Source organism: Nocardioides kribbensis (assembly GCF_015070375.1).
Lineage (GTDB): Bacteria > Actinomycetota > Actinomycetes > Propionibacteriales > Nocardioidaceae > Nocardioides > Nocardioides kribbensis.
In genome coordinates this window covers 286,279-401,621 of record NZ_JADCLL010000005.1, presented here as the reverse complement: position 1 = coordinate 401,621, position 115,343 = coordinate 286,279, and the positions used below count along the sequence as shown (strand labels likewise).

Below are 115,343 nucleotides of genomic sequence, written 5' to 3'. Positions count from 1 at the left end.
CGCGGGCGCCGCGAGTGGGGCCGGGCCGGGGTCCAGGCACTGCTGGTGGTCGTGGTCTTCGCCCTCGCCGGCCTCGGCGCGGCCTGGCTGTGGCACCTGGTGTGGGAGCCCTCGCGGGGCCTGGCCTTCCAGGGGCGCTTCGTCGTCGTCGACCGTGACGGCTTCTACGACCTCCCGCAGCTGCGCGGGCTGTTCTCGGCCACCGGCCTGCTCGCCGTCGTCGCCTTCCCGACCGCGGTCGCGGTCGGGCTCCTCACGGCGCTGCTCCTCGACCGCCACGAGCTCGTGACGCTGGCGGCGGTCGTCGTGGGCGCTGTCGTGGCCGCCGCGCTGATGGCCTGGCTGGGCCAGCAGCTCGGCCCGCCCGACCCCGACGTGCTGGCGCGCTCGGCCGACGACGGCACCACCCTGCTCAGCGCGCTCGAGGCGCCGCGACCGGTGCCGTACCTCGTGTGGACCACCGGCGCCCTCGTGGGCCTGCTGGTGGCCTTCGTCGGGGTGGCCAAGCGGGGCGCCCGACGCGCCCCCGCCGACCCCCGCGCCTGAGCGGCGCCCTGGACCGCCCGGCGGGCGGGGGAGCGACCGGTTAGGACCGGCCCCGCCGGGGTAGGTTCCCGCCCGAGCGCGGCCGACGGGGCCGGCGCCAGGACACCCACGGGAGCCGTCGTGACGAGCAACCTTCCGCCCGGACCGCCGCCCCAGGGCCCGCCACCGCAGGGCCCGCCACCGCAGGGCCCGCCACCGTCGGGCCCGCCGCCGCAGGGCCCGCCGCCGTCGGGTCCGCCCCCCGAGATGCTCGACAGCAGTGGCGGAGGGCGGCTGCCGCGGGAGCGACGGCCCCGCCGCACGGGGCTGCTGGTAGGAGGGGGCGTCGCCCTCGTCGCGGTCGTCGGCGCAGGAGCCTTCGGGGCGGCCTGGTGGTTCGCCGACGGCGCGCAGGCCGCGGAGGCGCTGCCGGCCGGCACGATCGGCTACGTCGGCGTCAACCTCGACCCCAGCGGCGGTCAGAAGGTGGCGGCGCTGGAGACCCTCGAGAAGTTCCCGGCCATCCGCGAGGAGTTCGGGCTCGACGGCCCGGTCGGCGACATCGACGTCAAGCAGACCCTGGTCGACTACCTCGCCGAGCAGACCGACTGCGCCCAGCTCACCGAGGCGGCCGACGCCTTCGGCGACCGCGCCGCCTTCGCCGCGGTCGACACCGGCGGCGAGGAGCCGTCGCCGGTCTTCACCATCGAGGTCGCCGACGCCGACGCCGCCGGCCGGGCGCTCGACGACCTGGCCACCTGCACCGGCAGCGACCCCGCCGAGGGCGGGGGCGGCCCGGCCTACGTCGTGAGCGGTGACTGGATGGTGCTCGCCGAGACCGAGGAGACCGCCCAGGCCGTGGTCGACCAGACCGAGTCCGACGGGAGCCTCGCCGACGACGCCGACTTCCAGCGCTGGACCGGCGAGACCGGCGGCGACGGGGTCGTCACCCTCTACGCCGCGCCGGAGGCGGGCGAGTACCTCGCCGGGGCCTTCGGGCCCGGCCTCGAGGACTCCTCCGACCTGCTCGCCCCCGCGGTGCCGGAGATGAGCGCGTCGGCGCCGGCGCTGCCCAGCGCGCTCTCCGGTGCGGGCCGCGCGGCGGGTGACGGCGTCGTCGGCGCCAGCGCCGGCCTCCCGAGCGCCGCGACCCCGGCCGAGGCGCTCGAGGACTTCGCCGGCGCCGCCCTGACGCTGCGCTTCGACGACGGCGCGCTGGAGATCGAGGCCGCGGGCGAGGCCGCGGTGTTCGGAGGGTCCGACCTGCTCGTGACCGACCGCGGCGCCGACGTCGTCGAGGAGCTGCCCGCCGACACCGTGGCCGCGGTCGGGGCGGGCTTCGAGGAGGGGTGGTTCGGCGCCGTGCTCGAGCAGCTCGAGACGGCCTCGGAGGGCCTCATCGACGCCGAGGGCCTCGAGGAGCTCGCCGGCGAGACCGGCCTGACGCTGCCCGACGACGTCGAGACGGTCGTCGGAGACGCCGCGGCCGTCTCGCTCGGCAGCGGCTTCGACGTCGAGGAGCTGACGGGCTCCGCCGACCCCGCCGACCTGCCCGTGGCGCTCACCGTGCGCGGCGAGGAGGACGACGTGCAGGGCGTGCTCGACCGGCTCGCCGAGGGGCCGCTGGGCTCCGAGGTCGGCACGGTGGGCGTCGCCGGCGGCGACGGCCTCACCGCGATCGGCCTCGACGAGGACTATCTCGCCGACGTGGTCGCGGGGGGTGAGGGCCTCGGCGACTCCGAGACCTACCAGAGGGTCGTGCCCGACAGCGACGAGGCCGGATCGGTCGTCTTCGTCGACCTCGACCAGGTCAGCAGCATCGCCGGGGACTCCTTGCTCCCGCTGCTCGGCGACGACGCCCCCGCGGTCGAGGACAACCTCGACCCGCTGCGCGCCCTCGGCCTCAGCAGCTGGGTCGACGACGACGTCGCCCACCTGGTGCTCCGCGTCTCGACCGACGACTGAGCGCTGTGGCGCGACCCGCCCCCGGGCCGGGTCGTGCCGCAGCGGGGCGGTCCGGCCCCGGCGGGCGGTCGACCCGGCGGGCCGACGGGGTCGGCTCAGTCGCGGGCGACGGCAGCGGTGACGGCGTCGGTCAGGGCGACGAGGTCGACCGGGGCCAGACCGAGGTCGAGCCCGCGCCGCCCGCCCGAGACGTAGACCACGGGGTGGGCGAGGGCGGAGACGTCGACCACGGTGGGCAGGCGCCGTCGCTGGCCCAGGGGGGAGATGCCCCCGACGACGTAGCCGGTGGACCGCTCGGCCGTCGCGGGGTCGGCCATGGCGGCGCGACTGCCGCCGACGGCGCGCGCGAGGGCCTTGAGGTCGAGGCGGCCCGAGACCGGCACCACCGCGACGACCAGTCGGCCGTCGACGTCGGCGAGCAGGGTCTTGAGCACGCAGGCCGGGTCGACCCCGAGGGCGCCGGCCGCCTCGAGCCCGAAGGACTCCGCGCGCGGGTCGTGCTCGTAGGGGTGCAGCGTGAAGGCCACGCCGGCGCGCGTCAGCGCCTGCGTCGCCGGGGTCGCGCCCGCGCCCTTCCTCGCCACCGCCGCGCTCCGTCGTACGCCGGCTAGTTGGGCGACCAGCGGGTGCGGGCGACCTCGGTGGCCGGCAGCGACGGGATGACGTTCATCGCGCGCAGCTCCGAGCGCAGCAGGTCGGTGACCATGACCAGCCGGCTGGCGGCGTCCTCGGCCTCGAGCAGCGCCTGCCGCTCCGGCATCGGCAGGGGAGCGCAGGCCGCGAGCGTCCACGACAGGTAGGACGGGTCGCGCGGCAGGCTGCCGGAGTAGGGGTCGGTGCGGATGTCCGAGAGCGCGGCGCGGTAGGCCGAGAAGGTGGCCCGCGCCCGCTCCAGCACGCCCTCGTCGACGGGGTCGGTGCCCTCGGGCAGCGCGTGGACGTGACCCACGGGGAAGGTCTCGCCGCTCTCGAGGCGGTCGAGTCCGATGCGGTCGAGTCCGACGGCGACGACGTCGAAGGTGCCGTCGGGGTGGGACTCCACCTCGGTCAGCTGCAGGCGCACGCCGACCCGGTAGAGCGACTGGGCTCCGTGGTCACCGACCTCGTAGCCCTCGCGGATGGCCACCGAGGCGAAGACCCGATCCGCCGGGTCGGGGACCCGCAGCAGGTGGTGGACCAGGGCGCGGTAGCGGTCCTCGAAGACGGTCAGCGGCACGCTGACGCCGGGGAAGAGCACCGAGTTCAGCGGGAACATCGGCAGCGTGTCGGTCACGCTGACGACCCTAGACCCCCGGCCCGCACGCCGTGACCCGGACGGGTGGGTCCGTGCAGGGTCCACGCGGGGTCGCCGGTTCGGGTTGCCGGCACCGGGGCTCGTAGGATCAACCCATGATTCGCCGGATCGACCTGCGAGGGACTGCCGCCGACGGCGCTGCCCCCGTCGACTACCGCGCCGCCGTGCCGCGCGCCGAGTTCGACGTCGAGGCCGCCATGCATGTCGTGCGCCCGATCTGCGACGCGGTGCGCGACCGGGGCGTCGAGGCGATCCTGGAGTTCTCCGAGACCTTCGACGGCGTCCGCAACGACGACATCGTCGTGCCCCCGGCGGCGCTGTCGCAGGCCCTCGAGGAGCTCGACCCGGCCGTCCGGGTCGCCCTGGAGGAGTCGATCCGCCGCCTGCGCGAGACCTGCGTCGCCGAGCTCGAGGAGGACACCTCGGTCGAGCTCGGTCCCGGCGCCCGGGTCAGCAAGCGGATGGTGCCGATCACCCGGGTTGGCCTCTACGTGCCCGGCGGCATCGCCCCGCTGGTCTCCAGCGTCGTGATGAACGTCGTGCCCGCGCAGGTCGCCGGCGTCGAGTCCATCGCGCTGACCTCGAGCCCGCAGAAGGAGTTCGGCGGGCTGCCGCACCCCACGATCCTGGCCGCCTGCGCGCTGCTGGGCGTGGAGGAGGTCTACTCCGTCGGCGGCGCCCAGGCCGTGGCGATGTTCGCCCACGGCGCGGGCCCGTGCCGCCGCGTCGACCTGGTCACCGGACCGGGTGCGATCTACACCGTGGCCGCCAAGCGCCTGCTCAAGGGCATCGTCGGCATCGACTCCGAGGCCGGCCCGACCGAGATCGCGGTGCTGGCCGACGACACCGCGGAGCCGGCGTACGTCGCGGCCGACCTGCTGAGCCAGTCCGAGCACGACCCGATGGCCTCCAGCGTGCTGGTCACGACGTCGGTGCAGCTGGCCGACGAGGTCGAGGCCGAGCTCGACAAGCAGGTCTCGGTGACCCGCCACGCCGAGCGCATCCGCACCTCGCTGGGCGGGGAGCAGTCCGGCATCGTGCTGGTCGACGACCTCGAGCAGGGCCTCGCCGTCGTCGACGCCTACGGCGCGGAGCACCTGGAGATCCAGACCCGCGACGCCGCCGCCCTGGCGGCCCGGGTCCGCAACGCGGGCGCCATCTTCGTCGGCCCCCACGCACCGGTCTCGCTGGGCGACTACTGCGCCGGCTCCAACCACGTGCTGCCCACGGGCGGCTGCTCGTGCCACTCCTCGGGGCTCTCGGTGCGCAGCTTCCTCAAGGCGGTGCACGTCGTCGACTACACCCGTGAGGGACTGGCCGCCGTGGCCGACCACGTCGTCAACCTCGCCGAGGCCGAGGACCTGCCCGGTCACGGCGCGGCGGTGCGGGTGCGCTTCGACCGCCCCCTCGCCGACGGGTAGGCGCCGGTGTTCCCGCCCCTGCGCGAGGAGCTGCGCGGCCTCGAGCCCTACGGCGCCCCGCAGCTCGACGTGCCCGTGCAGCTCAACGTCAACGAGAACCCCTACGGCCCCTCGCCCGCGTGCGTGGCCGACATCGCCGACGCCGTAGCCACGGCGGCCACGACGCTCAACCGCTACCCCGACCGCGAGTTCGTGGCGCTGCGCACCGCCCTGGCCGACTACCTCGCCCGCGACACCCCCCACGGGATCGTGCCGGAGCAGGTGTGGGCCGCCAACGGTTCCAACGAGGTCATGCTGCAGCTGCTCCAGGCCTTCGGCGGCCCGGGGCGCACGGGGCTGAGCTTCGCCCCGACATACTCGATGTACCCCGAGTACGCCCGCGACACGATGACCCGCTGGGTCGCGGGTCGCCGCGCCGAGGACTTCACCCTCGACCTCGACGCCGCCCGCGCCCTCGTCGAGGCCGAGCGCCCCAGCGTCGTGCTGCTGCCCAGCCCCAACAACCCCACCGGCACCGCGCTGCCGCCCGAGGCGGTCGCGCTGCTGTGCGAGGCCGTGGGCGAGGACGGCGTGCTCGTCGTCGACGAGGCCTACGGCGAGTTCCGCCGCACCGGCACGCCGAGCGCGCTCGAGCTGCTGCCGCACCACCGCAACCTGGTGGTCAGCCGCACCATGAGCAAGGCCTTCGCCGGGGCCGGTCTGCGGCTGGGCTACCTCGCCGCCGACCCGGCCATCTGCGACGCGATCCGGGTGGTGCGCCTGCCCTACCACCTCTCCTCGGTGACCCAGGCGACGGCGCTGGCCGCGCTGCGCCACACCGAGGAGCTGCTCGGCCAGGTCGACCGGCTGCGCGAGGAGCGCGACCGCACCGTCGCGTGGCTGCGTGCGCAGGGTCACCAGGTCGCCGACAGCGACGCCAACTTCTGCCTCTTCGGCACCTTCCCCGACCGTCACGCGGTCTGGCAGGGACTGCTCGACCACGGGGTGCTCGTGCGCGAGGTCGGCCCCGAGGGCTGGCTGCGCGTGTCGATCGGCACCCCCGACGAGATGGCCGCCTTCCGCACCGCCCTCACCCAGGTGACCGGCCAGACGACCCCGCAGGCCCCCAAGGAGACGACATGAGCAGGACCGCACGCGTCGAGCGCCAGACCAGTGAGTCCTCGGTGCTCGTCGAGGTCGACCTCGACGGCACCGGACGCCACGAGATCTCCACCGGCGTCGGCTTCTACGACCACATGCTCACGGCTTTCGCCCGTCACGCCCTGGTCGACCTGACCGTGCGCACGACCGGCGACGTGCACATCGACGCCCACCACACCGTCGAGGACACCGCGATCGCCCTGGGCCAGGCCCTGCGCCAGGCGCTCGGCGACAAGCGCGGCATCCGCCGCTTCGGCGACGCCACCGTGCCGCTCGACGAGGCGCTCGTGCAGGCCGTCGTCGACGTGTCGGGCCGTCCCTACTGCGTGCACACCGGCGAGCCCGAGGGCCAGCAGTACGTCGCGCTCGGCGGCTCCGGGGTCTCCTACCTCGGGTCGCTGACCCAGCACGTCTTCGAGACCCTCGCCTTCCACGGCCACCTCGCGCTGCACGTGCGGGTGCTGGCCGGGCGCGAGCCCCACCACCTGGTGGAGACCCAGTTCAAGGCCTTCGCCCGTGCCTTCCGCGACGCCGTCGCGCTCGACCCGCGTGAGACCGGCATCCCCTCCACCAAGGGCGCGCTCTGAGCGCCGCGGCGGGGGAGGGCGACTCTCCGGTCACGGAGGGGGCGGACGGACCCGACGTGGTCGTCCTCGACTACGGCTCGGGCAACCTGCGCTCGGCCGTGCGCGCCGTCGAGCGCGCCGGGGCCCGCGTCACCCTGACCTCCGACTTCGAGACCGCGCTGCACGCCGACGGCCTCGTCGTGCCCGGCGTCGGCGCCTACGCCGCCTGCATGGCCGGCCTGCGCGAGATCAAGGGCGACCGGCTGATCGGGCGCCGCCTCGCCGGCGGGCGCCCCGTGCTGGGCATCTGCGTGGGCATGCAGGTGCTCTTCGCCCGCGGCGTCGAGCACGGGGTCGAGACCGAGGGCTGCGACGAGTGGCCCGGCGTGGTCGAGCGGCTCCAGGCCCCGGTCGTGCCCCACATGGGCTGGAACACCGTCGAGGTCGCCGAGGGCAGCACGCTCTTCGCCGGCCTCGCCGACGAGCGCTTCTACTTCGTGCACTCCTACGGCGTGCGCGAGTGGACCCTGGTCACCAACGACCGCACCACCGCGCCCCGCGTCACCTGGGCCGAGCACGGCGGCGACCGCTTCGTCGCCGCCGTCGAGAACGGCCCGCTCACCGCCACGCAGTTCCACCCCGAGAAGTCCGGCGACGCCGGCGCGGCCCTGCTGCGCAACTGGGTCGCCACCCTCCAGCGCGGCTGACCGCCCCACCCCAGCCGCACCAGCCGACCCCAGCCCGCCGCCACGGTCCCGACGTACGCCGGGAGCGCGCCGACCCGAAGGAACCCTGATGTCCGACCACCTCGAGCTCCTCCCCGCCGTCGACATCGCCGGCGGCCAGGCCGTCCAGCTGGTGCAGGGCGTCGCCGGCTCCGAGAAGCGCTTCGGCGACCCCGTCGAAGCGGCGCTGCGCTGGCAGGAGGCCGGCGCGGAGTGGATCCACCTCGTCGACCTCGACGCCGCCTTCGGGCGCGGGCACAACCGCGAGCTGCAGGCCCGCATCGTCGGCACCCTCGACATCGACGTGGAGATGAGCGGCGGCATCCGCGACGACGAGTCGTTGGCCGCGGCGATGGCGGCCGGCTGCCGCCGCGTCAACATCGGCACCGCCGCCCTCGAGCAGCCCGAGTGGTGCGCCCGGGCCATCGCCGAGCACGGCGACCGGGTCGCGGTCGGCCTCGACGTGCGCGGCCGCACCCTGGCGGCGCGCGGCTGGACCCAGGACGGCGGCGACCTCTACGACGTGCTGACCCGGCTCGACGCCGAGGGCTGCGCGCGCTACGTCGTCACCGACGTCAACAAGGACGGCATGCTCCAGGGCCCCAACCTGCAGCTGCTGCAGGACGTCTGCGCGGCCACCGACCGCCCGGTCGTCGCCTCCGGCGGCATCACCGAGCTGGCCGACCTCGAGGCCCTCATGGGCCTGGTCGGCAGCGGCGTCGAGGGCGCGATCATCGGCACCGCGCTCTACGAGGGCCGCTTCACCCTCGTCGACGCCCTGGCCCTGACCCGGCCGGGAGGCGTGTCGTGACCCTCGCGGTGCGGGTCATCCCGTGCCTCGACGTCGACGGCGGCCGGGTGGTCAAGGGCATCAACTTCACCGAGCTGCGCGACGCCGGGGACCCCGTCGAGCTGGCCCGCACCTACGACGCCGAGGGCGCCGACGAGCTGACCTTCCTCGACATCTCCGCCTCCCACGAGGGCCGCGCGACCACGATGGAGGTGGTCTCGCGCTGCGCCGAGGAGGTCTTCATCCCCCTCACCGTCGGCGGGGGAGTCTCCTCGACCGCCGACGTCGACCGGCTGCTGCGCGCCGGGGCCGACAAGGTCGCGGTCAACACCGCCGCCATCCGTCGCCCCGAGCTCGTCGCCGAGATCGCCGACCGCTTCGGCAACCAGGTGCTCGTGCTGTCGGTCGACGCCCGTCGTGCCGCCGGCACCGACTCGGGCTTCGAGGTCACCACCCACGGCGGTCGGCAGTCCTCGGGCCTCGACGCGCTGGCCTGGGCCGTGCGCGCCGCCGAGCTGGGCGCGGGCGAGATCCTGCTCAACGCCATGGACGCCGACGGCACCCAGGACGGCTTCGACCTCGACCTCATCGCCGCCGTGCGGCGCGAGGTGGCGATCCCGGTGATCGCCTCCGGCGGCGCCGGGCGCCTGGAGCACTTCGCCCCCGCCGTCGACGCCGGCGCCGACGCCGTGCTCGCCGCCACCGTGTTCCACTTCGGCACCCTGCGCGTGGGCGAGGTCAAGAACGCGCTCGCCGCCACCGGTCACCCGGTGCGCTGAGACCCGGCGCCGGGCCCTGGTGCTGGCATCCGCTGCCGGGCCCTGGTGCTGGGACACGGCGCTGGGACCGGGCGCTGCGACCGGGCGCTGGGACCGGGCGCTGCGACACGGCGCTGGGACCGGGCTCGAGGGACCGGGCCGGGCGTGCACGCCGCCCCGCCAGCCCCACCCGTCACACCGGTCGGCCCGGACCCGCACCTGTCGCCCGACGCGTGGGCCGACAGGTGCGGGTTTCACCAGCCGGCTGGTGAAACCCGCCGCCCGCCGCCAGCCCTCAGCAGGCGAACCCGGCGGCGCGGAACGCCGCGACCCGGTCGGGCGGGCCGTCGACGGTGACGCCGCGGACCTGGTCGCGACCCGAGAGCAGCAGGGCCAGCTCGACCGGGGCGCCGGTGACCACCACGGGGTCGGCGCCGGCGCGCAGCGTCGTACGACGCCCGGAGTCGGCGTCGCGGACCTGCACCGGCACACCGGCGGGGCGCACGAGCAGCCGCCCGAGGCCGCCGAGGGAGCCCCACACCACGGCGGCGTCGGCGGGCGCCAGGGCGCGCGGCTGCCAGCCGGGCTGCGCGCGCCGGACGTCCTCGTGGTGGATGAGGAACTCCAGCGTGTTCGCCACCCGCTCCACCGGCCGCAGGCGGTACGGCGTCAGCCCGGGGTCGCGCAGCCGCTCGACCAGCTGCGGCAGCGGCCGCCGGCGGGCGCGCGCGACGGCCCGGTCGGCCAGGCCCGCCAGCGGCGGCACCACCGCGCCGAGCGCCGCGACGGGGGAGGTCTCGCGCACCAGGCAGTGGGCGACGAGGTCGGCCACCGCCCACCCCTCGCACAGCGTGGGCGCCTCGGGACCGAGCTCGAGGGCGAGGTCGCACAGGGCGTGGCGCTCGCGCCGGGCCAGCAGCAGGTCGCTCATGACCCGAGCCTAGGCAGCGGCACCCACCGCCCGCCCCGGGGCCGGGCGGCGACCGGGATTCGGGGCCTGTCGGCGCCCGGGAATAGCGTGCGTGACGCGGGAGGTTCTCCTGCGGCCCCCGAGCGCTCCCGCAGGTCCTGCGGAGCGCGGGGCCCCCGGCACCCGAGCGCAGGACGGACGGCACGTGACGCAGACCCAGGAGCGGATCGACCGCGACGCCGCCGAGATGGCCTCGTCGCGGGCCTCCACCACCCGCGACGGGTTCGGCGTGCTGTTCGTGGCCATCAAGCGCGAGCCGTGGATCTTCACGCTCTCCACCCTGGGCAGCGTGCTCTTCGGGGCGCTCACGGTCGCCGACGCCTGGGTGCTCGGCTGGTCGACCGACCACGTGGTGCTGCCGGCCTTCCGCGACGGCGAGATCGACGGCAGCCTGCTGTGGGCGATCCTCGGGCTCTTCGTCGCGGTCGCGATCCTGCGGGCGGTCGGGATCGTCGCGCGCCGCCTCGGCGCCGGGATCATGCAGTACCGCATGCAGGCCCACACCCGCCGTGCGGTGACGCGGCAGTACCTCCAGCTCCCGATGGAGTGGCACCAGCGCCACCCCACCGGCCAGCTGCTCTCCAACGCCAACTCCGACGTCGAGGCCGCGTGGGGCCCGATCGCGCCGCTGCCGATGGCGGTGGGCACCGTGGCGATGATGGTGATCGCGGTGGCCCAGATGCTGGTGGCCGACCTCGTGCTCGCGCTCGTCGGCCTCCTGGTCTTCCCCGCCGTGATCGCGGCCAACCTGGCCTACCAGCGCCTCGCCTCGCCCCTGATGACGCGCGCCCAGCAGCTGCGTGCGGAGGTCAGCGAGATCGCCCACGAGTCCTTCGACGGCGCGATGGTGGTCAAGACCCTGGGCCGCGAGCCCCAGGAGACCGAGCGCTTCGCGGCCAAGGCCCTGGAGCTGCGCGACGTCAACATCCGCGCCGGGCGCATCCGCGCGGCCTTCGACCCGACCCTGGCCGCGCTGCCCAACCTCGGCGTGCTCGTCGTGCTGGCCGTCGGCGTGCAGCGCGTGCTCACCGGGGCCACCGACGCCGGCGACGTGGTCACGGTGGCCTACCTGCTGACCATCGTCTCCTTCCCGATCCGCTCCATCGGCTGGCTGCTCGGTGAGTTCCCCCGCAGCGTGGTCGGCTTCCGCCGGGTCTCCTCGGTGCTCGACGCCACGGGCGAGATGGTCTACGGCGAGCACGCCGTCACGCCCGCGTCCGGCGCCGGCGGCGGCGCCCGCCTCGAGGTCGACGCGCTGGCCTACGCCTACGACCCGGCGCAGCCGCTGCTGCAGGACGTGTCGTTCACCGTGGAGCCCGGCCGCACCGTGGCCCTGGTCGGCGCCACCGCGTCGGGCAAGAGCACCCTCACCTCCCTGGTGACCCGTCTGGTCGACCCCGACGCCGGCCGGGTCCTCCTCGACGGCACCGACGTGCGCGACCTCGCCGCCGGCGAGCTGTCGCGCGCCGTCGCCGTGGTGCCCCAGACCGCCTTCCTCTTCGACGACACGGTGCGCGGCAACGTCGCCCTCGGCGACGAGCTCGACGACGAGACCGTCTGGGAGGCGCTGCGCGCGGCGCAGGCCGACGGCTTCGTCGCGGCGCTGCCGCACGGCCTCGACACCCGCCTCGGCGAGCGCGGCACGTCGCTGTCCGGCGGGCAGCGCCAGCGGCTCTCGCTGGCCCGGGCCCTCGTGCGCCGGCCCCGCCTCATGGTGCTCGACGACGCGACCTCCGCGGTCGACCCCGAGGTCGAGGCCCGCATCCTCGCCGCCCTGCGCGACGGCTCCGGGGGTGCGAGCCTCCTGGTCGTCGCCTACCGCAAGGCCACCATCGGCCTGGCCGACGAGGTCGTGCACCTCGAGGGCGGCCGGATCGTGGACCGCGGCACCCACCGCGAGCTCCTGGCCCGCAGCGCCTCCTACGCCCGCCTGGTCAACGCCTACGAGACCGAGGACCACGCGCCCTCTGCCAGGACCGACCAGCCGACCGACCAGCCGACCGACCAGCCGACCGACGCCACCACCGGAGGCACCCTGTGAGCCGCACCGAGACCGACGCCGCCACCGGCCCCGGCGGTCCCGCGCGCGGCGGGCGCCCGGACGCGGCCGGCCCCGCCGACGGGGCCGGCCGTGAGGACGCGCACGCCGCGACGACCATGGACACCGGCGAGGAGATGAAGGCGCTGGAGACCATCCGGCGCGGCATCCACTTCTCACCCGAGCTCACCGACGGCATCCGCGGCACGCTGCTGCTCGCCGTCCTCGCCTCGGTCGGGCAGGTGATCGTGCCCATCGCGGTGCAGCAGACCCTCGACCGGGGGCTGGGCCGCGCCGGCGGGCCCGACGTGTCCTTCACGGTGTGGATGGGCGTGGCCGCCGCCCTCGCCCTGGTCCTCACCAGCTGGGCCTCCTACGCCATGACGTCGCGGCTGTTCACGACCTCCGAGCGGGGCCTGGCCACGCTGCGGGTCAAGGCCTTCCGCCACGTGCACGACCTGCCCCTGCTGACCCAGAACACCGAGCGCCGCGGGGCGCTGGTCTCCCGCGTCACCAGCGACGTCGACCAGGTCAGCCAGTTCCTGGTCTTCGGCGGGCTGCTCTTCGTGGTGAGCGTCGGCCAGGTGCTCATCGCCACCATCGTGATGCTGTTCTACAGCTGGCAGCTGGCGCTGGTCGTGTGGGTCGCCTTCGCGCCCCTCTTCCTCTCGCTGCGCTTCTTCCAGCGCAAGCTCTCCGACGCCTACGGCACCGTGCGCCGCCAGGTCGGCCTGCTGCTCTCGGCCATCGCCGAGCCGGTGGTCGGCGCGGCGGTGGTGCGTTCCTACTCGGTGCAGTCGCGCACCCAGCGCCGCATCGACGAGGCCATCGACGCCCACAAGGCGGCCAGCACCCGCGCCCAGGGCTTCACCGCCGTCTCCTTCTCCCTCGGTGGCATCTCCGCGGGCCTGGCCAACGCCGGCGTGCTCATCGTCGGGATCTGGCTGGGCTTCGCCGACGACATCACCGCCGGCGAGGTGCTCGCCTTCGCCTTCCTCGTCACCCTCTTCGTCGGCCCGGTCCAGCTCGGCACGCAGATCCTCACCGACGCCCAGAACGCCATCGCCGGCTGGCGCCGGGTCATCGGCATCCTCGACACGCCGGCCGACCTGGTCGACCCCGGCGCCGACGGCGTCGCGCTCCCGCGCGGCCCGATCGACGTGCGCTTCGACGACGTCACCTTCGCCTACCCCGGCGGGCAGCCGGTGCTGCGCGACGTCGACCTGGCCCTCGACGCCGGCACCCGCGTGGCGATCGTCGGCGAGACCGGCTCGGGCAAGTCCACCTTCGCCAAGCTGCTGACCCGCCTGATGGACCCCTCCGAGGGCCGGGTGCTCCTCGACGGCGTCGACGTACGCCGGATCGCCGAGGCCTCGCTGCGCAGCAGCGTGGTGCTCGTGCCGCAGGAGGGCTTCCTCTTCGACGACACGCTGCTGGCCAACGTCCGCTACGGCCGTCTCGACGCCACCGAGGCCGACGTGCTCGCGAGCGCCGACGAGCTCGGCCTCGGCGACTGGCTCGCGGGCCTGCCGCAGGGCCTGGCCACCCGGGTCGGGCAGCGCGGCGAGTCGCTGTCGGCGGGGGAGCGCCAGCTGGTGGCGCTGCTGCGGGCCCACCTGGCCGACCCCGACCTGCTGGTGCTCGACGAGGCGACCAGCGCGGTCGACCCCGCCCTGGAGATGCGCATCGGGCGCGCGCTCGAGCGGCTGATGAGCGGTCGCACCTCGGTGACCATCGCCCACCGTCTCTCCACCGCCGAGAACGCCGACGAGGTCGTGGTCGTCGACCGCGGTCGGGTGGTCCAGCGCGGCCCGCACGACCGACTGGTCACCGAGGCCGGCTCGGTCTACGCCGGGCTGCACGCCTCCTGGGTCGCCCAGCAGGGCGCCTGAGCCCGGGTGGTCGGGGGCCGCACCTCGATGCGGTCCGGCGCCCGCCGCCGGGCGATACTGGGGTGGTGAGCACCCTCGATCCCGCCGTCGCCGCCCGCCTCAAGCGCACCCCCGACGGGCTGGTGCCGGCGGTGGTGCAGCAGCACGACACCGGCGAGGTGCTGATGCTGGGCTGGATGGACGACGAGGCCCTGGCGCGCACGCTGAGCACCGGCCGGGCGACCTACTGGTCGCGCTCCCGGCAGGAGTACTGGGTCAAGGGCGACACCTCCGGGCACCTGCAGTGGGTGCGCGAGGTGCGCCTCGACTGCGACGGCGACACCCTCCTGCTCAAGGTCGACCAGGTCGGCGCCGCCTGCCACACCGGCGACCGCACCTGCTTCGACGCCGACCTGCTGCCCGCCGTCGTGGGTGAGCCCCGTGGCTGAGCCCACCGGCGGGCCCACCGGCGGGCCCACCGGCGCCGGCACCTCCGGGGACGCCGGCCGGAGCGCCGCGACCACGCCGCAGCGCACCCGGGGCCGACGCCTCTTCGCCCCGGTGGTCCTGGCCGGCCTCGCCTCGGCCGGACTCGCGGCCGTGGCGGGAGCCCGGCCGTGGGTGCAGCCCGAGGGCGGGAGCGGGTCCGACGCGGCCATCGGCTACGCCGTCACCGGCACCGACCCGGGGGAGTCGCCGGTGGTGACCTCGCTGGCGCTGGTGCTGCTGGCCTGCTGGGGCGTCGTGCTCGTCGCCCGCGGGCGCGCCCGGCGCGCCGTCGCCGTGCTGGGGGCGCTCGCCTCGCTCGGGGCGGTCGTGGCGGCGGTCTCCGCGTGGCTGACCCTCGACGACGCGGTGGCCGACGCGCTCGGTCCGGCCGGCGGGGGCACCGAGCACACGTGGTGGTCCTACGTCGGCGTCCTGGCCTGCCTCGCCGCGGCCGGCGTGGCGCTGCCCGCCGTACGCCTGGTGCGGGAGTGGCCGGAGATGGGCACGCGCTACGACACCCCCCAGGGCGGCGCCGCCCCGACCCGGGTCTCCACCGAGGACGCCACCAACCTCGACCTCTGGAAGGCCATCGACGAGGGACGCGACCCGACGGCCTGATCCGACGGCCTGACCCGACGGCCCGACCCGACGGCCCGGCGTGACGCCGGCCTCGCCGGGGGCGCTGGCGCGGCGAGGCCCCCGACGCCGCCCGGGGGACCGCCCCTACACTGGCCTCGACGTCCTGCGACGAGATCCGACCGCACCCGCCGCACCCCGAGGAGCACCCGCATGTCCAACAACCACGGCAACACCCCCGCAGCCTGGAGCGCGGTCGTGGTGGGTCTCCTCGGCTTCGTCGTCGGCGGGATCGGGCTCATGCTCGACCCGGTCAGCATGACGATCTTCTACGTCGGCCTGGCCATCATCCTGGCCGCGGGCGTCGTCTTCCTCGTCATGGCCAAGATGGGTCTGCACGAGTCATCGCACTGACCGAGGCCGCCGCCCCGACCGGACCGCGCCCGCGGCCGGGTCGCGAGCGTGCCGCCCGGCTCGCGGCCCCACTCGGGACCGCCGCCGGGCTGGCCCTGGCGGTCGCCGCGCTGCACGTGCGCGACCCGCACCGCGCCGGCAGCTGGGGGCTGTGCCCCTCGTCGCTGCTGGGGGTCTGGTGCCCCGGGTGCGGGGGGCTGCGCGCCGTCAACGACCTGACCCACGGCGACCTTGCGGCCGCCGCGTCGAGCAACCTGCTCCTCGTGCTGCTCGCCCCGGCGGCGCTCGCGCTCCTGGCCGTGTGGACCGTACGCCGATGGCAGGCGCGCCCGCTGCGGGGCGCGGCGACGGTGCCGGGCTGGTCGGTCGGCGCACTCCTCACGCTGGTCGCCGTCTTCACCGTGCTGCGCAACCTGCCCGGAGCGTGGCTGGCGCCCTGAGCCCGCCTGCCCCCGCCCCGCCCGGCGGGGCACCCACCGCCGCACGTGCACCACGACCGGCCACCACCACCGGCCACCACCACCGGCCACCACCGGCGGCGCCGCCCGTCGCCGCCCGACGACACCCGACGCGGCGCCCCGTGACAGACTCGGGGTGCCGACCCAGACCGACGAAGGACCGCTCATGTCCGTGCTCGACGACATCGTCGACGGCGTGCGCGCCGACCTCGCCGTCCGCGAGGCCGCCACGCCCCTGGCCGACCTGCGCGCCGCCCTGGCCGACGTCGACGCACCGCGCGACCCGATGCCGCACTTCCGCGCCGCCGGCTCGAGCGTGATCGCCGAGGTCAAGCGCCGCAGCCCCAGCAAGGGGGCGCTCGCCGACATCCCCGACCCCACCGTGCTGGCGCGCCACTACGCCGCCGGGGGAGCGGCCGCGATCAGCGTGCTCACCGAGGAGCGGCGCTTCGGAGGCAGCCTCGCCGACCTGCGGGCGGTGCGCGCTGCGGTCGGGACCCCGCTGCTGCGCAAGGACTTCATCGTCACGACCTACCAGCTCGTCGAGGCCCGTGCGGCCGGCGCCGACCTGGCGCTGCTCATCGTCGCCGCCCTCGACCACGACACGCTGCACCGTCTGCACGACGAGGCGCGCGAGCTGGGCCTCACCGTGCTGGTGGAGGTCCACGACGAGGCCGAGACCGAGCGGGCCGTGGAGCTGGGCGCCGAGCTCGTGGGCGTCAACGCCCGCAACCTCAAGACCCTCCAGATCGACAGCGACACCTTCGGGCGCCTCGCGCCGCTGGTGCCCGACGACCGGGTCCTCGTGGCCGAGTCGGGCATCTTCGGCGTCGAGGACGTCCGCCGCTTCGTCGGCGAGGGGGCCCGCGCGGTCCTCGTCGGCGAGGCCCTCGTCAAGGACGGCGACCCCGAGGCCGCCGTCCACCGCCTGACAGGAGTGATGGCATGACCACGCAGGTGCACCGGCCCACGTCCCACGACGCCGACGAGCGCGGCTGGTTCGGCGACCCCGCCGACGGCGGCTTCGGCGGTCGCTTCATGCCCGAGGCGCTCGTCGCGGCCCTCGACGAGCTCACCGTGGCCTGGCACGAGGCGATGGCCGACCCCACCTTCGTGGGGGAGTTCGACGCGATCCTGCGCGACTACGCCGGCCTGCCCAGCCCGCTCTACTTCGCCGAGCGCCTCAGCGACAAGGTCGGCGCCCGGATCCTGCTCAAGCGCGAGGACCTCAACCACACCGGCGCCCACAAGATCCGCAACGTGCTGGGCCAGGCCCTGCTCACCAAGCGGATGGGCAAGACCCGCGTGATCGCCGAGACCGGCGCCGGCCAGCACGGCGTGGCCAGCGCGACCGCCGCGGCGTACTTCGGCCTGGACTGCACCGTCTACATGGGCGCCGTCGACACCCGCCGCCAGGCGCTCAACGTCGCGCGGATGCACCTGCTCGGCGCCAAGGTCGTGCCCGTGGAGTCGGGCAGCGCGACGCTGAAGGACGCCATCAACGAGGCCCTGCGCGACTGGGTCGCCAGCGTCGACCACACCGCCTACCTCTTCGGCACCGCCGCGGGGCCGCACCCGTTCCCGAGCATGGTGCGGGACTTCACCCGCGGCATCGGCGACGAGGCCCGCGCCCAGTGCCTGGAGCAGTACGGCGCCCTGCCCGACGCCATCGCGGCCTGCGTCGGCGGCGGCTCCAACGCGATCGGGCTCTTCACCGCCTTCCTCGACGACGACGACGTCGCCATCTACGGCTTCGAGCCCGGCGGCGAGGGCGTCGACACCCCCCGCCACGCCGCGACCATCCACGCCGGCGCCCGCGGCGTCCTCCACGGCGCGCGCACCTACGTGCTTCAGGACGACGACGGCCAGACCGTCGAGTCGCACTCCATCTCCGCCGGCCTGGACTACCCCGGCGTGGGCCCCCAGCACGCCCACCTCTCGGCGACGGGGCGCGCGACCTACCTCCCGGTCACCGACGACGAGGCGATGCAGGCCATGGCCCTGCTCAGCCGCACCGAGGGCATCATCCCCGCCATCGAGACCGCCCACGCCGTGGCGGGCGCGATCCGCGTCGCCGAGCGGCTGGCGGCCGAGAAGGGACCCGAGGCCACCGTGCTGGTCAACCTCTCGGGGCGCGGCGATAAGGACATGGGCACCGCGATCGAGTACTTCGGCCTGGGCGACCCCGCCCGGGTCGCGGAGCAGCCCGTCGGCGGCTCGGCGGCCGACGCCGAGGGCCACGGCAGCGGCGAGGGGGAGCAGAAGTGAGCTCGCCCGGCCCCTCCGCCGCGACCCCGGGAGCCGGCTCCGGTCCCCGGGTCGACGCACCCCCCACCACGGCCCGTGCGGCCGACGCCGCCGCCGCGGTCACCGGGTCGGGCGCCCCGGCCGGCACCACGGCCGGCTCCGCCTTCGCCGCGGCCCGCGCCGAGGGGCGCGCCGCCCTCGTGGGCTACCTGCCCGCCGGGTTCCCCGACGTGGCCGGCGGCATCGAGGCCCTGCGGGTCATGGTCGACTCCGGCTGCGACGTCATCGAGGTCGGCGCGCCCTACACCGACCCGGTCATGGACGGCCCCACCATCCAGGCCGCGGCCCAGCAGGCGCTCGAGCGCGGCTACCGCACCAGCGACGTCCTGCGCACGGTCGAGGCCGTCGCCGCCACCGGCGTGCCGACCGTGGTGATGACCTACTGGAACCCCGTCGAGCGCTACGGCGTGCCGCGCTTCGCCGCCGACCTCGCCTCGGCCGGTGGGGCCGGGCTGATCACCCCCGACCTCACCCCCGACTTCGCCCCGGAGTGGATCGCCGCCGCCGACCAGCACGGTCTCGACAAGGTCTTCCTCGTGGCGCCGTCGTCGACCGACGAGCGCATCGCGATGACCACCGCGGCGTGCCGCGGCTTCGTCTACGCCACCGCCGTCATGGGCGTGACCGGGGCCCGCACCACCACGAGCGACCTGGCCGGCCCCCTCGTGTCGCGCGCGCGCTCCCTGGCCCCCGAGGGCCTCCCGGTCGGCGTCGGCCTCGGCGTCGGCAGCGGCGACCAGGCCGCCGAGGTCGCCTCCTACGCCGACGGCGTCATCGTGGGCTCGGCGTTCGTGCGCACGCTGCTCGACCATCCCGACGACCGCGCGGCCGGCCTGCGGGCGCTGGCCGCCCTCACCGAGGACCTGGCCGGGGGAGTGCGTCGTGGTCGCTGACCTGCTGCCGCAGCTCGCGGCCACCGGCGTGCCGTGGTCGATCCCGAGCCCGGCCGACGGCACCTGGGACCTCGGCCCCGTGCCGATCCGGGGCTACGCCCTGTCGATCATCCTCGGCATCGTCGCCGCGATCTGGATCGGCGAGCGCCGCTGGGTGGCCCGCGGCGGGCGCCCGGGCGAGGTCCAGGACCTCGCGATCTGGGCCGTGCCCTTCGGGCTCGTCGGCGGCCGGCTGTACCACGTCGCCACCGACAGCGGGCTCTACTTCGGCGAGGGCCGCGACCCGTGGGCCGCGCTCTACATCTGGAACGGCGGCCTGGGCGTGTGGGGCGCAGTGGCCCTGGGCGCGGTCGGCGCGGTGATCGGCGCCCGCGTCGCCGGCATCCGGCTGCTGCCCGTGCTCGACGCCATGGCCCCCGGGGTGCTGGTGGCCCAGGCCCTCGGCCGCTGGGGCAACTGGTTCAACCAGGAGCTGTTCGGCGGACCGACCGACCTGCCGTGGGCGCTGCGGGTCAGCGACGACGTCGCCGCCGCCGCAGGCTACGCGCCAGGCACCACCTTCCACCCCACGTTCCTCTACGAGTTCGTCTGGAACCTGCTGGCCTTCGCGCTCGTCATCTGGGCCGACCGCCGCTTCCGGCTCGGCCACGGCCGGGTGGTCGCCCTCTACGTCATGGCCTACACCGCCGGGCGCGGCTGGATCGAGATGCTGCGCATCGACGACGTCGAGCTCTCCGACGTGGGCGGCCTGCGCTTCAACGTGTGGGTCTCGATCGTGCTCTTCGTGCTCGCGCTGGCCTACTTCGTGCTCAGCGCCCGGCGCCACCCGGGCCGCGAGGAGGAGGTCTACCTCGCCGGCCGCGGTCCGGACGCCGCCGGCGCCGGCAGCAGGCCCGACTCCTCCGACCCCGCCGACCCGGCGGGCGAGACCCCCGGCACCCGGGTCGACGACCCGCCGGGCACCCGCTGACCCGTCTCACCTGACGTACGCCGCAGCGCTGCCGGCCGGGTGCCGCGAAACGCAGTGGTAACCTGAGCCTGCCGCGAGGGCCAGCGTCGTCCCCTCCACCGCGGTGCCTGGAGCCTCGTAGGATCACCGTGCCGGCCTCGCCCGGCGCGACCCTCGCTCGACACCCGCTCCACCCCCTGCCCCACCCCCGGCCGCCTCCTCAGCCCCACCACCTCGGACCTTCCCGGCCCGGTGTGCGTCGAGGAGCCCGGCTCAGACGACGACGGGAGAACGACCGGTGCCGTACCAGCACGCATTCCCGCCGCCCCAAGGGCTCTACGACCCCGCGCACGAGCACGACGCGTGCGGTGTGGCTTTCGTGGCAACCCTGACCGGCGTCGCCAGCCATGACATCGTCCGCAAGGGCATCATCGCCCTGCTGAACCTCGACCACCGTGGTGCCGCCGGTGCCGAGCCGAACTCCGGCGACGGTGCGGGCATCCTGATCCAGGTGCCCGACGCGTTCCTGCGCGAGGTGGTCGACTTCGAGCTGCCGCCGCAGCACGCCTACGCCGTCGGCACGGCCTTCCTGCAGGGTGACGGCGACCAGGTCGCGGCCACCCGCGCCGCGATCGAGGCCATCGCCGCCGAGGAGGGCCTCGACGTCCTCGGCTGGCGCGACGTGCCGGTCGACCCCAGCTCGCTGGGCTCCACCGCCCGCGGGGTCATGCCGACCTTCGCGCAGCTCTTCGTGGCCGGTGCCGGCGCCCGCGTGACCGGCATGGGCCTGGAGCGCCTCGCCTTCGTGCTGCGCAAGCGCGCCGAGCACGAGACCGACGTCTACTTCCCGTCGCTGTCCTCGCGCACGCTGGCCTACAAGGGCATGCTCACCCCGGCGCAGCTCGACGAGGTCTACCCCGACCTCAAGGACGAGCGCGTCGCCTCGGCGATGGCCGTGGTGCACTCGCGCTTCTCCACCAACACCTTCCCGAGCTGGCCGCTGTCGCACCCGTTCCGGTTCATCGCCCACAACGGCGAGATCAACACGGTGATGGGCAACCGCAACTGGATGCGCGCTCGCGAGGCCCTGCTGTCCTCCGACCTCATCCCGGGCGACCTCGAGCGGCTCTACCCGATCTGCACGCTGGGCGCCTCCGACTCCGCGTCGTTCGACGAGGTGCTCGAGCTGCTGCACATGGGCGGCCGCTCGCTGCCCCACTCGGTGCTGATGATGATCCCGGAGGCGTGGGAGAACCACACCGAGATGGACGAGGCGCGCCGCGCCTTCTACTCCTTCCACTCCAACATGATGGAGCCGTGGGACGGGCCCGCCTGCGTCGTCTTCACCGACGGCTCGCAGATCGGCGCGGTGCTCGACCGCAACGGCCTGCGCCCCTCGCGCTACTGGGTCACCGACGACGGCCTGGTCGTGCTGGCCTCCGAGGTCGGCGTGCTCGACCTCGACCCCGCCTCGATCGTGCGCAAGGGCCGGCTCCAGCCGGGCCGGATGTTCCTCGTCGACACCGACGAGCACCGCATCATCGAGGACGAGGAGATCAAGGCCGAGCTCGCCGCCGAGCACCCCTATGACGAGTGGCTCCACGCCGGCCTCATCCACCTCGACGACATCCCCGAGCGCGAGCACGTCGTGCACACCCACGCCTCGGTGACGCGTCGCCAGCAGGTCTTCGGCTACACCGAGGAGCAGCTGCGCGTGCTGCTGACCCCGATGGCCAACACCGGCGCCGAGCCGATCGGTTCCATGGGCACCGACACCCCCATCGCGGCGCTGAGCGAGAAGCCGCGGCTGCTCTTCGACTACTTCGCGCAGCTCTTCGCGCAGGTCACCAACCCGCCGCTCGACGCGATCCGCGAGGAGCTCGTCACCTCCCTCAACGGCACCATCGGCCCGGAGTCGAACCTCCTCGACCCCACGCCGGCCTCCTGCCGGCAGGTCGTGCTGCCCTTCCCGGTCATCTCCAACGACGACCTGGCGAAGATCCGCCACATCAACCGTGACGGCGACATGCCGGGCTTCATCACCCACGTCTCCCGCGGCCTCTACGAGGTCGAGGGCGGCGGCGCCGCGATGGCCGCGCGGATCGAGGAGATCTGCCAGGAGGTCAGCACCGCGATCGCCGACGGCGCCCGCATCATCGTGCTCTCCGACCGCCACTCCACCGCCGAGCTCGCGCCGATCCCGTCGCTGCTGCTCACCGGTGCGGTCCACCACCACCTGGTGCGCGAGAAGACCCGCACCCAGGTCGGCCTGCTCGTCGAGGCCGGCGACGTCCGCGAGGTCCACCACGTGGCGCTCCTGGTCGGCTACGGCGCGGCCGCGGTCAACCCCTACCTGGCCATGGAGTCGGTCGAGGACCTCGCCCGCGAGGGCTACTACGTCACCGCCGACCCCGAGAAGGCCATGGCCAACCTGGTCAAGGCCCTCGGCAAGGGCGTGCTCAAGGTGATGTCGAAGATGGGCGTCTCCACCGTCGCCTCCTACACCGGCGCGCAGATCTTCGAGGCCGTCGGGCTCTCGCAGGCCGTGGTCGACAAGTACTTCACCGGCACGACCTCCAAGCTCGGCGGCATCGAGCTGGACACCATCGCCGAGGAGGTCGCGCGCCGGCACGCCACGGCGTACCCGCGCGGCGGCATCCTCCAGGCCCACCGCGAGCTGGAGACCGGCGGGGAGTACCAGTGGCGCCGCGACGGCGAGCCGCACCTGTTCGACCCCGAGACGGTCTTCCGCCTCCAGCACTCCACGCGGGCCGGTCGCTACGACGTCTTCAAGCAGTACACCCAGCGCGTCGACGAGCAGGCCGAGCGCCTGATGACGCTGCGCGGGCTGTTCCGCTTCAAGGACGGCGGGGCCACCGGACGCACCCCGGTGCCGATCGAGGAGGTCGAGCCGGTCTCGGAGATCGTCAAGCGCTTCTCCACCGGCGCGATGTCCTACGGCTCGATCAGCGGGGAGGCCCATGAGACCCTCGCCATCGCGATGAACCGCCTCGGCGGCAAGTCCAACACCGGCGAGGGCGGCGAGGACCCCGCGCGCCTCTACGACCCCGAGCGCCGCAGCTCGATCAAGCAGGTCGCCAGCGGCCGCTTCGGCGTGACCTCGGAGTACCTCACCAACGCCGACGACATCCAGATCAAGATGGCGCAGGGCGCGAAGCCCGGCGAGGGCGGGCAGCTGCCCGGCCACAAGGTCTACCCGTGGGTGGCCAAGACCCGCTACTCCACGCCGGGCGTGGGCCTCATCAGCCCGCCGCCGCACCACGACATCTACTCCATCGAGGACCTCGCCCAGCTGATCCACGACCTGAAGAACGCCAACCCGCAGGCGCGGGTGCACGTGAAGCTGGTCTCCGAGGTCGGCGTCGGCACGGTCGCGACGGGTGTGTCGAAGGCGCACGCCGACGTGGTGCTCATCTCCGGCCACGACGGCGGCACCGGCGCCTCGCCGCTGACCTCGCTCAAGCACGCCGGCGGTCCCTGGGAGCTCGGCCTGGCCGAGACCCAGCAGACCCTGCTGCTCAACGGTCTGCGCGACCGGATCGTCGTGCAGACCGACGGGCAGCTCAAGACCGGTCGCGACGTGGTCATCGCCGCCCTGCTGGGCGCCGAGGAGTACGGCTTCGCCACCGCACCGCTGGTGGTCTCGGGCTGCATCATGATGCGGGTCTGCCACCTCGACACCTGCCCGGTCGGCGTCGCGACGCAGAACCCCGTGCTGCGCGAGCGCTTCTCGGGCAAGCCGGAGTTCGTGGTGACCTTCTTCGAGTACATCGCCGAGGAGGTGCGCGAGATCCTCGCCGAGCTGGGCTTCCGCTCGCTCGACGAGGCCATCGGCCAGGTCGCCACGCTCGACGTCGAGCAGGCGGTGGAGCACTGGAAGGCCTCGGGTCTCGACCTGGCGCCGATCCTCCACGTGCCCGAGCTGCCCGAGGGCGCCGCGCTGCGCAACACCACCGGTCAGGACCACGGCCTCGACAAGGCGCTCGACGTCATCGAGCTGCTGCCGCTGGCCGAGCCGGCGCTGGAGCGCGGCGAGCCCGTGCGCGCCCAGGTCACGATCCGCAACGTCAACCGCACCGTCGGCACGATCCTGGGCCACGAGGTCACCAAGCGCCACGGTGGCGAGGGGCTGCCCGACGGCACGATCGACCTGACCTTCCTGGGGTCGGCCGGTCAGTCCTTCGGCGCGTTCCTGCCCCGCGGGATCACGCTGCGTCTGGAGGGCGACGCCAACGACTACGTCGGCAAGGGCCTCTCCGGCGGGCGGATCGTGGTGCGGCCCGACCGCGCGGCGACCTTCCGCTCGCAGGAGCAGATCATCGCCGGCAACACGATCGCCTACGGCGCCACCTCGGGCCAGGTCTACATCCGCGGCGGCGTCGGCGAGCGCTTCGCGGTGCGCAACTCGGGGGCCTGGCTGGTCACCGAGGGCGTGGGCGACCACGCCTGCGAGTACATGACCGGAGGGCGCGTGGCCGTGCTGGGCAAGACCGGGCGCAACTTCGCGGCCGGCATGTCCGGCGGCGTGGCCTGGGTGCTGGACCTCAAGGACTTCCGGGTCAACAAGGAGCTCGTGGAGCTCGGCCCGGTGACCGACGAGGCGGCCGCGGAGCTGCGCGAGATGGTCCGCGCCCACCACGAGGAGACCGGGTCGGAGGTGGCCGAGGAGCTGCTCGCCGACTGGGAGACCTCCCTGACCCGCTTCACCGAGGTCATGCCGCGCGACTACCGGATCGTGCTGGAGGCCAAGGCGAAGGCCGAGGCCGACGGGCTCGACGAGAACGACACCGCCAACGCGATGATGGAGGCCCTCCATGGCTGACCCGAAGGGATTCCTCAAGGAGGGGCGCAAGGTCGCGGAGCGACGCCCCGTCGAGGAGCGTGTGCACGACTGGAACGAGGTCTACCCCGACGGGATCGGCCGTGCGCTGCTGCCGATCATCACGCCCCAGGCCGGACGCTGCATGGACTGCGGCATCCCGTTCTGCCACCAGGGCTGCCCGCTGGGCAACATCATCCCGGAGTGGAACGACCTGGTCTGGCGCGACGACTGGGAGGGCGCCATCGAGCGTCTCCACGCGACCAACAACTTCCCGGAGTTCACCGGTCGCCTCTGCCCGGCTCCCTGCGAGACCGCCTGCGTGCTGGGCATCAACCAGGACCCCGTGACGATCAAGAACGTCGAGGTCTCGATCATCGACAAGGCCTGGGAGTCGGGCTTCGTGCGGCCCCAGCCCCCGGAGTGGCTCTCGGGCCGCACGGTCGCGGTCGTCGGCTCGGGCCCCGCAGGCCTGGCCGCCGCCCAGCAGCTCACCCGGGCCGGCCACACGGTCGCGGTCTACGAGCGGGCCGACAAGATCGGCGGGCTGCTGCGCTACGGCATCCCCGAGTTCAAGATGGAGAAGAAGCACCTCGACCGCCGCCTCGACCAGATGCGGCGCGAGGGCACCGTCTTCCGCCCCGGGGTCGACGTGGGCGGCGAGCTCACCGGCGAGAAGCTCAAGGACCGCTACGACGCGGTCGTGCTCGCGATGGGCTCGACCACCGCGCGCGAGCTCGACGTGCCGGGCCGCGACCTCGACGGCATCCACCAGGCCATGGACTTCCTGCCCCAGGCCAACCGGGCCGCGCTGGGGGAGCAGGTCGAGGGCCAGGTCACCGCGACCGACAAGCACGTCGTCATCATCGGCGGCGGCGACACCGGCGCCGACTGCCTCGGCACCTCGACGCGTCACGGCGCGGCCTCGATCACGCAGCTGGAGATCATGCCGGAGCCCCCGGGGGCACGGCCGAGCGGTCAGCCGTGGCCGACCTACCCGATGACGTTCAAGGTGTCCTCGGCCCACGAGGAGGCCGGCGAGCGGGTCTACTCGGTCTCCACGAAGCGCTTCGTCGGCACCGAGGGGCGCGTCACCGGCCTGGTGCTGGTCGACGTCGTCTTCGAGGGCGGCAAGCTCACCGAGATCGAGGGCACCGAGCGCGAGATCCCGGCCGACTTGGTGCTCTTCGCGATGGGCTTCACCGGCCCGGAGACCGCCGGCCTCGTCGAGCAGCTGGGCGTCGACCTCGACCAGCGCGGCAACGTCGCGCGCGACGCGTCGTACATGTCCTCGGTGCCGGGGGTCTTCGTGGCCGGCGACGCCGGTCGCGGCCAGTCGCTCATCGTGTGGGCCATCGCGGAGGGCCGCGCGGCCGCCTCGAAGGTCGACGAGTTCCTGACCGGCTCGACCACGCTGCCGGCGCCGGTGAAGCCCACCGACCGGCCGCTGACGGTCTGACCACCGCTGCTGCGCGCGACACGCCGGCGGGAGCCCCTCGAGCGAGGGGCTCCCGCCGGTTTTGTCCGTGGAAAGTGTTGGAACGTTCCAAGACAGCGCTAGGGTGAGGGACGTGCGTAGAGCCAAGATCGTCTGCACCCTGGGTCCCGCGACCTCGTCGCCGAGGCGCATCCGTGAGCTGGTGTACGCCGGCATGGACGTCGCCCGGCTGAACATGAGCCACGGCAGCCACGCCGACCACGCGGAGAGCTACCGCCTGGTCCGCGAGGCCTCCGACGCCAGCGGTCACGGGGTCGGCATCTTCGCCGACCTGCAGGGCCCCAAGATCCGCCTGGAGCGCTTCGCCGACGGCCCGGTCGTGCTGCGCCGCGGCCAGGCCTGGACGATCACGACCCGCGACGTGCCCGGCGACATCGAGAGCTGCGGCACGACCTACAAGGGCCTGCCGGGCGACGTCGGCGTGGGCGACCCGATCCTGATCGACGACGGCAAGATCCGGCTGCGGGTCACCGGCGTCGACGACACCGACGTGACCACGGAGGTGCTGGTCGGCGGCAAGGTGTCCGACAACAAGGGCATCAACCTGCCCGGTGTCGCGGTCTCGGTGCCGGCGCTGTCGGAGAAGGACGTCGAGGACCTGCGCTTCGCGCTGTCCCTCTCGGTCGACTTCATCGCGCTGTCCTTCGTGCGCGACGCGAAGGACGCCGAGGACGTGCGGGCCATCATGCGCGAGGAGGGCGTCATGGTGCCCGTCATCGCCAAGATCGAGAAGCCGCAGGCCATCGAGAACCTCGACGAGGTCGTCGCCGCCTTCGACGGCATCATGGTCGCCCGCGGCGACCTGGCCGTGGAGTGCCCGCTCGAGGACGTGCCGTTCCTGCAGAAGCAGATCATCCAGAAGGCCCGGCTCAACGCGAAGCCGGTCATCGTGGCGACCCAGATGCTCGAGTCGATGATCTCCAGCCCCTCGCCCACGCGGGCCGAGGCCTCCGACGTCGCCAACGCGGTGCTCGACGGCTCCGACGCCGTCATGCTGTCGGGGGAGACCGGGGTGGGGGAGTACCCCGTCGTCACCGTCGAGACGATGGGCCGCATCATCTCCTCCACCGAGCGCCAGGCCCTCTCGGCCGGCGCCGTCGCCGGGGTCCGCGAGATCGACTGGGACCCCCACACCAACGGCGGCGTGATCGCCAAGGCGGCCGCCGAGGTCGCCGAGCGCGTGGGCGCCAAGTACGTCGTGGCCTTCACCCAGTCCGGTGACTCCGCCCGGCGGATGTCGCGGCTGCGCGGCCCGATCCCGATCCTGGCCTTCACCCCCGAGGCGGTCGTGCGCTCGCAGCTCTCGCTGAGCTGGGGTGTGGAGACCTTCAAGACCGCGCCCGTCGAGCACACCGACGAGATGGTGCGCCAGGTCGACGAGCAGCTGCTGCGCATCGGCCGCGTGCAGGAGGGCGACCTGGTGGTGATCATCGCCGGCGCGCCCCCCGGCATCCCGGGGTCGACCAACGCGCTGCGCATCCACCGGATGGGCGACGCGATCAACGAGGTCGCCCCCGCCTACCGTCGCCCGGAGGCCTGAGCCGCTCCGCTCAGGACTTGAGGCCGATGAGCGCGTCGAGGCGGGCGACGCCGGCGCGCGTGGAGACGCTGATCGTGCGGTGGGCCGACTGCCGCCAGGGCACCTCGACCAGGTCGAGGGCCCAGCAGCACAGGCCGCGGATGTCGGCCGAGGCGTTCACGAACTGCCAGCGGGGGTAGTCGTAGCGGCGCACCGTGCCGTCACGCAGCCGCCGCGACGTCCAGTTGGCGCTGCGCGAGCCGTCGGAGTGGAACAGCCCGCGCAGGAAGGCGGCGGGGTGCGCCTCGACCGCCTCGCGCTGCCAGGCCTCGAGCACGATCGGGCGCTCGTGCTTGCGGCCGGGTCCGTGCTGGGGGAACAGGCAGGGCCAGTGGCGCCAGTTGACGTGGACCACCGTCGTGCCAGGAGCGGACACCCGGAACACCCGGGCCCGCGGGCGGACCTGCGCGACCACCGTGGCCACGTCCTCCACGATGCCGGGCAGGGAGGCGTCACACGCGACCCGCAGCGACACGGTGCGCCTCTGCTGCGAGACGCAGCCGTCGCCGAGGTAGTAGCCGAGGAGGACGGCGTAGGGCTCAGCCGCCAGCGGAGCCTCGCCACACGTCGGGCAGTCGACGTCGCGCCGGCGGTGCCGATCCTCCCGCCAGCGCCCGAGCCGCCAGTCGCGGACGGTCGTGCGGGCCACCCCGAGGCGGCGCCCGATCTCGCTGTCGCTGGCGCCACCCTCGTGCTCCCGCCGGGCGGCGGCGACCAGCTCGTCGGGGTGCATGGCCCCAGGATCCCCTCACGCACCGACATTCCTGGGGGAGCCGTACGGGTGCCCCGGGTGGGATTCGAACCCACACTGCATGGTGTTTGAGACCATCGCCTCTGCCGTTGGGCTACCGGGGCCACGACGCGCGCAGACGCTACCCGACGGTGCTACGGGCTCGACAGTCGACAAAAGTCGACCAGATCACTACAGTTTGACTCATGGCGAGGGCAGTGATCGGCAGGGGCGGCCGCTGGGCGCCGTGGCGGTGGGCGCGCGCCAGCCACGAGCGCGCGGTGCGCAACGCCCGCGAGGGTGCCACCGACGCCGCCCGTCGGCGCCTCGAGCGGGCCGAGGTCGAGCTCTTCCTCGCCACGCCCCGCACGGCGCGGCGCGCGCAGCACCCGGCCTGACACCGAGGCGCCGCCTCCCGAGGCCCTCCTGCGCCTCCGACCGAGGTGGGCCGGGTGCAGGCCCCGCCGGTCGGCGCCCCACGGTCTCGCGCACGGCCGCGGCGCGGCGGACGATAGCCTGTCGCCGTGACCGACGCCCCCGCCCCCGCCGCGCCCAGCACCCGGACGGTCGTGATCGCCGAGGACGAGGTGCTCATCCGCATGGACCTCGCCGAGATGCTCACCGAGGAGGGCTGGTCGGTGGTGGGGCAGGCCGGCGACGGCGCCAAGGCCATCGAGCTGGCCGAGCAGCTGCGCCCCGACCTGGTCATCCTCGACGTGAAGATGCCGGTGCTCGACGGCATCGCCGCCGCCGAGTCCATCGCCGGTCAGCGGCTCGCGCCCGTCGTCATCCTCACCGCCTTCTCCCAGCGCGAGCTGGTCGAGCGGGCCCGCGACGCCGGCGCCATGGCCTACCTGGTCAAGCCCTTCACCCAGAGCGACCTGGTGCCGGCCATCGAGATGGCGGTCAGCCGCTTCGCCGAGGTGCTGCAGCTGGAGACGGAGGTCGCCGACCTCACCGATCGGCTCGAGACGCGCAAGGCCGTCGACCGGGCCAAGGGCATCCTCCAGGAGCAGCTGAAGGTCTCCGAGCCCGAGGCCTTCCGCTGGATCCAGAAGACTGCGATGGACCTGCGGCTCTCGATGCGCCAGGTGGCCGAGGGGGTCGTCACCCACGGCCCTGGCATCGCCTCCGGCCCCGGTTCCTGACCGCGGCGCCGGGCGGCGCCCGTCGGTCCCTGGACGACCCGCGCCCGTCTGCGCCCGGGTCGGGGGCCCCCGCGTGCCCGGGTGCCTGCATCAGGGTTGTCACCGTTTGGTGTCGGTCCGTCACAGAGCCCTTGCGCGAGCCCCGCCGACCCCTACACTCCTCGCAGCCCTCGCCGGAAGTGCGTGGAACGACAGGAGTTGTGTGTGGCTTCGCGATTGATGGCGCTCCTCGCGCTCGTGGCGGCCTCGCTGGTGGCGGTCCTGCTGCCACTGGCCGCCCACGCCGGGACGACGAGCCCCAGCCCCAGCCCGTCCAGCAGTCCGTCGGCGGAGTCCTCGGCCTCCCCCGGGGCCTCGCCCTCGGGTGACGCCGGCGCCCCGCAGCCGACGATCGGTCCTGACGAGACCGGCATCAACGTCCTCCTCACCGACAGCTCGAACCTCGACTCCGAGGGCAACGGCACGCCGATCCCCGACGTCGGCCTGACCGTCACCGACGAGTCCGACCAGGAGGTCGGCGAGGGCGTCACCGACGCCGAGGGACGCGCCATCATCGCCGTCCCGGCGAAGGGCACCTACACCGTGACCCTCGACGAGGCGACGCTGCCGGAGGGGGTGGAGCTCGACTCCGACACGCCCTCCTCGGTGACCGTCGTCGCGCGTCTCGACGGCCCCAACAACTTCGGCGCCTTCCCGATCGGCGTCGTCGCGGCCGACACCGCGACCTTCGCCGACAAGCTGGCCGCGGCCCTGGTGTCCGGGGTGAAGTTCGGCCTGATCGTGGCCCTGGCGGCCCTCGGCCTGTCGCTGATCTTCGGCGCCACCGGCCTGACGAACTTCTCCCACGGCGAGCTGATCACCCTGGGCGGCATCTCGGCCTACGTCGCCAACCGCACCTTCGGCCTGCCCGTCATCGTGGCCGGCATCGTGGCGGTGGTCGTCTGCGCGGCCTTCGGCTGGGCCCAGGACCGCGCGCTGTGGAGACCCCTGCGCGCCCGGGGCACCGGCCTGATCGCGATGATGATCGTCTCGATCGGCTTCGGGCTCTTCCTGCGCAGCCTCTACCAGTACTTCTTCTCCAGCTCGACCAAGTCGCTCTCGCAGTACACCAGCCAGGCGCGTGAGAGCTACGGGCCGATCGCGCTGGCCGACAAGGAGCTCGCGATCATCCTGATCGCGCTCGTGGCGATCGCCGCGGTCTGCGTGGCGCTCATGCGCACCCGCCTCGGCAAGGCCATGCGGGCGGTCTCCGACAACCCCGCCCTGGCCGCCTCCTCCGGCATGCGCGTCGACGGCGTCATCAGCTACGCGTGGATCCTCGGCACCGCGCTGTCCGGGCTCTCGGGCGTGCTGCTGGCCATCAACAGCCAGGTCAACTTCCTGATGGGCTTCAAGCTGCTGCTGCTGGTCTTCGCGGCGGTCACGCTGGGCGGCCTCGGCACCATCTGGGGCGCGCTGTTCGGCTCGATGGTGATCGGCCTGATGGTCGAGGTCGGCCCCCTCTTCGGGGTGCCCTCGTCGATCAAGGAGGTCGGCGCCCTCGTCGTGCTCATCCTCATCCTGCTGATCAGACCCCAAGGCATCCTGGGTCGTCGCGAGCGGATCGGTTAAGGACCCCGACATGGACTTCACAGACATCTTCTCGACGGCCCTGACCCAGGCCCTGGGTCCCAACGCCATCGTCTACGCGCTGGCCGCGATCGGCCTCAACATCCACTTCGGCTACACCGGCCTGCTCAACTTCGGCCAGGCCGGGTTCATGGCCGTGGGTGCCTACGGCCTCGCCGTCACCGTGGTCGTGGCCGGGCTGCCCTTCGGCGTGGGCCTGGTCATGGCCTTCGCCGCCCCGCTGCTGCTCGCCGTGCTGCTGGGGTTCCCGACCCTGCGGCTGCGGGCCGACTACCTCGCCATCGCCACCATCGCGACGGCGGAGATCCTGCGCCTGGTCTTCGGCTCGGTGGAGATGAAGGACTACTTCGGCGGCTCCAACGGGCTCACCGGCTACTCCAGCGTCTACAAGGACCTCAACCCCTACTCCGAGGGCATCGACTGGGGCATCGTGCGCTACAGCCGCGACGACCTCTGGTCGGTCACGGTGGGCTGGGTCCTCGTGGCCCTCGGCTGCCTCATCGTGTTCGCGCTGATGCGCAGCCCGTGGGGTCGCGTGCTCCGCTCGATCCGCGAGGACGAGGACGCCGTGCGTTCGCTGGGCAAGAACGTCTTCGCCTACAAGATGCAGGCGCTCATCCTGGGCGGCATGTTCGGTGGCCTGGCCGGTCTGTTCCTGGCCCTGAAGCAGTCCTCGGTCGTGCCGAGCGACTACTCCACCAACATCACCTTCTACGCCTACACCGCGCTGCTGCTCGGTGGTGCGGCCCGGGTGCTCGGTCCCGTGGTGGGCGCGATCATCTTCTGGTTCCTGCTGTCCGGCCTCGGCTCGTTCTTCGGCCAGGCCACCTCGGGCGTCGACCCGCTGATCCCCAGCTGGATCATGGACGACACCCAGTCCAGCCTCGTCCGCTTCATCATCACCGGACTGGCACTGATGCTGCTGATGATCTACCGACCACAGGGGATCTTCGGTGACCGGAGGGAGATCGCGATCGATGGACGCTGACTCGACAGGGCGCGCCGGCCTCGCCGGCGTCCCCACCGACCCCGGGGCCCGCAAGCCCGACCCGCTGATCGTCGGCGACAACATCTCCCGCGCCTTCGGCGGCCTCAAGGCCGTCGACGTGGAGCACCTGGAGATCCAGCGCGGCGTCATCACCGCGCTGATCGGGCCCAACGGCGCCGGCAAGACCACGCTGTTCAACCTGCTCACCGGCTTCGACACCCCCGACACGGGCGACTGGAGCTTCAACGGCAAGCCCCTCAGCGGGGTCGCCGCCTACAAGGTCGCCCGCCGCGGCATGGTGCGCACCTTCCAGCTGACCAAGGTGCTCTCCAAGCTGACCGTCATCGAGAACATGCGCCTGGGGGCGACCGGCCAGCGCGGCGAGCGCTTCTGGTCGGCACCCTTCAAGTCGCTGTGGTCCTCGCAGGAGGACGAGATCACGCGTCGTGCCGACGAGCTGCTGGTGCGCTTCAAGCTCGACGCCAAGCGCGAGGACTTCGCCGGCTCGCTCTCGGGCGGTCAGCGCAAGCTCCTCGAGATGGCGCGCGCGCTGATGGTCGACCCGGAGCTGATCATGCTCGACGAGCCGATGGCGGGTGTGAACCCGGCGCTCAAGCAGTCGCTGCTCGGCCACGTGCAGTCCCTGCGCGACGAGGGCCGCACCGTGCTCTTCGTCGAGCACGACATGGACATGGTGCGTCACATCTCCGACTGGGTCATCGTCATGGCGCAGGGCCAGATCGTCGCCGAGGGCACCCCGGCCTCGGTGATGGCCGACCAGCGCGTCATCGACGCCTACCTCGGCGCCCACCACGACACCGACCTCAGCGAGATGGACGAAGAGGCCATCATGGAAGAGGCCATGGCCGAGATCGAGGGGACCAAGGAATGAGCGGCACCACCGAGCCCGACAGCCCCGAGCGCCGCGCCCACGAGGCCGGCGCCGAGGGCGCCGTCCTGCGGGCCGACAACCTGATCGCGGGCTACCTCCCGGGTGTCAACATCCTCAACGGCGCCGACTTCTACTGCCAGCCCGGTGAGCTGGTCGGCATCATCGGACCCAACGGCGCCGGGAAGTCGACGCTGCTCAAGGCGCTCTTCGGCCTGGTCAAGATCCACACCGGCCAGGTCACGCTCAAGGGCGAGGCGATCACCAACAAGCGGGCCGACCAACTGGTGGCGCAGGGGATCGGCTTCGTGCCGCAGACCAACAACGTCTTCCCGAGCCTCACCATCGAGGAGAACCTCGAGATGGGCTGCTACCAGGCTCCCAAGACGTTCCAGGACCGCTTCGACTTCGTCACCGACCTCTTCCCGACCCTCGGCACCCGGCGCAAGCAGCGCGCGGGCTCGCTGTCGGGCGGCGAGCGTCAGATGGTGGCGATGGGCCGCGCTCTCATGATGGACCCGTCGGTCCTGCTGCTCGACGAGCCGTCGGCGGGTCTGTCGCCGGTGATGCAGGACGAGGTCTTCGTGCAGACCCGCAAGATCAACCAGGCCGGGGTCTCGGTCGTCATGGTCGAGCAGAACGCCCGTCGCTGCCTGCAGATCTGCGACCGCGGCTACGTCCTCGACCAGGGACGCAGCGCCTACACCGGCACGGGCCGCTCGCTGGCCGACGACCCGAAGGTCATCGAGCTCTACCTCGGCACGCTGGGCAAGCAGGCCTCCTGAGCCGGCCCCACCTCGGCTGCGGGAAGCGGTCCCGCTCCTGCGGGAGCAGGAGCGGGACCGCACCCGTGTCGCTGCCGGGTGTCGTCGACCGGGGGCCGGGTCCTCCTTGGCTGCCCTCTCCACGATGGGGGACATGACCGCACTCGCCCGGGAACACCTCGACGAGGCGGGCGCGAGGGCCTGGCTCGGGCTGCTCCGCCCGGCGGTGCTGCTGAGACCCGCCGGGCCGGGGGAGCCGGCGGTGGCGCGGCTCGGTGGGTCGCCCGACCTCCGACCGGGCGCCGACCGCCCGCGGTGGCCGGGTGAGGGTCCGCTGCGCCTCGTCGCCGAGGTGGACCTCGCCGCGGTGGCCGCCGCCGGCCTCGACGCCGGCCTGCGGCTGGCGAGCACCGGACGGCTGCACGCGTTCTGCTACGACGACCCCGACGGCACCGGTGCGATCGTCGACGCCGCCGATCCCGGCACCGCGGCGGGGTGGCGACTGCTCCACCTGGAGGGGGTCGGGCCGGCTCTGGGGGCACACGCCGCGCTCGCCGGCGTCCAGGTCCTCACCTGGCCTGACAGCGAGCACCCGGTGCTCGAGATCGCCGGGGTCGAGCTCCCCGACGCCATGGAGGAGCGTCTGGGGGAGCCGCTCGACGACGCGGTCGGTGAGGACGCGGTCGGTCACCAGCTCGGAGGCTGGGCCCGTCCGGTGCAGGGAGCGGTGGAGTGGGAGGCGGCCGAGGCCCGGCTGGGCGCGGCGACGTGGGACGAGGAGCACCGCCGCGAGGCGCTGCGGTGGCGCCCGCTGCTGCAGGTCGACGGCGGTGCGGACTCCGCCTGGGGCGACGCGGGCTGCCTCTACTGGCTCGCCCGCACCGACGGCACACGACCGCCGGAGCCCTCCGAGCTGGGCTTCACCTGGCAGACCGGCTGAGTCGGCCGGGGTGCCGGGCGCGGTGGTCGCTCCACAGCACGACCAGCATGTGCGGCACTGTCAGGGCCAGCAGGAGCAGCAGCGTCGTGGCGAGCGCGCGGCTCGGGTCGGCGGCGCGCACGGACCCCGCGAGGAGGGCGGCGAGCACGGCCGTGGCCGCGAGGGTGGGCCACGCGGCGCGGCCGGCCAGGACGCGCACCGCTCGGGCGGGGTCACCCGCGGCGACCCAGGAGGCGCAGCGCTGGTCGTCGAGCAGCAGGCGGGCGCAGTGGCGCAGACCGTGCCAGCCGCCGAACCACAGGGCGAATGCGGCGAGCGGCGGCACGACCGCCCCGAGGAGGCCGAGCACCAGCACGTCGGCGGCGACCTGACGCTGGCCCGCCCGCAGCGCGGCCGTCGTCGCCACCGCTGCGGCCGCGACCCAGGTCGCGGCGAGCGCGGCCCGCGCGACGGGCTCGCCCAGGAGCGGCCCGAGCCCGGGGGAGACCGCGGTGCCGACGTCGACCAGGAGCGGCCCGGCGCGGGCCAGCGGCAGCAGCAGGGCGCCGGCTCCCGCGAGAGCGACCGCGACCGACACGACGGGGCCGGGCCGCCACCCGGAGACCTCCCTGACGACCTCGAGCTCGCCGAGGCCGAAGTGCACCACGCTGAGCAGCAGCACCGCGACCAGGGCCACCGGCCCCGCGGTGGCGAGCAGGACCCAGCTCACCGCGGCGACCGCGGCGTACGCGAGGGCGAGCACGGGCCACGGCCGGCGGGCGAGCCGCGCGGCCACGAGGTGGTCGACGGCACCGTGGGGCAGGCCGAGGAGCAGCCCGGCGCCCGCGACGGCGAGCACGAGGGGGCCCGAGACCCCGGAAGGGACCGGTGCCGCCGCCAACGCGACGGCCCCGCCGACGGCCACGACCGCGAGTCGGCGCGACCAGCGGGACGCGGTGCGGAGCACGTCGACGCGCGCCGGCCCGCCGGCGGGGGCGAGTCGGGGCTCGAGGACGGTCACACCGCGAGTATCGACCTCGGCGACGGCCTCGGGGACCCCACGACGGCAAAATCTCAACAAAAGATTGAAATATCTTGTTGAAGTTCGTGTAGAGGTCCACACTGAGGCTGCGTCAGCGGCCCACCACGGCCCGCATCGGCGCAGGTCAGCGCCACTTGCGCTGACCTGAGGGCGCCGTCGCCCTCCTCGGCCACACGTCAACGGAGGTCGTTCCAGTGATTCCCGATCAACTCACCCAGGGCCAGTACGACACGGTCTACAACCTGCTGTCGCTGGTCATCGCGGCCCAGCTGTTCACCGCGCTGTTCCTCGTCGCCGCCCAGCCCCGCGTGCTGCCGCGCTACCGGCAGGCGCTCCTGGTCTCCGCGGTGGTGTGCGGCATCGCCGCCTACCACTACTTCCGCATCTTCAGCTCCTTCAAGGAGGCCTTCGTCACCGACGCGGTCGGGGGCGAGGGCACCTACACCCAGGCCGTCGGTGCGTCGTTCAACGAGGGCTACCGCTACGTCGACTGGCTGCTCACGGTGCCGCTCCTGCTCGTGGAGCTCGTCGTCGTGCTCGCCCTGGCCCGCAAGCTCCAGGCGTCGCTGCTGTGGCGGCTCGTGCCGGCCTCGGCGCTGATGATCGTCCTGGGCTACCCGGGAGAGATCAGCGACAGCGACGCCCTGCGCCACGTGTTCGGCCTGCTGTCGACCCTGCCCTTCCTCTACATCCTCTACGTGCTCTTCGTGGAGCTGACCCGGTCGCTGGACCGCCAGCCGCCGGCGGTGCGCCAGACCATCTCTCGGCTGCGGATCCTGCTCTTCGCCTCGTGGGGGGTCTACCCGATCGCCTACCTGCTGCCCCTGCTCGGCCTCGACGGCTCCGACGCCTGGGTCGGCAAGCAGGCCGGCTACTCCATCGCCGACATCCTGGCCAAGGCGCTCTACGGCCTGCTCATCTACCGCATCGCGCGCCTGAAGTCCTTCGCCGACGACCCGGCCTTCGAGGCCGCGGAGGAGGGCACGGCGCACGAGCGGCCCGCCGCGACGCGGGACCGCGGGGCGTCCACCACCACGGTGGCCTGAGCGGGGGGACCGGTGCGCGCGTCGCCCGGTCCCTCCCGCTCCCGTCCGGGCGGGACGGCGCAGGGCCCCGGAGCGGTGCTCCGGGGCCCTGCGGATGAAGCGGGTGCTGGTGGCGCGGTGCCGCGGTCGGCTCAGATGTCGCCGCTGATGTAGTCCACCGGCGAGATCTTGTTCTGCGCGTCGTACTCGTAGATGCCGATCGACGCCGAGGTCGGGCTGCCCAGGTCGCTCAGCTCGATGGGGCCGGAGACACCGTCGTAGTCGATGTCCTCGCCGTCGGCCAGCAGGCCGGCGCACTCCTCGAAGGTGGTGCACTTCGTGCCCTCGCGGGTCACGTCGGGGATCTGCTCGGCGATGGCGTCACCGGCGTCGCTGTCGGCCGCGATCGCGGCCAGGGCGGAGACGATGGTGGCGTCGTAGGACTCCGCGGCGTAGGCGTAGTCCTTCAGGTTGTCGTCGACCGTGGCCAGGCGGTCCTTGAAGTCGGCCGCGGTCTCGGCGCCCGGGATCGTGCCCTTGGTGCCCTCGAGGGTGCCGTCGGGCAGCGGAGCGGTGGCCGACTTGTCGTAGTTGGCGGTGTTGCCGTCGACGAAGTAGGTCGGCAGGTCCTGCGGACCGGCGCCGGCCTGGATGAGCTGCGGGATGATCGAGGTGGTCTCCTCGAAGGCGACCAGCACGACGGCGTCGGCGCCGGAGCCCGCGATCTCCTCCACCTGCGAGTCGTAGGACTGGGCCTTCTCGCCGTAGAACACGGTGGCGGCGACCTGGCTGCCGGCGTTCTCCAGGTTGGTGGCGATCTGCTCGGCCAGGGTCTCGCCGTAGGCGTCCTGGCGGGCGAGGATCGCGACGTTCTGGCGGCCGTCCTGCAGCAGCAGGTTGGCCATGACCGCACCCTGGAGGATGTCGGAGGGGGCGGTGCGGAAGTAGTTGTCCGGCTCCGCGTAGTCGCCCTCGTCGAAGGCGGTGGAGGTGTTGGCCGGGGAGAACATGACCGCGCCCGAGGACATGATCTTGTCGATCACGGTGAGCGAGACGCCCGAGGACGCGGCACCGACGATGACGTCGGCGCCCCCGTCGAGGAGCTTGTCGGTCTCGGCCGGGGCGATGCCGGAGTCGGTGTCGCCCGAGTCGCCGCGGACGCTCTCGACGTCGGCGCCGAGGACGCCGCCGGCCTCGTTGATGTCGTTGACGGCCAGGTCGACGCCGGCGAACTCCGGCGGGCCGAGGAAGGCGAGGCTGCCGGTCTGCGGGAGCAGCGTGCCGAACACCAGGGTGCCGTCGCCCTCCGCGGTCGGGGCCGAGGACCCGCTGTCGGAGCTGGTGGAGCTGGGCTCCTCGTCGCCCGAGTCGCTGCCGCAGCCTGCGAGCACCATCGCGCTGGCAGCCGCAACGGCGGCGAGGCGGATCGTGGTGGATCTACGCTTCATCTGTCCTCCGGGATCTCGTGGCGCCGTGGTCGGGGTCACGGCACAGGAGGCAACCTAGTGCGCAAGGGCCGCTTTGGTACCCCGCTTGCGCAGGCTGAAACGTTTGTGGCCGATTCGTGACCTTGGGGCCGGATCGGCGCCCCCGGGGGCCCCGTCACGCGAGGATCAGCGGTACGCCGCGAGCGCCGTCACCAGCAGCGGGGCCACGAGCAGCGCCGGCAGCAGGTCGGCCACGGCCACCTCGCGGATGCGCAGCAGCCGCAGCGCGACCCCGACGAGCAGCAGCCCGCCGGTGGCCGTGATCGCGGCGAGCTGGGCGTCGGGGAGCACGTCGCCCAGCGCGAGCCCGACCAGGGTCAGCCCGCCCTGCACGGTGACGACGGTGAGCACCGAGGCGGCCACGCCCCACCCGAAGGAGGCCGCGAAGGCGATGGCGGCGAAGAAGTCGAGGGTCGACTTCAGGTAGAGCTGGTCGGCGCCGTTGCCGAGGCCGTCGTTGAGGGAGCCCAGGATGGTCAGCGGCCCGGTGCAGAAGACCAGCGAGGCCACGACGAAGCCCTCGACGAAGCGTCGGCGCCGCTCGCCCGCCGCCGCTCCCGGTCCTGCGGCGTCCGTCGCCGCGGCGTCCGGTGCTGCGTCACCCGGCCCGGGGCCCCCGCCGAGGCGGCGCTGCAGCCAGGCCCCCAGCTGCTCGACGCGCTGCTCCAGGCGCAGCGTGGAGCCGACGATCCCGCCGACCAGCATGGCGCCGAGGACCACGAGCATCGGGGCGCTGCTGCCGACGGCGTCGCTCAGGTCGGGGGAGAGCACCTCCATCGCCGAGGTGGCGGCGATGAGCAGTGTGACGAGGCCGAGGGCGTCGGTGACCAGCTCGCGGGTGCGGGTCGGCAGCCGGTTGCCCAGCAGGACGCCCAGCCCGGAGCCCAGCAGGACGGTCGCGACGTTGACGAGCGTGCCGGCACCGGGGATCACGGGACTCCTCTGACAGTCGATCGGGAGGGAGCGTAGTCTCGACGGCGCGTCACACGCACGAAGGGGGCTCGCCGGGGGGCGCCCACCAAGGACGGGCCCTGCCGAGGGCCCAGGGGAGGGTCGGGTCGATGACACGCTCGCAGGTCTCGCTGCGGCCCGCCGCGGTCGCCGACGCCCTGTTCCTGGCCGAGCTGTGGGCCGACTCGCTGCGTCGCACCGACCTGCAGGAGCAGGTCGCCGACCTCGAGGTCGTCATCAAGTCGGCCGCCGACTCCCCCGAGCAGCGGCTGCTCGTGGCCGAGCACGACGGTGAGCCGGCCGGGGCGGTCTACCTCCGCGTGGCCACGGTCAGCCCGATCAACCTCGAGCCGGTCGTGCAGGCGCTCTCGCCCCACGTGCTGCCGGCCTACCGCCGTCGCGGCATCGGCCGCACCCTCATGGAGTCGGCCGTCGCCTACGCCGAGGAGCTCGGCGTCGCCCACGTCATGACCGCGGCCGACTCCGGCTCCCGCGACGCCAACCGCTTCATGGCCCGCCTCGCGCTCGCCCCGCAGGCGACCGTCAGGGTCGCCGCCACCGCGCTGGTGCGCAGCAAGATCGAGGCCCAGCGCCCCGGCACCGGGCGCGGGCTCACCAGCCGGCAGCGCGGGCAGGTGCTCGCCGCCCGCCGCTCGCTGCGGCGCAAGGAGTCCCAGGCCGAGGCCTGAGCCCGCTCCGTCGACAGCGCCCCGGCCGGTCCGAGGACCACCCGGGGCGCCGGGTCACATGCCCAGCTGCTCCTTGGGCACCAGCGCGCAGGTGATGCGCGCGGTGCAGACCCGCTTGCCGCGCTCGTCGGTCACCACGACCTCGAAGCACGCCGAGGAGCGCCCCAGGTGCACCGGGGTCGCGGTGCCCGTCACCAGGCCCGCGGTCGCCGAGCGGTGGTGGGTCGCGTTGATGTCGACGCCCACCGCGACCTTGCCGAGCGGGTCGGCGTGCAGCGCCGAGCCCATCGAGCCGAGGCTCTCGGCCAGCACGACCGAGGCGCCGCCGTGCAGCAGGCCGTAGGGCTGGGTGTTGCCCTCGACGGGCATGGTCGCCACGACCCTGTCGGCGGAGAACTCGACGAGCTCGATGCCCATCTTCTCGTTGAGCCCACCCATGCCGTGGGGCAGGGAGGCCATCAGGTCGTCGGTGGACCGGGGTGCGGGGGTCTCGCTCATGGGGCTCAACCTAGCGGGGGTCGCGACACCGGCCGGGCCCTCCGGCGGCGCGGGTGGCGGTGTCCCCGGCGACGGATAGAGTCGCCGGGTGCCCGAGACGACGCCCGCTCCCGACGCCTCCGCCCGCCCGCGACTGCTGCTGCTCGACGGCCACTCGCTGGCCTACCGCGCCTTCTTCGCGCTGCCGGTGGAGAACTTCTCGACCACCACGGGTCAGCACACCAACGCCGTCTACGGCTTCACCTCGATGCTCATCAACGTGCTCCGCGACGAGCAGCCGACGCACCTCGCGGTGGCCTTCGACGTCTCCCGGCAGACCTTCCGGCTGGAGGAGTACTCCGAGTACAAGGCCAAGCGCAACAAGACCCCCAGCGAGTTCGGCAGCCAGCTGCCGCTGATCGAGGAGGTCCTCGGGGCGCTGCGGGTGCCGTTCCTGAAGAAGGACGGCTTCGAGGCCGACGACATCATCGCCACGCTGGTGACCCAGGCCCAGGCCGACGGCATGGACGTGCTGGTGCTGACCGGCGACCGCGACTCGCTGCAGCTGGTCACCGAGGCCTGCACGGTGCTCTACCCCATGCGCGGCGTCTCCGACCTGGCCCGGATGACCCCGGAGGCCGTGGAGACCAAGTACGGCGTGCCCCCGCACCGCTACCCCGAGCTGGCCGCGCTGGTCGGCGAGGACTCCGACAACCTCCCCGGCGTGCCCGGGGTCGGCCCGAAGACCGCGGCCAAGTGGATCGCGCAGTACGACGGCCTCGACAACGTCATCACCCACGCTGACGCCATCAAGGGCAAGGCCGGCGACAACCTGCGCGCCCACCTCGGCGACGTGATCCGCAACCGTCGCCTCAACGCCCTCGTGCGCGACCTCGACCTCGAGCTGCTGCCCGCCGACCTCGCGATGCGTCCCTGGGACCGCCAGGAGGTCCACACCCTCTTCGACGGGCTGGAGTTCCGCGTGCTGCGCGACCGGCTCTTCGAGACCCTGACCTCGGAGGAGGAGGTCGACGGTCCCGGCTTCGAGGTCGGCGGCACCACCCTGGGCGCCGACGAGCTGGGCCCGTGGCTGGAGGAGACCGGCGACGGCGTCGTGGGTCTGCACGTGCGGGGCGCGTGGGGCGCCGGCTCCGGTCGCGTCGACGGCCTCGCGCTGGCCGCCCCCGGTGACCGCACGGCCTACGTCGACACCGCCACCCTGACCCCCGCCGACGACGCCGCGCTGGCGGCGTGGCTCGGCGACGCCGCCCGGCCCAAGGTGCTCCACGACGCCAAGGGCCCGGTGCTGGCGCTGGCCGCCCACGGCTGGACCCTGCGCGGCCTGCAGAGCGACACCGCGATCGCGGCGTACCTCGTGCGGCCCGACCAGCGCTCCTACGACCTGGCCGACCTCACGCTGCGCTACCTGCGCCGCGAGCTGCGCGAGGAGACCGACGGCGACCAGGGCCTGCTCTTCGACGAGGACGAGGCCGTCGCCGACGTCGCGATGCTGCGCGCCCGCGCCGTCGTCGACCTCGCCGAGGCCCTCGACACCGCGGTGGAGGAGCACGGCGGGCGCGAGCTCATGGCGCAGGTCGAGCTGCCGCTGGTGGAGCAGCTCGCCCGCATGGAGCAGGTCGGCATCGCCGTCGACACCGACCACCTGGAGGCGCTGGAGTCCCACTTCGCCGACGAGGTCAAGCAGGCCGCCGACGAGGCCTTCGCCGTCATCGGCAAGGAGATCAACCTCGGCTCGCCCAAGCAGCTGCAGGTGGTGCTCTTCGACGAGCTCGACATGCCCAAGACCAAGCGCACCAAGACCGGGTGGACCACCGACGCCGACGCGCTGCAGGCGCTCTACGTCAAGACCGAGCACCCGTTCCTGCTGCACCTGCTGCGCCACCGCGACGTCATCCGGCTGCGCCAGACCATCGAGGGCCTGCTCAAGACCGTGGCCCCCGACGGGCGCATCCACACCACCTACAACCAGACGATCGCCGCCACCGGCCGGCTCTCCAGCACCGACCCCAACCTGCAGAACATCCCGATCCGCACCGAGGAGGGTCGGCGCATCCGCGAGGCCTTCGTGGTCGGTCGCGGGGCCGACGGCGCCGACTTCGAGTGCCTGATGACCGCCGACTACAGCCAGATCGAGATGCGCATCATGGCCCACCTCTCCGAGGACGCCCTGCTCATCGAGGCCTTCAGGTCGGGGCGCGACTTCCACTCGATCACCGCGGCCCGGGTCTTCGACACCCCGGCCGACGCGGTCACCGTCGAGCAGCGGGCCAAGATCAAGGCGATGAACTACGGCCTGGCCTACGGCCTCTCGGCCTTCGGGCTCTCCCAGCAGCTCGGCATCGAGCCGGGCGAGGCCCGCGGGCTGATGGAGGAGTACTTCGAGACCTTCGGCGGCATCCGCGACTACCTCGAGGGCATCGTCGAGGAGGCCCGTCGCTCGGGCTTCACCGAGACCATCATGGGTCGCCGTCGCTACCTGCCCGACCTCACCAGCGACAACCGTCAGCGCCGCGAGATGGCCGAGCGGATGGCGCTCAACGCCCCCATCCAGGGCTCGGCCGCCGACATCATCAAGGTCGCGATGCTGCGGGTGGAGGAGGCGATCGCCGCCGAGGGCCTGCGCTCGCGGATGCTGCTCCAGGTGCACGACGAGCTCGTGCTCGAGGTCGCCGCCGGAGAGCGGGAGGCCCTCGAGGCCCTCGTGCGCACCCACATGGGCGGCGCCGCCGACCTGGCCGTGCCGCTCGACGTCTCCGTCGGCACCGGCCGCAGCTGGCACGACGCGGCCCACTAGCCACCCCCGGCCGGCCGGCCGCTCCCGTCGCCGGTGGTGCCGGAGGGCGCGGGCGGGCTCAGTCGCCGACGCGCGCCGGTGCCGCCTCGGGGGCGACGGCCGGGCGGTCGAGCAGGGCCAGGGTGAGCAGGCACACGAAGAGGCAGGCGTCGATGACGACGACCAGCACGATGAGCGAGCCCACCGACTCCACCGTCAGCGCTCCCGCGACGAGCACGACGAGCCCGGTCCACAGCGCCAGGATCGCGCGGCCCTGGCGACGGGCCAGGGCGGAGTAGAGGAGCAGCTGCAGCATCGCCAGCAGGGTGCCGACGATGGCGAAGAGCCACAGCTCGGACTTGATGTCGTCGAAGTCGGAGCCGCCGACGAAGAGCAGCGCCAGGTCGGGCAGGAGCAGGGTGCCGCCCAGAGCGCACGCCCCGAGGACCGCGGTGGTCGACAGCGACAGCAGCAGGGCGCGACGGCTGGCGCCGTCGGAGGCCATGCTGGGGAAGGCGATGACCACCACGAACTGCGGCAGGAAGAGCACCGCCTTGACCAGGATCAGACCGGCGGCGTAGAGGCCCGCCTGGTCGTCGGGCAGCACGGCGCGGGCGACCAGGATGTCGGCGTTGGAGAGGGCGAAGAAGGCGAAGAGGGCCTGGCTGCTGCGACCGACCTCGCGCAGCAGCTCCACGCCGGGGTGGCCCTCGGGGGTCTCGACCTCGGGCCGGGGGCGCCGCAGCGCGACCCAGCCGACCAGCACCGGCAGCCAGGCGCCGAGCGCCACGCCGAGCATCGCGGCGAACTCGGTCGGCCACACCGCCATCAGCCCCAGTCCGCAGGCGACGCGGCCGAGCCCCTGGGTGAGGTAGACCAGGGCCAGCGGCTCCCAGCGGCGCTCGCCCTGGAGCACCCCGGCCTGCGCACCCATGAGGGTCAGCGGCGCCGCCGCGAGGGCGACCAGCATCGCGGTGGGCAGGCTGCGGAGCTGGAGCACGGTGTTGAGCACGGGGGAGGCGAGCAGGCACAGCGCGCCGAGTCCCAGCGCGCTGCGCACCCCGACGCCGAGCACGACCCGCTCGATCTCCTCGGTCTGCGCCGGCGCCGCCGAGATCCGCCGGGCACCCGTGGCCTGGAGGCCCAGCGACAGCACGTTGACCACGAGCAGGACGCCCATGAGGGCGGAGAAGGCACCGAAGGGCTCGCGGCCGAGCAGGTGCGCCGCGGCCACGGTGTAGCCGTAGGTGGCGACGTTCATGACGCCCATCGCCACGGCGATCGAGGCGCCGCCGCGCAGGCGCCGGGTCGTCGGCGCGGTCGTGGAGGTCACGGGCACGAACACTACGACGGGGCGCGCCGCCGGTGGTGCCCGGACGCTCCGGCCGGGGTGGTTGGATCACCGCGACCCCGCGCGCGACGGACGACGAGGGCGTCGACGACGAGGGGAGGACGAGGGGCACCGTGACCGACACCGGACAGCACGACCCCTCCGAGCGCCGCGCGGTCGACCCCCGGCCCACACCGCCCTGGCTGGTGCCGCTGTGGTCGCTGCTCCTGGCGGTCCTGCTGCTCGGGCCGGCCCTCGCGCCGGGCTACGTGCTGAGCTTCGACATGGTGTGGGTGCCCGACCTGGCCCTGCGTCCCGACGTGTGGGGGCTGGGCTCGGGGCTGCCGCGGGCGGTGCCCTCCGACGCGGTGGTCGGGCTGCTCGACGAGGTGGTCGGCGGCATGGTGCTGCAGAAGCTCGTGCTCCTGGGGAGCCTGGTCGCCGGCGGCGTGGGGGCCGCACGGCTGGCGCCCGGGCCGACGCCGGTGCGGCTGCTCGCCGTCGGGCTGTGGCAGTGGAACCCCTTCGTGGTCGAGCGGCTCGTGCTCGGCGCCTGGCCCGTCCTGGTCGCCTACGCCGCGCTGCCGTGGCTGCTGCTGCTCGCGCGGGAGTGGCGCGCCGGGGGGCGTGTGCCCCGCCGGCTGTGGCTGGTGGTGCCGCTCGCCTGCCTGAGCGCCAGTGCAGGCCTGGCCTCGGCGCTCGTGCTCGTGCTGGCCGCCTGGGGGCGCGGCCGGCGTCGCGCGGTGCTGGCGATGGCGGCGGCCGGCAACGCGCCGTGGCTGGTGGCCGGGGCGCTGCACGCGTCGGTGGCGACGACCGACGCGGCGGGCGCGCGTCTCTTCGCGCTGCAGGGGGAGGGCGCGGTGCCGGGGCCGCTGGCCGCGCTGACGCTGGGCGGGGTGTGGAACGTCGAGGTCGTGCCGCCCAGCCGCCTGGGCGCCACGGGGTGGGTGGCGCTCGTCGTGCTCACGGCGCTGGCGCTGCTCGGCTCGCGCGCGTGGTGGCGGGCGACGGTGGCGCGGGAGCGGGGGGTGCTGCTGGCCGCGTGGGCGACCGGGTGGCTGCTCGCCGTGCTCACCTGGGCCGCCCCCGACGCGCTCGGCTCGCTGGCGGCGAGCGTGCCGGGCCTCGGCCTGCTGCGCGACGGGTCGCGGCTGCTGCTGCTGTGCGCGCCGCTGCTGGTGCTCCTCGTGGCCCACGGCGCCGGTGTGCTGCTCGCGCTGGCGCGTCGCCCGGCGACCCCGGTGCTGCCGCTGGCGGTGGCGGGCGCCGCGGTCCTGCTGCCCGTCGCGCTGCTGCCCGACGCGACGTGGGGCGCGGCGGGCCGGCTGGGCGCCGTCGACTTCCCGTCGTCGTGGGCCGCGGCCCGCCCGGTGGTCTCGGCCGCCGCCGCGTCCAGCGGGGGCGACGTGCTCGTCCTGCCCGCCTCGAGCTACCGCCAGCCGGCGTGGAACGACGACCGCAAGGTGCTCGACCCCCTCGGTCGCTACCTGGCGCCCGACTACGTCGCCGACGACTCCCTCGTGGTCGACCGCACGGCCGTCGCCGGGGAGGACCCCCGGGCCCGCGCGGCGCTGGCCGCGCTCGACGCGGGCACCCCCGAGGCCGCCGCCACGGACCTCGCCGCCCTGGGCGTCGCGGTGGTGGTGGTCGACCTCGAGGCCGCCGCCGCCCTCTCCGCCGACGTGCCCGAGGTGGCCGGGCAGGTGCTGGTCGACGGGCCCGGGCTGCGGGTCGTGCGCCTCGGCGGGGTCGAGGCCGACCCGGCCCCGCGCACCTGGGTCGTCGCGCTGGTGCTCGCCTGGGCGGCGTACCTGGGGGGCCCCGCGGTGGTGTGCGTGCTCGCCCTGGCGACCGGAGCACGGGCCACGGCGCGCCGCGTGCTCCGGAAGTCGGCGTGAACTCCGCCTGAGACGGCCGTCACTGTTACGCTTCCCCGGAACTCAGGGAGGGGTTTACACAGTGGGAACTATTCTCAGCACGGTCGCGGCCGTCCTCGTCGGCGGCGCCATGGCCACCGCCACCATCGTCGGTGTCGTCTCGTCGCAGACGCAGAAGCCCGATCAGAGCCCGGTGAGCGTCACCGACGCCTCGCAGGTCGTGGGCTACGGCTCGACCAACTGACGCAGCGGCGCAGCGGCGCCGTCACCCAGCGTGCCCGGAGGGGCCGGAGGTCATCGCGACCGCCGGCCCCTCCTGGCGTCCAGGGCCCGCCGGGCCCGTGCGAGCGGGCCGGCGCCCGTGCCCCCGCGCCGCGCCCGCGAGCGGCGGGGCCGCACGTCGGCGACCACCTCGGGGTCCTGGCTCGCGACGTGGCGCCCCTCCACCGCGGCGAGCAGCACGAGGGCGAAGGCCTGCTGGGCGGCCTCCCAGGTGTAGGTGCGGCTGACGCGCCGGGCGCCCTCGCCCAGCCGCTCGCGCAGGGCGTCGTCGGTGAGCACAGACCGCAGGGCGTCGGTGAAGGCGGTCTGGTCGTCGACCAGCAGGCCCGAGTCGCCGTCCTCGACCGACTCCTGGGTGCCCCCGGCGGAGCGGTAGGCGACGGTGGGGGTGGCGTGCATGCCGGCCTCGCCGATCACCAGGCCCCAGCCCTCCTTGAGCGAGGGCAGGGCGAGCACCCAGGCGCGCTCGTAGACCTCGTGCTTGCGCTCCTCGGTGACGTGGCCCTCCAGCGTCACCAGGTCGTCGGCGCCGACGGCCGCGACGTGCTCGGCCAGCTGCGCCTCCCACCAGCCGCTGCCGACGACGCTGAGGTGCAGGCCGGGCACCTCCTCGCGCAGCGCGACGACCGCGTCGACGGCGTGCTCGACCTGCTTGTGGGGCACCACCCTGCCGACGACGGCGACGAGCGGCCGGGGGGAGGGGCCGGGGTCGACCGGCACCCACGGGTCGGTGCCGTTGTGCACCACGGCGACCCGGGGGCCGCGCACCCCGAGCGCCCGCAGCTCGCGGGCGGTGGCGCGCGAGACGGCGACGTACTGGGAGCGGTGGTAGAGCCTCGGTGCGAGGCGCCGCTCGATCCACCAGCCGACCCGGCCCACCAGCCCGGGGTAGACCACGGGCCACTGCTCGCGGTGCACGTGGTGCACGAGCACGACGACGGGGGCACGGGTGACGAGACGGCTGAAGAAGGGCAGGCCGTTCTGCACGTCGACGACCACGTCGGGGTCGCCGAGGTCGCCGCGGCGCAGCGCGCGCATGCCCTCGAGGTAGACCGAGAGCTTCGTGCCGCGCCGCACGAACCGGACGCCGTCGACCACCTGCTCGGGCGGTGCCGCGGCGTGGGCGGCGCAGAAGACGGTGACCTCGCAGCCGCGCGCGACCAGCCCCGCCGCCATCTTCTCCAGGTAGCGCTCCGCGCCCCCGCCCTCGGGGTTGCTGGTGTCGCGCCAGCTGAGGAACACCACCGAGGTGCCGGCCAGCGAGGCGGCCAGCGGGTCGGCCAGCGGGTCGGCCAGCGGGTCGGCCAGCGGGTCGGAGGACGGGTCGGCCGGGCGGTCGGCCGGGGACGGGCGAGCGTGCATCCGGCGGACACTACCAACGCGGCTACCAGCGGGTAGTCTCGCCGCCGTGCGTCGCCCCAGCTCCCTCCTGCCCCGTCGCCGACCCGGCGAGGTCCGAGCCTCCGGACGCGGGCGTGGCCGGGTGTTCCCGACCGGCCCGCGCAGCGCTCGTCGCCGCGCGACCTGGGGGCGGGCGACCCGGTTGCTGGGGGAGTTCCGCCACGAGCAGAGCGATCCCGCGCGCTTCTACACCGCGCTCGCCGACGACTCCGCGACCCAGCTGGGGTCCTACGTCGACCTGCGCGGCGCCACCCTGCTCGACGTGGGCGGCGGGCCGGGCTACTTCCGCGACGCGTTCCGCGCGGCGGGGGCGACGTACTTCTCCCTCGACTCCGACGTCGGCGAGCTCTCCGGCCTCGGTGGCATCGCCGGCGGCACGGTCGTCGGCAGCGGGATGCGGCTGCCCTTCCGCGACGGCGCGGTCGACGTCTGCTACTCCTCCAACGTCCTCGAGCACGTCTCCGACCCGTGGCTGATGTGCGAGGAGATGCTGCGCGTCACCCGGCCCGGCGGCACGACGTTCATCAGCTGGTGCCTGTGGTGGGGTCCGTGGGGCGGCCACGAGACCTCGCCGTGGCACCTCGTGGGCGGCCGCTACGCGCGTCGCCGCTACGCCCGCAGGCACGGCCACGAGCCGAAGAACAAGTACGGCGAGTCGCTGTTCGCCGTCACCGTCGCCGCCGGGCTCGACTGGGCGGCGCGCCAGCAGGACGCCGAGGTCGTGGCCGTCCTACCGCGCTACAACCCCCGCTGGTCGTGGTGGATGCTGCGCGTGCCGGTGCTGCGCGAGGTCGTGACCTGGAACCTCGTGCTGGTGCTGCGCAAGCGATGACCGCCACCTTCCGGCTGCGGCTGCTCGCCGCGTGCCTGGTGGTCGTGGGGGTGGCCTTCGTCCAGGACCCCGGCTACCTCGTCGCCGACACCAAGCTCGACCTCGCCGTCGCGCCCGCCGACTTCCTGGGCCGGGCCCTGCACCTGTGGGACGGCGAGGGAGCCTTCGGCCAGCTGCAGAACCAGGCCTACGGCTACCTGTGGCCGATGGGACCGTTCTTCCTCCTCGGCGGGCTCCTCGACCTGCCCGGCTGGGTGGTGCAGCGGCTGTGGGTGGGCCTGGTCATGGCGGTGGCGCTCAGCGGGGCCGCGCGGGTCACCCGCGCGCTGGGGGTGCGCTCCGACCTGGCCTGCCTCACGGCCGGCTTCGCCTTCGCGCTCTCGCCGCGGCTGCTGACCACGCTCGGCCCGATCAGCATCGAGGCGTGGCCCAGCGCCCTGGCGCCCTGGGTGCTGCTGCCGCTGGTGCGCGGTGCCACGGTGGGCTCGCCCCGCCGTGCCGCGGCCCTCTCCGCCCTGGCGGTCGCCATGGTCGGCGGCGTCAACGCGGCCGCGACCTTCGCGGTGCTGCCGCTGGGCGTGGTGTGGCTGCTCACGCGCACCCCCGGCCCGCGGCGGCGCGCCCTGATGCTGTGGTGGCCGCTGTTCACCCTGCTCGGCACGCTGTGGTGGCTGGTGCCGCTCTTCGTGATGGGCGCCTACAGCCCGCCGTTCCTCGACTACATCGAGACGACGTCGGTCACGACCTTCCCGACTACGCTCTTCGACGTCCTGCGCGGCACCTCGAACTGGGTGCCCTACGTCGACCCCGCCTCGCGCGCCGGCAACGACCTGATCACCACCGCGACCCTCGTGCTCAACAGCGGCGTGGTGCTGCTGCTCGGGGTGGCCGGTCTGGCCCACCGGCGCACGCCGCACCGCTCCTTCCTCGTGCTCTCGGTGCTCCTCGGCGTGCTTATGGTCGGGGCCGGCCACACCGGGGCGGTCGAGGGCTGGTGGGCCGCCGACGTGCGCGGGCTGCTCGACGGCGCGCTGGCGCCGCTGCGCAACGTGCACAAGTTCGACCCCGTGCTGCGTCTGCCGCTGGTGGTGGGGCTGGCCCTCGTGCTCGACCGGGTGCTGGCGCGGGGCCGCGACGACCGTGCCGACGTCGACGCCCCGCAGGGGCCCGGCGCCGGTCCGCAGGCGCGCCTGGAGCGGGTCAACCGCACCGCCGTCGTCGGCATGGCCCTGGCGGTCGTGGCCGGTGCGGCGCTGCCGGCGGCCCTGGGCCGGGTGACCCCGGCGGGCGCGACCCTCGGGGTGCCGTCGTACTGGGAGCAGACCGCGGCGTGGCTGGCGGCCGAGGACGACACGGACCCGGGCGGCACCGACCTGCTCGTGCCGGGCTCGGCCTTCGGGGAGTACGTGTGGGGCGGCCCGCGCGACGAGCCGCTGCAGTGGCTGGCCGACGCGCCCTGGGCGGTGCGCAACGTGATCCCGCTGACCCGCCCGGGCAACATCCGCATGCTCGACGCGATCGAGGAGCGGCTGGCCCAGGGCGAGGGGTCGGCGGCGCTGGTGGCCTACCTGCAGCGCGCCGGGGTCGAGCACCTCGTGGTGCGCAACGACCTGGCCCGCGACGGCGACGTGCCCGACCCCGTGCTGGTGCACGCCGCCCTGGCCGACAGCCCGGGGCTGGAGCGGGTGGCGACCTTCGGGCCCGACGTCGGCGGTGGCTCGCTGCTCGACGAGGTCGACGGCGAGCGGGTGCTCGTCAACGGCGGCTGGCAGTCGCTGCAGGCCGCGGTGGAGGTGTGGGCGGTGCCCGACGGCGGTGGGCTCGCGGTGGGCACCGAGCAGCCCGTGGTCGTGGCCGGCGGCCCCGAGGACCTGCTGGACCTGTCGCGGCTCGGGCTCCTCGACGACACCCCGACCGTGCTCGCCGCCGACGGTGCGGAGGGCGCGGGTGCCCTGGTCGGCGACGACGGCGGCCTCGAGGCCCCGGTGGTGCTGACCGACGGGCTCCGCGCCCGCGAGCGTGGCTTCGGGAGGCTGCACGATGCGGCATCACCGGTACAGACCCGTGACGAACTCGCCAGTCCAGACGGACCAGCCGACGACTACCGATTTGCTGACAGCCACTCCTGGTTGACAGTGGCGCGGCTTGAGGGCGCTGCCGGTCTCGCGGCGTCATCGTCCGCAGCAGATGCCGACGCGGTGGGCGGGTCGCAGCGAGCCGCTTTGGCATACGCCGCGATCGATGGCGACCCGACGTCAGCTTGGACGACTGCGCCCTTTAGTGCCGCGACTGGAACGTGGCGAGTTGATCTCGAAACCCCTATTGACGGCGGGGTGGCCAACCTCGTGGGGGGCTCCAACGCGACCTCAGAGCAATTGGTGAGGCTGCGTACGGAGTCGGGTATCGGCGGGGAAATTCGACTTGGGCCCGGTGACGTGCGCGAGACCGTCCTGCCGGCCGGGGAGACCAGCTGGGTCCAGGTCGAGGACGCCTCCGGGGTGCCCGGCCGTGCGCTGTCGCTGGCCGAGGTCGCGCTGCCCGGGGTCGACGTACGCCGCCGGCTCGTGCTGCCGACCCTGCCCGAGTCGTGGGGCGACCCGGCCGCGGTCGTGCTGCGACGCGACCGCGACGCCCGCCGCGGCTGCGTCGTCGTGGACGGCGACGTGCGCTGCGTGGCCGGCCGCGACCGCGACGACGAGGAGGCCGCCGGCCTGAGCCGCGCGTTCACCCTCGACGCCGCCTCGGCGTGGGACACCCGACTGAGCCTGGTGCCGCGCGGCGGACCGGAGCTGGACCGGCTCGCGCTGCGCGACCAGCCGGTGTCGGTCGACGTCAGCAGCACCGCCGTGCCCGACCCGCGCGGTGGTGCCCTGGCCGCCGTCGACGGCGACCCCGGCACCACGTGGACCGCCGACCCCGAGGACCTGCGCCCGGCGTTGGAGCTCTCCTGGCTCGGGCAGCGCACGCTGCGACGGATCGCGGTCGACGTCGACGAGGACGCCGCCGTGCGGGCCCCGACCCGGCTGCGTCTCATCTGGCCCGACGGGCAGCGCACCGTCGACCTCGAGGACGGACGGGCGCGCCTGGCCCCGATCCGCACCGACCGGCTCCGCCTCGAGGTGCTCGAGGCCGACGGCACCACGAGCCTCGACTTCGCCGCCGCCGGGATCGACCTCGGGGTGGGGATCTCCGAGCTCGACCTGGGTGGGGTGGAGTACCTCCCGCTGGCGCTGCCCACCGAGCCGGTGGCCTACCCCTGCGGCACCGGCCCCGACGTCGTCGTCGACGGCGAGACGCTCCCCACCGCGCTGGAGGCCGCGCCCGCCGACCTCGCCCGCGGCGAGGTCGTCGACGGCCGCCTGTGCGGCGGCGCCACCCTCGACCTGCCCGCCGGCGAGGTGCTGGTCGACGCCCCCAGCAGCGCCGCGCTCGCCGTCGACGCGCTCGTGCTCACCGACCCCGCGCAGGCCGCCCTCCCGCTGGGCGCGGGGGAGCAGGCACTGCCGTGGCGCCGGACCCCGGACACCCGCACGGTGGAGCCCGCCGCCGGCGACGCGCTCGTGGTGCTGCGGCAGAACGCCAACACCGGCTGGCGGGCCTCGCAGGACGGGGTCGACCTGACCCCGGTGGTCGTCGACGGCTGGCAGCAGGGCTGGCTGCTCCCTGACGCCACCGCCCCCTCCGCAGCCACGGGAGCGGCCACCGGAACGGCCACGGGAGCGGAGCCCGAAGCCGCCCCGGTCGAGGCGGTGTTCGCACCCGACCGCGCCTACCGCGCCGGTCTGCTGGCCGGGCTCATCGGGCTGGTGGCCCTGCTCGTCCTCGTGCTGGTCGGCCGCCGCCGCGGGTGGCCCGACGACGCCGCACCGCTGACCGACCGCCGGGTGCCGGGCGCCCTGCTGGCCGGCGCCGGGCTGCTCGGCGCGGGCGCCGTGGCCGGCTGGCCCGGCGTGGTCGTGGCGGTCGTCGTCACGGTGCTCGTGCGGGGTGCGGCCGGGCTGCTGGAGCGCCGGGGGGCGGGCGACGCGCTCGCCTGGGCGGTCGCCGTGCCCGTCCTCGTCGTCGCCGGCGCCTACGCCCTGACGCCCTGGGGCAGCAGCGACGGGTGGGCCGGCGAGGCGGCGTGGCCGGTCTACCTGATGCTGGTGCCGCTGGTGGGGCTGCTCGTCGCCGGACCGGAGGGGCTGCGGCCCCCCGGCCGGCTGGCTGAGCGGCTCCCCACGAGTCCGCGCAGGCGCATCGCCGGGCGCTCGACGAGGCGGTAGGACGCCTCGGCCGCCATGAGCGACAGTGCGAGCGTCAGCAGCCACAGCGGCACGCCGTGGCCCTCGAAGAGCTCCCACGGCGTCGCCCACATCACCAGGTGGAGCAGTGGCAGGTGCAGGCAGAAGACGCCGAAGGAGATCCAGCCCAGCCGCCGCGCCGCCGGGTGGGACAGCGCCCGGCCGTAGCGGCCCGCGGCATCGGCGAAGACACCGGTCACGACCACCAGCAGTCCGACCACGGCGTAGAGCAGGCTCTTGGCCAGCGACTGCCCCGGCGTCGGGGCGTCGAGCATCGAGGGCCCGGCCACCGGGGTCGCGGCCACGAGCATCAGGCCCGCCACCAGGGCCCAGCAGCTCCCGGGCTGGCGGCCCAGCGCGACCAGCGGCGCGGTGAGGCGCTCCCACGCCCCCCGCTCGTGCAGCACGTGGGCCAGCGCGAGCAGCAGGCCGAGGGCGAACCACGACAGGTACGCCGGCAGCCATAGCAGCGGGGCGCCGTCGGTGTGGGGGCCCACCCGGGCCGCGCCGTCGAGGTGCCACCAGGCGGTGACCACGACGAGCGCCGCGATCCCGAAAAGCACCCGGGCCGGGCGCAGGCCGCGGGTCACACGCACGCAGTGCCGGCCCAGCAGCGCGGCCATGAGGGCCGGCAGCGCGAGGTAGAAGGTGACCTCGACCGCCAGGCTCCACATGTGGGTCAGCCCCGTGGGCAGCAGCGGGGAGCGGAAGGTGTCGAGCATGAGGAGCGTGGCGACCCGGTCCCCCCACGACAGGTCGGCGTTGCCGCGCACGAACGCCAGGGCGAGAGCCGCGGTCAAGACGTAGAGCGGGGCGATCCGCAGGAAGCGCTTCCACAGGTAGTCCGGTGTCGCCGGCGTCGGCCTGCGGTCGGCCGTCGCGGCGATCCAGGGGCGGGCCAGCAGGAAGCCGGAGAGCACGAAGAAGAGCGCGACACCGACGTCGAGTCGGGCCAGCAGCGTGCCCCAGAACCCGTTGCCGATGTAGTCGCCGGACCAATACGCGACATGGGTCGTGAGAACTAAGAGCGCCCCCACGGCCCTCAGTGCGTCTAGGGCCGCGAAGTCGGGGCCGCTGCGGGCCGGCGGGGGCACGAGCGAGCCCTGGGGGAGGGCGGCTGCGCCGCCGGGCGCGGTGGCGGCCCCCCGGTCGGCCCGGGCGTGGGACGGTGTGCTCACAACGGACCTCCTGCGACGGCTGTGCCCACCTCCACGACGTCGACGCACATCGTGGTCCCCGGCGACAGCCCGTCCAGGGTGACAGACGACACCGCGGAGGTCACCTCCACGTAGAGGCTGCCCAGGCCGGCGTCCACGGGCGCCTCGACCGTGCGGTCGCCCACCTCGACCGTGACGGTGTCGGCGGCCGACGACAGGTAGCCGACCCGCACCCACCACGTGTAGTCGAAGGCCGTCTCGTCGAGGGGCACGGTGCGGGAGCGTCCCTCGCGCACGGCCCAGCCGCAGCCGGGCCGCGGCCCCTCCTCGGTCACGGCCACCGGGTCGATGACGGCGCGCCGCGGGCGTCCCTGGGCGTCGAGGGCGACGAGACGGTCGGTGACGGAGGGGAAGCGCGCGTTGTCGACGACCACGGGCAGCAGCCTGACCGTCGTGTTGAACGGGTAGAGGTAGCCCGGCACCACCTCGTCGGGCACCACGGTGTCGGCCACGTCGACGGCCCCGTGACCGGCGAACTCGGCCTGGGTCGTGCGCAGGTACGTCTCGCCGGGGTTGTCGGTGTGCCAGATGCGGGCGTAGAGCACCGAGCTCACCACCCCCGCCACCACCACGGCGACGGTGAGGGCGATGAGGACCCGTGGCCCCACGCCCACCAGCAGCAGCGGGATGTCCCGCGGCCGGCTCGAGCCGGGCGCCCCGGCCAGGGGCAGGACGGCCAGGCCCAGGCACAGCACGGCGGCGCAGGCCACGTCGCTGAGGTAGCGGTACTCGAGCCCTGTGATGTCCCCGAGGACGGGGGCACGGGTGACGAGCAGCAGCACGTAGGAGGCCGCGGCGTAGGCGGCCAGCAGCGCCCACGCCCGGGCCGCCCCGGTGCGCCGGAGCACGACGAAGAGCCCGCCCAGCGCGAGGGCGACCCAGGCGAGGTGCACGAGCAGGTCGGGCGGATCGGCCAGCCCGGCGGGCGGGTTGACGTCGCTCCAGCGCCACGGACCGCCCAGCAGCCCGGTGGAGAGCGACCGGCCGAGCATCGTCTCCGCCAGGCCACCGGCCACCGCTCCCGAGGTCTCCTCGGCCAGCGAGGGTACGCGCAGCAGGTAGTGCACGAGGTAGGCCGCCGCCAGGGCGGTGCAGGCGACCAGGGCGGGCCAGCGGCGACGGGCCAGCACGCGCGCACGCCGCGCCGGACCGCCCTCGGCGAACCACCCGAGTGCGTACGCGGCGAGCATCGGCAGCAGGACGAGCGCCTTGACGTAGCCCAGCAGGCCGAACGACAGCGCCAGCAGCGTCACGAGCAGCCAGCGCAGCCGGCCGGTGCGCAGATAGCAGGTCCAGGCGGCGACCGAGGAGAAGAACGCGACCTGCAGCGGCAGCGCGTTGAGGCTGGCCGCCCACCACATGGCGGCCGGCAGGGTCACGGCGCTGGAGAGGTAGAGGGCGAGCAGGGGCACGACCGCCCAGCGGGCCCCGAAGAGCACGACCAGCATCCAGACGCAGGCCGCCGCGGCCAGCAGGTGCAGCAGCAGGGTGGTCGTGGCGGCGAGGGCCCAGTCGACGTCGCCGCCGGTGGTGACGACCCAGGCGAGGAACCTCCCCAGCGGCATGAACTGGCTGTCGAAGGGTGCCAGCAGCAGATGCGGGCTCAGGCCGTAGCGCTCGGCGTCATCAAGCATCTTGAAGTCGTCGACGTAGAACCAGCTCGGGTAGAGCGCCCACGCCCGCAGGGCCAGGTGGGCGGCGACGAGGAGCGCGCACGCAGCGAGCACGACGGGGCGTTCGGCTTCGGCCGACTGCCGGTCGTGGCGTGTGGGAGGCGACACGGCCGGTTGGTCGTCCGAAGTCGTGTGGGTCGACGACGGCGGCTGGTCTGGCACGCCGGCGAGTCTCGCACAGGCGCGCCGCGGGCCACCGATTCCTACTGTTCGGTAACAGCCTGTGACGGGAGGCACACTTCGTCCTCCAGATGGGTTACGGTTCGCCGATCGATCTTTCTGGGAGGGAAGTGGATGAAGATTCTGGGACGGGTCCTCGTGGGCCTGGGGGCATTCCTGGTGGTGGCGGCCGTGGTCGCCCTCACGTGGGCACCGGGGGCCGTCAAGCGCACCCCAATCGACGTGGACTCGGTGACGGTGCTCAGCGGTGAGGCCGCGCGCCTCGACACCGCCACCAACGAGCTGGGTGCGGCGGAGCCGATCTACGCCCTCAGCATCACCAAGAGCGACAGCGAGGCCTCGAGCGACGACACCGCGGTGTTCTTCAACCGCTCCTGCGCCGTCTACGGCACCGAGGCCACCGAGGAGTGCCCGGCCTTCGACGACGAGTCGGTGCTGTCGGGTGCCGACGACTTCTTCGCCACCGACCGCACGACCGCCGAGTCGGTCGAGTCCGACGAGCTGCCGGCGCAGGCCGCGGCCCACGAGGGCGTCGTCAACAAGTGGCCCTTCGACGCGGAGAAGACCACCTACACCTACTTCGACAGCGTGACCGGCGAGGGCGTCGACGCGGTCTACGACCGCACCGAGGACGTCATGGGCCTCGAGACCTACGTCTACCGCGTGGAGATCCAGGACGCGCCGATCGTGGTCAGCGCGCTGCTCGAGCTCAACGGCACCTACGACGACGTCAAGGAGATCTACGTCGACCCGCGCACCGGCGCGATCATCCACCAGACCGACGACCAGCAGCGCTACCTCGACGACGGCACGCAGGCCCTCGACCTGCAGCTGGCCTTCACCGAGGACCAGCAGGCGACCAACGTCGCCGACGCCGAGGAGAACATCGCCAGCCTCGACCTCATCACCCGCACCGTGCCGATCGTCGGCTTCGTCGGCGGCGGCCTGCTGCTCGTCGCCGGCGCCGTGCTCCTCCTGCGCGCGCGCCCGCGCACCGCGGGCACGGCCAGCACGACGCACCGCGACAGGACGCCCGCCGGTCGCTGACCGGTCTCGCGGACCCGTCGCGGGCCGCACCCGCACCACCAGCACCACCCGCAGGCCCCGGACCACACGGTCCGGGGCCTGCCGGCGTCACGGGCCGTCACGGGTCGTCACGGCGCGGGCTCAGCGCAGGTCGCAGGCGAAGATCGCGGTGCCCGGGGTCCAGCGGCCGCGGGTGGCCGACCAGCCGCCCCACACCCGGTCGTGGTGCTCGGGCCACTCCGGCTCCACCAGCCGCACGATCGCGAAGCCGTGACCGGCCAGCACCCCCACCCAGTCGCCGAGGGTGCGGTGGTGCTCGACGTACGACACCTCGCCGGTGGCGTCGTCGACCTCGACGTAGGGCGTGCGGTCCCAGTAGGACTGCGACGCGACCAGGCCGGCCTCGCCGGGGTCGTCGGGGAACATCCAGCGCGTCGGGTGGGTGATGGAGAAGGCGAAGCGGCCGCCCGGTCGCAGCACCCGCGCGGTCTCGGCCACGGCCCGGTCGAGGTCGCGCACGAACTGCAGCGCCCCGAAGGAGGAGAACACGGCGTCGAAGGAGGCGTCGGCGAAGGGGAGGTGGGTGGCGGTCGCCTGCACCGAGGGCACGACCACGCCGGTGCCCTCGTCGATGCGCCGCGAGTGCTGGAGCTGGCGGTAGGACAGGTCGACGCCGAAGGAGCGTCCGCCCTGGTCGCGCACCCAGCGGCTGCACTGCCCGGCGCCCGAGCCGACCTCGAGCACGTCGCGGCCCGCCACCGGGCCGAGCACGCCGGCCTCGGCCTCGGTCAGGCCCTCCGGGCCCCACACGAAGCCGGCGTCGCCGAGGAACTCCCCGTGGGTGGCCTGGTAGTCGTCGGCGTAGCGGTCCCAGTCGGGGCCGTTGGCGCGCCGCGACTCCTCCTCGCCGACGTCGCGGCGCTCCACCCGCACCGGCGGGAGGGGCGGGTGGGAGCGGGAGTCGGGCGCCTGGTCGGGCTGCGGCGGCAGGGCGCTCACGGCGCGAGCGGCGTCGGCTTGCGGCGCCCGGGCAGGCGGCCGGCCAGGTCGCCCAGCGGGCCGACGGCCCGACCGAGCGCGTCGGCCGACTCGGCGAGCGCCGGCACGATCCGGGCCAGCTCCACCAGGCGCGGCTGGATGCCCTCGAGCGTGGCGCCGAGCGCCACGAGCTGGTCGAGGGTGCCGCCGTCGGCGATGAGCTTCTCCACGAAGCCGTCCTCGGTGAGCATCCGGTCGGCCAGCCCGTCCGGGCGCAGCACCTGGTCGAGCACCCCGTCGGCGGCGGTGAGCCGGTCGAGCGCGCCGCCGGTCTGCAGCAGCCGGTCGAGCACGCCCTCGTGGGCGATGAGCTGGTCGAGCGCGCCACCCTCGGCGAGCAGCCGCTCGAGCGCCCCGTCGGGGGCCAGCAGCCGCTCGACCGGGCCGTCGGGCCCCAGCAGCCGCTCCAGCCCGCCGTCGGCGGCGGTGAGCCGGGCCAGCGGGCCCTCGTCGGCCAGCAGCCGGTCGAGCAGACCGTCGCGCTCGAGCAGGCGGGCGACCGGACGACCGGGCTCCATCAGCTCGTTGACGGTGCGGGCCAGCCGCATCGGGCCGTCCTCGTCGGTGAGCAGCTCCACCAGCTGCTGGGCGTAGCCGTGCTCGCCGATGACCCGCAGCACCAGGTCGGCGTAGCCGCCCGGACGGCGCACGGGCCCGTCGGGAGCCGCGAGACGGCCCAGCTGGAGCGTCGTCTGGGTGGCGGCGACCCCGACCCGCACGGGGAGCCTGGCCGCCTCGCCGAGCACACCCAGCACGCCGCCGAGGTCGCGCGGCACCTCCCGCGGCAGGCCCGCGGGCCAGCCCGGCGCCGGTCGACGCGGGGAGCGGGGGGCGGGGCGGCTGGGCACGTCGGGACTCACGGGTTCACCGTACGGCGCAGCGCCGTCGCGCGGAGGCCGTGGCAGCATCCTGGCCATGACGGTGCCCCCCTCCGAGCACGCCCCCGGGCCCGCCTCCGAGCACGCCGGCGCCCCCGGCGGTCTCGCGGCGGGCCTCCGACCGCTCGAGGGCGGCTACTCCGGGGAGACGTTCCTGGCCGAGACCGGGGGTGAGCGCTCGGTCGTGCGGATCTACGCCGGCGGCCGGGGGCCGGCCGCGCCGTCGGTCGACGCGGCGGTGCTGCGGCTGGCGCGCGGCACGGTGCCGGTGCCGCAGGTGCTCGAGGTCAGGCACGGCGACCCCGACCGCGGACTGCCGGGCCTGCTGGTCACCTCCTTCCTGCCGGGCACGCGCGGCGACCTGGTCCTGCGCCGCGCCGACCCGCTGGCCGACCCGCCCGCGGGGTCGGCGGGGGCGAGCGCCGAGCTCGCCTCCGACGAGGAGCTGGCCGCCCTGGGCGAGGAGCTCGGCGCGGCGCTGGCGCGGCTGGCGGGGATCCGGATGCTGCGCTGGGGCCCCTTCGTCGACGCCGACCTCAGCGTCGGGGTGCACGAGCCGCCCTACGACGTCGACGGCCTGCCGGCGCTGGTGGAGGTCTACGCCGACCGTCTCGGCCACCTCACGCCGGCGGAGTGGACGGGCCTGCGCGCGGCCGCCGTCGACGCCCAGGAGGCGCTCGACGCCGTCGACGGGGTGTGCCTCGTGCACAGCGACGCCAACCCCAAGAACCTGCTCCTCGACCCCGCCCGCCCGGCCGGCGAGCGGCTCACCGGCCTCGTCGACTGGGAGTACGCCCACGCGGGGCTGCCCTTCACCGACCTGGGCAACCTCGTGCGCCACCACCGGGCCCCGGTCTTCCAGGACGCCGCCGTCGCGACGTACGCCGACGCCCTGGGCGTCAGCGCGGAGGAGGCCCTGGTGCTCGCCCGGGCCGCCGACCTCGCGGCGCTGGTCGACCTCGCCTCGCGCCGCGACGCCAACCCCGCCGCCGCACGCGCCGACGTCCTGCTCCGCGCGATCGCCCGCGCCGGCGACGCGGCGGTCGACGAGCCCCCGGGCTGAGCCCCGCCGAAGGCGCGTCGGCACAGGGGTGCGGGTTGGACTGCCGCGCGCGCCGCGGCGTAGTCTGGCCAGACGCCTGAAGTCTGCCTGCGTCCCAGACGGAGTGGACCCTCGCTCGCTACCACGCCCAGCCGCCTCGCCCACCGCGTCGCGATCGCCCCGGGCACCGATCCACCGGTAGTGAAACCCGACCTCGGGCGTGCCCGCACGACTTCTGCCCATCCAAGGAAACACTTCCCTTATGACGAGCACCATCTCCATTCTTCCCGACTACGACGCGCCTCAGGTCGCGATCAACGACATCGGGTCGGAAGAGGACTTCCTCGCCGCCATCGACGCGACGATCAAGTACTTCAACGACGGCGACATCGTCGCCGGCACCATCGTGAAGGTCGACCGCGACGAGGTCCTGCTGGACATCGGCTACAAGACCGAGGGCGTCATCCCCTCGCGTGAGCTGTCGATCAAGCACGACGTCGACCCCGCCGAGGTCGTCTCGGTCGGCGACGAGGTCGAGGCCCTGGTCCTCCAGAAGGAGGACAAGGAAGGCCGCCTGATCCTGTCCAAGAAGCGCGCCCAGTACGAGCGCGCCTGGGGCACCATCGAGCAGGTCAAGGAGGAGGACGGCGTCGTCGAGGGCACCGTCATCGAGGTCGTCAAGGGCGGCCTCATCCTCGACATCGGCCTGCGCGGCTTCCTGCCGGCCTCCCTCGTGGAGATGCGTCGCGTCCGCGACCTGCAGCCCTACGTCGGCCAGACCCTCGAGGCCAAGATCATCGAGCTCGACAAGAACCGCAACAACGTGGTCCTGTCGCGCCGTGCCTGGCTCGAGCAGACCCAGTCGGAGGTCCGCCACGGCTTCCTGACCCAGCTGCAGAAGGGTCAGATCCGCAAGGGCGTCGTCTCCTCGATCGTCAACTTCGGTGCGTTCGTGGACCTCGGCGGCGTCGACGGTCTGGTGCACGTCTCGGAGCTGTCCTGGAAGCACATCGACCACCCCTCCGAGGTCGTCGCCGTGGGCGACGAGGTCACCGTCGAGGTGCTCGACGTCGACATGGACCGCGAGCGTGTCTCCCTGTCGCTCAAGGCGACGCAGGAGGACCCGTGGCAGCACTTCGCCCGGACCCACCAGATCGGTCAGATCGTGCCCGGCAAGGTCACCAAGCTGGTGCCCTTCGGCTCGTTCGTCCGTGTCGAGGAGGGCATCGAGGGCCTGGTGCACATCTCCGAGCTCGCCGAGCGTCACGTCGAGATCCCCGAGCAGGTCGTCCAGGTCAACGACGACGTCATGGTCAAGATCATCGACATCGACCTCGAGCGTCGTCGCATCTCGCTGTCGCTCAAGCAGGCCAACGAGACCGCCGCGGCCGCCGACGTGGAGGAGTTCGACCCGACCCTCTACGGCATGACCGCGACCTACGACGAGCAGGGCAACTACGTCTACCCCGAGGGCTTCGACCCCGAGACGGGCGAGTGGCTCGAGGGCTTCGACGAGCAGCGTGCGGTCTGGGAGGAGCAGTACGCCAAGGCGCACGCTCGCTGGGAGGCCCACGTCAAGCAGCAGGCCGAGGCCAAGGTGGCCGAGGTCGAGGCCGGCGAGGCCACGTCGTACTCCTCGGGCTCGACCGAGGACGAGACGGAGTCCGAGGGCGGTTCGCTGGCCTCCGACGAGGCGCTCCAGGCCCTGCGCGAGAAGCTCACCGGCGGCGCGAGCTGACCTGCAGCACCCGCACCACGCAGCACCCGCACGACGCCCGAGGGCCCGGTCACCGAGAGGTGGCCGGGCCCTCGTGGCGTCGGCGGGCGGGGCTGGTACTTTGCCGCCCATGATGGTCTCCCACGAGGCGCGCGTGCTCTTCGTCCACGTGCAGAAGACCGGCGGGTCGACCATCGACTCGATGCTCCAGGCGGTGCTGCCCGACGTCGCCTACGTGCGCGACCTGCCGCAGGGCCGCCACGCCCAGCTGGGTCCGGCGCTCAGGCAGCACCCCGAGCTCGCCGACTACTGGATCTTCGGCTTCGTGCGCAACCCGTGGGCCCGGCTGCTGTCGTGGCACTCCATGATCAAGCGCAACGAGCGCTACGTCGCCGAGGGCAACGCCAAGGCCGCCGAGCGGCTCGCGGGCAACCGGCTGTGGCGCCTGGTGCAGGAGCGCTACCCCGACTTCGAGTCGTTCGTGATGGAGGGGCTCGACCGGCAGGGGCAGCTCAACAGCCCCCAGATCGCCTACCTGCGCACCAAGCAGCGCACGGCCGACTTCATCGGTCGCCAGGAGAGCTTCGAGGCCGACCTGCGCACCGTGCTCGACCGTCTCGGCGCCGAGTGGCCCACGGAGATCCCGCGGCTGAACTCCGGCACCCCCACCGACTACCGCGAGCGCTACACCGACGCGATGCGCGACAAGGTCGCCGAGGTCTTCGCCCGCGACCTCAAGCGCTTCGGCTACGAGTTCTGAGGTGCGCGTCGGACTGACCGGGGGCGTGGCCTCGGGCAAGAGCACGGTCTCGGGCCTGTTGCGCGAGCTGGGCGCCGTCGTCATCGACGCCGACCAGCTCGCCCGCGAGGTGGTCGAGCGGGGCACCCCGGGGCTGGCCCGGGTGGTCGAGGAGTTCGGTGAGGGGCTGCTGACCCCCGAGGGCGACCTCGACCGGCCCGCGATGGGGCGGCTGGTGTTCGGCGACGAGCAGGCGCGGCGTCGCCTCGAGGCGATCGTGCACCCGCTGGTCTTCGAGCGCTACGCCGAGGCCGAGGCGGCCGCCGGGCCCGACGACCTGGTCGTCCACGACATCCCGCTGCTGGTGGAGTCGGGGCGCGCCGGCGACTTCGACGCCGTGGTCGTCGTCGACGCCCCGCGTGAGCTCCAGCTCGAGCGCATGGTCGCCCACCGGGGCTGGACCCGGGAGGACGCCGAGTCGCGCATCGCCGCCCAGGCCACCCGCGAGCAGCGCCGCGCGGTGGCGACGTACGTCGTGGACAACACCGGCTCGCTGGAGGACCTGCGCGCCCGGGTGGCCGAGGTGCACGCGCGTCTGGTCGACGGGTGAGGCGCCGCGCTGCGGGGACGCGGCCGGCGCGGCGGTAGCCTCGCAGGTCGACGACGAGGAGGTCGACATGGTGGCGAGCCGATCGGCGCGCGAGCGCAAGGCCAAGGCCGAGGGCGGTGCCCTGGCGCTGGTGCGGATCGAGGTGGGGGCCGACGAGGCCTTCGTCTACAAGATCAGCTGTGTGCGCTGCTCGACCACGACGGCCAAGGGCACCCGCGCCTGGTGGACCTTCCGCCCCGGCGAGGACAACGGCTACCTCGCGGCCATGGACCGCTGGACCTTCCACCTCACCGAGCGTCACCCCGAGGCCGAGGCGCCCTGCCTGGCCTACCTGGAGGCCGCGCAGCAGCGGCTCCAGGAGCGTCGCGACGCTCGCGCCGGCTCCTAGGCCGGCTCCTGGCCGCCCGCGGCACCTCGGGACGCACGAGAGCCCCCGCCCGAGGGGCGGGGGCTCTCGTGGGTCGTGCGTGCGGTCAGGCGGCCGAGCCGGCGGCCAGGTCGGGGTCGGCGAAGCGGCGCAGCTTCTGCAGCGCCTCCCGCTCCAGCTGGCGGACCCGCTCGGCGGAGATGCCGTGCTTGGCGCCGATGTCGGCCAGCTTGTGCTGGCGTCCGTCGGTGAGGCCGTAGCGCGAGCGGATGATGTCGGCGGCCCGGTCGTCCAGGTGCCCGACGAGGGCGTTGAGACGGTCGCGCGACTCGGTGTCGAGGACGGTCAGGTCGGGACCGGGGGAGGTCTCCTGGGCCATCAGGTCACCGAGGCTGGTGTCACCGTCCTCGTCGACGGGGGTGTCGAGGCTGACGTGCTCGCGGCCCCACGACATGAGGTCGAGCACGCGGTCGACGTCCATGCCGAGCTCGGCGGCGATCTCCGCCGGCTCGGGGTCGCGGCCCAGCTGGCGCTCCAGGGTGCGGCGCGCGCCACCGACCTGGTTGAGCTCCTCCACGACGTGCACGGGCAGGCGCACGACGCGGGCCTGCTGCGCGATGCCGCGGGTGATGGCCTGGCGCACCCACCACGTGGCGTAGGTCGAGAACTTGTAGCCCTTGGTGTAGTCGAACTTCTCGACCGCCCGGATGAGGCCGGTGTTGCCCTCCTGGATCAGGTCGAGCATCGGCATCTGGGCCCGGCCGTACTTGCGGGCGATCGACACGACGAGACGCAGGTTGGCGGTGATGAAGGTGTCCACCGCCTTGCGGCCCTCCTCGGCCAGCCACTCCAGCTCCTCGGCGTTGGCCGAGAGGGGGGCGCCGCCCTTGCGACGGCCGATGCGGCCCTGAGCGAGGAGGTGCTCGGCCATCAACCCCGCCTCGATCGTCTTCGACAGCTCCACCTCCGTGGCGGCGTCGAGGAGCGCGTTCCGGGCGATCTCGTCGAGGTAGAGGCCCACGCTGTCGCGGCCCTCGATCTCTCGGGTGGTCGATGTGGCCCGGGTGCGGGTGGCGGTGCTGCCGGTGCTGCTAGCCATCGGGACCCTCTCCTTCTGCTCGTGGGCGCAGTCGGTGCGTCTCACGTCGTGTTCAACGCCCACCGTGGCCGGAGGATTCCGGTCCTTCGCGGTGGGCCTTCACCCAGCACGACGCTCGGCGACCACCGAGAGTTGCGTGACCAGTCAACTCTCAGCCACTTCTCAGAACCTCACCCCCAAGGACCGGTCGGCCGCCGGTCCGGACGCCGTCCGGCGGCCCACCGCGCCCGGACGGCGCCCCTCACCCGCTCACCGGGGTGTGGTGCCGGCCAGCCCCATCCGGTCCAGGATCCACGCCAGGGTGAAGGCCCGGTCGTGCCACGACTTGTAGCGCCCGGAGACCCCGCCGTGGCCCCCGGCCATCTCGGTGCGCAGCAGCACGTCGGGGCGGGAGTCGGGCCCGGTGGCCCGCAGCTTGGCCACCCACTTGGCGGGCTCGACGTAGAGCACCCGGGTGTCGTGCAGCGAGGTCTCGGCCAGGATCGGGGGGTAGACCTGGTCGCCCACGTTGTCGTAGGGCGCGTAGGAGGCCATGTAGGCGTAGACCTCCGGGTCGGCCTCGGGGTTGCCCCACTCGTCGTACTCGGTGACCGTCAGCGGCAGGGTGGCGTCGAGCATCGTGGTGAGGGCGTCGACGAAGGGCACGCCCGCGACGATGCCGCCGAAGAGCTCGGGGGCCTGGTTGGCCACGGCGCCCATGAGCATGCCACCGGCGCTGGCGCCCTCCGCGACCAGGGTGTTGGGGGTGGCCCAGCCGGTGTCGACCAGGTGGCGGGCGCAGGCCACGAAGTCGGAGAAGGTGTTCTTCTTCGTGGTCGTCTTGCCCTGGTCGTACCACCGCCGGCCCATCTCGCCACCGCCGCGCACGTGGGCGATGGCGAAGGCGGCGCCCCGGTCCAGCAGCGAGAGCCGCGCCACCGAGAAGTAGGGGTCGATGGAGGCCTCGTAGGAGCCGTAGCCGTAGAGCAGGGTCGGCACCGGGCGGGTGCCGCCGCCGTCGTCCTCACGCGCGCCGATGCGGCACACGACCGAGATCGGCACCTGCTCGCCGTCGTCGGCGGTGGCCCACAGCCGGTGCTCCTCGTAGTCGGCGGGGTCGTAGCCGCCGAGCACCGGGGTGCGGCGCAGCAGGGTGAGCTCGCGGGTGCGCACGTCGTAGTCGTAGACCGACGACGGCACGGCCAGCGTGGTGTAGCCGATGCGCACGACCGGCTGGGCGAAGCCGGGGTTGCCGCCCGAGCCGACGGTGTAGACCGGCTCGTCGAACTCCACGAGGTAGTCCTCGCCCACGCCCCCGGGGCCGAGCTCGAGGATGCGCAGCTGGGTCAGGCCGTTGCTGCGCTGGTGGACCACGAGGTGGCCGGCGAAGGCGTCGACGTCCTCCAGGCGCACGCTCGGGTCGTGGGGGATGAGCGGGGTCCACCCGCTGGCGGGCGTGGGAGCCAGGGGTGCGGTGGCCAGCTCGAAGTCGGGGCCGGTGGCGTTGTGGGTGACCAGGAAGAGGTCCTCACCGGCGATGACGGCGTGGTCGAGGGAGTACTCCACGTCCTCGACGCGCTCGGCGAAGACCTGCCAGGCGGCCTCGGGCGTGCCGGGCTCGGCGTGGGTGTCGAGGTAGCGGTACTCGCTGGTGGTCTTCGAGCCCACCGCGACCACGAGGAACCGCTCGGAGCGGGTGCGCCCGACCCCGGTGAAGAAGCGCCCGTCGGTCTCGTGGTGGACCAGCTCGTCGTCGGCCTGGGCCGTGCCGAGGCGGTGGCGCCACACCTTGTCGGGGCGCCAGGACTCGTCGACGGTGGAGTAGAGGCAGTCGACGCCGTTGGGGTGCCAGGTCACCCCGCCCATGACACCGGTCAGCTCGTCGTCGAGCAGGTCGCCGGTCGTGAGGTCCTTGAAGCGCACCGTGTAGCGCTCGTCGCCGACGGTGTCGACGGCGTAGCCGAGCAGGCGCCCGTCGAGGCTGACGGCCGAGCCGCCGAGGGAGAAGAACTCGTGGCCCTCCGCGAGCGCGTTGAGGTCGAGCAGCACCTCCTCGCCGGGCAGGGCCGGCTCGTCGGGGGCGCAGTCCTCGGCCGGCTGCGGCGGCGTCCAGTCGTCGGGGTCGGTGACCGGCACGCGGCAGCTCGCGCCGTACTCACGGCCCTCGAAGGAGCGGGCGTAATACCAGTGACCGCGGTTGCGGGTGGGCACCGACAGGTCGGTCTCGCGGGTGCGCGCCTTGATCTCGTCGAAGACCTGCTGCCGCAGGTCGCCCAGGTGGGCCGTGCGCGCCCGGGTCCAGGCGTTCTCGGCCTCGAGGTAGCCGGTGACGTCGTCGGACTCCTTCTCCCGCAGCCACTCGTAGTCGTCGGTGCGCGTGAGCCCGTGGATCTCGCGGCTGGTGGGGCGTCGGTCGGCCACCGGCGGGGCCGAGGGGGCCGACGGGGCCTCGGCGTCGGGGGCGGCGGGGCCGGACGGTGCGGCGGAGGACTCAGACATGCAGCCGACCCTAGCCAGCACTCCGGCGGCGCGACCGGCCACGGGTCGGTAGCGTCGCGGCGTGCCCGTGGACCTGAACGCCGACCTCGGCGAGGAGATCACCGACGACGCCGCGCTGCTGGGCGTCGTGACCAGCGCCAACGTCGCCTGCGGCTACCACGCCGGCTCCGCCGCGATCATGCGCGCCGTGTGCGAGCAGGCCGTGGCCGCCGGGGTGGCGGTGGGGGCCCAGGTGTCGTACGACGACCGGGCCCGCTTCGGGCGCGTGGCCCTCGACGTCGAGCCCGACGTGCTGCGCGAGCAGGTCGCCGACCAGGTGGGTCTGCTGGCGGGGATCGCCCGGGCCGCCGGCACCTGGGTCACCTACGTCAAGCCCCACGGCGCGCTCTACCACCGCACCCTCGACGACGCCGCGCAGGCCGCGGCGGTGCTGGCGGGGTCGGTCACCGACGACGGGGCCCTGCCCGTGCTCGGCATGCCCGGGGTGCTGCTCGACCTCGCGCGCGACGGCGGTCGGCGCACCGTGCTCGAGGGCTTCCCCGACCGCGGCTACACCCCCGCCGGGCGGTTGGTGCCGCGCTCCGAGCCGGGGGCGGTGCTCGACGACGACGCCCTGGTGGCGGCGCGGGCGGTCACGCTCGCGACCCGGGGGAGCGGCGCCCTCGTGGCAGGTGGCGAGCGGGACGGCGAGCACGGGAACGGTCAGGACGCGACCGGCCGGGGTGGGGACGGTCGGGGCGGGGACGCTCGCAGTGGCGTCGCGCCGGGGCGACCCGTCGAGCGCGCGGTGGAGTCGGTCTGCGTGCACGGTGACCACCCCGGGGCGGTCGCGCGGGCCCGGCGGGTCCGAGCGGCCCTCGAGGCCGCCGGCCTCGACCTGCGGCCCTTCGCCCCGCCGAGCGCGGTCGACGGGCGCACGGGGCGGACGGGGTGAACGAGCGGACGGGCGGCCGGGCAGGCGGGCGACCGCGCGGCGCGGGGTCCGCTGCCGACGGGGCGGTCGTGGCCGGAGCGGGTGGCGACGCCGTGAGCGGTCGCGTCGGTGCGCGGCGGGTGCTGGCGTACGGCCCGCACGCACTGCTCGTGGAGGTGGACGACGCCGACGGGGCCGCGGCGCTGGCCTCGTGGCTGCGAGCGCAGGGCCCGCCCGCGGAGGACGTGGTGCCGGCCGCCGCCACCGTGCTCGTCGACGGGCTGGCCGACGCCGCCGCCCACGCCGCGGTGCGCGACGCGGTCGCGCGCTGGCACCCCAGGGCCGGGGTGACCGACGGGCCGCTCGTGGTGCTCGAGGTCGACTACGACGGCGAGGACCTCGCCGACGTCGCCGCCCTGTGGGGCTGCTCGGTGCAGGAGGCGGTCGCGCGGCACACCGCCCTCGAGCTCACGGCCGCCTTCTGCGGCTTCGCCCCGGGCTTCTCCTACCTCGTCGGGCTGCCCGCCGCGCTCGCGGTGCCGCGCCTGGCCACCCCCCGCACCCGGGTGCCGGCCGGGTCGGTGGCGCTGGCCGACCGCTGGTGCGGGGTCTACCCCACCGCCTCGCCGGGCGGCTGGCGGCTGATCGGTCGCACCGACGCCGTGCTGTGGGACCCCGACCGGCTCGACCCGGGCCCGGCGCTGCTGGCCCCGGGGACGCGGGTGAGGTTCGTGGCGCGGTGAGGACTGGCGCGGTGAGGGGTGGCGCGGTCGGCGTGGGTCTGGGGTGGACGTCATGCGGATCGTGGATGCGCATCCACCTGTCGCATGACGCACCGGGGCGCGACGTCCCCGGGCGCGACCTGCTCGGGTCTGACGCTCACAGCGGGTGCGCGTGACCGGGGCCGTCACGGCGCCGGCGGCCGGGGGTCCCGCGGGTCACGTGGAGGTGCTCGACCCCGGGCCGCTGACCCTGGTGCAGGACCGCGGCCGTCCCGGGCACGCCCATCTCGGCGTGCCGCGCGCCGGGGCCCTCGACCCCGCGGCCGCCGCGCTCGCCGGGCGACTGGTGGGCAACGGGCCCGACGACGCCGTGCTCGAGGTGCTGCTCGGCGGTCTGGTGCTGCGGTGGGGCCCGGTCGGGGCGTGGGTGGCCGTCACCGGCGCCCCCGTCACGGTCTGGGTCGACGGCCGCGCCTCGTCGACCGGCCGCGCGGAGTGGGTGCCGGCGGGCGCGACGCTGCGCCTGGGCCCGCCGCCGGTCGGGCTGCGCTCGTGGGTGGCCGTCGCCGGCGGGATCGCGGTCGACCCCGTGCTCGGCTCACGCTCGCGCGACACCCTGGCCGGGGTCGGTCCGGCCCCGCTGGCGCCCGGCGACGTGCTGCCGCTCGGTCCGCGGCAGGCCCCTCCGGCCCCGGTGGTGGTGCCGCCGGGGCCGGCGTACGACGGGGCGCTGGGGGTCTCCGCGGGGCCGCGGGCCGACTGGCTCGGCCGCGCGGGGTGGGAGCGGCTGCTGGCCACGCCGTGGCGGGTCGGCGGTGGCTCCGACCGGGTGGGGCTGCGGCTGGAGGGCGAGCCGCTCGCGCGGGCGCGCGAGGGCGAGCTGGCCAGCGAGGGGGTGGTGCTCGGCGCGGTGCAGCTGCCGCCCGACGGCCGGCCGGTGGTGTTCCTGGCCGACCACCCGACGACCGGCGGCTACCCGGTGGTCGCCGTGGTGGTGGCCGAGCACGTGGCCCGCTGCGCCCAGCTCAGGCCCGGGGACCCGGTGCGTCTGGTGGCGCGCTGAGGCCGCCGGCGTCATCGCCCGTGTCCTCCCCGACCTCTCCGACCTCCCCGTCGTCGCCCGTGCTGTCGGCGGCACTCTGGGCCGCGACGTCGGTGCTCCCGTCCGCGTCGGTCACCGTGTCGCGCCCGGCGGGTCCCACGGGCTCGGCGGGATCGGCGGGATCGGCGGGATCGGCGGGCTCGGGCGGCAGCCAGGCGTGCAGCTGCGGGTCGTCGGCGGCGTAGGAGCGCACCGGGCCGGCGGTGGTCTCGGCGGTCTCGAAGCGCACGGTGACGACGCCGCGCCCCGAGCCCCACACCCAGCCGCGGCCCATCTCGTCGTGCTCGACGTCGAGCCCCGGGGGCCAGGTCTCGCGGCGCCGCATGGTCGGCAGGTCGACGGGCACCTCGGGCTCGGGCTCGGCGTCGGTGCCGCCGAAGAGGTCCTCCTGCACCCAGTCGGCCAGTCCGGAGACACCGACGCCGAGCAGGCGCACGCCGCCGCTGAGGTCGGCGCTGGCGAGCAGGTCGCCGAGGAGGGAGCGGGCGACCCGGGCGATGGTGCCGGCGGTGTCGGTGGGGGAGGGCAGGGTGCTCGACCGGTTGACCGTGGTGAAGTCGTGCAGCCTCACCTTGATCGTGATCGTGCGACCCGACAGCCCGTGCTTGACCAGCCGGGCGGCCACCTCGCCGGCCTGGCGGGTGAGCAGCCCCTCCATCAGTCGGCGGTCGGTGAGGTCGGTGTCGTAGGTGCCCTCGACGCTGACCGACTTGGCCTCGCGCTCCGCGACCACGGGGCGGTCGTCGAGGGCCCTGGCCAGGTGCCACAGGCCGGTCCCGTGGGAGCGGCCCACGATCCGCACGAGCTCCTCGGCGCTGACCGCCTCGAGGTCGGCGACGGTGACGATGCCGGCGCGACGCAGCCGCTCCGCCGTGGCCGGCCCGACGCCCGGGATCACCGTGGCCTTCATCGGTCGCAGCAGCTCCTGCTCGGTGCCGGGCGCCACCACCGTCAGCCCGTCGGGCTTGTCGAGGTCGCTGGCGACCTTGGCGATGAACTTGCTGGTGCCCAGCCCCACCGAGGCCGTCAGGCCGCCGGTCGCCGCCGAGACCTCCCGGCGCAGCCGCTGGGCGAAGGCGGTGACGGTGGGCGTCTCGAGGTCGGGCAGGTCGGCGCGCTCGAGGTCGACGAACGCCTCGTCGAGCGAGAGCGGCTCCACCAGCGGGGACACCGCGCGCAGCAGGCCCATGACCACGCCGCTGGCCTCGCGGTAGGCGTGGAAGCGACCGGTGAGGAAGGCGGCGTGCGGGCACCGTGAGCGCGCCTCGCGGGTCGACATCGCCGAGTGCACCCCGAAGACCCGGGCCTCGTAGGACGCGGTCGACACCACGCCCCGGCCGCCGACGCCGCCGACCACGACGGGCTTGCCGCGCAGCGACGGCTTGTCGCGCTGCTCGACCGAGGCGAAGAAGGCGTCGAGGTCCAGGTGGAGGACCGAGGCCTGGGCACGCACGTCGGCAACGTACCCGCCGGCCCCGTCCTCGCCCGCGACGACACGGGAGCAGGGGCACCGCGCCGGCCGCCGCGCGTGCGCCTCGGCGCGCCCGGGCCCCGCGCACTCCCTCCCCGGAGGCGGCCCCCGGTCGGGCATCCCGCACCGAGGACCACGAGTCCTCCACCGCGACCCGTGCGCTCGACCCTCTCCACAGGCCTCGCGGTGCGCCCGGCGCGTGCGGCTGCGGCGGGGGAGCGTCGTGCCATGACCACGACTCCCGGTGCCCCCGGCTCCCCCCGCCCCGTCCCGTCCACATCGCGCGCCCCGGCCGCCACGGCCCCGCTGGTGGCCCGCACCCCCGAGGACGTCCTCGCCATGGTGCCGGCGGTGCTCGGCTTCACCCCGACGCAGTCGGTCGCCATGCTCACGCTCGGGGCCGCGCGGGCCTTCCACGCGCGGGTCGACCTGCCCACCGCGGCCCAGCTGGCCCAGGAGCCTGACGGCCTGACCGAGATGGTCGACCTGCTCCGGCAGCCGTGCGTGCGCCACCGGGTGCGTGCCGTGCTGCTGGTCGTCTTCAGCGACGACGAGCACACCGCGCTCGCCGCGCGTCGCGCCCTCGTGCCGGCCTTCCGGGGGAGCGGCATGGAGGTGGTCGACGTGCTGCGCGCCGACGGCCGCCGCTGGTGGCCGATGCTGCGCCGTCACCCCGGAGCCCCGCCCTGGGGAGTGCCCTACGACGTCAGCGAGCACCCGTTCGTGGCGCAGACCGTGCTCGCGGGCAAGGTCACCCACCCCACCCGCGAGGACCTCGACCGCTCCCTCGATCCCGGCCCGGCCGAGGTCGCGGCCCACGCCCGGGTCGCGGGCCTGGTGGCCCAGGGGCCGCTCGCCCCGCCGGGCGACACCGCGGGGGAGCTGGTCGAGGCGATGGCGCTGCGCGACCTGCTGCTCGACCACCACGTCGACGGCACGCTGCCCGACCCCGAGGAGGTCGCCCGGCTGCTGCTCGCGCTGCGCAGCCCACGGCTGCGCGACCTGGCCTGCGCGCTGGTGGAGCGCCGCGAGTCCGCCGCGTGGGCCGAGCTGTGGCGCGGGGTGCTGCGGCTGACGCCGCCCGAGCTCGTCGTCGGCCCCGCCACCGTCACCGCGTTCTGCGCCTGGCTCGCGGGGGAGGGGGCGCTGGCCTGGTGCGCCCTCGACCGTGCCCTGGCCGTCGACCCCGACCACTCCTTCGCCGGCCTGGTCGGCGGGCTGCTGACGGCCGCGGTGCCGCCGGCGGCGTGGGACGCGCCGGGCGGCCCGGGCCGCTCCGACCTGGTCGCCCTCCTCGAGGAGATCGAGGAGCTCGAGGAGCTCGACCGACGAGGGGAGCTCGACGACGACCCCGACGCGGGCCGCGACCACGGCTGGTAGGACGGGACCGGCGGCAGGCGGCCGGCGCCGTGGTCCTCTGCGCCGCCCGCTGTCTCCCGGCGGCCTGTCTCCCGGCGGCCTGTCTCCCGGCGACCTGTCTCCCGGCGACGCGCGCGGCCGCGGGCGGACGACATGGGCGGGTGCGCTCGGCGGGACGACGTCGGCGGGGTGAGGCGGCCGGCCGCCGGGGGCCCTAGGGTCGCGGCATGGGCGAAGAGGTGGAGGCGCAGGAGTTCTCGCGCGCAGACCGGACCAGGCACCGCGAGAAGGTGCGCCGCTGCCTCGACGTGTTCGCACGCATGCTGCGCGAGGCGCGCTTCGACACCGACGACCCGATGACCGGGCTCGAGGTCGAGCTCAACCTCGTCGACGACCGCGGCGACCCGGCGCTGAAGAACGCCGAGGCCCTCGAGGCGATCGCCGACCCCGACTTCCAGACCGAGCTGGGCCAGTTCAACATCGAGATCAACGTGCCCCCGGCCCGGCTGCGCGAGGGCGGGCTGCGCACCTTCGAGGACACCCTGCGCACCAGCCTCAACGAGGCCGAGCGCCGCTCCTCCCAGGTGGGGGCCCACCTGGTGATGATCGGCATCCTGCCCACCCTGGCCGAGGGCCACATGGGCATGCACAGCATCAGCTCCAACCCCCGCTACCGTCTGCTCAGCGACCAGATCCTCCACGCCCGCGGCGAGGACCTGACCATCGAGATCGCCGGGGCCACCGAGCGGCTCGACACCACCTCCGACTCGATCCTCCCGGAGGCGGCCTGCACCTCCACGCAGTTCCACGTGCAGACCTCGCCCGACCAGTTCGCGGCCTACTGGAACGCCTCGCAGGCCATCGCCGGCGTGCAGGTGGCGACCGCGGCCAACGCGCCCTACCTGCTGGGCAAGGAGCTGTGGCGCGAGACCCGCATCCCCCTGTTCGAGCAGGCCACCGACACCCGCAGCGAGGAGCTCAAGGCCCAGGGGGTGCGCCCGCGCGTGTGGTTCGGCGAGCGGTGGATCACCACGGTCTTCGACCTCTTCGAGGAGAACGTCCGCTACTTCCCGGCCCTGCTCCCCGTCACCGAGGAGGAGGACCCGCTCGAGGTGCTCGAGGCCGGCGGCACCCCCGCCCTCGCCGAGCTGCGGCTGCACAACGGCACCATCTACCGGTGGAACCGTCCGGTCTACGACGTCGCCGACGGGGTGCCGCACCTGCGCGTCGAGAACCGGCTGCTCGCGGCCGGGCCCACCGTCGCCGACACCGTCGCCAACGCCGCCTTCTACTTCGGTCTCGTGCGCGCCCTCGCCGAGAGCGAGCGGCCGCTGTGGTCGCAGATGTCGTTCAGCGTCGCGGAGGAGAACTTCCACGCCGCCGCCCAGCAGGGCATCGACGCCCAGATCTACTGGCCCGGCGTCGGACAGGTGCAGGCCACCGAGCTCGTGCTGCGCCGCCTTCTCCCGCTGGCCCACCAGGGCCTCGAGGCGTGGGGGGTGGCGGCCGCCGACCGCGACCGCTTCCTCGGGATCATCGAGCAGCGCTGCCTGACCGGCGTCAACGGCGCGCAGTGGTTCGCCGCGCGCATGGCCGAGCGCGCGGGGGAGGACCGCTACGACGCGCTGCGCGCGGTGCTCCTCGACTACACCGAGCGGATGCACACCAACGAGCCGGTGCACACCTGGACCTGAGCGCGGCCCGGTCGGGTGCCGCGCCGCCCGCGCCTCACCGCACCCGCAGGCGCCGCCAGCTCCGCCCCACCCCGCTGCGGGGGTCGCGCCAGGCGGTGCGGCTGACCACCACCATCACCAGCGGCAGCTCCGCCTCCGCGTAGGCCGCCCGGGCCGCGGCCAGCCACGCGAGGTCGACGTCCTGGAGGGCCAGGTCGCCCAGCCGTACCAGCCACACCACCGGCGCCGTGGGCGCCGCCTCGGCGTGCCCCTGCCGCGTCCGGTCCGCCGCGGCCAGCAGGTCCGCCCGGCGCACCATGGCCGCCACCACGTCGGTGCGCAGCGCCGGGTCGAGATCGGGGTCGTCGGTCCGCGGCACGAAGACCGCGGTCGGCCCGCCCGGCACACCCACGTGCAGGACGGGTGGGCGCACCCGGGTCGGGCCCGAGAGCGCCACGTCGAGCACGGCGCGTCGCAGCAGCGCCTCCATCCCGGGCGCGAGCGGCTCGGTGAGACCGCACGCGTCGCCGGGGCCGAGGGCGCGACGTACGGGTGGGTGGGGCACCGCCCCAGGGTGCCCGCCGGGATCCCCCGGCGCGCCTCGTCGTCCACAGGCTCCCGGAGCGCGCGCGGATCGGTTAAGTTGCCCGGAGGCGATCGACCCGATGACGAGTCGGTCGAGCCGACGACGAAGGAGTGCCGATGGGGACCGTGGTGGTCGGATACGTGGCGAAGGCCGAGGGCGAGGCCGCCCTCGACAAGGCGATCGAGGAGGCCACGCTGCGCGGCAAGAAGCTCGTGGTGGTCAACTCCCACCGCGGCGGCGCCGAGTTCGACGAGCACGCCTCCACCAAGGCCGAGGCCGACATGGACGCCGTGCGCGCGCGCCTCGAGGCCTCCGGCGTCGAGTTCGACCTGCGTCAGCTGGTGCGCGGCTTCGAGCCGGCCGAGGACCTCATCAGCATCGCCGAGGCCAACGACGCCGAGCTGCTGGTCATCGGCCTGCGCCGCCGCTCGCCCGTGGGCAAGCTGATCCTGGGCAGCAACGCCCAGCGGATCCTGCTCGACGCCCACTGCCCGGTGCTGGCGGTCAAGGCCGACTGAGCCCGCTCCCCGCCGGCGCGGCTGGCCCGTCGCGGGACCCTGGGACAGGATGGCGCCATGGCCATCCACATCACCGGCGACGACGCCGCCGACCAGGTGCTCTCCGACGACCCCTTCGCGCTGCTCGTGGGCATGATGCTCGACCAGCAGTACCCCATGGAGCACGCCTTCCGCGGCCCGGCGAAGGTGCTGGAGCGCTTCGGCAGCCTCGACCCGGCGCGGATCGCCGCGGCCGACCCCGAGGAGTTCGCGGCGCTGTGCGCCCAGCCGCCGGCCATCCACCGCTTCCCCGGGTCCATGGCCTCGCGGCTGCAGGAGCTGGCCCGCATCGTCGAGGACACCTACGACGGCCACGCCGAGCGGCTGTGGACCGAGGCCGCCGACGGACGCGACTTCCTCAAGCGGATGACCGCCCTGCCGGGCTTCGGCAAGCAGAAGGCGCAGATCTTCGTCGCGCTCGTGGCCAAGCAGCTCGACGTGCGCCCCGAGGGCTGGGAGAAGGTCGTGGGCGACTACGCCCACGAGGGCTACCGCTCCGTCGCCGACGTCGTGGACCCCGCCTCGCTGCAGAAGGTCCGCGAGCACAAGAAGGAGATGAAGGCCGCGGCCAAGGCGAAGGCCGGCGGCTGACGGCCCTGACCCGCCGTCTGAGAGCCCCGTTCACCTCCCGGCCACCCGCCGGTCGCCGTGCCGTACGCCGCCCCGGGCCGACCCGCCCGGGACGCTCCGGGCCCGGCCGGATGCGGTGTGCTCAGGGCCCCCGTGGCAGAATGACAGCGCGGCTCTTGACGACACCGGGCCTCGCCGCGCCCCCACGCCAGTTGACGAGAGGTGTTCGTGTCCTCGAACGCACGCAAGATCCCTGCCGAGGTGCTCGCCCACCCGGCTGTCGCGTCCCTCATCGAGCAGGGCACCCCCTCCGGGAGCGTCAGTCCTGAGGAGGTGCGCCAGGCCAGCGAGGACGCAGCGGTCGAGCCGCGCCACCTCAAGGCGCTGCTGGCCCACCTCAGCGAGATGGGCATCTCGGTGAACGTGCCGGCCGCCTCGCTGCGCGCCGTCGCTGCCACGTCGACCCGCAAGACCACCACCGCCAAGACGGCCAAGAAGGCGCCGGCCAAGGCCGCCGCCACCAAGGCCGCTCCGGCCAAGGCCGCCGCGACCAAGACGGCGGCCAAGACCACCGCCGCCAAGACGACCGCGGCCAAGACCGCCGCCGCGAAGAAGGCCGCCGCCGCCGAGGTGCCGGTCGTCACCGAGGAGCCGGTGCTCGGCCCCGACGGCAAGAAGATCCTGCCCGACGTGCCCGACGAGCAGTTCGAGAAGGACGTCAAGGCCGACCCGACGATCGTCGAGGACGAGAAGCAGGCCTCCTTCGTCGTCTCCGCCGCCGACGACACCGACGAGCCCGAGCAGCAGGTCATGGTCGCCGGAGCGACCGCCGACCCGGTCAAGGACTACCTCAAGCAGATCGGCAAGGTCCCGCTGCTCAACGCCGAGATGGAGGTCGAGCTGGCCAAGCGCATCGAGGCCGGCCTGTTCTCGGAGGAGAAGCTCGCCAAGGGCGGCAAGATCAGCGCCAAGCTCCTCGAGGAGCTGGAGTGGATCGCCGAGGACGGCCGCCGCGCCAAGAACCACCTCCTCGAGGCCAACCTGCGCCTCGTGGTCAGCCTGGCCAAGCGCTACACCGGCCGCGGCATGCTCTTCCTCGACCTGATCCAGGAGGGCAACCTCGGTCTGATCCGCGCGGTCGAGAAGTTCGACTACACCAAGGGCTACAAGTTCTCGACCTACGCCACCTGGTGGATCCGTCAGGCCATCACCCGCGCGATGGCCGACCAGGCCCGCACCATCCGCATCCCGGTGCACATGGTCGAGGTCATCAACAAGCTCGCCCGCGTGCAGCGCCAGATGCTCCAGGACCTGGGCCGCGAGCCCACGCCGGAGGAGCTGGCCAAGGAGCTCGACATGACCCCCGAGAAGGTCATCGAGGTCCAGAAGTACGGCCGCGAGCCCATCTCGCTGCACACGCCCCTGGGTGAGGACGGCGACTCGGAGTTCGGTGACCTCATCGAGGACTCCGAGGCCATCGTGCCCGCCGACGCGGTGTCCTTCACGCTGCTCCAGGAGCAGCTGCACGCCGTGCTCGACACGCTCTCCGAGCGCGAGGCCGGCGTGGTCTCGATGCGCTTCGGCCTCACCGACGGCCAGCCCAAGACCCTCGACGAGATCGGCAAGGTCTACGGCGTGACCCGCGAGCGGATCCGCCAGATCGAGTCGAAGACGATGTCGAAGCTGCGTCACCCCTCGCGCTCGCAGGTCCTGCGCGACTACCTCGACTGAGGTCCACCCCGGCGCACCGACGCCTCCCGGACGCCCCGTCCGCGCCACCCGGCGCAGGCGGGGCGTCCGTCGTCCCGCCCCACCGCCCGACCCCTCCGCCGGGGCCGCCCGGCGGCGCCTGGCGGGCCTCCGGCGCCGCTCGGGGGAGCGCCCAGGAATGCCGGGGGCGGGACCGGCCTTGGACCCCTGTGACCTCCCGCAGCACCCCGACCACCCCGACGACCTCCACCGCGCCGACGGCGGCGGGGCGTGATGGCCCCCGCGCCCAGGCGGCAGGCGTCGCCTTCGCCTTCCTCGTGGTGATGCTCGGCGCGACCCTCCCGACGCCGCTCTACCCGCTCTACGAGGCCGACCTCGGGTTCGGTCAGGCCACGGTGACGCTGGTGTTCGCGGCCTACGCCGTGGGGGTGCTCGCCGCGCTGCTGCTGCTCGGACGGGCCTCCGACGCGCTGGGACGCCGACGGCTGCTGCTGGTCGCCGTGGCGGTCTCGGCGCTCAGCACGCTGCTGTTCGTCACCACCCCCGACCTCTCGGGCCTCTACCTCGGGCGCGTGCTCTCGGGCCTCAGTGCCGGCATCGCCACGACCACGGGCACCGTCTACCTCGTCGAGCTCGCCCCCGAGGGCGGCCAGGCCCGCGCGTCGCTGCTGGCCACGGTGGTCAACATGACCGGCCTCGGCCTCGGCCCGCCGCTGGCCGGGCTGGTCTCCGAGCTGGCCCCGGCCCCGCTGGTCACGGCGTACGTCGTGCACCTCGGCCTGCTCGCTCTGGCGGTGCCGGCGCTGCTGCTGGCGCGCGAGGTGGTGGTGGCCCCGGGCGCCTCCCTGCGACCGGAGCGACCGAGCGTGGCCGCCGAGGCCCGCGCGGTGTTCGTGCCGGCGTCGCTGGCGGCCTTCGCGGCCTTCGCCGCGCTCGGGCTGGTCACCGGCGCCACGGCCGGCATCCTGGGGCAGGTGCTCGGGGTGAGCGACCGGGCCGCGGTCGGGTTCGTCGTGCTGACCCTCTTCGCCGCCTCCGCCGTGGCCCAGGTGGGCCTGCGCGGCGTCGCGACCCGGACCGCCCTCACCTCCGGCTGCCTGGTGCTCGTGCTCGGCGCCGCGGTGCTGGCCGCGGCGCTGCTGGCCGAGTCGGTGGCCGTGCTGGTCGCGGCGCTCGCGGTGATCGGCGTCGGGCAGGCCCTGGCCTTCCGTGCCGGCACCGCGGCCATCACCGCCGCGGCGCCCGCCGCCGAGCGCGCGCGCACGGTCACGAGCTTCTTCCTCGTGGCCTACCTCGCCATCTCCCTTCCGGTCGTGCTGCTGGGGGCGGCCTCGCTGCGCTGGGGGCTGCGCGACGCCACCCTCGGCTTCGCCGCCGGGGTCGCCCTGATCGCGCTGGCCTCCTTCGTCGCCCAGCTCGTCGTCGAGCGCCGCAGCACCTCCGGCCCCCGAGGCTGACGTCGTGCGGGGGGTGGATGCGCCTCCACGGAGCGCATGACGTCCTCATCGGAGGCGCGGGTGCGCGCGGCCGGAGCGGCCCGGGGCGACTCACCCACCCGAGGGGGTGCAGAAGTTGGGCCGGTGAGGTTGAGTGGGGGCAGAGGACGGTCGCAGCCAGGCCGCCCCAACACCGACCCGCGGTCGATCCGACCGGTCCGGACCAGGAGGGGGCCCGTTTCCGTCATGACCACCCACACCTCGCACCTCGCGCCACCCGAGCCGAGCCTGCAGACCCTCGCCGACGCCGACGTCCTCAGCGGACGCGACGCGGTGGCCGCCGCGGCGGCCTACGTCGCGGCCCAGGCGCTCGCCGACGGCCCGGTGGGCCGCGTCGGGCTCGAGCTGGAGCTGCACCTGGTCGACCTGGCGCGCCCCGCGGAGCGGGTCGCCTGGGCCGACGTGATGGCATTGGTGGCCGCGATGCCCGCCATGCCGTCGGGCAGCTCGGTCACCCTCGAGCCCGGGGGACAGCTGGAGCTCTCCACCCCGCCCCACGCCGATGTCGTCAGCTCCGTGGCCGCGCTGCGCGCCGACCGCGAGGTGCTGCGCGCAGCCTTGGCCGCCCGCGGCTACGCCGCCGTGCCGCTGGGCGCCGACCCCGTGCGCCCGCCGCGCCGGGTCAACCCCCACGCCCGCTACGACGCCATGGAGCGCCACTTCGCCGCGCGCTCCTGCGCCGGCGCCGGGCTGGCCATGATGACGGCCACGGCCGCCCTGCAGGTCAACCTCGACGCGGGTCCCGCCGCGGGCTGGTCGGACCGGCTCGCGCTGCTGCGCTCGCTCGTGCCGGTGCTGGTGGCGGCCTCGGCGGGCTCGCCGTACCTCGGTGGGCGCAGCTCGGGCTGGAGCTCGATGCGCCAGGAGACCTGGCAGGGCATCGACTCCGGGCGCAGCGACCCGGTCACCTCCGGCGAGCCGGGTGTGGCCTGGGCGCTCTACGCCCTCGACGCCCCCGTGATGCTGGTGCGCGAGGGTGCGGCGATGCGCGCGATCACCGAGCGGGTCACCTTCGCGGCCTGGCTGCGCGACCCCGCGCTCATCGGTCGGCCGGCCACGCTCACCGACCTCGACTACCACCTGACCACGCTCTTCCCGCCGGTGCGCCCGCGTGGGTACGTCGAGATCCGCTGCGTCGACGCCTTGCCCGACCGCTGGTGGCCCGCGGTGGCCGCCCTGGTCGTCGGCCTCGTCGACGACCCCGTGGCCGCCGACCTCGCCGCCGAGCTGTGCGAGCCCGTGGCCGGTGCCTGGGAGCGCGCCGCCCGCGACGGCGTGACCGACCCCGACCTGCGCCGCGCCGTCGCCGGCTGCACCGACCTGGCCGCCCGCCGCGCCCCCGCGGGCCTGCGCACCGAGCTCGAGGCCCTCGCGACGCTGGTCGCCGACGGGTCCTCGCCGGGCCAGGAGCTGCGCGCGGTCGCCGACACCCGGGGCCCGCTGGCCCTGCTCGAGGAGGAAGCCCGTGCCTGACCCCGCCCCCGACACCACTCCTGCCACCTCGCTCGACCTCCGCGAGCGCGCCGCGCGGGGCCTGGAGGCCTCGCGCGCGCGCACCCTGGGCCTGACCGACCTCGACGAGCCGGAGCTGACGGCGCAGCACAGCCCCTTGATGAGCCCGCTGGTCTGGGACCTCGCCCACATCGGGCAGCAGGAGGACCTCTGGCTGCTGCGCGGCGGGCGCACCGAGGCCCAGGGCCTCCTGCCCGCGCGCATCGAGAAGCTCTACGACGCCTTCGAGCACCCCCGTGCCACGCGCGTGGGCCTGCCGCTGCTCACGCCCCGCGAGGCGCGGTCCTACCTCGCCGACGTGCGCGGGCGCGTGCTCGACGGGCTCGAGGCCGCCGCCGTCGACGACGCCGAGGCGCTCTTCGCCTTCGCGATGGTCGAGCAGCACGAGCAGCAGCACGTCGAGACCATGCTCGCCACCCACCAGCTGCGCGACGGCACCCCGCTGCTGGGCTCGGGTGCGCCGCTGCCGCCGGGCCGTCCGCTGCCCGCCGACGCCGTGCACGTGCCCGCCGGGCCCTTCGTGCTCGGCGTCGACGGCACCGCGGAGCCCGACTCCCTCGACAACGAGCGTCCGGCCCACGTGGTCGACCTGCCGGCCTTCTCGATCGCGCGGCGCCCGGTCACCAACGCCGAGTGGGCCGCGTTCATGGCCGCCGGCGGCTACGACGACCCCGCCTGGTGGTCCGAGCGCGGCTGGGCCCACCGGCTCGAGGCGGGCCTGGAGCGGCCGCAGTTCTGGTCGCCCGACGGCTCGCGCCGCCGCTTCGGCGTCGTCGAGGACGTGCCGCCCGACGAGCCCGTGCAGCACGTGTGCTTCTTCGAGGCCGAGGCCTACGCCGCCTGGGCCGGCGCACGCCTGCCCACCGAGCAGGAGTGGGAGAAGGCCTGCGTCTGGGACCCCGCCCTGGGCCGGCGGCGCCGCTGGCCGTGGGGCGACAGCGAGTGGACCCCCGCCCTGGCGAACCTGGGCGGCGACGCGCTGCGCCCCGCCCCGGTCGGCGCCTACCCCGCCGGCGCCTCGGCCTACGGCGTGGAGCAGATGATCGGCGAGGTCTGGGAGTGGACCACCTCGGGCTTCGAGCCCTGGCCGGGCTTCGCCCCGATGCTGTACGCCGACTACAGCGCCCCCTTCTTCGGCGGCGACTACCGCGTGCTGCGCGGCGGGTCGTGGGCCGTCGGCGGGGCGAGCATCCGCCCGTCCTTCCGCAACTGGGACCACCCGCAGCGGCGACAGATCTTCAGCGGCCTGCGACTGGCGTGGGACGGTGTGTAGGCACCTGGCGTGGCTGGGGGAGCCCCGGAGCGTGGCCGACCTCGTGCTGCGCCCGCCGCACGGCCTGCTCACCCAGTCCTACGCGCCGCGCCGCCAGGCCCGCGGCCTGATGAACGCCGACGGCTGGGGCGTCGGCTTCTTCGCCCCCGACCGGGAGGAGCCGGTGCGCTGGCGCTCCTCGCGCCCGCTGTGGGCCGACCCGTCCTTCGCCTCGGTCGCGCCGGTGCTGACCTCCGGGGCCGTGGTCGCCGCGGTGCGCTCCGCGACCGTGGGGATGCCGGCCGACGAGACCGCCGCCGCGCCCTTCACCGACGGTCGCTGGCTGCTCTCGCACAACGGCTCGGTCGACCGGGCCGCGCTGCCGGCGACCCACGCGGCCGAGTCGGTCTGCGACTCGGCCGTGCTCGCCGCCCACGTGCTCGCCGAGGGGCCCGACCGGCTGGCCGCCACCGTGCTCGCCGTGGCCGAGCGGGCGCCTGCGGCGTACCTCAACCTGCTGCTGGGCGACGGCGAGCGCGTGCTCGCCACGACCTGGGGCGACCCGCTGTCCTACCTGGTCGAGCCCGACGGGGTGGCGGTGGCCAGCGAGCCCTGGGACGACGACCCGCGCTGGGTCGACGTGCCCGACCGACACCTGATCGAGGTGACCTCGTCCGGGGTCGCCGTGACCCCCCTGGAGAGCTGACATGCCCGCCCCCGAGACCCCCGGCGCCATGGGCGTCCACCTCGACCCCGGCGCCCTGGCCCGGCAGATGGCCGACGACGTGCGCGACGGGCTGGCCCGCAACCCCAAGGTGCTGCCGCCGAAGTACTTCTACGACGGTCGCGGCAGCGAGCTCTTCGACCAGATCACGCGGCTGCCGGAGTACTACCCGACCCGCACCGAGCGCGCCATCCTGGAGACGCAGGCCCGTGCGGTCGCCGCGGCCGCCGGAGCCGAGACCCTGCTGGAGCTGGGCAGCGGCACCTCGGAGAAGACCCGTCTGCTGCTCGAGGCGATGACCGAGGCCGGCACGCTGCGCCGCTTCGTGCCCTTCGACGTCGACCCGGTGGTGCTCGAGGAGGCCAGCCTCGCCGTGCACACCGACTTCCCGGGCCTGGCCGTCGAGCCCGAGGTGGGCGACTTCGAGAAGCACCTCGGCGAGCTGCCGCGCCACCCGCGCACCGCGGTCGCGTTCCTCGGGTCCACGATCGGCAACCTCGACCCCGACCAGCGCCGCTCCTTCCTCGCCGGTGTGCGGGGTGTGCTCGGCGAGGACGGCTGCTTCCTGCTGGGCACCGACCTGGTCAAGCCGGTCGAGCGGCTCGAACGGGCCTACGACGACGCCGCGGGCGTCACCGCCGCCTTCAACCAGAACGTGCTGCACGTGATCAACCGCAGCCTGGGCGCCGACTTCGACGTCGACGCCTTCGCCCACCGCGCGGTCTGGGTGCCCGAGCACGAGTGGGTCGAGATGCGCCTGGAGTCGCTGCGCGAGCAGACGGTGCGCCTCGCGGCCCTCGACCTGGAGGTGCGCTTCGCCGCCGGTGAGCAGATGCGCACCGAGATCTCCACGAAGTTCCGCCGCGAGGGCGTCGAGGCCGAGCTGGCCGCCGCGGGCCTGCGCGTCGAGGAGTGGTGGACCGACCCGGCCGGCGACTTCGCGCTCTCGCTGTCGCGCCCGGCCTGACCCCGGGAACGCCGACGGCCCCGGACGTGGAGTCCGGGGCCGTCGGGGCGTAGGTGGGGTGGGACCGCGTGGGTCGGTGTCAGCTCAGGAGCCGGCGGCCGGGGAGCCGCTGAGCTTGTGGGTCTCGTCGACGACGTTCGCCGCGACCTCCTTGAGCTTGTCACCGTGCTCCCGGGCGTGGTGGGCGCAGAAGAGCAGCTCACCGCCCGACTGGAGCTCCACACGGAGGTAGGCCTGGGCGCCGCAACGGTCGCAGCGGTCTGCGGCAGTCAGCGCAGAGCTGGGGGCAAGTGCAGTAGTCACATCGGCCTCATTTCTAGATCATCCGGTGTTGATCTCAACGTAGCGGCGGGGGCCAAGATTCCCGGAGCCGTGTGGCCCCGGACACGTGGTCCTCGTGCTGCCTCGGTGGTGCCTGAGTCGTGCGGTGCGTCTCCCCGGCCGGGGCTGCTGGTGCGCCGCGACGTCGGTGTCGCGGGCCCGGTCTGCTGCGGCCCTCGGGAAGGGGTTCGGCGGTGGAGCGTCGGTGCTGAGGTGTTGTCGGCCTCTGGATCGGATCTTGTCCCAGATACCGTCCCGACAGTCTCACCCCTGCGGGCGCCTCCCGGGCGGACCGGCCGATATCCGGTCGAGTTCGTGTCCACATCGTGATGGACCCCGGGGAGGGGCGAGCCTGCGGAGACTGTCGGTGCCTCACCGGTAGATTCGGCACCGACACCACCCCGGATTGCCGACCCCGGACCGCGCAGGAGCCCCACGATCGCCGACAACACCTACAACGCCGCCCACCTGCTGGTCCTCGAGGGGCTGGAGGCGGTGCGCAAGCGACCGGGCATGTACATCGGCTCCACCGACACGCGGGGGCTGATGCACTGCCTGTGGGAGATCATCGACAACGGCGTCGACGAGGCCCTGGCGGGTGCGGCGCACCGGGTCGAGGTCACGCTGCACCCCGACGGCTCCGCCGAGGTCCACGACGACGGGCGCGGCATCCCGACCGACAAGGAGCCCAAGACGGGGCTGCCCGGGGTCGAGGTGGTGGCCACCAAGCTCCACGCGGGCGGCAAGTTCGGCGGCGGGTCCTACGTCGCGACCGGCGGCCTGCACGGGGTGGGCCTCTCGGTGGTCAACGCGCTGTCGTCGCGCATGGACGTCGACGTCGAGCGCTCCCCGGCGGTCCAGGGCATCTCCTTCCAGCGCGGCGTGCCCGGCGTCTTCGACGCCGACGGGCTGGGTCCCAGCGGTCGCGGCGCGGGCTTCGAGCCCCGCTCGGGGCTGACCCGCAAGGGCGCCCGGGTGGCCAAGGGCCGCTCCGGCACCCGCATCCGCTTCTGGCCCGACCGCCAGATCTTCACCAAGGAGGCGCAGTTCGTCTACGACGAGCTGGTCACCCGCGCACGCCAGACCTCCTTCATCGTCCCCGGCCTCGAGCTGGTGCTGCGCGACCTGCGCGGTGCCGAGCCGGTGGAGGAGTCCTTCCGCCACGACGGCGGCATCTCGGAGTTCACCGAGTTCCTCGCCGCCGACGAGGCGGTGACCTCGGTGCTGCGGCTGCAGGGCATGGACACCTTCACCGAGACCGTGCCGCTGCTCGACGAGCACGGCCACATGACCCCGCAGGAGATCGAGCGCGAGCTGCACGTCGACGTCGCGGTGCGGTGGGGCACGGGCTACGACACCGAGCTGCGCTCCTTCGTCAACGTCATCGCCACGCCCAAGGGCGGCACGCACCTCAGCGGCTTCGAGCAGGCCGTGACCAAGACCTTCAACGACGTCATGCGCGCCACCAAGGCGCTCAAGGTCAACGACGCCGACGTCATCAAGGACGACGTGCTCGAGGGCCTCACCGGCGTGGTCACCGTGCGCCTGGCCGAGCCGCAGTTCGAGGGCCAGACCAAGGAGATCCTCGGCACGCCGGCAGCGCGCTCGGTGGTGCGCAAGGTCGTGGCGGCCGAGCTCAAGACCTTCCTCACCTCGACCAAGCGCGAGGAGAAGGCCCAGGCCAAGCTGGTGATGGAGAAGGTGGTCGGGGCGTCCAGGACCCGCATCGCCGCGCGCCAGCACAAGGAGACCCAGCGCCGCAAGAACGCCCTGGAGTCCTCGGCCCTGCCCTCCAAGCTCGCCGACTGCCGGGCCAACGACAACGACCGCACCGAGCTGTTCATCGTCGAGGGCGACTCCGCCCTCGGCACGGCCAAGCTGGCCCGCAACTCCGAGTTCCAGGCGCTGCTGCCGATCCGCGGCAAGATCCTCAACGTGCAGAAGGCCTCGGTCGGCGACATGCTCAAGAACACCGAGTGCGCCTCGATCATCCAGGTGGTCGGCGCCGGCTCGGGCCGCACCTTCGAGATGGAGGCGCGGCGCTACGGGCGGATCATCTTCATGGCCGACGCCGACTCCGACGGCGCCCACATCCGCTGCCTCCTCGCCACCCTCTTCTTCAAGTACATGCCCGACCTGATCGCCGAGGGGAGGGTCTACTCCGCCGTGCCGCCCCTGCACCGCATCGAGCTGTCGAACCCCAAGAAGGGCATGGACAAGTACGTCTACACCTATTCCGACGACGAGCTGCAGCGCAAGCTCGCGGAGCTGTCCAAGAAGAACGTGCGGTGGAAGGACCCCGTCCAGCGCTACAAGGGGCTGGGCGAGATGGACGCCGACCAGCTGGCCGAGACCACCATGGACCCGCGCCACCGCACGCTGCGCCGCATCACCGTCGACGACGCCGACGTCGCCTCCCAGGTCTTCGAGCTCCTCATGGGCTCCGAGGTCGCCCCACGCAAGGAGTTCATCGTGCAAGGTGCCTACGACGTCGACGTGGAAGCGCTGGACGCATGAGCGCGCCGTGGCGCGACGCGGCCTCCGAGCCGGTCCGTGACGACCTCGACTCCCTGGCCGGCGAGGCCGTCACCCGGGCCCAGGCCCTGCTGGAGGAGTCGGGGGAGTTCTACCCCTTCGGCCTCAGCGCCGACGCCGAGGGGCTCGCGCTCGTCGGTGCCGACGACCTCGGCTCGCACCCGCAGGCCGGCGAGGTGCTCGACGTGCTGGTGGCCGGGCTCCACGCCTCGCGCGACACGCTGCGGGCCACGGCGCTGGTCTACCCGGTGAGCGTCGAGGGCTCCGCGGCCGTGCGCGTCGAGCTCGAGCACCGCGACGGTCCGGCGCTCGAGGTGCTGGTGCCCTACACCGTCAACCGGCGGCGCACGAAGGTGACCCTCGGCGCCTCCTCGGTCGCGGAGGGCCCGCGACAGATCTGGGTGTGACTCCGGTCTGGGTGTGGCGCCGGACCGACCCGGTGGTGGCCGCCTGAGTCGCGGCCGAGGCGCGGGGTGCGTGGCCGACGGGCCGCCGTCGTAGGGTCGGGGCCATGGAGAACGACGCACCCACCGTGGCGTGGCGAGAGACCACCCCAACGCCCGTGCAGGGCGACCTCGACGCGATGGTCGTGCTCGCCGTCCGCACCGCGAGTGACGCCCTCGCCAAGCGGGAGGGGTTCCAGCCCTTCGCGGTGCTCCTCGGCGACGACCGCCGCCCGCAGCTGTCGTGGGTCGACCCCCGCGTCAGCGGCCCCCGCCCGACGGCCGCCGACCTGCTGCCGCTGCTGGTGTCGGCGGCCCGGGAGCAGCGCGGGTCCCTCCTGGGCGCAGGCGTCGTGGCCGACACGAGCATCGACGGCGGCGACGCGATCCGCGTGGAGCTGGAGCACCGTGACGGCGGCCCGGCCCTCGTCGTGGTCGTGCCCTACCGCCCGAGCTGGGTGGAGGGCGAGCTGAGCCTGGGCGAGCAGCGCGTGGCCCTCGGCACCCGTCGGGTGTGGGGGCAGCCCGCCGGTTGACACCGGGCGGGGTGAGCCGGGCGGGGTGAGCCGGGCGGGGTGAGCCGGGCGGGGTCCGGGTCCCGTCCCGGAGCTCGCCACGACCGAGGTGCTGGCGGCCCCGGTGACGGCCGGTCCGCTCGCAGGTCGAGGCGCCTACGCCGCGGCCGTGGGGTGCGGCCGGGCCGCGGGCACGACGTACCAGGAGCGGCCGGGGCGCTCGGTGCCGAGCGTGACGACCCCGGGCAGGGTGACGGCGGTGTCGGCGTCCCCGGGGCCGCCGCCGGCCGGGGCGCTCCGGGTCTCGGCGAGCGAGGACGCCGGGTCGGCGACGGGCTGGTCGGGGGCGGTGGTGCTGACGATGTCCATGCGCCCAGGCACCGCCCGTCGGCTGTGCCGGGGCTGTGCCGCGCCGAAACGCTCGCTGAGCGTCGTACGGCGGACCTGACGGGGGCTCGGTCTGACGAGGCAGTCTGTGGGTCGGTCGAACGTTCGACCGACCCACGGATGCCTGCGGGCCCCATCGGTGCGTCCGGGGCGGGCAGGGAGGGTCAGACCTTCTGCTCGAGCAGCCCGGAGTCGACGTCGTAGAGGAAGCCGCCGACCAGCACAGAGTCGGGCACGAGCGGGTGGCTGCGCACCTTGGCGACGTCCTCGGCCAGCGCGGCGACCTGGTCCTCGACCACGTGGAACTGCTGCCACGAGGCGTCCTGGCCCGCGGAGGCCGCCACGCGCTCGCGGAGCTCGGCCTCGGAGTTGCTGGCCACGGCACAGCGCGTGTGGGGCACCACGAGCACGCGCTGCACGTTGAGCAGGTGCACGCCCAGCACGAGGGCCTCCAGGGCCTGCGGGGTCACCCGCCCGCCGGGGTTGCGGAAGATCTTGGCGTCGCCGGGGACGAGGCCGATCATGCCGAGGGGGTCGATGCGCGAGTCCATGCACGTCACGAGGGCCACACCGGCTGCGGCGACGCCGTCGAACCCGCCGTAGCGGAAGTCCTCGGCGAAGGTGCGGTTGGCGCTCATCAGGTCGTCGAAGTCAGCCACACCCCGAAACTAGCGGAGGACGCCACGGTGGGGGAGGGCGCTGTCGCACCGTGGACCGCGACACAGGTCACACCGACGCCGCTCGCCGTCTCGGGCGCCGCGCCGGGCGCCGCTAGCCTCGCCCGGGTGCCCCACCAGCCCGGCCAGCCCGCCCCCCACCGCCCCGCACCCTCCGACGGCGGACCGCTGCGGGACCCGGCCACGGGGGTCGGCTGGTCCGACGTGACCGCGACCTACGCCCGGACCTTCGCCCTGCTCTGCGCCGGCGCCGTGGAGCCGCTGCTCGACGCCGCCGGCGTCGGTCGCGACGACCTGTCGCTGCGCGGCGCTGCAAGCGGGACGCCGGCACCGGCCACCGGCACCGGTGGTCGCGGTCGCACGCGGCTGCTCGACGTCGGCACCGGCACCGGGTCGGTGGCGGCCGCCGCCGTCGTCCGTGGCGCGCAGGTCACCGCGGTCGACCCCGACGCGGCGATGGTGGCCTGGACCGGGCGGGCGGTGCCCGAGGCCGAGGTGGCGCGGGCGGGCCTGCCCGGCCTGCCGTACGACGAGGGCGCCTTCGACGTCGTCGTGGCGGGCTTCGTGGTCAACCACCTCGCCGACCCGCGCGCCGGCGTGGCCGAGCTCGCGGGGCTGGTGGCGCCCGGTGGGCGCCTCGCGGTGACGATCTGGCCCTCGGGTCAGAACGCGCAGTCGAGGCTCTGGGCCGCCGTGCTCGCCGACGCCGGGGTGGTGACCCCGCCCTCGGTGGGGCTGCCGCCCGACCGCGACTTCCCTCGCACGCTCGACGGTCTGACCGACCTGGTGGCCGCGACCGGGCTCGAGGTGGCGGTCGAGGCGGTGCGGTGGACCCACCGCGGCGACCCGGCGTCGCTGTGGGAGGGCGCCAGCGCGGGCATCGGCGGCATCGGCGCCACCGTGTGCGCCCAGGACGACGCGACCCGCCTCCGGCTGCGCGCCGCCTACGACCACCACGTGGCGGCCCTCGTGCGCGACGGGGAGCTCGCCTTCGAGACCGAGGCCCTGCTGGCGGTCGGGCGTCGGCGCTGAGGCCGATCGCCGCCGTCGGCGACGTCATGCGAAGCGTGGATGCGACTCCACGGTGCGCATGACGTCCGTGGCTGGGGCGGGTGGGTCAGGCCCCGCGGGGCGGCATGGTGGCGGCGTCGACCGAGCGGGTGTCGGCGGTGCGGAAGACCACCAGGGCGAGCACCCCGGCGATCGCGGCGCACACCGCGGCGCCGAGGAACACGGTCTGCTCCTGGGCGATGCCCGCCAGGCGCAGCAGGTCGCTGAACTCCCGGCACCGCCCCACGCCCTCGCCGCAGACCTCCACGATGGAGGGGATGGACTCCTCCTCGGCGTAGTAGCGCCGCAGGCCGATGGTGGTGAGGGCGGAGATGCCGACCAGCATGCCGACCATGCGGGCCACGACGACCATGGCGCTGGCCAGGCCGTGCACCGCGTCGTCGGTGGCGGCGAGCACGGCGGCGTTGACGGGGGCCAGCGCGAGGCCGAAGCCGAGGCCCGCGACGACGAGGGCGATCGTGTAGGACCAGCCCTCGAGGGTGTCGAGGTCCCAGCGCGACATCAGCACGAAGCCGATCGCCGCCAGCGCCATGCCGCCGGCGGTGACGACGCCCGCCGGCACGCTGCGGGTGAGGTAGCCGCCGAGCACCGCCCCGACCGGGAGCGCGACGAGGAAGCGCAGCAGTACCAGCGCCGCCATCAGCTGGGAGTCGGGGTAGGCCGTGGTGCGCGCGAAGAGCGGCACGTCGATGAGGGCGGCGATGAGCGCCGCGCCGACGAAGAAGGAGACGAGGACCGCGCCCCACGCGGGGGTGCGGCGCAGCGCCCCGCGCGGCACGAGCGGGGCCGGGCTGCGGCGCAGGTGCACGACCAGCGCGAGCGTGGCGACGCCGGCCCCGAGGAGGTACCACAGCCCCTGGTCGGAGAAGACCTGGATCTTGGGGTCGGCCGTGGCGAAGGCGAGGATGACCCCTCCCAGCGCCGCCGCGAGGAACAGCGCACCGACGACGTCGGCCTCCCGCAGGCTGCGCGTCCACGCGCGCAGGTCGACCAGCGGGTGGCGGGCCGTCGCGCAGCGCACGACGAGCAGCAGCAGGGCCACCATGGCCGCCACGCCGGCCGGGGTCAGCCAGCGGCCGTCACCGGCGTAGGGGATGAACACCTGACCCCAGGTGACGTCGCGCAGCACCTGGGTCGGCCGCAGGAACACCAGCGCCCCCAGCGCGAGCACGGCCAGCGCCAGCACCACCCCGAGCGGGTCCGGCAGCCGTCGTCGTACGTCGCGCCCTCCGCTCGAGCCGGGGCCGGGCCCCGGGTCGGCGAGACCGCCGGTCCGGGTCGCGACCACCCGCACCGCCGCGGCCAGGACGAGCCCGACCGCGAGGTTGAGCAGGAAGATGGCGCGCCAGTCGGCCACGGCGAGCACGGCGGCGCCGAGCAGCGGACCGAGCACGCTGCCGATCTCCTGCACCGCCGAGACCAGTCCGAGCGGCACGGCGCGGCGGTCCTTGGGGTAGAGGTCGGCCACCAGGGCCAGCGTGGCCGGCACGAGACCGCCGCCGCCGACGCCCTGCAGGAAGCGGCCGGCGACCATGCTGGGCAGGTCGTAGGCCAGCGCGGTGACCAGCGAGCCCAGGGCGAAGAGCACCAGGCAGGCCACCAGCACCGGCACGCGCCCGCGCAGGTCGGCGATGCGGCCGATGAGGGGCAGCATCGCAACGTAGCCGAGCAGGAAGCCGGAGATGATCGGCGCCGCCCGCTGCAGCTGGTCGGGGGAGAGGCCGACCCCGCGCATCATGTCGACCAGGGCGAGCACCACGACGTAGGTGTCGGCGGCCGCGAAGGCCACTGCGACCGCGGCGACGGTCAGCATGACGCGCGTCGCGCGGCCCGCTCCCTCGGCCGACCCGGCCGGTCCCGCGGGCCTCGACGGTCCGGCCGACCCCGCTGGTCCGACCGGCCCCGTCGACCCGGCGCTCACGCCGGCCTCACGGGGCGGTGATCTCCTGCTCGATGCCGTACTGGTCGAAGTCGACGGTGTAGGTCACCTGGTCGCCGCCACCGTAGAAGGCTCCGGTGACGACCATCTGGCGCAGCTCGCCGTCGTCGGTGACGGTGTAGGCGACGTCGAAGTCACCCTCGGCGGTGGGCAGGATGTTGGCGGCGGCCGTGCCCGGCACGGTGCCGGTGTACTCGGTGAGCACCTCGGTGTTGTCCTCGCCGCCGCGCACCTGGTCGCCGGCCTCGACGTCGGTGGTCTGCGTCAGCAGCGACGAGAACCCGGCGTCGGTCGACAGCAGCTGCGCGGGGTCGGCGGGGGCGCCGTAGTCCGACGGGTCGACGACCTGGTAGTCGGAGGTCAGCGGCAGCTGGGCGTAGGTCTCGCCGTCGACCGCCACGATCGGCACGACGGGCTCGATGCCGCTCAGCCTCACGGTGATGGTGCCCTCCAGGGCCAGCGACGGCTCGTGGGTGCCGACCACGTCGGCGCCCACCAGGCCGGTCTCGCCCTCGGGCAGGCCGTCGGAGGTCAGCACCACGTGCACGCCCGGGGTGGAGTCGAGCTGCTCCTTGGCCTGGGCCAGCACCTCCTCGGGGGTCGCGTCGTCGTCGCCGGCCGCCCCCGAGCCCCCGCCGCCGGTGCAGGCGCTCAGCGCGGTCAGCAGGACGGCGCCGGCGGCGAGCCCCGCAGTACGGCGGGCCGAGGCCGCGCGGGCCGGGTGGGGGGCGGGGGTGGCGACGCGGGCACGACGGGGCAGACGCATGGGATCAGCCTTCCACACCGTCGGGAGCCGACGGCCCGACTCCCGCGCCGTCGTCGGCGCCGCCCCTCGGCCCGTCCGTCCCGCGACCGGTCGAGGCGTCCGCCGGGGCGACCCGCGCACCGACCGGGCCCGCCACGGCCGCCACCGGCTGGGCCACCGGCACCCCGGAGCCGTCGCGGCGACCAGTGGCCTCGGGCAGGTCGACCGGGGCGCCGCTGGCCGCGGCGGCGCGGGCGGGGGCCGTGCCGGCCCAGGCGAGCACGAGGGTGTCCTCGCCCTTGAGGAAGCGGTGGCAGCGCACGCCGCCGGTGGCGCGGCCCTTCGTCGGGAACTCGGTGAACGGCGCGACCTTGACCGAGCCGGGCTCGGTGCCCGGCAGCGCCGTGGAGGAGCCCGACGCGGTGACCACCACGGAGCCCTCGGGCGCCGCGGGGTCGACCACCCCGAACCACGCGACCGTCTGCCCCGGGGTCAGCCGGATGCCCGCGATACCCCCGCCGGTGCGGCCCTGGGGCCGCACCGCCTCGGCGGGGAAGTGGAGCAGCTGGGCGTCGGTGCTGACGAAGCAGAGCGTCTCCTCGCCGGTGGCGAGCTCGGCGGCCCCGACGACCTCGTCGCCGTCGGCGAGCCGCACGACGTCCCACTCGTCGCGGTTGAGCACCTCGGGGTTGACCCGCTTGACCACGCCCTGGCGGGTGCCGAGGGCGAGCCCCGGGCCGTCGGTGGCCAGGGTGCACAGCGCGAGGGGCCGCTCGCCGGAGGCGAGCTGGAGCATCTCGCTCACCGGCAGGCCGCCCTGGAGGTTGGGGTCGTTGGCCGAGGCCGGGATCACCGGCAGGTCGAGCACGCCCAGGCGCAGCAGCCGGCCCCGCGAGGTCAGCACGCCGACCTCGCCGCGGGCGCTGGTGGCCACGGCCGAGACCACGACGTCGTGGTTGGTGCGCCCGCCGCCCACGCCCGGGGGCTCGGCGTTGCTCGAGCGGGCCAGCAGGCCGCTGGAGGACAGGAAGGCGAAGCAGGGGTCGTCGGCGACCTCCAGCGGCACGCTCGCGGCGGTGACGGTCGTGCCCGCCGACTCCAGCAGCACGGTGCGGCGCGGGGTGCCGTAGGTCGTGGCCACCTCCGCCAGCTCCTCGGAGACGACGCGGCGCAGCATGGCCTCGTCGCCGAGGATCGCGTCGAGGTCCTCGATCTCGCGGCGCAGCTCCTCGCTCTCCTTCTCCAGCTCGATGCGGCTGAAGCGGGTGAGCCGGCGCAGCTGCATCTCGAGGATGTAGTCGGTCTGGGCCAGGCTGAGGTCGAAGACCTCCATGAGCCGGGCCCGCGCGGCGGCGGTGTCGTCGCTGGTGCGGATGACCTGGATGACCTCGTCGATGTCGAGCAGGGCCACGAGGAGGCCCTCGACCAGGTGCAGCCGCTCGGCCTTCTTGTTGCGACGGAACTGCGAGCGGCGCCGCACGACCTCGTAGCGGTGGGCGAGGAAGACCTCGAGCATCTGCTTGAGGCCGAGCGTGCGGGGCTGCCCGTCGACGAGCGCCACGTTGTTGATGCCGAAGCTGTCCTCCATCGGCGTCATCTTGTAGAGCTGCTCGAGCAGCGCCTCGGGGTGGAAGCCGTTCTTGACCTCGATCACCAGGCGCAGGCCGTTGTCGCGGTCGGTGAGGTCCTTGATGTCGGAGATGCCCTGCAGCTTCTTGCCCTGCACGAGCACCTTGATCCGCTCGACGACCTTCTCGGTGCCCACGCCGTAGGGCAGCTCGGTGACCACGATCCCCTTGCGGCGCCCGATGGTCTCGATGCGAGCCGTCGCGCGCATCTTGAAGGTGCCGCGCCCGGTCTCGTAGGCGTCGCGGACCCCGTCGAGACCCACGATCTTGCCGCCGGTGGGCAGGTCGGGGCCGGGCACGAAGCGCATCAGGTCGTCGACGCCGGCCTGGGGGTGGGTGATGAGGTGGCGCAGCGCCTGCACGACCTCGACCAGGTTGTGCGGGGCGCAGTTGGTGGCCATGCCGACCGCGATGCCGGTGGTGCCGTTGACCACGAGGTGCGGGATCGCCGCCGGCAGCACCGACGGCTCCATCTCGCGGCTGTCGTAGTTGGGCCGGAAGTCGACGGTGTCCTCGTCGATGCTCGCCGTCATCGCCACTGCGGCCGAAGCCATCCGGCACTCGGTGTAGCGCATGGCGGCGGGGGAGTCGTCGGGCGAGCCGAAGTTGCCGTGCCCGTCGACGGTCGGCACGCGCATCGACCACGGCTGGGTCATGCGCACCAGCGCGTCGTAGATGGCGCTGTCGCCGTGCGGGTGCAGCCGGCCCATGACCTCGCCCACGACGCGGGCGCTCTTGACGTGGCCGCGGTCGGGGCGCAGGCCCATGTCGTTCATCGTGTAGAGGATCCGGCGCTGCACCGGCTTGAGGCCGTCGCGGGCGTCGGGCAGCGCGCGGGAGTAGATGACGGAGTAGGCGTACTCCAAGAAGCTGCTGCGCATCTCGTCGCCGACGTCGATGTCGAGGATGTGCTCCTCGAAGTCGTCGGAGGGCGGGGGAGGAGCGGTACGCCTGGCCATGCGGCCCATTGTCCCGGTCGCCGCCGACGATCCGCGCACCCCCACGCCGCGCGCCGCCCCGGTGGTCGAGGAGCGGGCCCGTCACCGGTGGTTGAGGAGCGAGCGCCAGCGAGCGTCTCGAAACCACGACTGCCGCCCGGTGGTTGAGGAGCGAGCCCTGGCGAGCGTCTCGAAACCACGATTGCCGCGCCGGTGGTTGAGGAGCGAGCCCTGGCGAGCGTCTCGAAACCACGATTGCCGCGCTGGTGGTTGAGGAGCGAGCCCTGGCGAGCGTCTCGAAACCACGATCGCCGCGCCGGTGGTTGAGGAGCGAGCCCTGGCGAGCGTCTCGAAACCACGATCGCCGCCCCGGTGGTTGAGGAGCGAGCCCTGGCGAGCGTCTCGAAACCACGGCCACGGTTCTCCACAGGCGCGCCCCGAGGCGGTTGTCGGCGTCCCGAGTCTGAACGAAGGTCGAGCCATGGGCTGGACCTACATCCTGGAGTGCGCCGACGGTTCCCTCTACGTCGGCAGCACCGTCGACCTCGAGCGCCGCGTCGGTGAGCACGACGCAGGGGTCGGTGCGGCCTACACACGGCGCCGACGGCCGGTGCGGCTCGTCTGGTCGGCGCAGTACGCCTCGATCGAGGAGGCGTTCCGATACGAGAAGCAGATTCAAGGGTGGCGCCGCGCGAAGCGCGAGGCACTCATCAGGGGCGAGTTCGAGCTGCTGCCGCAGCTGGCGAGCCGTGCGCGTCGCGGGTGAGTGACGAGGGCGGTTTCGAGACGGTCGCTGGCGCTCCCTCCTCAACCACCGTGGTCGGGGGGTGGTGTCGAGACGGTCGCTGGCGCTCCCTCCTCAACCACCGTGGTCGGGGGGTGGTGTCGAGACGGTCGCTGGCGCTCCCTCCTCAACCACCGTGGTCGGGGGTGGTTTCGAGACGGTCGCTGGCGCTCCCTCCTCAATCACCGTGGTCGGGGGTGGTTTCGAGACGGTCGCTGGCGCTCCCTGCTCGATGACCGTGGTCGGGGGTGGTTTCGAGACGGTCGCTGGCGCTCCCTCCTCAACCACCGTGGTCGGGTGGTGGTTTCGAGACGGTCGCTGGCGCTCCCTCCTCGACCACCGTGGTCGGGGGTGGTTTCGAGACGGTCGCTGGCGCTCCCTCCTCAACCACCGTGGTCGGGGGTGGTTTCGAGACGGTCGCTGGCGCTCCCTCCTCAACCACCGGGGGAGGCGGGACCCGGTAGATTTCGGGGCGTGGACACCTCCTCGGCACCGATCCCCGCACCCCCGCGGCACTGGGAGGCCGACGTCCTGCTGCGCGACGGCCGATCGGCCCACATCCGGCCTATCACGCCCGACGACGCCGAGCTGCTGGTGGAGTTCTACTCCCGGGTCTCCGACCAGTCGAAGTACTACCGGTTCTTCTCCCCGATGCCGCAGCTCTCGCCGCGCGACGTGGAGCGCTTCACCCGGGTCGACCACCAGGACCGCGTCGCCTTCGTGCTGCTGCTCCAGCAGCGGATGATCGCCGTGGGCCGCTACGACCTGGTGCGCCCGGGGGAGGCCGAGGTCGCCTTTCTCGTCGAGGACGCCCACCAGGGCCGCGGCATCGCGCAGCTGCTGCTCGAGCACCTGGCCCAGGCCGGGCGCGAGCGCGGGCTGGAGAAGTTCGTCGCCGAGATCCTCCCCGACAACAGCCGCATGATCCAGACCTTCCGCGACGCCGGCTACCGCGTGGCCAGCGAGTACGAGGACGGCGTGCTGCAGCTGGAGTTCCCCATCGCGCCCACCGACACCGCGGTCGGCGTGATGCACGGGCGCGAGCACCGCGCCGAGGCCGCGTCGATCGAGCGCTTCTTCAACCCCCGCTCCGTGGCCATCGTCGGGGCCAGCCGCCGCCAGGACACGATCGGCCAGACCCTGGTGCGCAACCTCGTCAATGGCGACTTCACCGGGCGCGTCTACGCCGTCAACCCCACCGCCGGCGCGGTGTCGGGGCTGCCGGCCTACAAGTCGGTCTCCGACATCCCCGACGACGTCGACGTGGCCATCGTGGCCGTGCCGGCCGACGCGGTGCAGGACGTCGTGCTCGACTGCGCGGCCAAGGGCGTGCACGGGCTCGTGGTCATCTCCTCGGGCTTCGCCGAGACCGGCGAGGAGGGCCGCCAGCGCCAGCGTCGCCTGGTGGGGCTCTCGCGCTCCTACGGCCTGCGCCTCATCGGCCCCAACTGCCTGGGCGTCATCAACACCGACCCGGCGGTCTCGGTCAACGCCTCGCTGTCCTCGGTGATGCCGCCGCGCGGTCGCGCGGGCTTCTTCTGCCAGTCCGGTGCGCTCGGCTCGGCCATCCTGGAGAAGGTGCAGAACCGCGGCCTGGGCCTGTCGACCTTCGTCAGCGCGGGCAACCGCGCCGACGTCTCGGGCAACGACCTCCTGCAGTACTGGGAGGAGGACGAGTCCACCGAGGTCGTGATGATGTACCTGGAGTCCATCGGCAACCCGCGCAAGTTCTCCCGCATCGCCCGCCGGGTCTCGCTGCGCAAGCCGATCGTGGCCGTGCGCTCGGGCCGCACCACCCAGGGCGTGCCGATGGGCCACGCCGTGCGCAAGATCGCCGCGCCCCCGCAGGCCGTCGACGCGATGTTCCGGCAGGCCGGGGTGATCCAGGTCGACGCGCTGGAGGAGATGTTCGACGTCGCGCAGCTGCTGGCCCACCAGCCGCTGCCGCGCGGGCGCCGGGTGGCCATCGTCGGCAACTCCGACGCCCTGGGGCTGCTCGCCGCCGACGCCGCCGCCGCGGTCGGCCTGGTCGTCAACAAGTCGGTCGCGCTGGGCGCCGAGGCCGGCGCCGACGACTTCGAGGACGCCCTCGACGCCGCCATCGACGACCCCGACGTCGACTCGGTCGTCGCGGTCTACATCCCCCCGCTCAACGTCTCGGGGGAGGAGGTCGCCAACGTGCTCGCCGCCATCGGCGAGCAGTCCGACAAGCCGCTCGTCTCGACCTTCCTCGGCGTCGAGGGCGTGCCCGAGCTGCTGCGCGTGCCCGACGTCGCCGGCTCCACCGCCGGGCGCGGCTCGGTGCCGTCCTACCCCGCCGTCGAGGCGGCCGTGCGGGCCCTGGCCCACGTCGTCGAGTACGCCGTGTGGCTGCGCACCCCCGACGGGGTGCCGCCGGACCCCGACGCCGTCGACCAGATCGGTGCGCGCAACCTGCTCAACGAGCTGCTCGCCGAGCACCCCGACGGCCTCGAGGTGCCGACCCCGGCCCTGCGCGAGCTGCTGGCGACCTACGGCATCGACCTGTGGACCGCCCACCCGGTGCACACCCTGGACGAGGCGACCGCGGCCGCCGACGAGCTGGGCTGGGACGTCGTGCTCAAGGCCACCGCCGAGCACCTGCGCGAGCGCCCCGACCTCTCCCACGTGTGGCGCAACATCGACGACCGGCGCGAGATGGCCGACGCCTGGCAGTCGCTCACCACCCTCATCGGCGACCCCGTCGAGTCGGGCTTCGTGGTGCAGAAGACCTCACCGGTCGGCGTGCCGGTGGCCGTGCGCAGCATCGAGGACCCGCTCTTCGGACCGGTGGTCTCCTTCGGCATCTCCGGGCCGATCATCGAGCTGCTCGGCGACAAGGCCTACCGGATCCCGCCGCTGGGGGAGCGCGACGCCGCGGCCATGGTGCGCGAGGTGAAGTCCTCCCCGATGCTCTTCGGCTACCGCGGCAGCGAGGTGGTCGACATCGGGGAGGTCGAGTGGCTCATCCGGCGGGTGGCCCAGCTGCAGAACGACCACCCGCAGATCAGCTCGCTGGAGCTGCCGCTGGTGCTCGCCGGGCCCCACGGCGCCTCGGTGCTGACCGGCCACGCCCGCATCGACCCGGTGGCCGACGCCCGCTCCGACTGGTTCGTGCGGCGCCTGCCCAGCGCCCCCGGCGACACCATCCCGAGCTGACCGCGCGCCGCCGCGGGGCGCGTGGCGGACCGGGCCCCGTCACGCCGTAGGATCCCGGCCATGGTGATCTCCGACAGTGCGCGCCTGCTCTTCGTGCACGTGCAGAAGACGGGCGGCTCGACCATCCAGCGTGCGCTCGAGCCGGCGCTCCCCGACGCCCGCCAGGTCAAGGGGATCGACCGCCACGCGATGCTCGGCGGCATCCTGCGCGCCGAGCCCGACCTCACGCCGTACTGGACCGTCGGCTTCGTGCGCAACCCGTGGGCGCGGATGCTGTCGTGGTTCCGCATGGTCGAGCGCTTCCGTGACACCGAGCGCGACGGCACCCAGGTCATCGAGCGCAAGAACCAGTTCATGCAGGGCGTCGCCGAGAGCTGCCCCGACTTCGAGACCTTCATCATGAAGGGCCTCGACGAGTGGACCCGGCTCCAGACGCCACAGGTGCGCTACCTCACCACCCGCACCCGCCGCGCCGACATGATCGGGCGCCAGGAGACCCTCGAGGCCGACCTGCGGGCCGTCTTCGCCCGCTTCGACCTGCCCTGGACCCCGCTCAAGAGCGTCAACGTCGACAAGTCCCGCCCCGACTACCACGACGAGTACACCGACGCGATGCGCCGGCGCGTGGAGTCGGTGTTCGCGAAGGACATCGCCGTCTTCGGCTACTCCTTCTGACGCCGTGCCCGACCGGCAGCCCGACCGGCAGCCCGACCACCGGGACCCCTCGCGCCGACGGGGGCCGCGGCGCTGGTCGCGCGCGGCCGCGACCCCCGCGGCGCCCGCGGCGGGGTCCGCAGCCGCCCGTGACACACTGACGACCATGCGCGCTGCCCGGACCGACGACCGCGACCGCACCAGGGAGCTGAGGGCGGCCATCGACCGCACGGGCTACTACCCCGAGGTCGTCTCCGACGGGGTCGCCACCGCCGTGGCCGGCGAGCAGGTGCTCGCCTTCTTCGTCCACCACGAGCCGACCTTCGAGCACGACGAGGTGCGCCGCCACCTCAGCGTCATCGTGCTCACGCCCTCGCGCCTGGTGCTGGCCCACACCGACGAGCACGCCGGCGACGACCTGCTGCCCGAGCCCTACACCTCGACCTCCACCGAGGCCGTGCGGCTCTCGTCGGTGACCTCGGTGGTCGTCACCCGCATGGTCGCCAACCCCACGTCGGGGCCCAGCCACCCGGCGGAGGCCGTCATGACCATCGGCTGGGGCGGCGTGAGCCGCCTCGACCTCGAGCCGGCCGGCTGCTCCGACCCCCAGTGCGACGCCGACCACGGCTACACCGGCGTCCTCGCCTCCGACGACTTCTCGCTGCGCGTCTCGGCCGCGGCCGACGGCGGCGAGGCCGTCGCCGGCCTGCTCGCCTTCGCCGAGGAGCTCTCGGCGCGCACCCACCTGGCCTGAGGCCCGACGTGCCCCCCGCCCCCGACGGGACCACCCCGCGCGGACCCCGCGACGCGCGCTTCCTGGAGCCGGCGTACGGCGTGGGCTCGCTGGGCGACGTCGTGCCGGCCGTCGCGGGCGCCCTGGGGCTGCCGGTCGACTTCTTCGCGGGTGGGCGGCCCGCGGGGCTGCTGCTGCCCGACGCGCCGGCCTACGTCGTCTTCCTGGTCGACGGCCTCGGCGCTCGTCTGCTGCAGCGGCACGCGCACGCCGCGCCGTACCTCTCCGCGCTGGCCCAGGGCCACGCCGCCGCGACCTGCGGGGTGCCGTCGACCACCGCCACCAGCCTGACCTCGCTCGGCACCGCGCTCGTGCCCGGCGCGCACGGCGTCGTCGGCTTCACCTCCCGCGTGCCCGGCACCGACCGGCTGCTCAACGCCCTGCAGTGGTCGAAGCGGGTCGACCCCACCGAGTGGCAGCCGCAGCGCACCGCCTTCGCACGCCTCGGCGCCGCGGGGGCCTCGGTGACGGTGGTCAACAAGCGCGAGTTCGCCGGCAGCGGCCTGACCGTCGCCGCCCACCGCGGGGCCGACTACGTGGGCGCCGACAAGGTCGGTGAGCGGATCGCCGCCGCGGTCACGGCCTCGGCGCAGCGCCCGTCGCTGACCTACCTCTACGACGGCGACCTCGACTGGACCGGGCACCGCCACGGCGTCGCCTCCAGCCAGTGGCTCCAGCAGCTGGCCATGATCGACGCCGAGGCCGAGCAGCTGCGCGAGGCGCTGCCCACCCACGTGCGGCTGCTGGTCGTCGCCGACCACGGCATGGTCGACGCCCCCGACGACAACCGCGTCGACGTCGACGTCGTCGACGCGCTGCGCGACGGGGTGGCCCTGCTGGGCGGGGAGGCCCGCTTCCGCCAGCTCTACTGCCAGCGCGGCGCCGTCGACGACGTCGTGGCCGCCTGGCGCGGCGTGCTCGGCGACCGGGCCGAGGTGCTGGCCCGTGAGGACGCCGTGGCGCGGGGCTGGTTCGGCGAGGTCTCGTCGTCGGTGCTGCCGCGCTACGGCGACGTCGTCGTGGCCTGCCACGGCGACACCGTGGTGCTCTCCTCGACCGACTTCCCCTACGAGACCGGCCTGGTGGGCTTCCACGGGTCGCTCACGCCCGACGAGATGCTCATCCCGGTGCTGATCGACTGACCCCGTGCGGGCGGTCCCGGCTCCGACTCCGACTCCGACTCCGTCCCGGCTCCGACCCGGCTCCGGCCCCGGACGGGCCGCGTCGGGTCAGCCGAAGGGCAGCGGCTCGGGGGCCAGCGAGACCGCCTTGGCCCGCGCCGCGGTGAGGCGACGGCGGTGGTGCTGGCGGCACAGGACCTCGTAGGCCACGTCGGCGTCGGACTCGGGGGCCGCGGTGACCGGCGTGCCGTCCTCGGCCGCGGTCTGCTCGACGTCGCCCACCACGATCACCTCGCCCTCGGTGACCATCACGCCGTTCTCCGTGCGGGCGTTGTGGGTGGCGCGCTTGCCGCACCAGCACAGCGCCTCGACCTGCAGCACGTTCATCCGGTCGGCGAGCTCCACCAGGCGGGCCGAGCCCGGGAAGAGCTGGGTGCGGAAGTCGGTGAGGATGCCGAAGGCGAAGACGTCGATCTGGAGCTCGTCGACGACCTTGGCCAGCTGGTCGATCTGGTCGCCGGTGTAGAACTGCGCCTCGTCGCAGATGAGGTAGTCGATGCGACCGCCCTGGGTCAGCGAGGTGACGACGTAGCGCCAGAAGTCGAAGTCGGGGTCGACCTCGAGGGCGGCGTGCACCAGGCCCAGCCGGCTGGAGACCTGGCCGTTGCCAGCGCGGTCGCGGGTGACGAAGATGCGGCCCTGGCGGCCGCGTGCGGCGTGGTTGTGGTTGGTCTGGAGCGCGAGGGTGCTCTTGCCGGAGTCCATCGTGCCGGTGAAGAAGTGCAGTTCGGCCACGAGGGGTGATCCTGTCACGGCGCGTCCGGGCCGCACGCGGCAGGATGGGCGCCATGAGCGACCAGCAGACCGGCAGGGTGAGCGACCGGCCCGGCGACGGGCCCGGCGGCCAGGGGAGCGACCCGGGGAGCGACAGGGGGAGCGACCGGGTCCCGGCCCCGCTGATCGGTGCCGAGGAGCTGCGCGCGCGGCTCGGGGAGGTCACGGTGCTCGACGTGCGGTGGCGCCTCGGCGGTCCGCCGGGCCGCCAGGAGCACGCCGCCGGCCACGTGCCCGGGGCGGCGTACGTCGACCTCGACGCCGACCTGGCCGGCGCCCCGGAGACCGGGCCCGGCGGCGGTGGGCGCCACCCGCTGCCCGACCCCGGGGCCTTCGCGGCCGCGATGCGCCGGGCCGGGGTGTCGCGGGACCGGCCGGTGGTCGTGGCCGACGACTGGTCGGGCCGGGCCGCGGCCCGCGCCTGGTGGCTGCTGCGCTTCCACGGCCACCCCGACGTCCGGGTGCTCGACGGCGGCTGGTCGGCCTGGGTCGCGGCGGGCGGCCCGGTCGAGACCGGGCCCGTGACGCCGGCCCCCGGTGACCTGGCGGCCGACCCGGGGCACCTGCCGGTCGTGGGTCCGCAGGACGTGCCGGACGTGGCCGTGCTCCTCGACGCCCGCGCCCCCGAGCGCTACCGCGGCGAGGTCGAGCCGGTCGACCCGGTGGCCGGCCACGTGCCCGGCGCGGTCAACGTGCCGACGAGCGAGAACCTCCGCCCCGACGGCCGCTTCCGCCCGCCGGCGGAGCTGGCCGAGGTCTACGCCGCGGTCGGCGCGGTGCCGGGCGCCGAGGTGGCGGCGTACTGCGGCTCCGGGGTCACCGCCGCCCACGACGTGCTCGCCCTGGAGCTGGCCGGGGTGCGCGCCGCGCTCTACCCCGGCAGCTGGAGCGGCTGGGTCACCGACCCGACCCGTCCGGTCGAGCGCGGCTGAGCCGCGCCCGGGGCGCCCCCGGGCCCGAGGTCACCAGTGCCCGAGGTCACCAGTGCACGCCCCGGAAGAGCCGCGCCAGCATGATCTGCTCCGACTCCCGGGCGGTGCCGTCGCCGCGGGCCGCGGCGGAGTCGGGGAAGACGTGGTAGGCCATGTTGAGCACCCGGAAGGCGAGCTTGGGGGCCAGCGTGTGGACCACGGCCCCGGCGTTGCCGAGGGCGGTGTTGATCTCGTGGGGGCGCTCCACCATCGCGGTGATGACCAGGTCGGCGGCCTGCGCCGGTGAGATGGTGGGGAACTTGTCGTAGATCTTGGTCGGCGCGATCATCGGCGTGCGCACGAGCGGCATGTGGATGCCGGTGAACGTGACGCCGTCGCCCACCAGCTCGGAGCTGACGACGTTGCTCCAGGAGTCGAGCGCCGCCTTGGAGGCGACGTAGGCCGAGAAGCGCGGCGGGTTGGTCTGCACGCCGATCGAGGAGACGTTGACGACGTGGCCGCGGCCCTGCTCGCGCATGGTCGGCAGCAGGCCCATCACCAGCCTGATCGCGCCGAAGTAGTTGAGCTGCATCGTGCGCTCGAAGTCGTGGAAGCGGTCCTGCGACAGCGCCAGCGAGCGACGGATGGAGCGTCCGGCGTTGTTGACGACGACGTCGACCGAGGGCAGGTCGGCCACCAGCTGGGCGCACAGCGCGTCGATGGCCTCGAGGTCGGAGAGGTCGCAGGGGTAGACGTGGGCGGTGCCGCCGCGCCGCTCGATGACCGCGCGCGTCTCCTCCAGCTTGTCCTTGCCGCGGGCCACCAGCACGGGCACCCCGCCGGCCTGGGCGACCTTGAGGGCGGTGACCTGGCCGATGCCGGAGGAGGCGCCGGTGATGACCACGTGCTTGCCCTGCAGCGCCTGGCGCGCTGCGCGGTCGCGCCCGGTGGTCTCGTCGAGGTGCTCCTCCCAGTAGCCCCACAGCGTGCGGGCGTAGGACTCCAGGTCGGGCACGGCGATGCCGGAGCCGGCCAGCGCACGCTCGGTGCGGCGGGAGTCGAAGACCGCGCTGAAGCTGGTGTGGGCCAGCACCTCGGCCGGCACACCGGCACGCGAGGTGACCGGGTCGAGCACGGCCTGCACCAGGCCGTTGCCGACCACCTTGCCCAGCAGCGCGGTGGGGCGCAGGGCGCCGGGCAGCCGGCCCAGGGGGCCCGCCGTGGTGACCCGCCGGTCGAGCGGGGTCGCGAAGGTCGGGGCCCCGGCAGCGGCGCAGAAGGCGTTGACCATGTCGACGACGGGCTGCGGCTCGGGGTTGACCAGGTGGAAGGCCTCCCCGTCGTGGCCGGGCAGGTGGGCGAGGTGGTCCATGGCGGCCGCGACGTAGTCGACCGGCACCACGTTGGTGTCGCCCAGGTCGACGCCGACCAGGGGGAGCCACGACGGCAGCGCGTCGCGCAGCCGCTTCATCAGCGGGAAGAAGTAGTAGGGGCCGTCGACCTTGTCCATCTCGCCGGTCTGGGAGTGGCCGACCACGATCGCGGGGCGGTAGACCCGCCACGGCACGGTCGCCTCCTCGCGCACGATCCGCTCCGACTCGTGCTTGGTGCGGTGGTAGGCCGAGGGCAGGTGCTGGCCCTCGTCGAACATCGTCTCGTCGAAGCGCCCGCGGTGCTCCCCGGCCGCGGCCACCGAGGAGACCTGGTGGAAGCAGCCGACGCGCAGGGCCGAGGCCAGCTCGAGGGCGTGGCGGGTGCCGCCGACGTTGAGCGCCTCGTTGGTGGCGTCGTCGGCGGTCATGTCGTAGATCGCGGCGAGGTGGAAGAGGTGGTCGACCTCGCCGGCGTGCTCGGCCACCCACGACGGTGCCACGCCCAGGCCGGGCTCGCCGAGGTCGCCGACGACGGTCACCACGCGCTCGGAGCCCCAGCGGCGCACCAGCGCCTCCAGGCGCCCCATCGAGCCGGCCCGCACCAGCACGAACACCGTGCCCTCGCGGTGGTCGAGGAGCTCCTGGACGAGGTGGCGGCCGATGAACCCTGTGGCGCCGGTCACGAAGTACGACATGGCGGGAGGGTACTCGCTGGCTGGCCGGTGTGCCGCGGGTCGACGGCGTCGTCCGGCGCTCCGCCGGGTGCGGGCCCGGTGACGTCGCGACCGGCTCGGACGAGGGGGCGGCGAGCCGCTCAGTCCTGCTTGCCGCCGCCGAACATGATCTCGTCCCAGCTGGGCACCGAGGCGCGGCCGCGGCTCTTCTTCACCGGTCGCCGCACCGGCTCGGGCGCGGGCTCGGGGGCGGGCTCCGGAGCCGCCTCGACGGGTGCGTCGTCGAGGGCCGCGGCGTCGGCGGCCTCCTCGCGCTCGGAGGCGTCGAGGTCGGGGGCGTCCGGGCGCGCGCGGGGGGCTGCGGTGTCGAGGAAGGCCTCCAGCGGCGCCTCCGACCCGAGGCCGGCGGCGCGCGCGGCGGGCCGCCCGGCGGCCGGGGTCCCGGCGGGTGCGTCGGTGGGTGCGTCGGTGGGGGAGACCATCTCGATCGCGTCGTCGCCGAGCGGGAGCTCTTGGTCGGCGTGGTCGACGCGGGTGCGCGGGGCGCGGGCGCCGGGAGCCGGGTCGGTGTCGCCAGCACCCGGGGCCCCGGGGGAGTCGGGCGCGGCGGTCAGGCGGCGCTGGCGGGCGCGCTCGAGGTCGTCGTGGGCCTCGGGGGCGGGCGTCGTGGCGACGGCCTCGCCGACGACCCAGCGGGCGTCGTCGTTGTCGAGCAGCACGTAGTTGCCCGGCAGGTCGAAGGTGAACTCGGCGGTGCCCTGGCGCTCGGCGGCGGTGTACTGCGCCACGAGCGACCATCGGCCGTCCTCGCGGCGCCAGGAGTCCCACTCGACCTGGTCGGGGTCGACGTTGTGGGCGCGCAGGTGGGTGGCCACCGCGTCGCCGAGGGTCCGCGCGGTGGAGCCGTCGCCGCCGCGGCGGCGTACGGAGGAGCGCTGGGCGCGCTGGGCGACGTGCTCGCGCTCGGCGAGGACGGGGCCGGCGTAGGCCATGATCCGGTCGAGGCTGGTGCGGGCGGCCTCGGCGACGGCCTCGGGGGTCTCCCCGGCCCGGATCCGGGCCTGGATGTCGCGAGGGCGGAGGGCGCTGTCCATGGTGTTCTCCAACTGACCGGTGCGTGAGGTCTCTGCGCGCAGTGCGGCTCGCAGGGGTGCGTCGTTGTCGAGGGTGAACTCGACCCCGGCGTCACTGACCAGGAGCAGGTGCCTCCCGTCCTCGCTCACGCCGGCGAGGGTCAGGTGCACCATGGACCGAGCCTACGCCAGCACCGCCTCGTGGGCGCGGACTGGCTCGGCGCGCCCGCCGGGACCGGTACGACGAGCGCCCCCGCACCGGGGGCGGCCCGGTCGTGGTGCCGCGCGCACACGCCGCCGCGGGGCTGGCCGCCCCGCTCCGGTGCCCGGTCGACGCGCCTGACCTGCGGTGACGGTGTCCGCGCGCTTTCCGCGCAACCGGTCGCGCGTCGGTAGCCTCCGGGCGTGAGCACGTCGGACCCCAGCAGCACGCTGGCCGTCACCCTGGTGGTCCTCGACCTGCTGGGCATCTTCGTCTTCGCCATCTCCGGGGCTCTCGTGGCGGTGCGCAAGGACCTCGACGTCTTCGGCGTGATCGTGCTGGCCGGGGTCACGGGGCTCGGCGGCGGCTTCCTGCGCGACGTGCTGATCGGGGCGGTGCCGCCCGCGGCCCTGGCCGACTGGCGCTACCTCCTGGTGCCGCTGGCCGCCGGGCTGGTCACCTTCGTCCACCATCCCGCGCTGGGCCGCATGGAGCGGACGGTGACGGTCTTCGACGCCTTCGGGCTCTCGCTCTTCTGCGTGGCTGGCGCGCTGAAGGCCCTCGACTACGGCCTCGGTCCGCTGCCCGCCGCGCTGCTGGGCATGGCCACCGGGGTGGGCGGCGGCATGGTGCGCGACGTGCTGGCCGGGCGCGTGCCCGTGGTGTTCCGCGGCGAGCTCTACGCCATCCCGGCGCTGGCGGGTGGCGCCGTGGCCGTGGTCGGCGTGCGCGCCGACCTGCCGACGGTGGCCGTCTCGGTCGCCGGCGCCGCGGTCTGCCTGGCCTGGCGGCTGCTGGCGGTGTGGCGCGGGTGGCAGGCGCCGCTGCCGCGCGGCTCGGCCAGCGTCTAGGCCAGCGTCCAGGCCCGGCCAGCCGACCAGCCAGCCGTCGGGCTCCACGACGAGGAGGACCGCGGCGTCGAGCCATGCGCCCGCGGTCCGCTCGGCCGCTCGGCCGGGTACGGCTTACTCCTGTCCTCCCGGTGGGGTGAGAAGTGGCGGCGAATGACGGGTCGGAGGGCCTCGAGGCTGTCGTTCGCCGCCACTTCTCGGTCCTGGCTGGCTGGCCCGACCGGCGTCCCGGTCCGGACGGCGAGGCCCGCCGGACCTCGGCGTCGAGCCACGCCCCCGCGGTCCGCGCGGCCGGCTACGTCGCACCCCTGCCCTCCCGGTGGGGCGAGAAGTGGCGGCAGACGACGGGTCGGAGGGGCGCGGGGCTGTCGTTCGCCGCCACTTCCCGGTCCCGGGTCGCTGGCCGGACCGGCGGCCCGGTCCGGACGTCGATGCCCGCCGGACCGCGGCGTCGAGCCACGCCCCTGCGGTCCGCTCGGCCGGGTGCGACGCACCCCTGTCCTCCCGGTGGGGCGAGAAGTGGCGGCAGACGACGGGTCGGAGGGGCGCGGGGCTGTCGTTCGCCGCCACTTCCCGGTCCCGGGTCACTCGCCCGACCGGCGGCCCGGTCCGGACGTCGATGCCCGCCGGACCGCGGCGTCGAGCCATGCGCCCGCGGTCCGCTCGGCCGGGTGCGACGTACCCCTGTCCTCCCGGTGGTGCGAGAAGTGGCGGCGGACGACGGGTCGGAGGGCCGCGAGGCTGTCGTTTGCCGCCACTTCCCGGTCCCGGGTCACTCGCCCGACCGGCCGTCCGCTCCGGACGGCGAGGCCCGCCGGACCGAGGCGCAGTCGCACCCCTCGGCCGGACCCGTCGGCCGAACCCGTCGGCTGGACCCTTTAGCCGGCCATCTCAGCCGGGCGGCCGCAGCGGGTCGGGCTCGACGGGGGCGCCGGTCGGCACGGCGCGACCACCGGGGTCGGTCGCGGCGGCCGTCGCGGCGCCGGCACCGGTGGTGGTGTCGCCGCGGGTGACGTCGTCGTGGGGGGCGTCGCCCGCCGACGCGGCGGTGGGCTCCGCGTCGTCGCCGCGGGGCAGCAGCTGGGCGGCGACGGCGGCGAGCAGCCCGGCCACCACCGGCACGAGGTAGGCCGCTGAGGCCCCCCGGGCGTCGACGACCACGCCGCTGAGCGTCGCACCGGGCGCGACGCCGGCCACGAGGCCGGTCTGCATGATGGCCATGCCCTCGGTGAGGCGACCGGGCGGCACCGTGCGCTCGGTGAGCGAGAGCGTGGCCACCAGCGTGGGGGCGATGGCCACGCCGCCCACGAGCAGCAGCAGGCCCATCGCGACCATCGAGTCGACGAACAGCAGCGGCACCATGGCCGCCGCCATCGCGAAGGACCCCCACCGCACCCGCACCGCGGGGCCGCGGCGCCAGGTGATCGCCCCGGTGACGACGCCCGAGAGCAGGCTGCCCAGGGCCCACAGCGCGAGCAGCGCGCCCGCCCAGGCCTTGGCGTCCTGCTCCTCGGAGAAGGCGACGGTGGTGACCTCGGCGGCACCGAAGAGCACCCCGAGTGCCGCGCTGACGACCGCCAGCGGAGCCACCGTGCGCCACGGCATGGCGGGGCGGGGCCCGGTGGCGGCGTCGTGGCGCTGCCGGGGCGGCTCGGTCGCGCGCTGCGAGGCGAAGAAGAGACCGCCGGCGACGCCGGCGACGACCGCGACGGCCAGGCCGGCCACCGGGTGCACCGCGGTGGCCAGCAGGGTCACGGTGATCGGACCGAGGATGAAGCAGGCCTCGTCGACGACCGCCTCGAGGGCGAAGGCGGTCTGCACGTCGGCGGGCCGGGAGAGCACGTGGGACCAGCGGGCCCGCACGCAGGAGCCGATCTGGGGCAGCGTGCCGCCCGCGACCGCCGCGGCGGCGTAGGTGGTGGCCATCGGCCATCCGTCCTGCACCGACCAGACCAGCAGCACCATGGCGACGCCGAAGAGCACGCTGGCGGTGCTGAGAACCAGGCCCTGGCCGAGCCGGTCGACCAGGCGGCCCTGGGCGATCGCCAGCAGCGCGTTGGCGACCATGTAGGCCGCCGAGACCGCACCGGCCACGCCGTAGGAGCCGGTGGAGGCCTCGACCAGCAGCACGATGCCGAGGCCGGCCATCGAGATGGGCAGGCGAGCGACCAGACCGGTCAGGGAGAAGAGCAGGGCGCCCGGCTCGCGCAGCACCCGCTGGTAGGACGACAGCATCACCGCGAGCCTAGGTCGCGCCGGGCAGGCGGGACCAATCCCAGCCGGGGCGTGACACGGGTCGCACGCCCCGGCGTCGAGGCGAGCCCGAGGGGTGAGGGACACCGGGGCCGCGCACCTACGATGAGGGGCGTGAGCAACGACCCCGCGGATGTCCTGACCGACGTCGACGTGACCCCCTACGACGCCCTCCTGCTGGTCTCCTTCGGCGGCCCGGAGGGTCCCGACGACGTCGTGCCCTTCCTGGAGAACGTCACCCGGGGTCGCGGCATCCCCCGGGAGCGGCTCGAGGAGGTCGGGAAGCACTACCACCTCTTCGGCGGTCGCTCGCCGATCAACGACCAGAACCGTGACTTCCTGACCGCGCTGCGCGCCGACTTGGCCGAGGCCGGCATCGACCTGCCGGTCTACTGGGGCAACCGCAACTGGGACCCCTACCTCAAGGACACCCTGGTCCGGATGGCCGCCGACGGCGTGACCCGCGCGGCCTGCTTCGTGACCAGCGCCTACTCCTCGTGGAGCAGCTGCCGGCAGTACCGCGAGAACCTCTGGGACGCCGTGGAGGGTCTCGAGGGGGCGCCGCGCCTGGACAAACTGCGCCACTACTTCAACCACCCCGGCTTCGTGGAGCCCAACGTCGACGCCGTGCTGGCCGCGCTGGCCGACCTGCCCGACGACGTCCGCGACGGCGCCCACCTGGCCTTCGTGACCCACTCGATCCCACTGTCGATGAACGACGCCAGCGGTCCGCCCGAGCAGGGCGGCGGCGCCTACGTGCGCCAGCACCTCGACGTCGCCGACGTGATCACCCGTCGCGTCGCCGAGGAGACCGGCCGCACCCACCCCCACGAGCTGGTCTTCTGCTCCCGCTCGGGCGCCCCGCACATCCCGTGGCTCGAGCCCGACGTCAACGACCACCTCGAGAAGCTGCACGGCGACGGGGTCCCCGCGGTCGTGATGGTGCCGGTCGGCTTCGTCTCCGACCACATGGAGGTCATCTACGACCTCGACACCGAGGCCATGGAGACCGCGGCCGAGCTGGGCCTGCCCGCGCGGCGCGCCGCCACCGCCGGCACCGACCCGCGCTTCGTGGCCGCCGTGCGCGACCTGCTGGTCGAGCGCGCCACCGTCGAGCGCGGCGGCGAGGTCGCCCGCGCGGCGGTCGGCTCGACCGGGCCGATGTGGGATCGCTGCCCCCGCACCTGCTGCTCCAACCCCCGCGCCGAGCGTCCCGCCCTGTGCGGCTCCGACCCGGTGCCGGCCGACGCCGCGGCCACCGTGCCGGGCCAGGCCGTGGTCGTCGCGTGAGCGGTCCCGCGGACCGCTCCGCACCGGCCGCTCCCGCGGACCTCGCCGCGATCGCCCTCGCGGTGGCCCGGGAGGCCGCCGAGCTGGTGCGCGAGCGTCGGGCGCGCGGGGTCGAGGTCGCCGCGACCAAGACCAGCGACATCGACATCGTCACCGAGGTCGACCGCGCCAGCGAGGTGCTCATCCGTCGGCGCCTGCTGGAGCACCGCCCCGACGACGCGATCCTGGGCGAGGAGGGCGACGACCACGCCGGCAGCTCCGGGGTGCGCTGGGTCGTGGACCCCATCGACGGCACGGTCAACTTCCTCTACGGCATCCGGCAGTACGCCGTCTCCATCGCGGCCGAGCGCGACGGGGAGGTGGTCGCCGGGGTGGTGCTCAACGTCGCCGACGGGCACACCTACCTCGCCCACACCGGGCCGGGCGGTGCCGACGACCGTGCGGGCGCGGTGGTCACCCGCGACGGCGAGCCGATCGCGGTGCGCGCCGCCCAGCCCCTCGCGGAGATGCTCGTGGGCACGGGCTTCTCCTACGACCGTGGCGTGCGGGCGCTGCAGGCGCGGGCCCTCGTCGAGCTGCTGCCGCGCGTGCGCGACGTACGCCGGCTGGGCTCGGCCGCGCTCGACCTGTGCGCCGTGGCCGAGGGCAGCCTCGACGCCTACGTCGAGGAGGGCGTGCAGCCCTGGGACCACGCCGCCGGCGGGCTGGTCGCCCGGCTGGCGGGCGCGCGCACCGAGCTGCTCACCGGGGTCGGTGGCCTGCCGCTCATGGTCGCCGCCGGCGCTGAGACCTTCGACACCTTCCGCGACGCCGTGCACGGCGCCGGGTTCGCCGCGGGCGGGCCCACCGCCCCCGCCACGACCCCCACCGCGACCGGAGCAGGGCTGTGACCTGCGACGACGCGGCCGGGACGAGCCGGTTGGCCGGCGCCACGACGGGGAACCGGTGGGCGGGCACCAGGAATAGCGTGACGTCACCGGATGTTCACGCGTCGCCACACCAGACCGGTGTGCGCGAGCCGGATCCGATGGTGCACAATCTGGCGCCGACGAGGACCGACCGGCAGGACGAGGGGAGTGACTGACGATGGCGACTGACTACGACGCACCGCGCAAGAACGAGGAAGACCAGTCCGAGGAGAGCATCGAAGAGCTCAAGGCGCGTCGCCACGACAAGAACTCCGGCAAGGTCGACGAGGACGAGGCCGAGGCCGCAGAGGCCTTCGAGCTCCCCGGCGCCGACCTGTCGCACGAGGAGCTCGCGGTCGAGGTGAAGCCCAAGCAGGACGACGAGTTCACCTGCATGAGCTGCTTCCTGGTGCACCACCGCTCGCAGCTGGCCGACAGCAAGAAGATGATCTGCTTCGACTGCGAGTGAGCACCCCCGCGTCGCGCACGGCCTGCGCGGCGCCGCACGACACGACGAGGGCCGCACCCCCAGGGTGCGGCCCTCGTGTCGTGCCGGCCGTGCGGAGCTGGTCCCAGGCCGGACTCAGCTGGTGGGCGTGGACGCCTGGGAGGCGTCCTGGCCGTCCTTCTGCAGCTCGGCGGGCAGGTGGCCGGTCGACTTGGCGTAGTAGTGCGCGGCCTTGCGGGCGGCCAGCATGCGCGCGATCTGGATGAAGGTGCCGCTCGCGGCCGCCCAGGCGACGGCCTCCCAGATCTCCACGTCGGGGTCGGCGGGGTTGGCGGGCGGGTTCTTGCCCGTCGCGGCCTTCCACGAGGTGTTGAGGGTCTTCTTGGCCACCGTCGCCGCGCCGATCGCCGCGGCGAGGGAGAAGACGGACCAGATCTTGGAGGAGCCACCAGATGCCATGAGGCCGACCCTACCGTCGCTCAGCCGGCGTGCTGCTCACCCTGCGCGGTGGTCGGGCCCGCCCCGCCCGTCCCGCGGGGCGACGCCGCGGCCGCGGTGAGCGCGGCGGCCAGGGCGTCGGGACGCCGGGTGCTGAGCAGCCAGTACGGCGTCGGGTCGGCCGGGTCGGTGAGGTGCACCCGCACCGCGCGCTTGCGGTAGGGCCGCAGCAGCAGGAAGGCGCGGGCGTCGGCGTCGCGACCGGCCGCGAGGCGGGCGGCCTCGGGGGTGAGCGGCTCCACGGCACCGACGTGCTCCAGACCGATGCGGGCGCGGCCCGCACGCAGCTCGCCGTCGGCGACGCTGATGACGGCGTTGCCGTAGGCGAGCAGGAGGGCGGCCATGAGGGCCACCGAGAGGCCCGCGACGACCCAGGCCACCACGCCCGGCACGGCGACGACCACGGCCAGCCAGAGCGAGGCGACGAGCATCGTGCCCTGCACCCACCAGCGCAGGGGCACGGCGAGTCGCTCGCGGTAGGTCGGGGTCACGCGGCTCAGTTTCCCACTCCCGCCCGCCCCGCGGCGACCTGGGGCGGGTGCGAGCCGCGCGGGGGCCGACCGGGGAGCGCCGTGCACGGCGCGGCCCGGCGCAGCGCGGGGCTAGGGTCCGGGCCATGAGTGACCTCGAGCTGCCCGTGGTGCGCCTCGACGCCGACCTGGCGCTGCCGGCGTACGCGCGTCCCGGTGACGCCGGCGCCGACCTGCTGACCACCGTCGACGTGACGCTGGCCCCCGGCGAGCGCGCGCTCGTGCCCACGGGCATCGCGCTGGCGCTGCCGGAGGGCTACGTCGGGCTCGTGCACCCCCGCTCGGGGCTCGCGGCGCGTCACGGCCTGTCCATCGTCAACAGCCCGGGCACCGTCGACGCGGGCTACCGGGGCGAGGTCAAGGTGCTCCTCGTCAACCTCGACCCGGGCGAGCCGATCCTGCTGCGACGCGGTGACCGGGTGGCGCAGCTGGTCGTGCAGCGCGTCGAGCGGGTGCGTTTCGTCGAGGTCGACCGGCTCCCCGACAGCGAGCGCGGCCAGGGGGGTTACGGTTCTACCGGAGGCTTCGGCCAGGGCTGACCCAGGGCCGCACCTCCGCAGCGCGCCCGCCGCGCCGCCGCACCCGTCCGGGGCGGTGCGGGCGGGCCGACCCAGACGATCCACCGAGGAGCAGGCTCTCGTGAAGTTCCGCCGCAAGTCCCAGGTCACCGCCGAGGAGCTCGACGACGCGTCGCAGCCCCAGGAGCCGGCCCGCGGCCCCTTCGACGCCGAGGACCTCCCCGACGACGGCGTCACCCGCGCCGACCTCGGCTCGCTGCTCATCGAGCCGAGCGCCGACCGCGAGCTGCGCCTGCAGGTCGAGGAGTCCACCGGCAAGGTGCAGGCGGTCATGCTGGCCGGCCCCGACGGGGCGCTGGAGCTGCGCGCCTTCGCCGCCCCCCGCAACGGCGACCTGTGGAGCGAGGTCAGGCCCCAGATCGCTGCCGACATGACCCGCCGCGGTGGCACCGCCACCGAGGTCGAGGGCCCCTTCGGCGTGGAGCTGCAGTGCCAGCTCGCCACCCAGCTGCCCGACGGCCGCACGGGCACGCAGCACTCGCGCATCATCGGCGTCAACGGCTCGCGGTGGCTGCTGCGCGCCACCCTCATCGGCGGTCCCGCGCGTGAGCCGGAGACGGCGGCCGACTGGGAGCACGTCATCACCCGGGTCGCGGTGCGCCGCGGCGAGGGCGCCATGCCCGTCGGGGAGGCGCTGCCGGTCTCGCTGCCCGACAACGCGCGCAAGGTGCAGCCCGCCCAGCGCACGGCCCAGGAGACCGGCCAGCAGCTCACCCAGCCGACGGGGGAGTAGGTCATCCGTGGGTGAGAAGAGCCGGCTGCGCCGCAGCATCAGCAAGTGGGCCAACAGCTCCGACCAGCACGCCCGCGACCTGCGCAAGACCTACTGCGAGCCCGGCCACGACACGATCGCCGCCGCGCCCGACCGTGAGCGCGTCGTGCTGCGCGGCACGCTCCGCACGGTGACG

General features: G+C 74.4%; 100 protein-coding genes, 1 tRNA gene and 1 pseudogene (2 of these 102 only partly in view). 71 read left to right on the top strand and 31 right to left on the bottom strand.

All coding sequences use genetic code 11. The features are described 5' to 3' along the window. Both IR170_RS13085 and IR170_RS13080 read left to right on the top strand, forming a co-directional pair. Positions 1 to 546, top strand: the 3' portion of a protein-coding gene (locus tag IR170_RS13085; protein WP_193664649.1) for a hypothetical protein. It extends 69 nt beyond the left edge of the window; the window shows 546 of its 615 coding nt (coding positions 70-615); its start codon lies off the left edge, out of view; the stop codon is at positions 544 to 546. 246 nt (positions 547 to 792) lie between these two features. Beyond that, positions 793 to 2,490, top strand: coding sequence for a hypothetical protein (locus IR170_RS13080; protein WP_193664647.1), 1,698 nt, complete (start codon positions 793 to 795; stop codon positions 2,488 to 2,490). 95 nt (positions 2,491 to 2,585) lie between these two features. Here the strand turns inward: IR170_RS13080 and ybaK are convergent, their stop codons facing one another. Both ybaK and IR170_RS13070 read right to left on the bottom strand, forming a co-directional pair. After that, complete coding sequence (gene ybaK, locus IR170_RS13075; RefSeq protein WP_193664645.1) at positions 2,586 to 3,074, bottom strand: Cys-tRNA(Pro) deacylase; 489 nt, start codon at positions 3,072 to 3,074, stop codon at positions 2,586 to 2,588. A gap of 23 nt (positions 3,075 to 3,097) precedes the next feature. Continuing rightward, the gene (locus tag IR170_RS13070) at positions 3,098 to 3,763 is read right to left on the bottom strand and encodes an LON peptidase substrate-binding domain-containing protein (RefSeq protein ID WP_193664642.1); all 666 of its coding nucleotides are present in this window, start codon (positions 3,761 to 3,763) and stop codon (positions 3,098 to 3,100) included. A 116-nt stretch (positions 3,764 to 3,879) separates the two neighbouring features. Here IR170_RS13070 and hisD point away from each other — a divergent pair, with 116 nt between their 5' ends. From hisD to hisF, 6 genes are all read left to right on the top strand, one after another. Further along, on the top strand, positions 3,880 to 5,205 hold the full coding sequence (gene hisD, locus IR170_RS13065) for a histidinol dehydrogenase (RefSeq protein WP_056904511.1): 1,326 nt from the start codon (positions 3,880 to 3,882) through the stop codon (positions 5,203 to 5,205). A gap of 6 nt (positions 5,206 to 5,211) precedes the next feature. After that, positions 5,212 to 6,327 (top strand): histidinol-phosphate transaminase, encoded by a 1,116-nt coding sequence (locus IR170_RS13060; protein ID WP_193664640.1) that lies wholly within the window; start codon positions 5,212 to 5,214, stop codon positions 6,325 to 6,327. Beyond that, positions 6,324 to 6,932, top strand: coding sequence for an imidazoleglycerol-phosphate dehydratase HisB (gene hisB / locus IR170_RS13055; RefSeq protein ID WP_193664638.1), 609 nt, complete (start codon positions 6,324 to 6,326; stop codon positions 6,930 to 6,932). The genes IR170_RS13060 and hisB overlap by 4 nt, the downstream gene beginning before the upstream one ends. 56 nt (positions 6,933 to 6,988) lie before the next feature. Next, positions 6,989 to 7,618, top strand: a complete 630-nt coding sequence (gene hisH / locus IR170_RS13050) for an imidazole glycerol phosphate synthase subunit HisH (protein WP_193664636.1) — start codon at positions 6,989 to 6,991, stop codon at positions 7,616 to 7,618. Between the two features lie 88 nt (positions 7,619 to 7,706). Continuing rightward, the gene (gene priA / locus IR170_RS13045; RefSeq protein ID WP_056862522.1) at positions 7,707 to 8,447 is read left to right on the top strand and encodes a bifunctional 1-(5-phosphoribosyl)-5-((5-phosphoribosylamino)methylideneamino)imidazole-4-carboxamide isomerase/phosphoribosylanthranilate isomerase PriA; all 741 of its coding nucleotides are present in this window, start codon (positions 7,707 to 7,709) and stop codon (positions 8,445 to 8,447) included. Continuing rightward, positions 8,444 to 9,205 carry an imidazole glycerol phosphate synthase subunit HisF gene (hisF, locus tag IR170_RS13040; RefSeq protein ID WP_056862523.1) on the top strand — a complete coding sequence of 254 codons (762 nt, stop codon included), beginning with the start codon at positions 8,444 to 8,446 and terminating at the stop codon, positions 9,203 to 9,205. The genes priA and hisF overlap by 4 nt, the downstream gene beginning before the upstream one ends. A 274-nt stretch (positions 9,206 to 9,479) precedes the next feature. Here hisF and IR170_RS13035 read toward each other — a convergent pair whose 3' ends face one another. Then, a complete protein-coding gene (locus IR170_RS13035) occupies positions 9,480 to 10,115 on the bottom strand; it encodes a TIGR03085 family metal-binding protein (protein ID WP_193664634.1) in 636 nt (211 codons plus the stop codon). 184 nt (positions 10,116 to 10,299) lie between these two features. Between IR170_RS13035 and IR170_RS13030 the strand changes: the two genes are divergently transcribed. The 13 genes from IR170_RS13030 (at position 10,300) to pyk (ending at position 28,027) form a co-directional block, all read left to right on the top strand. Further along, a complete protein-coding gene (locus IR170_RS13030) occupies positions 10,300 to 12,195 on the top strand; it encodes an ABC transporter transmembrane domain-containing protein (protein ID WP_319805065.1) in 1,896 nt (631 codons plus the stop codon). After that, positions 12,192 to 14,084: an ABC transporter ATP-binding protein gene (locus tag IR170_RS13025; RefSeq protein WP_319805064.1), complete on the top strand. Its 1,893-nt coding sequence runs from the start codon at positions 12,192 to 12,194 to the stop codon at positions 14,082 to 14,084. The genes IR170_RS13030 and IR170_RS13025 overlap by 4 nt, the downstream gene beginning before the upstream one ends. Positions 14,085 to 14,149: 65 nt before the next feature. Continuing rightward, a complete protein-coding gene (gene hisI, locus IR170_RS13020; protein WP_056862944.1) occupies positions 14,150 to 14,512 on the top strand; it encodes a phosphoribosyl-AMP cyclohydrolase in 363 nt (120 codons plus the stop codon). Further along, positions 14,505 to 15,170: a Trp biosynthesis-associated membrane protein gene (locus tag IR170_RS13015; protein WP_193664632.1), complete on the top strand. Its 666-nt coding sequence runs from the start codon at positions 14,505 to 14,507 to the stop codon at positions 15,168 to 15,170. The genes hisI and IR170_RS13015 overlap by 8 nt, the downstream gene beginning before the upstream one ends. 171 nt (positions 15,171 to 15,341) lie before the next feature. Then, positions 15,342 to 15,542: an HGxxPAAW family protein gene (locus IR170_RS13010; protein WP_056862526.1), complete on the top strand. Its 201-nt coding sequence runs from the start codon at positions 15,342 to 15,344 to the stop codon at positions 15,540 to 15,542. 116 nt (positions 15,543 to 15,658) lie between these two features. After that, complete coding sequence (locus IR170_RS13005) at positions 15,659 to 15,982, top strand: DUF2752 domain-containing protein (protein WP_251531144.1); 324 nt, start codon at positions 15,659 to 15,661, stop codon at positions 15,980 to 15,982. A 184-nt stretch (positions 15,983 to 16,166) separates the two neighbouring features. Continuing rightward, the gene (gene trpC, locus IR170_RS13000) at positions 16,167 to 16,949 is read left to right on the top strand and encodes an indole-3-glycerol phosphate synthase TrpC (RefSeq protein ID WP_056862528.1); all 783 of its coding nucleotides are present in this window, start codon (positions 16,167 to 16,169) and stop codon (positions 16,947 to 16,949) included. Continuing rightward, positions 16,946 to 18,268: a tryptophan synthase subunit beta gene (trpB, locus tag IR170_RS12995; RefSeq protein ID WP_193664630.1), complete on the top strand. Its 1,323-nt coding sequence runs from the start codon at positions 16,946 to 16,948 to the stop codon at positions 18,266 to 18,268. Before trpC ends, trpB begins: the two co-directional genes overlap by 4 nt. Beyond that, complete coding sequence (trpA, locus tag IR170_RS12990) at positions 18,265 to 19,200, top strand: tryptophan synthase subunit alpha (protein ID WP_193664628.1); 936 nt, start codon at positions 18,265 to 18,267, stop codon at positions 19,198 to 19,200. Before trpB ends, trpA begins: the two co-directional genes overlap by 4 nt. Beyond that, positions 19,190 to 20,170, top strand: a complete 981-nt coding sequence (lgt, locus tag IR170_RS12985) for a prolipoprotein diacylglyceryl transferase (RefSeq protein WP_251531140.1) — start codon at positions 19,190 to 19,192, stop codon at positions 20,168 to 20,170. Before trpA ends, lgt begins: the two co-directional genes overlap by 11 nt. Positions 20,171 to 20,447: 277 nt before the next feature. After that, positions 20,448 to 24,992 (top strand): glutamate synthase large subunit, encoded by a 4,545-nt coding sequence (gene gltB, locus IR170_RS12980; protein WP_193664626.1) that lies wholly within the window; start codon positions 20,448 to 20,450, stop codon positions 24,990 to 24,992. Continuing rightward, positions 24,985 to 26,448 carry a glutamate synthase subunit beta gene (locus IR170_RS12975; RefSeq protein ID WP_056904503.1) on the top strand — a complete coding sequence of 488 codons (1,464 nt, stop codon included), beginning with the start codon at positions 24,985 to 24,987 and terminating at the stop codon, positions 26,446 to 26,448. Before gltB ends, IR170_RS12975 begins: the two co-directional genes overlap by 8 nt. 112 nt (positions 26,449 to 26,560) lie before the next feature. Beyond that, positions 26,561 to 28,027 (top strand): pyruvate kinase, encoded by a 1,467-nt coding sequence (pyk, locus tag IR170_RS12970; protein WP_193664624.1) that lies wholly within the window; start codon positions 26,561 to 26,563, stop codon positions 28,025 to 28,027. 10 nt (positions 28,028 to 28,037) lie between these two features. Here the strand turns inward: pyk and IR170_RS12965 are convergent, their stop codons facing one another. Continuing rightward, positions 28,038 to 28,799 carry a helix-turn-helix domain-containing protein gene (locus tag IR170_RS12965; protein ID WP_193664621.1) on the bottom strand — a complete coding sequence of 254 codons (762 nt, stop codon included), beginning with the start codon at positions 28,797 to 28,799 and terminating at the stop codon, positions 28,038 to 28,040. A gap of 49 nt (positions 28,800 to 28,848) precedes the next feature. Continuing rightward, positions 28,849 to 28,921: transfer RNA gene (locus IR170_RS12960), tRNA-Leu, on the bottom strand. Positions 28,922 to 29,002: 81 nt separating this feature from the next. Here IR170_RS12960 and IR170_RS12955 point away from each other — a divergent pair. The 7 genes from IR170_RS12955 to IR170_RS12925 all read left to right on the top strand — a co-directional run bounded on the left by IR170_RS12955 (position 29,003) and on the right by IR170_RS12925 (position 35,154). Then, positions 29,003 to 29,194, top strand: a complete 192-nt coding sequence (locus IR170_RS12955) for a hypothetical protein (RefSeq protein WP_193664619.1) — start codon at positions 29,003 to 29,005, stop codon at positions 29,192 to 29,194. 126 nt (positions 29,195 to 29,320) lie between these two features. Further along, positions 29,321 to 29,944: an ANTAR domain-containing response regulator gene (locus IR170_RS12950; RefSeq protein ID WP_193664617.1), complete on the top strand. Its 624-nt coding sequence runs from the start codon at positions 29,321 to 29,323 to the stop codon at positions 29,942 to 29,944. 204 nt (positions 29,945 to 30,148) lie between these two features. Next, complete coding sequence (locus IR170_RS12945) at positions 30,149 to 31,555, top strand: ABC transporter permease subunit (protein WP_193664614.1); 1,407 nt, start codon at positions 30,149 to 30,151, stop codon at positions 31,553 to 31,555. Positions 31,556 to 31,565: 10 nt separating this feature from the next. Next, positions 31,566 to 32,561, top strand: a complete 996-nt coding sequence (locus IR170_RS12940; protein ID WP_056862536.1) for a branched-chain amino acid ABC transporter permease — start codon at positions 31,566 to 31,568, stop codon at positions 32,559 to 32,561. Further along, positions 32,551 to 33,453 (top strand): ABC transporter ATP-binding protein, encoded by a 903-nt coding sequence (locus IR170_RS12935; RefSeq protein WP_056904499.1) that lies wholly within the window; start codon positions 32,551 to 32,553, stop codon positions 33,451 to 33,453. Before IR170_RS12940 ends, IR170_RS12935 begins: the two co-directional genes overlap by 11 nt. Then, positions 33,450 to 34,235: an ABC transporter ATP-binding protein gene (locus IR170_RS12930; protein ID WP_056862538.1), complete on the top strand. Its 786-nt coding sequence runs from the start codon at positions 33,450 to 33,452 to the stop codon at positions 34,233 to 34,235. Before IR170_RS12935 ends, IR170_RS12930 begins: the two co-directional genes overlap by 4 nt. Positions 34,236 to 34,368: 133 nt before the next feature. Beyond that, positions 34,369 to 35,154 (top strand): DUF1963 domain-containing protein, encoded by a 786-nt coding sequence (locus IR170_RS12925; RefSeq protein ID WP_193664612.1) that lies wholly within the window; start codon positions 34,369 to 34,371, stop codon positions 35,152 to 35,154. Here IR170_RS12925 and IR170_RS12920 read toward each other — a convergent pair. Next, positions 35,135 to 36,154 carry a beta-carotene 15,15'-dioxygenase, Brp/Blh family gene (locus IR170_RS12920; protein ID WP_193664610.1) on the bottom strand — a complete coding sequence of 340 codons (1,020 nt, stop codon included), beginning with the start codon at positions 36,152 to 36,154 and terminating at the stop codon, positions 35,135 to 35,137. The two genes, IR170_RS12925 and IR170_RS12920, sit on opposite strands and share 20 nt — an antisense overlap. A gap of 215 nt (positions 36,155 to 36,369) precedes the next feature. Between IR170_RS12920 and IR170_RS12915 the strand changes: the two genes are divergently transcribed. Further along, the gene (locus IR170_RS12915) at positions 36,370 to 37,221 is read left to right on the top strand and encodes a bacteriorhodopsin-like (RefSeq protein WP_193664605.1); all 852 of its coding nucleotides are present in this window, start codon (positions 36,370 to 36,372) and stop codon (positions 37,219 to 37,221) included. A gap of 131 nt (positions 37,222 to 37,352) precedes the next feature. Here IR170_RS12915 and IR170_RS12910 read toward each other — a convergent pair whose 3' ends face one another. Further along, positions 37,353 to 38,648: an ABC transporter substrate-binding protein gene (locus IR170_RS12910; protein WP_056904496.1), complete on the bottom strand. Its 1,296-nt coding sequence runs from the start codon at positions 38,646 to 38,648 to the stop codon at positions 37,353 to 37,355. 165 nt (positions 38,649 to 38,813) lie between these two features. Then, positions 38,814 to 39,620 carry a DUF554 domain-containing protein gene (locus IR170_RS12905; protein WP_193664603.1) on the bottom strand — a complete coding sequence of 269 codons (807 nt, stop codon included), beginning with the start codon at positions 39,618 to 39,620 and terminating at the stop codon, positions 38,814 to 38,816. A 128-nt stretch (positions 39,621 to 39,748) separates the two neighbouring features. Here IR170_RS12905 and IR170_RS12900 point away from each other — a divergent pair, with 128 nt between their 5' ends. Next, the gene (locus IR170_RS12900; RefSeq protein WP_193664601.1) at positions 39,749 to 40,327 is read left to right on the top strand and encodes a GNAT family N-acetyltransferase; all 579 of its coding nucleotides are present in this window, start codon (positions 39,749 to 39,751) and stop codon (positions 40,325 to 40,327) included. A gap of 54 nt (positions 40,328 to 40,381) precedes the next feature. Here the strand turns inward: IR170_RS12900 and IR170_RS12895 are convergent, their stop codons facing one another. Next, the gene (locus tag IR170_RS12895; RefSeq protein ID WP_193664599.1) at positions 40,382 to 40,825 is read right to left on the bottom strand and encodes a hotdog fold thioesterase; all 444 of its coding nucleotides are present in this window, start codon (positions 40,823 to 40,825) and stop codon (positions 40,382 to 40,384) included. An 88-nt stretch (positions 40,826 to 40,913) separates the two neighbouring features. Between IR170_RS12895 and polA the strand changes: the two genes are divergently transcribed. After that, positions 40,914 to 43,619, top strand: a complete 2,706-nt coding sequence (polA, locus tag IR170_RS12890; protein WP_193664597.1) for a DNA polymerase I — start codon at positions 40,914 to 40,916, stop codon at positions 43,617 to 43,619. Between the two features lie 58 nt (positions 43,620 to 43,677). Here polA and IR170_RS12885 read toward each other — a convergent pair whose 3' ends face one another. Next, entirely contained in the window at positions 43,678 to 44,931 is a 1,254-nt protein-coding gene (locus IR170_RS12885; RefSeq protein ID WP_319805063.1) for an oligosaccharide flippase family protein, read from the bottom strand. A gap of 131 nt (positions 44,932 to 45,062) precedes the next feature. Here IR170_RS12885 and IR170_RS12880 point away from each other — a divergent pair, with 131 nt between their 5' ends. Then, the gene (locus IR170_RS12880; RefSeq protein ID WP_193664595.1) at positions 45,063 to 46,829 is read left to right on the top strand and encodes a hypothetical protein; all 1,767 of its coding nucleotides are present in this window, start codon (positions 45,063 to 45,065) and stop codon (positions 46,827 to 46,829) included. A 61-nt stretch (positions 46,830 to 46,890) separates the two neighbouring features. Continuing rightward, entirely contained in the window at positions 46,891 to 47,052 is a 162-nt protein-coding gene (locus IR170_RS12875; RefSeq protein ID WP_156697706.1) for a hypothetical protein, read from the top strand. Positions 47,053 to 47,102: 50 nt separating this feature from the next. Here the strand turns inward: IR170_RS12875 and IR170_RS12870 are convergent, their stop codons facing one another. Further along, complete coding sequence (locus tag IR170_RS12870) at positions 47,103 to 48,452, bottom strand: glycosyltransferase family 4 protein (protein WP_193664593.1); 1,350 nt, start codon at positions 48,450 to 48,452, stop codon at positions 47,103 to 47,105. A 46-nt stretch (positions 48,453 to 48,498) separates the two neighbouring features. On the opposite strand from IR170_RS12870, the gene IR170_RS12865 reads away from it, so the two are divergent. Next, positions 48,499 to 49,323: a class I SAM-dependent methyltransferase gene (locus IR170_RS12865; RefSeq protein ID WP_319805062.1), complete on the top strand. Its 825-nt coding sequence runs from the start codon at positions 48,499 to 48,501 to the stop codon at positions 49,321 to 49,323. Next, a pseudogene (locus IR170_RS20560) lies at positions 49,320 to 52,511 on the top strand (alpha-(1->3)-arabinofuranosyltransferase domain-containing protein); the annotation flags it as partial. The gene IR170_RS12865 and the pseudogene IR170_RS20560, both read left to right, overlap by 4 nt. A gap of 944 nt (positions 52,512 to 53,455) precedes the next feature. Here IR170_RS20560 and IR170_RS19550 read toward each other — a convergent pair. Next, positions 53,456 to 54,784, bottom strand: coding sequence for an acyltransferase family protein (locus IR170_RS19550; RefSeq protein ID WP_319805061.1), 1,329 nt, complete (start codon positions 54,782 to 54,784; stop codon positions 53,456 to 53,458). After that, positions 54,781 to 56,550, bottom strand: coding sequence for a hypothetical protein (locus IR170_RS20375; RefSeq protein ID WP_193664588.1), 1,770 nt, complete (start codon positions 56,548 to 56,550; stop codon positions 54,781 to 54,783). The genes IR170_RS19550 and IR170_RS20375 overlap by 4 nt, the downstream gene beginning before the upstream one ends. A 240-nt stretch (positions 56,551 to 56,790) precedes the next feature. On the opposite strand from IR170_RS20375, the gene IR170_RS12850 reads away from it, so the two are divergent. Beyond that, complete coding sequence (locus tag IR170_RS12850; RefSeq protein WP_193664586.1) at positions 56,791 to 57,723, top strand: DUF3068 domain-containing protein; 933 nt, start codon at positions 56,791 to 56,793, stop codon at positions 57,721 to 57,723. 120 nt (positions 57,724 to 57,843) lie between these two features. Here the strand turns inward: IR170_RS12850 and IR170_RS12845 are convergent, their stop codons facing one another. Together IR170_RS12845 and IR170_RS12840 are read right to left on the bottom strand one after the other, a co-directional pair. Continuing rightward, positions 57,844 to 58,701 (bottom strand): class I SAM-dependent methyltransferase, encoded by an 858-nt coding sequence (locus IR170_RS12845; RefSeq protein ID WP_308196075.1) that lies wholly within the window; start codon positions 58,699 to 58,701, stop codon positions 57,844 to 57,846. Next, positions 58,698 to 59,600 carry an ABC transporter gene (locus IR170_RS12840; RefSeq protein ID WP_193664583.1) on the bottom strand — a complete coding sequence of 301 codons (903 nt, stop codon included), beginning with the start codon at positions 59,598 to 59,600 and terminating at the stop codon, positions 58,698 to 58,700. Before IR170_RS12840 ends, IR170_RS12845 begins: the two co-directional genes overlap by 4 nt. Positions 59,601 to 59,655: 55 nt before the next feature. Between IR170_RS12840 and IR170_RS12835 the strand changes: the two genes are divergently transcribed. From IR170_RS12835 to IR170_RS12815, 5 genes are all read left to right on the top strand, one after another. After that, positions 59,656 to 60,681 (top strand): phosphotransferase, encoded by a 1,026-nt coding sequence (locus tag IR170_RS12835; protein ID WP_193664581.1) that lies wholly within the window; start codon positions 59,656 to 59,658, stop codon positions 60,679 to 60,681. 241 nt (positions 60,682 to 60,922) lie between these two features. Further along, entirely contained in the window at positions 60,923 to 62,398 is a 1,476-nt protein-coding gene (gene rpsA / locus IR170_RS12830; RefSeq protein WP_056862554.1) for a 30S ribosomal protein S1, read from the top strand. 109 nt (positions 62,399 to 62,507) lie between these two features. Then, a complete protein-coding gene (locus tag IR170_RS12825) occupies positions 62,508 to 63,137 on the top strand; it encodes a sulfotransferase family 2 domain-containing protein (protein ID WP_056862555.1) in 630 nt (209 codons plus the stop codon). Position 63,138: 1 nt separating this feature from the next. After that, a complete protein-coding gene (coaE, locus tag IR170_RS12820; RefSeq protein ID WP_193664579.1) occupies positions 63,139 to 63,726 on the top strand; it encodes a dephospho-CoA kinase in 588 nt (195 codons plus the stop codon). Positions 63,727 to 63,793: 67 nt separating this feature from the next. Beyond that, positions 63,794 to 64,114 (top strand): hypothetical protein, encoded by a 321-nt coding sequence (locus IR170_RS12815; protein ID WP_193664578.1) that lies wholly within the window; start codon positions 63,794 to 63,796, stop codon positions 64,112 to 64,114. 85 nt (positions 64,115 to 64,199) lie between these two features. On the opposite strand, the gene IR170_RS12810 is transcribed toward IR170_RS12815, so the two are convergent. Then, positions 64,200 to 65,192 (bottom strand): sigma-70 family RNA polymerase sigma factor, encoded by a 993-nt coding sequence (locus IR170_RS12810; protein ID WP_056862558.1) that lies wholly within the window; start codon positions 65,190 to 65,192, stop codon positions 64,200 to 64,202. Between the two features lie 249 nt (positions 65,193 to 65,441). Continuing rightward, a complete protein-coding gene (locus IR170_RS12805; RefSeq protein ID WP_193664575.1) occupies positions 65,442 to 67,670 on the bottom strand; it encodes a S9 family peptidase in 2,229 nt (742 codons plus the stop codon). A 67-nt stretch (positions 67,671 to 67,737) separates the two neighbouring features. Between IR170_RS12805 and IR170_RS12800 the strand changes: the two genes are divergently transcribed. The 3 genes from IR170_RS12800 to IR170_RS12790 all read left to right on the top strand — a co-directional run bounded on the left by IR170_RS12800 (position 67,738) and on the right by IR170_RS12790 (position 70,368). Next, entirely contained in the window at positions 67,738 to 68,604 is an 867-nt protein-coding gene (locus IR170_RS12800) for a LamB/YcsF family protein (protein ID WP_319805072.1), read from the top strand. Positions 68,605 to 68,696: 92 nt separating this feature from the next. Further along, entirely contained in the window at positions 68,697 to 69,326 is a 630-nt protein-coding gene (locus tag IR170_RS12795; protein ID WP_193664572.1) for a 5-oxoprolinase subunit B family protein, read from the top strand. 151 nt (positions 69,327 to 69,477) lie between these two features. Then, complete coding sequence (locus IR170_RS12790; RefSeq protein ID WP_319805060.1) at positions 69,478 to 70,368, top strand: 5-oxoprolinase subunit C family protein; 891 nt, start codon at positions 69,478 to 69,480, stop codon at positions 70,366 to 70,368. Here IR170_RS12790 and IR170_RS12785 read toward each other — a convergent pair. Continuing rightward, positions 70,331 to 71,860 carry a DNA polymerase IV gene (locus tag IR170_RS12785; RefSeq protein WP_319805059.1) on the bottom strand — a complete coding sequence of 510 codons (1,530 nt, stop codon included), beginning with the start codon at positions 71,858 to 71,860 and terminating at the stop codon, positions 70,331 to 70,333. The two genes, IR170_RS12790 and IR170_RS12785, sit on opposite strands and share 38 nt — an antisense overlap. 246 nt (positions 71,861 to 72,106) lie before the next feature. Between IR170_RS12785 and IR170_RS12780 the strand changes: the two genes are divergently transcribed. After that, positions 72,107 to 73,258, top strand: coding sequence for a DUF4192 domain-containing protein (locus IR170_RS12780; RefSeq protein WP_193664568.1), 1,152 nt, complete (start codon positions 72,107 to 72,109; stop codon positions 73,256 to 73,258). A gap of 206 nt (positions 73,259 to 73,464) precedes the next feature. Continuing rightward, positions 73,465 to 74,931, top strand: coding sequence for a glutamate--cysteine ligase (locus tag IR170_RS12775; protein WP_193664567.1), 1,467 nt, complete (start codon positions 73,465 to 73,467; stop codon positions 74,929 to 74,931). 34 nt (positions 74,932 to 74,965) lie between these two features. Here the strand turns inward: IR170_RS12775 and IR170_RS12770 are convergent, their stop codons facing one another. After that, positions 74,966 to 75,475 carry a hypothetical protein gene (locus IR170_RS12770; protein ID WP_251531092.1) on the bottom strand — a complete coding sequence of 170 codons (510 nt, stop codon included), beginning with the start codon at positions 75,473 to 75,475 and terminating at the stop codon, positions 74,966 to 74,968. 137 nt (positions 75,476 to 75,612) lie between these two features. Between IR170_RS12770 and IR170_RS12765 the strand changes: the two genes are divergently transcribed. The 8 genes from IR170_RS12765 (at position 75,613) to egtD (ending at position 84,284) form a co-directional block, all read left to right on the top strand. Continuing rightward, positions 75,613 to 76,014 (top strand): universal stress protein, encoded by a 402-nt coding sequence (locus IR170_RS12765; protein ID WP_056862564.1) that lies wholly within the window; start codon positions 75,613 to 75,615, stop codon positions 76,012 to 76,014. Positions 76,015 to 76,071: 57 nt separating this feature from the next. Then, positions 76,072 to 76,644 (top strand): HhH-GPD-type base excision DNA repair protein, encoded by a 573-nt coding sequence (locus IR170_RS12760; RefSeq protein WP_193664566.1) that lies wholly within the window; start codon positions 76,072 to 76,074, stop codon positions 76,642 to 76,644. Between the two features lie 384 nt (positions 76,645 to 77,028). Continuing rightward, positions 77,029 to 78,354, top strand: coding sequence for an RNA polymerase sigma factor (locus tag IR170_RS12755; protein ID WP_200918959.1), 1,326 nt, complete (start codon positions 77,029 to 77,031; stop codon positions 78,352 to 78,354). A gap of 188 nt (positions 78,355 to 78,542) precedes the next feature. Then, a complete protein-coding gene (locus IR170_RS12750) occupies positions 78,543 to 79,790 on the top strand; it encodes an MFS transporter (RefSeq protein ID WP_319805058.1) in 1,248 nt (415 codons plus the stop codon). A gap of 225 nt (positions 79,791 to 80,015) precedes the next feature. Beyond that, positions 80,016 to 81,302 carry an ergothioneine biosynthesis glutamate--cysteine ligase EgtA gene (egtA, locus tag IR170_RS12745; protein ID WP_193664564.1) on the top strand — a complete coding sequence of 429 codons (1,287 nt, stop codon included), beginning with the start codon at positions 80,016 to 80,018 and terminating at the stop codon, positions 81,300 to 81,302. Continuing rightward, positions 81,295 to 82,614 (top strand): ergothioneine biosynthesis protein EgtB, encoded by a 1,320-nt coding sequence (gene egtB / locus IR170_RS12740; protein WP_319805057.1) that lies wholly within the window; start codon positions 81,295 to 81,297, stop codon positions 82,612 to 82,614. Before egtA ends, egtB begins: the two co-directional genes overlap by 8 nt. 31 nt (positions 82,615 to 82,645) lie before the next feature. After that, entirely contained in the window at positions 82,646 to 83,299 is a 654-nt protein-coding gene (egtC, locus tag IR170_RS12735; protein ID WP_251531085.1) for an ergothioneine biosynthesis protein EgtC, read from the top strand. Between the two features lies 1 nt (position 83,300). Continuing rightward, complete coding sequence (egtD, locus tag IR170_RS12730; protein WP_227489149.1) at positions 83,301 to 84,284, top strand: L-histidine N(alpha)-methyltransferase; 984 nt, start codon at positions 83,301 to 83,303, stop codon at positions 84,282 to 84,284. Between the two features lie 84 nt (positions 84,285 to 84,368). On the opposite strand, the gene IR170_RS12725 is transcribed toward egtD, so the two are convergent. Continuing rightward, positions 84,369 to 84,587 carry a DUF7455 domain-containing protein gene (locus IR170_RS12725; RefSeq protein WP_056862569.1) on the bottom strand — a complete coding sequence of 73 codons (219 nt, stop codon included), beginning with the start codon at positions 84,585 to 84,587 and terminating at the stop codon, positions 84,369 to 84,371. Positions 84,588 to 85,010: 423 nt separating this feature from the next. Here IR170_RS12725 and IR170_RS12720 point away from each other — a divergent pair, with 423 nt between their 5' ends. From IR170_RS12720 to IR170_RS12710, 3 genes are all read left to right on the top strand, one after another. After that, the gene (locus tag IR170_RS12720) at positions 85,011 to 87,122 is read left to right on the top strand and encodes a DNA gyrase/topoisomerase IV subunit B (RefSeq protein WP_193664739.1); all 2,112 of its coding nucleotides are present in this window, start codon (positions 85,011 to 85,013) and stop codon (positions 87,120 to 87,122) included. Next, complete coding sequence (locus tag IR170_RS12715; RefSeq protein WP_193664559.1) at positions 87,119 to 87,547, top strand: hypothetical protein; 429 nt, start codon at positions 87,119 to 87,121, stop codon at positions 87,545 to 87,547. Before IR170_RS12720 ends, IR170_RS12715 begins: the two co-directional genes overlap by 4 nt. Before the next feature lie 104 nt (positions 87,548 to 87,651). Continuing rightward, positions 87,652 to 88,119, top strand: coding sequence for a hypothetical protein (locus tag IR170_RS12710; RefSeq protein WP_193664557.1), 468 nt, complete (start codon positions 87,652 to 87,654; stop codon positions 88,117 to 88,119). Between the two features lie 135 nt (positions 88,120 to 88,254). Here IR170_RS12710 and IR170_RS12705 read toward each other — a convergent pair whose 3' ends face one another. Next, a complete protein-coding gene (locus tag IR170_RS12705; protein ID WP_193664555.1) occupies positions 88,255 to 88,467 on the bottom strand; it encodes a hypothetical protein in 213 nt (70 codons plus the stop codon). Positions 88,468 to 88,649: 182 nt separating this feature from the next. Beyond that, entirely contained in the window at positions 88,650 to 89,144 is a 495-nt protein-coding gene (locus IR170_RS12700; protein ID WP_228942381.1) for a beta-class carbonic anhydrase, read from the bottom strand. A 126-nt stretch (positions 89,145 to 89,270) separates the two neighbouring features. On the opposite strand from IR170_RS12700, the gene IR170_RS12695 reads away from it, so the two are divergent. After that, positions 89,271 to 90,194, top strand: coding sequence for a class I SAM-dependent methyltransferase (locus IR170_RS12695; protein WP_193664553.1), 924 nt, complete (start codon positions 89,271 to 89,273; stop codon positions 90,192 to 90,194). A gap of 85 nt (positions 90,195 to 90,279) precedes the next feature. Here the strand turns inward: IR170_RS12695 and IR170_RS12690 are convergent, their stop codons facing one another. The 3 genes from IR170_RS12690 to IR170_RS12680 form a co-directional block, all read right to left on the bottom strand. Further along, entirely contained in the window at positions 90,280 to 92,046 is a 1,767-nt protein-coding gene (locus IR170_RS12690) for an MFS transporter (RefSeq protein ID WP_193664551.1), read from the bottom strand. A gap of 115 nt (positions 92,047 to 92,161) precedes the next feature. Next, the gene (locus tag IR170_RS12685) at positions 92,162 to 92,938 is read right to left on the bottom strand and encodes an LppX_LprAFG lipoprotein (protein WP_193664549.1); all 777 of its coding nucleotides are present in this window, start codon (positions 92,936 to 92,938) and stop codon (positions 92,162 to 92,164) included. Between the two features lie 4 nt (positions 92,939 to 92,942). Continuing rightward, a complete protein-coding gene (locus tag IR170_RS12680) occupies positions 92,943 to 95,504 on the bottom strand; it encodes a DNA gyrase/topoisomerase IV subunit A (RefSeq protein WP_193664547.1) in 2,562 nt (853 codons plus the stop codon). A 460-nt stretch (positions 95,505 to 95,964) separates the two neighbouring features. Here IR170_RS12680 and IR170_RS12675 point away from each other — a divergent pair, with 460 nt between their 5' ends. From IR170_RS12675 to IR170_RS12655, 5 genes are all read left to right on the top strand, one after another. Then, the gene (locus IR170_RS12675) at positions 95,965 to 96,249 is read left to right on the top strand and encodes a GIY-YIG nuclease family protein (RefSeq protein WP_193664545.1); all 285 of its coding nucleotides are present in this window, start codon (positions 95,965 to 95,967) and stop codon (positions 96,247 to 96,249) included. Positions 96,250 to 96,741: 492 nt separating this feature from the next. After that, positions 96,742 to 99,444, top strand: coding sequence for a bifunctional acetate--CoA ligase family protein/GNAT family N-acetyltransferase (locus tag IR170_RS12670; protein WP_319805056.1), 2,703 nt, complete (start codon positions 96,742 to 96,744; stop codon positions 99,442 to 99,444). Positions 99,445 to 99,504: 60 nt separating this feature from the next. Next, positions 99,505 to 100,119 carry a sulfotransferase family 2 domain-containing protein gene (locus IR170_RS12665; protein WP_056862578.1) on the top strand — a complete coding sequence of 205 codons (615 nt, stop codon included), beginning with the start codon at positions 99,505 to 99,507 and terminating at the stop codon, positions 100,117 to 100,119. Positions 100,120 to 100,264: 145 nt separating this feature from the next. Next, positions 100,265 to 100,852, top strand: coding sequence for a DUF5998 family protein (locus tag IR170_RS12660; protein ID WP_056862957.1), 588 nt, complete (start codon positions 100,265 to 100,267; stop codon positions 100,850 to 100,852). Between the two features lie 8 nt (positions 100,853 to 100,860). Then, a complete protein-coding gene (locus tag IR170_RS12655; RefSeq protein WP_193664543.1) occupies positions 100,861 to 102,033 on the top strand; it encodes an alkaline phosphatase family protein in 1,173 nt (390 codons plus the stop codon). An 87-nt stretch (positions 102,034 to 102,120) separates the two neighbouring features. On the opposite strand, the gene IR170_RS12650 is transcribed toward IR170_RS12655, so the two are convergent. Then, a complete protein-coding gene (locus tag IR170_RS12650) occupies positions 102,121 to 102,807 on the bottom strand; it encodes a thymidine kinase (RefSeq protein WP_056904469.1) in 687 nt (228 codons plus the stop codon). A gap of 53 nt (positions 102,808 to 102,860) precedes the next feature. On the opposite strand from IR170_RS12650, the gene IR170_RS12645 reads away from it, so the two are divergent. After that, positions 102,861 to 103,778: a sulfurtransferase gene (locus IR170_RS12645; RefSeq protein WP_193664541.1), complete on the top strand. Its 918-nt coding sequence runs from the start codon at positions 102,861 to 102,863 to the stop codon at positions 103,776 to 103,778. 46 nt (positions 103,779 to 103,824) lie between these two features. Here IR170_RS12645 and IR170_RS12640 read toward each other — a convergent pair whose 3' ends face one another. Both IR170_RS12640 and sepH read right to left on the bottom strand, forming a co-directional pair. Beyond that, entirely contained in the window at positions 103,825 to 105,825 is a 2,001-nt protein-coding gene (locus IR170_RS12640) for an SDR family oxidoreductase (RefSeq protein ID WP_193664539.1), read from the bottom strand. Positions 105,826 to 105,944: 119 nt separating this feature from the next. After that, on the bottom strand, positions 105,945 to 107,051 hold the full coding sequence (sepH, locus tag IR170_RS12635; protein ID WP_193664538.1) for a septation protein SepH: 1,107 nt from the start codon (positions 107,049 to 107,051) through the stop codon (positions 105,945 to 105,947). 231 nt (positions 107,052 to 107,282) lie between these two features. On the opposite strand from sepH, the gene IR170_RS12630 reads away from it, so the two are divergent. After that, positions 107,283 to 107,930, top strand: a complete 648-nt coding sequence (locus tag IR170_RS12630; protein ID WP_319805055.1) for a trimeric intracellular cation channel family protein — start codon at positions 107,283 to 107,285, stop codon at positions 107,928 to 107,930. A gap of 891 nt (positions 107,931 to 108,821) precedes the next feature. On the opposite strand, the gene IR170_RS12625 is transcribed toward IR170_RS12630, so the two are convergent. Further along, a complete protein-coding gene (locus IR170_RS12625; RefSeq protein WP_193664536.1) occupies positions 108,822 to 110,165 on the bottom strand; it encodes an MFS transporter in 1,344 nt (447 codons plus the stop codon). Positions 110,166 to 110,297: 132 nt separating this feature from the next. Here IR170_RS12625 and IR170_RS12620 point away from each other — a divergent pair, with 132 nt between their 5' ends. The 3 genes from IR170_RS12620 (at position 110,298) to IR170_RS12610 (ending at position 112,850) form a co-directional block, all read left to right on the top strand. Next, positions 110,298 to 111,473, top strand: coding sequence for a ferrochelatase (locus tag IR170_RS12620; RefSeq protein WP_319805054.1), 1,176 nt, complete (start codon positions 110,298 to 110,300; stop codon positions 111,471 to 111,473). Beyond that, positions 111,470 to 112,363: an inositol monophosphatase family protein gene (locus IR170_RS12615; RefSeq protein ID WP_193664534.1), complete on the top strand. Its 894-nt coding sequence runs from the start codon at positions 111,470 to 111,472 to the stop codon at positions 112,361 to 112,363. The genes IR170_RS12620 and IR170_RS12615 overlap by 4 nt, the downstream gene beginning before the upstream one ends. 196 nt (positions 112,364 to 112,559) lie before the next feature. Continuing rightward, on the top strand, positions 112,560 to 112,850 hold the full coding sequence (locus tag IR170_RS12610) for a DUF4193 domain-containing protein (RefSeq protein ID WP_056862587.1): 291 nt from the start codon (positions 112,560 to 112,562) through the stop codon (positions 112,848 to 112,850). Between the two features lie 114 nt (positions 112,851 to 112,964). Here IR170_RS12610 and IR170_RS12605 read toward each other — a convergent pair whose 3' ends face one another. Together IR170_RS12605 and IR170_RS12600 are read right to left on the bottom strand one after the other, a co-directional pair. Continuing rightward, on the bottom strand, positions 112,965 to 113,288 hold the full coding sequence (locus IR170_RS12605) for a DUF4235 domain-containing protein (RefSeq protein ID WP_193664532.1): 324 nt from the start codon (positions 113,286 to 113,288) through the stop codon (positions 112,965 to 112,967). A 20-nt stretch (positions 113,289 to 113,308) separates the two neighbouring features. Continuing rightward, complete coding sequence (locus tag IR170_RS12600) at positions 113,309 to 113,818, bottom strand: DUF3093 domain-containing protein (RefSeq protein ID WP_193664530.1); 510 nt, start codon at positions 113,816 to 113,818, stop codon at positions 113,309 to 113,311. Between the two features lie 125 nt (positions 113,819 to 113,943). Between IR170_RS12600 and dut the strand changes: the two genes are divergently transcribed. From dut to IR170_RS12585, 3 genes are all read left to right on the top strand, one after another. Next, positions 113,944 to 114,396, top strand: coding sequence for a dUTP diphosphatase (gene dut / locus IR170_RS12595; RefSeq protein WP_056862590.1), 453 nt, complete (start codon positions 113,944 to 113,946; stop codon positions 114,394 to 114,396). 100 nt (positions 114,397 to 114,496) lie between these two features. After that, positions 114,497 to 115,168 carry a DUF3710 domain-containing protein gene (locus IR170_RS12590; protein WP_056862591.1) on the top strand — a complete coding sequence of 224 codons (672 nt, stop codon included), beginning with the start codon at positions 114,497 to 114,499 and terminating at the stop codon, positions 115,166 to 115,168. A gap of 7 nt (positions 115,169 to 115,175) precedes the next feature. Continuing rightward, positions 115,176 to 115,343 carry the start of an OB-fold nucleic acid binding domain-containing protein gene (locus tag IR170_RS12585; protein WP_056862592.1) on the top strand. 195 nt of this gene lie beyond the right edge of the window, so 168 of the gene's 363 nt are visible here — the first part of the coding sequence; it begins with the start codon at positions 115,176 to 115,178; its stop codon lies beyond the right edge, outside the window.

Bases quoted from the DNA above. Each gene is read 5' to 3' on its own strand.
- IR170_RS13080 (WP_193664647.1), top strand. From the start codon at position 793: ATGCTCGACAGCAGTGGCGGAGGGCGGCTGCCGCGGGAGCGACGGCCC.
- hisD (WP_056904511.1), top strand. From the start codon at position 3,880: ATGATTCGCCGGATCGACCTGCGAGGGACTGCCGCCGACGGCGCTGCC.
- hisB (WP_193664638.1), top strand. From the start codon at position 6,324: ATGAGCAGGACCGCACGCGTCGAGCGCCAGACCAGTGAGTCCTCGGTG.
- priA (WP_056862522.1), top strand. From the start codon at position 7,707: ATGTCCGACCACCTCGAGCTCCTCCCCGCCGTCGACATCGCCGGCGGC.
- IR170_RS13035 (WP_193664634.1), bottom strand. From the start codon at position 10,115: ATGAGCGACCTGCTGCTGGCCCGGCGCGAGCGCCACGCCCTGTGCGAC.
- IR170_RS13010 (WP_056862526.1), top strand. From the start codon at position 15,342: ATGTCCAACAACCACGGCAACACCCCCGCAGCCTGGAGCGCGGTCGTG.
- trpC (WP_056862528.1), top strand. From the start codon at position 16,167: ATGTCCGTGCTCGACGACATCGTCGACGGCGTGCGCGCCGACCTCGCC.
- trpB (WP_193664630.1), top strand. From the start codon at position 16,946: ATGACCACGCAGGTGCACCGGCCCACGTCCCACGACGCCGACGAGCGC.
- IR170_RS12975 (WP_056904503.1), top strand. From the start codon at position 24,985: ATGGCTGACCCGAAGGGATTCCTCAAGGAGGGGCGCAAGGTCGCGGAG.
- IR170_RS12965 (WP_193664621.1), bottom strand. From the start codon at position 28,799: ATGCACCCCGACGAGCTGGTCGCCGCCGCCCGGCGGGAGCACGAGGGT.
- IR170_RS12955 (WP_193664619.1), top strand. From the start codon at position 29,003: ATGGCGAGGGCAGTGATCGGCAGGGGCGGCCGCTGGGCGCCGTGGCGG.
- IR170_RS12940 (WP_056862536.1), top strand. From the start codon at position 31,566: ATGGACTTCACAGACATCTTCTCGACGGCCCTGACCCAGGCCCTGGGT.
- IR170_RS12935 (WP_056904499.1), top strand. From the start codon at position 32,551: ATGGACGCTGACTCGACAGGGCGCGCCGGCCTCGCCGGCGTCCCCACC.
- IR170_RS12930 (WP_056862538.1), top strand. From the start codon at position 33,450: ATGAGCGGCACCACCGAGCCCGACAGCCCCGAGCGCCGCGCCCACGAG.
- IR170_RS12925 (WP_193664612.1), top strand. From the start codon at position 34,369: ATGACCGCACTCGCCCGGGAACACCTCGACGAGGCGGGCGCGAGGGCC.
- IR170_RS12910 (WP_056904496.1), bottom strand. From the start codon at position 38,648: ATGAAGCGTAGATCCACCACGATCCGCCTCGCCGCCGTTGCGGCTGCC.
- IR170_RS12900 (WP_193664601.1), top strand. From the start codon at position 39,749: ATGACACGCTCGCAGGTCTCGCTGCGGCCCGCCGCGGTCGCCGACGCC.
- IR170_RS12895 (WP_193664599.1), bottom strand. From the start codon at position 40,825: ATGAGCGAGACCCCCGCACCCCGGTCCACCGACGACCTGATGGCCTCC.
- IR170_RS12870 (WP_193664593.1), bottom strand. From the start codon at position 48,452: ATGCACGCTCGCCCGTCCCCGGCCGACCGCCCGGCCGACCCGTCCTCC.
- IR170_RS12850 (WP_193664586.1), top strand. From the start codon at position 56,791: ATGAAGATTCTGGGACGGGTCCTCGTGGGCCTGGGGGCATTCCTGGTG.
- IR170_RS12835 (WP_193664581.1), top strand. From the start codon at position 59,656: ATGACGGTGCCCCCCTCCGAGCACGCCCCCGGGCCCGCCTCCGAGCAC.
- rpsA (WP_056862554.1), top strand. From the start codon at position 60,923: ATGACGAGCACCATCTCCATTCTTCCCGACTACGACGCGCCTCAGGTC.
- IR170_RS12825 (WP_056862555.1), top strand. From the start codon at position 62,508: ATGATGGTCTCCCACGAGGCGCGCGTGCTCTTCGTCCACGTGCAGAAG.
- IR170_RS12815 (WP_193664578.1), top strand. From the start codon at position 63,794: ATGGTGGCGAGCCGATCGGCGCGCGAGCGCAAGGCCAAGGCCGAGGGC.
- IR170_RS12810 (WP_056862558.1), bottom strand. From the start codon at position 65,192: ATGGCTAGCAGCACCGGCAGCACCGCCACCCGCACCCGGGCCACATCG.
- IR170_RS12805 (WP_193664575.1), bottom strand. From the start codon at position 67,670: ATGTCTGAGTCCTCCGCCGCACCGTCCGGCCCCGCCGCCCCCGACGCC.
- IR170_RS12780 (WP_193664568.1), top strand. From the start codon at position 72,107: ATGACCACGACTCCCGGTGCCCCCGGCTCCCCCCGCCCCGTCCCGTCC.
- IR170_RS12775 (WP_193664567.1), top strand. From the start codon at position 73,465: ATGGGCGAAGAGGTGGAGGCGCAGGAGTTCTCGCGCGCAGACCGGACC.
- IR170_RS12765 (WP_056862564.1), top strand. From the start codon at position 75,613: ATGGGGACCGTGGTGGTCGGATACGTGGCGAAGGCCGAGGGCGAGGCC.
- IR170_RS12760 (WP_193664566.1), top strand. From the start codon at position 76,072: ATGGCCATCCACATCACCGGCGACGACGCCGCCGACCAGGTGCTCTCC.
- IR170_RS12755 (WP_200918959.1), top strand. From the start codon at position 77,029: ATGGGCATCTCGGTGAACGTGCCGGCCGCCTCGCTGCGCGCCGTCGCT.
- egtA (WP_193664564.1), top strand. From the start codon at position 80,016: ATGACCACCCACACCTCGCACCTCGCGCCACCCGAGCCGAGCCTGCAG.
- egtD (WP_227489149.1), top strand. From the start codon at position 83,301: ATGCCCGCCCCCGAGACCCCCGGCGCCATGGGCGTCCACCTCGACCCC.
- IR170_RS12715 (WP_193664559.1), top strand. From the start codon at position 87,119: ATGAGCGCGCCGTGGCGCGACGCGGCCTCCGAGCCGGTCCGTGACGAC.
- IR170_RS12710 (WP_193664557.1), top strand. From the start codon at position 87,652: ATGGAGAACGACGCACCCACCGTGGCGTGGCGAGAGACCACCCCAACG.
- IR170_RS12705 (WP_193664555.1), bottom strand. From the start codon at position 88,467: ATGGACATCGTCAGCACCACCGCCCCCGACCAGCCCGTCGCCGACCCG.
- IR170_RS12690 (WP_193664551.1), bottom strand. From the start codon at position 92,046: ATGCTGACCGTCGCCGCGGTCGCAGTGGCCTTCGCGGCCGCCGACACC.
- IR170_RS12685 (WP_193664549.1), bottom strand. From the start codon at position 92,938: ATGCGTCTGCCCCGTCGTGCCCGCGTCGCCACCCCCGCCCCCCACCCG.
- IR170_RS12680 (WP_193664547.1), bottom strand. From the start codon at position 95,504: ATGGCCAGGCGTACCGCTCCTCCCCCGCCCTCCGACGACTTCGAGGAG.
- IR170_RS12675 (WP_193664545.1), top strand. From the start codon at position 95,965: ATGGGCTGGACCTACATCCTGGAGTGCGCCGACGGTTCCCTCTACGTC.
- IR170_RS12665 (WP_056862578.1), top strand. From the start codon at position 99,505: ATGGTGATCTCCGACAGTGCGCGCCTGCTCTTCGTGCACGTGCAGAAG.
- IR170_RS12660 (WP_056862957.1), top strand. From the start codon at position 100,265: ATGCGCGCTGCCCGGACCGACGACCGCGACCGCACCAGGGAGCTGAGG.
- IR170_RS12645 (WP_193664541.1), top strand. From the start codon at position 102,861: ATGAGCGACCAGCAGACCGGCAGGGTGAGCGACCGGCCCGGCGACGGG.
- IR170_RS12640 (WP_193664539.1), bottom strand. From the start codon at position 105,825: ATGTCGTACTTCGTGACCGGCGCCACAGGGTTCATCGGCCGCCACCTC.
- sepH (WP_193664538.1), bottom strand. From the start codon at position 107,051: ATGGTGCACCTGACCCTCGCCGGCGTGAGCGAGGACGGGAGGCACCTG.
- IR170_RS12625 (WP_193664536.1), bottom strand. From the start codon at position 110,165: ATGCTGTCGTCCTACCAGCGGGTGCTGCGCGAGCCGGGCGCCCTGCTC.
- IR170_RS12610 (WP_056862587.1), top strand. From the start codon at position 112,560: ATGGCGACTGACTACGACGCACCGCGCAAGAACGAGGAAGACCAGTCC.
- IR170_RS12605 (WP_193664532.1), bottom strand. From the start codon at position 113,288: ATGGCATCTGGTGGCTCCTCCAAGATCTGGTCCGTCTTCTCCCTCGCC.
- dut (WP_056862590.1), top strand. From the start codon at position 113,944: ATGAGTGACCTCGAGCTGCCCGTGGTGCGCCTCGACGCCGACCTGGCG.